This is a genomic window from Micromonospora sp. D93 (assembly GCF_018070365.1).
Classification (GTDB): domain Bacteria; phylum Actinomycetota; class Actinomycetes; order Mycobacteriales; family Micromonosporaceae; genus Micromonospora; species Micromonospora ureilytica.
In genome coordinates this window covers 173015-287242 of record NZ_JAGPXW010000001.1, presented here as the reverse complement: position 1 = coordinate 287242, position 114228 = coordinate 173015, and the positions used below count along the sequence as shown (strand labels likewise).

Annotated in this window: 112 protein-coding genes (2 of these 112 only partly in view); 49 read left to right on the top strand and 63 right to left on the bottom strand. The window is 71.6% G+C overall.

Features of this window, described 5'->3' with window-relative positions; translation table 11 throughout:
- The 3 genes from KBX71_RS01270 to KBX71_RS01260 all read right to left on the bottom strand — a co-directional run.
- Positions 1–860 carry the 5' portion of a carbohydrate ABC transporter permease gene (locus KBX71_RS01270; RefSeq protein ID WP_210816096.1) on the bottom strand. 112 nt of this gene lie to the left of the window's left edge, so the window shows 860 of its 972 coding nt (coding positions 1–860); it begins with the start codon at positions 858–860; its stop codon lies off the left edge, out of view.
- A gap of 109 nt (positions 861–969) precedes the next feature.
- Complete coding sequence (locus tag KBX71_RS01265) at positions 970–2259, bottom strand: ABC transporter substrate-binding protein (RefSeq protein ID WP_210816095.1); 1290 nt, start codon at positions 2257–2259, stop codon at positions 970–972.
- 244 nt (positions 2260–2503) lie between these two features.
- Positions 2504–3067 (bottom strand): plasmid pRiA4b ORF-3 family protein, encoded by a 564-nt coding sequence (locus tag KBX71_RS01260; protein WP_210816094.1) that lies wholly within the window; start codon positions 3065–3067, stop codon positions 2504–2506.
- A gap of 150 nt (positions 3068–3217) precedes the next feature.
- On the opposite strand from KBX71_RS01260, the gene KBX71_RS01255 reads away from it, so the two are divergent.
- The 9 genes from KBX71_RS01255 (at position 3218) to KBX71_RS01215 (ending at position 13967) form a co-directional block, all read left to right on the top strand.
- Positions 3218–3964 carry a pyrimidine reductase family protein gene (locus tag KBX71_RS01255; RefSeq protein WP_210816093.1) on the top strand — a complete coding sequence of 249 codons (747 nt, stop codon included), beginning with the start codon at positions 3218–3220 and terminating at the stop codon, positions 3962–3964.
- 148 nt (positions 3965–4112) lie between these two features.
- The gene (locus KBX71_RS01250) at positions 4113–5867 is read left to right on the top strand and encodes an ATP-binding protein (RefSeq protein ID WP_210816092.1); all 1755 of its coding nucleotides are present in this window, start codon (positions 4113–4115) and stop codon (positions 5865–5867) included.
- Positions 5868–5885: 18 nt separating this feature from the next.
- Positions 5886–7034: an exonuclease SbcCD subunit D gene (locus tag KBX71_RS01245; RefSeq protein WP_210816091.1), complete on the top strand. Its 1149-nt coding sequence runs from the start codon at positions 5886–5888 to the stop codon at positions 7032–7034.
- Positions 7034–9508: an AAA family ATPase gene (locus KBX71_RS01240; protein WP_210816090.1), complete on the top strand. Its 2475-nt coding sequence runs from the start codon at positions 7034–7036 to the stop codon at positions 9506–9508. The genes KBX71_RS01245 and KBX71_RS01240 overlap by 1 nt, the downstream gene beginning before the upstream one ends.
- A gap of 173 nt (positions 9509–9681) precedes the next feature.
- Positions 9682–10641: a hypothetical protein gene (locus tag KBX71_RS01235; protein ID WP_210816089.1), complete on the top strand. Its 960-nt coding sequence runs from the start codon at positions 9682–9684 to the stop codon at positions 10639–10641.
- Positions 10642–10659: 18 nt separating this feature from the next.
- On the top strand, positions 10660–11517 hold the full coding sequence (locus KBX71_RS01230) for a spermidine synthase (protein ID WP_210816087.1): 858 nt from the start codon (positions 10660–10662) through the stop codon (positions 11515–11517).
- A gap of 127 nt (positions 11518–11644) precedes the next feature.
- A complete protein-coding gene (locus tag KBX71_RS01225; protein WP_124773096.1) occupies positions 11645–12337 on the top strand; it encodes a sigma-70 family RNA polymerase sigma factor in 693 nt (230 codons plus the stop codon).
- Positions 12334–13116: an anti-sigma factor gene (locus KBX71_RS01220; RefSeq protein WP_124819860.1), complete on the top strand. Its 783-nt coding sequence runs from the start codon at positions 12334–12336 to the stop codon at positions 13114–13116. Before KBX71_RS01225 ends, KBX71_RS01220 begins: the two co-directional genes overlap by 4 nt.
- A gap of 203 nt (positions 13117–13319) precedes the next feature.
- Entirely contained in the window at positions 13320–13967 is a 648-nt protein-coding gene (locus tag KBX71_RS01215; RefSeq protein WP_124819861.1) for a hypothetical protein, read from the top strand.
- Positions 13968–14046: 79 nt separating this feature from the next.
- Here KBX71_RS01215 and KBX71_RS01210 read toward each other — a convergent pair whose 3' ends face one another.
- Genes KBX71_RS01210 through KBX71_RS01190 form a run of 5 tightly spaced genes read right to left on the bottom strand, consistent with a single transcriptional unit; the run spans position 14047 to position 23544 of the window.
- Entirely contained in the window at positions 14047–15807 is a 1761-nt protein-coding gene (locus KBX71_RS01210; protein ID WP_210816084.1) for a stealth family protein, read from the bottom strand.
- 25 nt (positions 15808–15832) lie between these two features.
- Positions 15833–18076 carry a glycosyltransferase family 4 protein gene (locus KBX71_RS01205; RefSeq protein WP_210816077.1) on the bottom strand — a complete coding sequence of 748 codons (2244 nt, stop codon included), beginning with the start codon at positions 18074–18076 and terminating at the stop codon, positions 15833–15835.
- Complete coding sequence (locus KBX71_RS01200; RefSeq protein WP_210816075.1) at positions 18073–19722, bottom strand: stealth family protein; 1650 nt, start codon at positions 19720–19722, stop codon at positions 18073–18075. The genes KBX71_RS01205 and KBX71_RS01200 overlap by 4 nt, the downstream gene beginning before the upstream one ends.
- Positions 19719–21692 carry a PIG-L family deacetylase gene (locus KBX71_RS01195; RefSeq protein ID WP_210816072.1) on the bottom strand — a complete coding sequence of 658 codons (1974 nt, stop codon included), beginning with the start codon at positions 21690–21692 and terminating at the stop codon, positions 19719–19721. The genes KBX71_RS01200 and KBX71_RS01195 overlap by 4 nt, the downstream gene beginning before the upstream one ends.
- Complete coding sequence (locus tag KBX71_RS01190; protein WP_210816070.1) at positions 21682–23544, bottom strand: stealth family protein; 1863 nt, start codon at positions 23542–23544, stop codon at positions 21682–21684. The genes KBX71_RS01195 and KBX71_RS01190 overlap by 11 nt, the downstream gene beginning before the upstream one ends.
- Before the next feature lie 502 nt (positions 23545–24046).
- On the opposite strand from KBX71_RS01190, the gene KBX71_RS01185 reads away from it, so the two are divergent.
- Positions 24047–24967: a DNA-3-methyladenine glycosylase gene (locus KBX71_RS01185; protein ID WP_210816069.1), complete on the top strand. Its 921-nt coding sequence runs from the start codon at positions 24047–24049 to the stop codon at positions 24965–24967.
- 54 nt (positions 24968–25021) lie between these two features.
- On the opposite strand, the gene KBX71_RS01180 is transcribed toward KBX71_RS01185, so the two are convergent.
- Together KBX71_RS01180 and KBX71_RS01175 are read right to left on the bottom strand one after the other, a co-directional pair.
- The gene (locus tag KBX71_RS01180; RefSeq protein WP_210816068.1) at positions 25022–25444 is read right to left on the bottom strand and encodes an SRPBCC family protein; all 423 of its coding nucleotides are present in this window, start codon (positions 25442–25444) and stop codon (positions 25022–25024) included.
- Positions 25445–25569: 125 nt separating this feature from the next.
- Positions 25570–25782 (bottom strand): hypothetical protein, encoded by a 213-nt coding sequence (locus KBX71_RS01175; protein ID WP_210816067.1) that lies wholly within the window; start codon positions 25780–25782, stop codon positions 25570–25572.
- A 135-nt stretch (positions 25783–25917) separates the two neighbouring features.
- On the opposite strand from KBX71_RS01175, the gene KBX71_RS01170 reads away from it, so the two are divergent.
- The 3 genes from KBX71_RS01170 (at position 25918) to KBX71_RS01160 (ending at position 29370) form a co-directional block, all read left to right on the top strand.
- Positions 25918–27033 carry an ATP-dependent DNA ligase gene (locus KBX71_RS01170; protein WP_210816066.1) on the top strand — a complete coding sequence of 372 codons (1116 nt, stop codon included), beginning with the start codon at positions 25918–25920 and terminating at the stop codon, positions 27031–27033.
- Between the two features lie 58 nt (positions 27034–27091).
- A complete protein-coding gene (locus KBX71_RS01165) occupies positions 27092–28663 on the top strand; it encodes an alpha/beta hydrolase (protein WP_210816249.1) in 1572 nt (523 codons plus the stop codon).
- A gap of 164 nt (positions 28664–28827) precedes the next feature.
- The gene (locus KBX71_RS01160) at positions 28828–29370 is read left to right on the top strand and encodes a hypothetical protein (protein WP_210816065.1); all 543 of its coding nucleotides are present in this window, start codon (positions 28828–28830) and stop codon (positions 29368–29370) included.
- A 527-nt stretch (positions 29371–29897) separates the two neighbouring features.
- Here KBX71_RS01160 and KBX71_RS33425 read toward each other — a convergent pair.
- The 5 genes from KBX71_RS33425 to KBX71_RS01140 all read right to left on the bottom strand — a co-directional run bounded on the left by KBX71_RS33425 (position 29898) and on the right by KBX71_RS01140 (position 31421).
- Positions 29898–30131 (bottom strand): hypothetical protein, encoded by a 234-nt coding sequence (locus KBX71_RS33425; RefSeq protein ID WP_307846924.1) that lies wholly within the window; start codon positions 30129–30131, stop codon positions 29898–29900.
- 26 nt (positions 30132–30157) lie between these two features.
- The gene (locus KBX71_RS33420) at positions 30158–30331 is read right to left on the bottom strand and encodes a hypothetical protein (protein ID WP_247682711.1); all 174 of its coding nucleotides are present in this window, start codon (positions 30329–30331) and stop codon (positions 30158–30160) included.
- 85 nt (positions 30332–30416) lie between these two features.
- Positions 30417–30716 carry a hypothetical protein gene (locus KBX71_RS01150; RefSeq protein ID WP_210816064.1) on the bottom strand — a complete coding sequence of 100 codons (300 nt, stop codon included), beginning with the start codon at positions 30714–30716 and terminating at the stop codon, positions 30417–30419.
- 24 nt (positions 30717–30740) lie between these two features.
- The gene (locus KBX71_RS01145) at positions 30741–31013 is read right to left on the bottom strand and encodes a hypothetical protein (RefSeq protein ID WP_210816062.1); all 273 of its coding nucleotides are present in this window, start codon (positions 31011–31013) and stop codon (positions 30741–30743) included.
- A gap of 213 nt (positions 31014–31226) precedes the next feature.
- A complete protein-coding gene (locus KBX71_RS01140; RefSeq protein ID WP_210816060.1) occupies positions 31227–31421 on the bottom strand; it encodes a hypothetical protein in 195 nt (64 codons plus the stop codon).
- Positions 31422–31737: 316 nt separating this feature from the next.
- On the opposite strand from KBX71_RS01140, the gene KBX71_RS01135 reads away from it, so the two are divergent.
- Together KBX71_RS01135 and KBX71_RS01130 are read left to right on the top strand one after the other, a co-directional pair.
- Entirely contained in the window at positions 31738–32190 is a 453-nt protein-coding gene (locus KBX71_RS01135) for a GNAT family N-acetyltransferase (RefSeq protein ID WP_210816058.1), read from the top strand.
- A gap of 64 nt (positions 32191–32254) precedes the next feature.
- Positions 32255–32662, top strand: a complete 408-nt coding sequence (locus KBX71_RS01130) for a hypothetical protein (RefSeq protein ID WP_210816057.1) — start codon at positions 32255–32257, stop codon at positions 32660–32662.
- A 189-nt stretch (positions 32663–32851) separates the two neighbouring features.
- On the opposite strand, the gene KBX71_RS01125 is transcribed toward KBX71_RS01130, so the two are convergent.
- The 11 genes from KBX71_RS01125 to ligD form a co-directional block, all read right to left on the bottom strand.
- Complete coding sequence (locus KBX71_RS01125) at positions 32852–33577, bottom strand: ABC transporter ATP-binding protein (protein ID WP_210816248.1); 726 nt, start codon at positions 33575–33577, stop codon at positions 32852–32854.
- Between the two features lie 11 nt (positions 33578–33588).
- The gene (locus tag KBX71_RS01120; RefSeq protein ID WP_210816056.1) at positions 33589–34584 is read right to left on the bottom strand and encodes an ABC transporter ATP-binding protein; all 996 of its coding nucleotides are present in this window, start codon (positions 34582–34584) and stop codon (positions 33589–33591) included.
- A gap of 1 nt (position 34585) precedes the next feature.
- Positions 34586–37294, bottom strand: a complete 2709-nt coding sequence (locus tag KBX71_RS01115) for an FtsX-like permease family protein (protein WP_210816055.1) — start codon at positions 37292–37294, stop codon at positions 34586–34588.
- Entirely contained in the window at positions 37291–40479 is a 3189-nt protein-coding gene (locus KBX71_RS01110; RefSeq protein WP_210816054.1) for an ABC transporter permease, read from the bottom strand. The genes KBX71_RS01115 and KBX71_RS01110 overlap by 4 nt, the downstream gene beginning before the upstream one ends.
- Positions 40480–40602: 123 nt before the next feature.
- The gene (locus KBX71_RS01105; RefSeq protein WP_030336216.1) at positions 40603–40818 is read right to left on the bottom strand and encodes a helix-turn-helix transcriptional regulator; all 216 of its coding nucleotides are present in this window, start codon (positions 40816–40818) and stop codon (positions 40603–40605) included.
- The gene (locus tag KBX71_RS01100) at positions 40818–41297 is read right to left on the bottom strand and encodes a DUF2975 domain-containing protein (protein WP_124819875.1); all 480 of its coding nucleotides are present in this window, start codon (positions 41295–41297) and stop codon (positions 40818–40820) included. The genes KBX71_RS01105 and KBX71_RS01100 overlap by 1 nt, the downstream gene beginning before the upstream one ends.
- 62 nt (positions 41298–41359) lie before the next feature.
- Complete coding sequence (locus tag KBX71_RS01095) at positions 41360–41974, bottom strand: YdeI family protein (protein ID WP_210816053.1); 615 nt, start codon at positions 41972–41974, stop codon at positions 41360–41362.
- On the bottom strand, positions 41971–42600 hold the full coding sequence (locus KBX71_RS01090) for a hypothetical protein (protein ID WP_210816052.1): 630 nt from the start codon (positions 42598–42600) through the stop codon (positions 41971–41973). The genes KBX71_RS01095 and KBX71_RS01090 overlap by 4 nt, the downstream gene beginning before the upstream one ends.
- Before the next feature lie 106 nt (positions 42601–42706).
- The gene (locus KBX71_RS01085) at positions 42707–43957 is read right to left on the bottom strand and encodes an HNH endonuclease signature motif containing protein (RefSeq protein WP_210816050.1); all 1251 of its coding nucleotides are present in this window, start codon (positions 43955–43957) and stop codon (positions 42707–42709) included.
- 112 nt (positions 43958–44069) lie between these two features.
- Entirely contained in the window at positions 44070–44192 is a 123-nt protein-coding gene (locus tag KBX71_RS34170) for a hypothetical protein (protein ID WP_256441924.1), read from the bottom strand.
- 78 nt (positions 44193–44270) lie between these two features.
- The gene (ligD, locus tag KBX71_RS01080) at positions 44271–45302 is read right to left on the bottom strand and encodes a non-homologous end-joining DNA ligase (RefSeq protein WP_210816048.1); all 1032 of its coding nucleotides are present in this window, start codon (positions 45300–45302) and stop codon (positions 44271–44273) included.
- Between the two features lie 47 nt (positions 45303–45349).
- Here ligD and msrB point away from each other — a divergent pair, with 47 nt between their 5' ends.
- Positions 45350–45754, top strand: a complete 405-nt coding sequence (msrB, locus tag KBX71_RS01075) for a peptide-methionine (R)-S-oxide reductase MsrB (RefSeq protein WP_210816046.1) — start codon at positions 45350–45352, stop codon at positions 45752–45754.
- A gap of 26 nt (positions 45755–45780) precedes the next feature.
- Here the strand turns inward: msrB and KBX71_RS01070 are convergent, their stop codons facing one another.
- From KBX71_RS01070 to KBX71_RS01060, 3 genes are all read right to left on the bottom strand, one after another.
- Entirely contained in the window at positions 45781–46404 is a 624-nt protein-coding gene (locus KBX71_RS01070; RefSeq protein WP_210816044.1) for a DUF305 domain-containing protein, read from the bottom strand.
- A 63-nt stretch (positions 46405–46467) separates the two neighbouring features.
- On the bottom strand, positions 46468–47208 hold the full coding sequence (locus tag KBX71_RS01065; RefSeq protein WP_210816037.1) for a lytic polysaccharide monooxygenase: 741 nt from the start codon (positions 47206–47208) through the stop codon (positions 46468–46470).
- A gap of 108 nt (positions 47209–47316) precedes the next feature.
- On the bottom strand, positions 47317–47592 hold the full coding sequence (locus tag KBX71_RS01060) for an isoamylase early set domain-containing protein (RefSeq protein WP_210816035.1): 276 nt from the start codon (positions 47590–47592) through the stop codon (positions 47317–47319).
- Between the two features lie 155 nt (positions 47593–47747).
- Here KBX71_RS01060 and KBX71_RS01055 point away from each other — a divergent pair, with 155 nt between their 5' ends.
- The 3 genes from KBX71_RS01055 to KBX71_RS01045 all read left to right on the top strand — a co-directional run bounded on the left by KBX71_RS01055 (position 47748) and on the right by KBX71_RS01045 (position 49710).
- Positions 47748–48008: a Prokaryotic metallothionein gene (locus tag KBX71_RS01055; protein ID WP_091400670.1), complete on the top strand. Its 261-nt coding sequence runs from the start codon at positions 47748–47750 to the stop codon at positions 48006–48008.
- Positions 48009–48050: 42 nt separating this feature from the next.
- Entirely contained in the window at positions 48051–48506 is a 456-nt protein-coding gene (locus KBX71_RS01050; protein ID WP_210816033.1) for a GNAT family N-acetyltransferase, read from the top strand.
- Positions 48507–48624: 118 nt separating this feature from the next.
- Complete coding sequence (locus tag KBX71_RS01045) at positions 48625–49710, top strand: lytic polysaccharide monooxygenase (protein ID WP_210816031.1); 1086 nt, start codon at positions 48625–48627, stop codon at positions 49708–49710.
- A gap of 51 nt (positions 49711–49761) precedes the next feature.
- Here the strand turns inward: KBX71_RS01045 and hemQ are convergent, their stop codons facing one another.
- The 3 genes from hemQ to hemE are packed head-to-tail and all read right to left on the bottom strand — an operon-like array spanning position 49762 to position 52973.
- Positions 49762–50463, bottom strand: a complete 702-nt coding sequence (gene hemQ / locus KBX71_RS01040; RefSeq protein WP_124815204.1) for a hydrogen peroxide-dependent heme synthase — start codon at positions 50461–50463, stop codon at positions 49762–49764.
- Positions 50460–51869: a protoporphyrinogen oxidase gene (hemG, locus tag KBX71_RS01035; protein WP_210816030.1), complete on the bottom strand. Its 1410-nt coding sequence runs from the start codon at positions 51867–51869 to the stop codon at positions 50460–50462. Before hemG ends, hemQ begins: the two co-directional genes overlap by 4 nt.
- Before the next feature lie 6 nt (positions 51870–51875).
- On the bottom strand, positions 51876–52973 hold the full coding sequence (hemE, locus tag KBX71_RS01030; RefSeq protein ID WP_210816029.1) for a uroporphyrinogen decarboxylase: 1098 nt from the start codon (positions 52971–52973) through the stop codon (positions 51876–51878).
- A 137-nt stretch (positions 52974–53110) separates the two neighbouring features.
- Here hemE and KBX71_RS01025 point away from each other — a divergent pair, with 137 nt between their 5' ends.
- From KBX71_RS01025 to KBX71_RS00990, 8 genes are all read left to right on the top strand, one after another.
- Positions 53111–53683 (top strand): DUF3000 domain-containing protein, encoded by a 573-nt coding sequence (locus KBX71_RS01025; RefSeq protein ID WP_196927813.1) that lies wholly within the window; start codon positions 53111–53113, stop codon positions 53681–53683.
- Positions 53684–53884: 201 nt separating this feature from the next.
- Positions 53885–55216 carry a ribonuclease D gene (locus KBX71_RS01020; protein WP_210816028.1) on the top strand — a complete coding sequence of 444 codons (1332 nt, stop codon included), beginning with the start codon at positions 53885–53887 and terminating at the stop codon, positions 55214–55216.
- A gap of 255 nt (positions 55217–55471) precedes the next feature.
- Entirely contained in the window at positions 55472–56668 is a 1197-nt protein-coding gene (locus tag KBX71_RS01015) for a thiolase family protein (RefSeq protein WP_210816023.1), read from the top strand.
- Complete coding sequence (locus tag KBX71_RS01010; RefSeq protein ID WP_210816022.1) at positions 56665–58734, top strand: 3-hydroxyacyl-CoA dehydrogenase NAD-binding domain-containing protein; 2070 nt, start codon at positions 56665–56667, stop codon at positions 58732–58734. Before KBX71_RS01015 ends, KBX71_RS01010 begins: the two co-directional genes overlap by 4 nt.
- A 170-nt stretch (positions 58735–58904) precedes the next feature.
- Positions 58905–59723 (top strand): hypothetical protein, encoded by an 819-nt coding sequence (locus tag KBX71_RS01005; protein WP_210816021.1) that lies wholly within the window; start codon positions 58905–58907, stop codon positions 59721–59723.
- Positions 59724–59882: 159 nt separating this feature from the next.
- Positions 59883–60221, top strand: coding sequence for a helix-turn-helix transcriptional regulator (locus tag KBX71_RS01000; RefSeq protein ID WP_210816020.1), 339 nt, complete (start codon positions 59883–59885; stop codon positions 60219–60221).
- Positions 60218–60694 carry an SRPBCC domain-containing protein gene (locus KBX71_RS00995; RefSeq protein WP_210816018.1) on the top strand — a complete coding sequence of 159 codons (477 nt, stop codon included), beginning with the start codon at positions 60218–60220 and terminating at the stop codon, positions 60692–60694. The genes KBX71_RS01000 and KBX71_RS00995 overlap by 4 nt, the downstream gene beginning before the upstream one ends.
- Entirely contained in the window at positions 60691–61317 is a 627-nt protein-coding gene (locus tag KBX71_RS00990; RefSeq protein ID WP_210816016.1) for a dihydrofolate reductase family protein, read from the top strand. Before KBX71_RS00995 ends, KBX71_RS00990 begins: the two co-directional genes overlap by 4 nt.
- 120 nt (positions 61318–61437) lie before the next feature.
- Here the strand turns inward: KBX71_RS00990 and KBX71_RS00985 are convergent, their stop codons facing one another.
- From KBX71_RS00985 to KBX71_RS00970, 4 genes are all read right to left on the bottom strand, one after another.
- Positions 61438–61869: a VOC family protein gene (locus tag KBX71_RS00985; RefSeq protein ID WP_210816014.1), complete on the bottom strand. Its 432-nt coding sequence runs from the start codon at positions 61867–61869 to the stop codon at positions 61438–61440.
- The gene (locus tag KBX71_RS00980; protein ID WP_210816012.1) at positions 61866–62270 is read right to left on the bottom strand and encodes a VOC family protein; all 405 of its coding nucleotides are present in this window, start codon (positions 62268–62270) and stop codon (positions 61866–61868) included. The genes KBX71_RS00985 and KBX71_RS00980 overlap by 4 nt, the downstream gene beginning before the upstream one ends.
- A gap of 184 nt (positions 62271–62454) precedes the next feature.
- A complete protein-coding gene (locus tag KBX71_RS00975) occupies positions 62455–63618 on the bottom strand; it encodes a cell wall metabolism sensor histidine kinase WalK (protein WP_210816010.1) in 1164 nt (387 codons plus the stop codon).
- Positions 63619–63732: 114 nt separating this feature from the next.
- Positions 63733–64401, bottom strand: coding sequence for a response regulator transcription factor (locus tag KBX71_RS00970; protein ID WP_196927823.1), 669 nt, complete (start codon positions 64399–64401; stop codon positions 63733–63735).
- Between the two features lie 143 nt (positions 64402–64544).
- Between KBX71_RS00970 and KBX71_RS00965 the strand changes: the two genes are divergently transcribed.
- Positions 64545–65696 (top strand): peptidase C39 family protein, encoded by a 1152-nt coding sequence (locus tag KBX71_RS00965; RefSeq protein ID WP_247682709.1) that lies wholly within the window; start codon positions 64545–64547, stop codon positions 65694–65696.
- Here KBX71_RS00965 and KBX71_RS00960 read toward each other — a convergent pair whose 3' ends face one another.
- Positions 65697–66980, bottom strand: a complete 1284-nt coding sequence (locus tag KBX71_RS00960) for a PQQ-binding-like beta-propeller repeat protein (RefSeq protein ID WP_210816003.1) — start codon at positions 66978–66980, stop codon at positions 65697–65699. It lies immediately after the preceding gene.
- Entirely contained in the window at positions 66977–68257 is a 1281-nt protein-coding gene (locus KBX71_RS00955; protein ID WP_210816001.1) for a PQQ-binding-like beta-propeller repeat protein, read from the bottom strand. Before KBX71_RS00955 ends, KBX71_RS00960 begins: the two co-directional genes overlap by 4 nt.
- A gap of 126 nt (positions 68258–68383) precedes the next feature.
- Between KBX71_RS00955 and KBX71_RS00950 the strand changes: the two genes are divergently transcribed.
- Positions 68384–70282: a hypothetical protein gene (locus KBX71_RS00950; RefSeq protein WP_210816247.1), complete on the top strand. Its 1899-nt coding sequence runs from the start codon at positions 68384–68386 to the stop codon at positions 70280–70282.
- 24 nt (positions 70283–70306) lie between these two features.
- Here the strand turns inward: KBX71_RS00950 and KBX71_RS00945 are convergent, their stop codons facing one another.
- Together KBX71_RS00945 and KBX71_RS00940 are read right to left on the bottom strand one after the other, a co-directional pair.
- Positions 70307–72103 carry a hypothetical protein gene (locus tag KBX71_RS00945; protein ID WP_210815999.1) on the bottom strand — a complete coding sequence of 599 codons (1797 nt, stop codon included), beginning with the start codon at positions 72101–72103 and terminating at the stop codon, positions 70307–70309.
- On the bottom strand, positions 72103–73896 hold the full coding sequence (locus KBX71_RS00940; RefSeq protein WP_307846923.1) for a hypothetical protein: 1794 nt from the start codon (positions 73894–73896) through the stop codon (positions 72103–72105). The genes KBX71_RS00945 and KBX71_RS00940 overlap by 1 nt, the downstream gene beginning before the upstream one ends.
- Before the next feature lie 329 nt (positions 73897–74225).
- Here KBX71_RS00940 and KBX71_RS00935 point away from each other — a divergent pair, with 329 nt between their 5' ends.
- Complete coding sequence (locus KBX71_RS00935; protein WP_210815995.1) at positions 74226–75419, top strand: hypothetical protein; 1194 nt, start codon at positions 74226–74228, stop codon at positions 75417–75419.
- Positions 75420–75613: 194 nt separating this feature from the next.
- On the opposite strand, the gene dxs is transcribed toward KBX71_RS00935, so the two are convergent.
- The 3 genes from dxs to KBX71_RS00920 all read right to left on the bottom strand — a co-directional run bounded on the left by dxs (position 75614) and on the right by KBX71_RS00920 (position 81068).
- Positions 75614–77560, bottom strand: a complete 1947-nt coding sequence (gene dxs / locus KBX71_RS00930) for a 1-deoxy-D-xylulose-5-phosphate synthase (protein ID WP_210815993.1) — start codon at positions 77558–77560, stop codon at positions 75614–75616.
- 126 nt (positions 77561–77686) lie between these two features.
- Positions 77687–78904 carry a class I SAM-dependent RNA methyltransferase gene (locus KBX71_RS00925; RefSeq protein WP_210816246.1) on the bottom strand — a complete coding sequence of 406 codons (1218 nt, stop codon included), beginning with the start codon at positions 78902–78904 and terminating at the stop codon, positions 77687–77689.
- Positions 78905–78983: 79 nt separating this feature from the next.
- Positions 78984–81068, bottom strand: a complete 2085-nt coding sequence (locus tag KBX71_RS00920) for an APC family permease (protein WP_210815991.1) — start codon at positions 81066–81068, stop codon at positions 78984–78986.
- 159 nt (positions 81069–81227) lie between these two features.
- Here KBX71_RS00920 and KBX71_RS00915 point away from each other — a divergent pair, with 159 nt between their 5' ends.
- Positions 81228–81893, top strand: coding sequence for a TrkA family potassium uptake protein (locus tag KBX71_RS00915; RefSeq protein ID WP_210815989.1), 666 nt, complete (start codon positions 81228–81230; stop codon positions 81891–81893).
- Between the two features lie 3 nt (positions 81894–81896).
- Positions 81897–82586, top strand: coding sequence for a TrkA family potassium uptake protein (locus tag KBX71_RS00910; protein ID WP_210815986.1), 690 nt, complete (start codon positions 81897–81899; stop codon positions 82584–82586).
- Positions 82587–82648: 62 nt separating this feature from the next.
- Here the strand turns inward: KBX71_RS00910 and KBX71_RS00905 are convergent, their stop codons facing one another.
- The 4 genes from KBX71_RS00905 to dut form a co-directional block, all read right to left on the bottom strand.
- Complete coding sequence (locus tag KBX71_RS00905) at positions 82649–83332, bottom strand: DUF3159 domain-containing protein (protein WP_210815984.1); 684 nt, start codon at positions 83330–83332, stop codon at positions 82649–82651.
- A gap of 25 nt (positions 83333–83357) precedes the next feature.
- Positions 83358–83738, bottom strand: coding sequence for an OB-fold nucleic acid binding domain-containing protein (locus KBX71_RS00900; protein WP_124816055.1), 381 nt, complete (start codon positions 83736–83738; stop codon positions 83358–83360).
- A gap of 114 nt (positions 83739–83852) precedes the next feature.
- Positions 83853–84515, bottom strand: coding sequence for a DUF3710 domain-containing protein (locus KBX71_RS00895; protein ID WP_210815982.1), 663 nt, complete (start codon positions 84513–84515; stop codon positions 83853–83855).
- 25 nt (positions 84516–84540) lie between these two features.
- Positions 84541–85077, bottom strand: a complete 537-nt coding sequence (gene dut, locus KBX71_RS00890; RefSeq protein ID WP_210815980.1) for a dUTP diphosphatase — start codon at positions 85075–85077, stop codon at positions 84541–84543.
- Positions 85078–85161: 84 nt separating this feature from the next.
- Here dut and KBX71_RS00885 point away from each other — a divergent pair, with 84 nt between their 5' ends.
- Entirely contained in the window at positions 85162–85692 is a 531-nt protein-coding gene (locus tag KBX71_RS00885) for a DUF3093 domain-containing protein (RefSeq protein ID WP_374102564.1), read from the top strand.
- Positions 85693–85759: 67 nt separating this feature from the next.
- Here KBX71_RS00885 and KBX71_RS00880 read toward each other — a convergent pair whose 3' ends face one another.
- Positions 85760–86611 carry a hypothetical protein gene (locus KBX71_RS00880; protein WP_247682708.1) on the bottom strand — a complete coding sequence of 284 codons (852 nt, stop codon included), beginning with the start codon at positions 86609–86611 and terminating at the stop codon, positions 85760–85762.
- A 117-nt stretch (positions 86612–86728) separates the two neighbouring features.
- A complete protein-coding gene (locus KBX71_RS00875) occupies positions 86729–87025 on the bottom strand; it encodes a DUF4193 domain-containing protein (protein ID WP_007075406.1) in 297 nt (98 codons plus the stop codon).
- A gap of 433 nt (positions 87026–87458) precedes the next feature.
- On the opposite strand from KBX71_RS00875, the gene KBX71_RS00870 reads away from it, so the two are divergent.
- Positions 87459–87971: a LytR C-terminal domain-containing protein gene (locus KBX71_RS00870; RefSeq protein WP_210816244.1), complete on the top strand. Its 513-nt coding sequence runs from the start codon at positions 87459–87461 to the stop codon at positions 87969–87971.
- Positions 87972–88046: 75 nt separating this feature from the next.
- Here the strand turns inward: KBX71_RS00870 and KBX71_RS00865 are convergent, their stop codons facing one another.
- Positions 88047–88865: an inositol monophosphatase family protein gene (locus tag KBX71_RS00865; protein ID WP_210815976.1), complete on the bottom strand. Its 819-nt coding sequence runs from the start codon at positions 88863–88865 to the stop codon at positions 88047–88049.
- A gap of 630 nt (positions 88866–89495) precedes the next feature.
- Between KBX71_RS00865 and KBX71_RS00860 the strand changes: the two genes are divergently transcribed.
- On the top strand, positions 89496–91106 hold the full coding sequence (locus KBX71_RS00860; RefSeq protein ID WP_210815974.1) for an RNA polymerase sigma factor: 1611 nt from the start codon (positions 89496–89498) through the stop codon (positions 91104–91106).
- A 245-nt stretch (positions 91107–91351) separates the two neighbouring features.
- Complete coding sequence (locus KBX71_RS00855; protein WP_030489368.1) at positions 91352–91585, top strand: hypothetical protein; 234 nt, start codon at positions 91352–91354, stop codon at positions 91583–91585.
- A gap of 864 nt (positions 91586–92449) precedes the next feature.
- On the opposite strand, the gene KBX71_RS00850 is transcribed toward KBX71_RS00855, so the two are convergent.
- The 3 genes from KBX71_RS00850 to KBX71_RS00840 all read right to left on the bottom strand — a co-directional run bounded on the left by KBX71_RS00850 (position 92450) and on the right by KBX71_RS00840 (position 95295).
- Positions 92450–94183 carry a DEAD/DEAH box helicase gene (locus KBX71_RS00850; protein WP_210815972.1) on the bottom strand — a complete coding sequence of 578 codons (1734 nt, stop codon included), beginning with the start codon at positions 94181–94183 and terminating at the stop codon, positions 92450–92452.
- A 190-nt stretch (positions 94184–94373) separates the two neighbouring features.
- Positions 94374–95036, bottom strand: coding sequence for a trimeric intracellular cation channel family protein (locus KBX71_RS00845; protein ID WP_124816071.1), 663 nt, complete (start codon positions 95034–95036; stop codon positions 94374–94376).
- Between the two features lie 40 nt (positions 95037–95076).
- Positions 95077–95295, bottom strand: a complete 219-nt coding sequence (locus KBX71_RS00840; RefSeq protein ID WP_088946800.1) for a DUF3039 domain-containing protein — start codon at positions 95293–95295, stop codon at positions 95077–95079.
- 88 nt (positions 95296–95383) lie between these two features.
- Between KBX71_RS00840 and KBX71_RS00835 the strand changes: the two genes are divergently transcribed.
- Both KBX71_RS00835 and KBX71_RS00830 read left to right on the top strand, forming a co-directional pair.
- Positions 95384–96319 (top strand): pseudouridine-5'-phosphate glycosidase, encoded by a 936-nt coding sequence (locus KBX71_RS00835; protein ID WP_210815970.1) that lies wholly within the window; start codon positions 95384–95386, stop codon positions 96317–96319.
- Positions 96316–97215, top strand: coding sequence for a carbohydrate kinase family protein (locus KBX71_RS00830; protein WP_210815968.1), 900 nt, complete (start codon positions 96316–96318; stop codon positions 97213–97215). Before KBX71_RS00835 ends, KBX71_RS00830 begins: the two co-directional genes overlap by 4 nt.
- A 53-nt stretch (positions 97216–97268) precedes the next feature.
- On the opposite strand, the gene KBX71_RS00825 is transcribed toward KBX71_RS00830, so the two are convergent.
- On the bottom strand, positions 97269–97628 hold the full coding sequence (locus KBX71_RS00825) for a DUF3099 domain-containing protein (RefSeq protein ID WP_181518647.1): 360 nt from the start codon (positions 97626–97628) through the stop codon (positions 97269–97271).
- A gap of 104 nt (positions 97629–97732) precedes the next feature.
- Between KBX71_RS00825 and KBX71_RS00820 the strand changes: the two genes are divergently transcribed.
- Together KBX71_RS00820 and KBX71_RS00815 are read left to right on the top strand one after the other, a co-directional pair.
- On the top strand, positions 97733–98017 hold the full coding sequence (locus KBX71_RS00820; RefSeq protein WP_030489374.1) for a hypothetical protein: 285 nt from the start codon (positions 97733–97735) through the stop codon (positions 98015–98017).
- Between the two features lie 17 nt (positions 98018–98034).
- Entirely contained in the window at positions 98035–98346 is a 312-nt protein-coding gene (locus tag KBX71_RS00815; RefSeq protein ID WP_091400586.1) for a hypothetical protein, read from the top strand.
- Between the two features lie 28 nt (positions 98347–98374).
- Here KBX71_RS00815 and KBX71_RS00810 read toward each other — a convergent pair whose 3' ends face one another.
- Complete coding sequence (locus tag KBX71_RS00810) at positions 98375–98956, bottom strand: HhH-GPD-type base excision DNA repair protein (RefSeq protein WP_210815966.1); 582 nt, start codon at positions 98954–98956, stop codon at positions 98375–98377.
- A gap of 103 nt (positions 98957–99059) precedes the next feature.
- Here KBX71_RS00810 and KBX71_RS00805 point away from each other — a divergent pair, with 103 nt between their 5' ends.
- Both KBX71_RS00805 and dtd read left to right on the top strand, forming a co-directional pair.
- A complete protein-coding gene (locus KBX71_RS00805) occupies positions 99060–100544 on the top strand; it encodes a methyltransferase (RefSeq protein WP_205779903.1) in 1485 nt (494 codons plus the stop codon).
- Positions 100544–100966, top strand: a complete 423-nt coding sequence (dtd, locus tag KBX71_RS00800; RefSeq protein WP_210815964.1) for a D-aminoacyl-tRNA deacylase — start codon at positions 100544–100546, stop codon at positions 100964–100966. The genes KBX71_RS00805 and dtd overlap by 1 nt, the downstream gene beginning before the upstream one ends.
- A 135-nt stretch (positions 100967–101101) precedes the next feature.
- Here dtd and KBX71_RS00795 read toward each other — a convergent pair whose 3' ends face one another.
- Positions 101102–101890, bottom strand: a complete 789-nt coding sequence (locus KBX71_RS00795) for a sporulation protein (RefSeq protein WP_210816243.1) — start codon at positions 101888–101890, stop codon at positions 101102–101104.
- Positions 101891–102121: 231 nt separating this feature from the next.
- Here KBX71_RS00795 and sigB point away from each other — a divergent pair, with 231 nt between their 5' ends.
- The 4 genes from sigB (at position 102122) to KBX71_RS00775 (ending at position 104545) form a co-directional block, all read left to right on the top strand.
- On the top strand, positions 102122–103138 hold the full coding sequence (sigB, locus tag KBX71_RS00790) for an RNA polymerase sigma factor SigB (RefSeq protein WP_374102563.1): 1017 nt from the start codon (positions 102122–102124) through the stop codon (positions 103136–103138).
- A 122-nt stretch (positions 103139–103260) separates the two neighbouring features.
- Entirely contained in the window at positions 103261–103638 is a 378-nt protein-coding gene (locus KBX71_RS00785; protein ID WP_210816242.1) for a helix-turn-helix transcriptional regulator, read from the top strand.
- Positions 103635–104141, top strand: a complete 507-nt coding sequence (locus KBX71_RS00780) for an SRPBCC family protein (RefSeq protein ID WP_210815957.1) — start codon at positions 103635–103637, stop codon at positions 104139–104141. The genes KBX71_RS00785 and KBX71_RS00780 overlap by 4 nt, the downstream gene beginning before the upstream one ends.
- The gene (locus tag KBX71_RS00775; protein WP_210815954.1) at positions 104138–104545 is read left to right on the top strand and encodes a VOC family protein; all 408 of its coding nucleotides are present in this window, start codon (positions 104138–104140) and stop codon (positions 104543–104545) included. Before KBX71_RS00780 ends, KBX71_RS00775 begins: the two co-directional genes overlap by 4 nt.
- Positions 104546–104554: 9 nt before the next feature.
- On the opposite strand, the gene KBX71_RS00770 is transcribed toward KBX71_RS00775, so the two are convergent.
- Genes KBX71_RS00770 through KBX71_RS00760 form a run of 3 tightly spaced genes read right to left on the bottom strand, consistent with a single transcriptional unit; the run spans position 104555 to position 109227 of the window.
- Entirely contained in the window at positions 104555–107110 is a 2556-nt protein-coding gene (locus KBX71_RS00770) for a GNAT family N-acetyltransferase (protein ID WP_307846905.1), read from the bottom strand.
- Positions 107111–107136: 26 nt separating this feature from the next.
- Positions 107137–108318 carry an acetoin utilization protein AcuC gene (locus tag KBX71_RS00765; protein WP_210815952.1) on the bottom strand — a complete coding sequence of 394 codons (1182 nt, stop codon included), beginning with the start codon at positions 108316–108318 and terminating at the stop codon, positions 107137–107139.
- A 48-nt stretch (positions 108319–108366) separates the two neighbouring features.
- Positions 108367–109227, bottom strand: a complete 861-nt coding sequence (locus KBX71_RS00760) for a sulfurtransferase (RefSeq protein ID WP_210815950.1) — start codon at positions 109225–109227, stop codon at positions 108367–108369.
- 100 nt (positions 109228–109327) lie between these two features.
- Here KBX71_RS00760 and KBX71_RS00755 point away from each other — a divergent pair, with 100 nt between their 5' ends.
- Positions 109328–110017 carry a metal-dependent transcriptional regulator gene (locus tag KBX71_RS00755; RefSeq protein WP_210815948.1) on the top strand — a complete coding sequence of 230 codons (690 nt, stop codon included), beginning with the start codon at positions 109328–109330 and terminating at the stop codon, positions 110015–110017.
- A gap of 19 nt (positions 110018–110036) precedes the next feature.
- Here the strand turns inward: KBX71_RS00755 and KBX71_RS00750 are convergent, their stop codons facing one another.
- From KBX71_RS00750 to KBX71_RS00740, 3 genes are all read right to left on the bottom strand, one after another.
- Positions 110037–110585 (bottom strand): hypothetical protein, encoded by a 549-nt coding sequence (locus KBX71_RS00750; protein WP_210815946.1) that lies wholly within the window; start codon positions 110583–110585, stop codon positions 110037–110039.
- A 98-nt stretch (positions 110586–110683) separates the two neighbouring features.
- Positions 110684–110938, bottom strand: coding sequence for a DUF5522 domain-containing protein (locus KBX71_RS00745; protein ID WP_210815944.1), 255 nt, complete (start codon positions 110936–110938; stop codon positions 110684–110686).
- A gap of 34 nt (positions 110939–110972) precedes the next feature.
- The gene (locus KBX71_RS00740) at positions 110973–111962 is read right to left on the bottom strand and encodes an asparaginase (protein ID WP_210815943.1); all 990 of its coding nucleotides are present in this window, start codon (positions 111960–111962) and stop codon (positions 110973–110975) included.
- A 158-nt stretch (positions 111963–112120) separates the two neighbouring features.
- Here KBX71_RS00740 and KBX71_RS00735 point away from each other — a divergent pair, with 158 nt between their 5' ends.
- Together KBX71_RS00735 and KBX71_RS00730 are read left to right on the top strand one after the other, a co-directional pair.
- Positions 112121–112684 carry a dihydrofolate reductase family protein gene (locus tag KBX71_RS00735; protein WP_210815942.1) on the top strand — a complete coding sequence of 188 codons (564 nt, stop codon included), beginning with the start codon at positions 112121–112123 and terminating at the stop codon, positions 112682–112684.
- A 54-nt stretch (positions 112685–112738) separates the two neighbouring features.
- Entirely contained in the window at positions 112739–113680 is a 942-nt protein-coding gene (locus KBX71_RS00730; protein WP_210815941.1) for a MerR family transcriptional regulator, read from the top strand.
- A 19-nt stretch (positions 113681–113699) separates the two neighbouring features.
- On the opposite strand, the gene KBX71_RS00725 is transcribed toward KBX71_RS00730, so the two are convergent.
- On the bottom strand, positions 113700–114228 hold the 3' portion of the coding sequence (locus KBX71_RS00725) for a DUF2332 domain-containing protein (protein ID WP_210815940.1). It continues 407 nt past the right edge of the window; only the last 529 of its 936 coding nucleotides appear in the window; the start codon falls outside the window, past its right edge; it ends in the stop codon at positions 113700–113702.

The following is a 114228-nucleotide window of genomic DNA, read 5'->3' as shown; positions in this document are numbered from 1 at the left end:
ATGCCCATCTCGTACATGTACATGGCCAGCGTCTGGAACTCCCGCTGGTTGCCGCCGATGATGTTGCCGTTGCCGAAGAGCAGGGGCTCGGTGAAGAGCTGCATGCCGCCGATCGTGGACAGGATGACCACGAAGATGAAGGTGGGCTTGAGCATGGGCAGGGTGATCTGCCAGAACTGCCGCCACGGACCGGCGCCATCGATCTCCGCGGCCTCGTAGAGGTCCTTCGGGATCGCCTGCATGCCGGCGAGCAGGATCAGGGTGTTGTAACCGGTCCACCGCCAGTTGACCATGGAGGAGATGGCCGTCCAGGAACTCCACCGGTGCCCGTCCCAGTCGACCGGGTCGACACCGACGAAGCTGAGCAGCCAGTTGAACAGGCCGAACTCCCGCTGGAACAGCATCCCGAAGACGATCGCGACCGCGGCCACCGACACCACGTTCGGCATGAAGATGGCCATCCGGAAGAAGGTCTTGGCGCGCAGGAGGGTCCGGTTGAGCAGGTTCGCCAGAAAGAGGGCGAGCAACAACTGCGGGATGGTCGACAGGGCGAAGATGCCGAACGTGTTGACCAGCGCGTTCCAGAAGTACTCGTCGGACGCCAGCCGGGTGTAGTTGTCGAAGCCGATGAACGTGTGCTCGCCGATCATGTCCCAGTCGTGCAGTGACATCCAGGCGGTACGCAGCATCGGGTACAGCCCGAATACGCCGAAGATCAGGAAGAACGGGGCGATGTAGAGGTACGGCGAGTACTTGACATCGAGGCGGTTGAGTAACCTTCCCCGTCGACGTCGGCGATCGACGTCGGGAGAAGGCGGTGCTGCTGGCGACGGCCGTGCCGTCGTGGCCGACAGGCTCATGCAAATTTCCTTTTCCGGCGAGGCCCGGGGGCCCTCGCGCAGGGCGCTACGCGGAGGGGACCGGCCGGTGGCGTCCGGGAAGCCCCGAACGCCACCGGCAGGGAATCACTCAGAAGGCACCCTGAGTCTTGGCGTCCTTCGTGAACTGCTCCCAGGCCTTGTCCTTGCTGGCCTGCCCGTTCTCGAACGCCCGCAGGGCCGGCTCGAGCGCGTTCTCCTTCACCGCCTGGTGCTTCGGACCCAGGTGGATCGGCTGGATCTTGGCGACGCTCTCCCCGAAGATCTTGCCGGTCGGCGCGTTGCTGAAGTACTCGTTGGTGTAACCGAGGAAGGCCTCGTCCTTCAGCGCCTCCAGGTTGGTGGGCAGCGGGCCCTTGAGCTTGAATGCCTCCACCTGGCCCTTGGCGTTGGTCAGGTACTCGGCGAGCTTCGCCGCCTCCTTCGGGTACTTGCTCTGGGCCGGAACCGCGAGCCACGAGCCGCCCCAGTTACCGCCGCCACCCGGCACGGCCGCGACGTCCCACTTGCCCTTGTTGGCCGCGCCGGAGTTTTCCGACACGATGCCGAGCATCCAGGACGGGCAGAAGGTGGCCGCGAAGGTGCCCTGCTTGAAGCCACCCGACCACTCCGGCGACCAGGTGGACGCCTTGGCGGAGATGTCCGCCATCGAGGTGGCGGTGTCCCAGGCGTTCTTCACCGCGGGGCTGGTGTCCGCGATGATGTTGTCTTCCTTGTCGTAGAACAGGTCACCGTTGCCCTGGAACATCACGCCGTTGGAGACGGCGGTGATCGAGTCGATGAACGCCTTGCCGCCGCTGCCCTGCTTGTACTTCAGACCGGCGTCGTGGAAGCCCTTCCAGTCCGGCCAGAGCGCCGACACCTGGTCGCGCTCGGTGGGCAGGCCGGCCGCCTGGAACAGGTCCTTGCGGTAGCAGACGGCGAGGCTGCCGACGTCGGTCGGCAGGCCGATCAGCCGGCCGTCCGGCGCCTTGCCCAGCTCCCACTTCCAGGGCAGGTATTCCTTCGAGTGGTCAGCGACCAGCGGCGTGAGGTCGGCCCAGTTGCGCGCGTTGGGCTTGAACTCGTTGAGGATGCCCTCTTCCAGGGCGGTGACGTCCGCCGCGCCCTTGCCGGTGGCCAGGTAGCGGACCAGCTTCGGCCGGTACTCACCGAGCTGCGCGGTCTTGCGCAGCTCGACCTTGATGCCGGTGTCCTTCTCGTACTGCTTGACGAGCTCGTCGTAGCCCATCTCGCCGAAGGTGTCGACGACCAGCTTGGCCGGCTTCTCGCCGGCCGCCGGCTTGTCGTCGTCGTTGCCGCAGGCCGCGAGACCGCCGATAGCGGTGATCGCGGCCAGGGCAGCGGCCGCCAGGCGGGTACGCCGCGTGGTGACACTCATTCGCTGACCCCTCTTTCCGGTGGTGAGGCTGGATGTGTGTGGTGGGGGGGTGCTCATCGCGCCAGGCCGGGGATGCGTCAGTGATCCATGCCACCCTCGGGAGCGCTCCCATGAGATTGCCGGCGGGTAACGGGAGTGTCAATAGGGCGTTGGGAGCGTTCCCAGATCGTTACCGCTGATCACTCCCCCACCGCCTACCCCACCAACACCGCGCGTTTCTTGATCAACAACGGGTGGGAGGCGGTTAGCAGAAGCGGCGGAGGAGGATGGTCGCGCGGTCGGGGTCGAAGCGGGACGGGTCGAAGGTGGAACCCGCCCAGTCACGCAGCATCGCGTGGCGGGAGCCGACGACGTCGGCTGCGGCGGTCGCGTCGTCCAGGGCTTCCAGGAGCGCCTGGTAACCCGACGGCCCGCCGATGCCCTCCGGCGGGCAGGCCCGCTCGCCGGCCAGGCAGACCGGGTACCGCTCGTCCGGGTCGGCGGTCAGCGCGTCCTCCACGACCAGGTCGTGCTCCCACCAGTCGCCGAAGTCGTAGGTGTAGGAGAACCGGCTGCCCTTGCCGAGCACCGCGTCGAGCCGCGCGTCCAGCTCGTCGTGCAGCGCCAACTCCCCGTCCGGGTCGGGCTCGCCGTACTGCACCGCGTCGATCTCGAACGAGTGCAGGTGGCAGTCCCGCCAACCCATCGCGTGCTGCGCCACCCGGTGCAGCCGGTCCAGCGTGTAGCCGGCCGGCACGAGCACCCGACGCCACACCGGCGGGCGGGTCCCGGCGAGGGTCATCTTCAGCTGGAAGATCTGACGCGACATGCTGTCCTGTCCTCCCGCGGCTTAGGCTGCGAGCATGATCTGCCGAGCGTGCCGGGCCCGGCGACACGACGACTGCCCGCGCCGGAACTGGTGCGACTGCCAGCACCGTACCGCCGAACCGACCCCTCCGGTCACCGGTCCGGCCGGCGAATGACCGTCAGAATTCCGATCCGACGGCTCTGGCCCGAGCCGTCGGCGCAGCCACTCGACGACGCCGCTCTGACCACCCTCTACGGCCGCTCCGACGAGCCCCACCTGCGGGTGAACTTCGTGGCGAGCCTGGACGGCGCGGTCAGCGTGGACGGCTACTCCGCCGGGCTCTCCGGCGAGCCGGACAAGCGGGTGTTCGGCCTGCTGCGGATGGTCTGCGACGCCCTGGTGGTGGCCGCCGGAACGCTCCGCCACGAGGGGTACCGGGCGGTCCGCCTCGACGAGCACCGCCGCGCCTGGCGCCGCGCCAACGGGCTGGCCGAGTACCCCACGCTCGTGGTCGTCTCCGGGTCGCTGGACCTGGACCCGGCGCAGGCCGCCTTCGCCGACGCGCCGACCCGACCGATCGTGCTCACCCACGCCGATGCCGACCCGCCACCCGGCCTCACCGACGTCGCCGACGTGCTGCCCTGCGGCACCCAGCGGGTCGACCTGGCCGCCGGCCTCGCCGAGCTACACCGACGCGGGCTCACCCAACTGCTCTGCGAGGGCGGCCCGCACCTGTTCGGCACGCTCACCGCCGCCGACCTGGTGGACGAGCTGTGCCTCACCGTCTCGCCGCTGCTCGCCGGGCCCGGCCCCGGCCGGATCACCGCCGGCGACACCACACCGTCCCGGCACCTGCCACTGCGGCACGTGCTCGCCGCCGACGACGGCGTCCTCATGCTCCGCCACGCCCGCCGGTAACCCGCCGTCGCCCGGTCACGCACCCACCGTGGTGAGTGTGACGGCGCATGGTGTCGTCCGCCGCGTCGCGTGGCGACCTGTCGTACTCCTCGGGCAGGATGCACACCATGGTTCCCGACCGTGCTGCCCGACCGACCCGAGTCGCCCGATGACCGACGCCGACCTCGACAGCCCGGGCGAGGCGGTCGGGCGGGTGCTGGGCACCGCCGACGCCACCCCGTTGCAGTTCTGGACGGCCGTGGCGCCCGGCAGCTACCTCCAGCTCGACGACGTGGTGGTCACCCGACGGGAGCTGCCGAACCGGGAGCCGGTGACCATCGCCGGGGTGGTCACCCAGGTCCGCGCTCGGCACGAGGGCGCCCAGTTCGACTCCGACGTGTTCGCCATCGCCGACGGCACGCTGCCCGCCCAGGTGCAGGAGGCGGCCGAGATCACCACCACGCGTGTCGATCCGGAGCTGTACGTGCCGCCGACCCCGGGCGCTGTGGTGCACCGGGCCGAGGGTGACGCCCGGGCGCGCGCGTTGCACTTCGACCGGATGGAACGGCGCATCCCGATGGGGATGGGTCGGGACGGGGTCCCGGTCTATCTCAACGCCGACTTCCTCGACGGCAGCCGGGGCGCGCATGTCTCCATCTCCGGCATCTCCGGGGTGGCCACCAAGACCAGCTTCGCGACCTTCCTGCTCTACTCGGTGTTCCGCTCCGGGGTGCTGGGCGGCGACGCGGTCAACGCCAAGGCGCTGATCTTCAACGTCAAGGGTGAGGATCTGCTCTTCCTGGACCACCCCAACACCCGCCTCGACGAGCCCACCCGCGCGGCGTACGCGAAGCTCGGGTTGAGCGCCGGCGCCTTCCCCGACGTGCGGGTGTACGCCCCACCCCGGGTCGGCGACGCGGCCGGCACACCGGATGTGAGCAGCCGGCTCACCGGGGTGGATTCGTTCTACTGGACGCTCAGCGAGTTCTGCACCGACCGCCTGCTGCCGTACGTCTTCGCCGACGCCGACGACGAGCGCCAGCAGTACACGATGGTGGTCCACTCGGTGGCCGCGCACCTGGCCCGCTACGCCCAGCCCGCCGACGGCGGGGTGAGCATCGACGGCGTCCGGCTCGGCTCCTACGGTGACCTGGTCGACCACATCGTCGATCAGCTGAACGACGACGAGACCCGCTCCGACTGGGCGGGCAGCGCGGTGGGGCTGGGCACCGTCAACGCGTTCGCCCGGCGGTTGATCGGCAGTAAGAAGGACCTGGCCCGGCTGATCCGCGGTGACCTCGCCACCCGTCGCCCCCACTCGATCAACACGAGCGAGTCGGCGCAGGTCACGGTGGTCGACCTGCACAACCTTCCCGACCGCGCCCAGCGGTTCGTGGTGGGTGTGACGCTGAAGAGCGAGTTCGAGCGCAAGGAGAAGTCCGGCACCGCCAAGCCGCTGCTCTTCGTGGTGCTCGACGAGCTCAACAAGTACGCCCCCCGGGAGGGCTCCTCGCCGATCAAGGAGGTCCTGCTGGACATCGCCGAGCGGGGCCGCTCGCTCGGGGTGATCCTGATCGGCGCGCAGCAGACGGCGAGCGAGGTGGAGCGGCGGATCGTCACCAACTCGGCGATCCGGGTGGTCGGCCGGCTCGACCCGGCCGAGGCGTCCCGCCCGGAGTACGGCTTCCTGCCGCCCGCGCAGCGCCAGCGAGCGTTGCTGGCCAAGCCGGGCACCATGTTCGTCAACCAGCCGGACATCCCGGTGCCGCTCTGCCTGGAGTTCCCGTTCCCGGCCTGGGCCACCCGGGTCTCCGAGGCGGGCCGGGCACCATCGGAGACGCTGCGCTCGATCACCCAGTCCGCCGACCCGTTCGCCGTGGTGGGCTCCGGCGGCGGCAGCACCGACGACGACATCCCGTTCTAGGTAGGGGCCGGCACAGCCATGAAGATCCTGCACACCTCCGACTGGCACGTGGGAAAGGTGCTCAAGGGGCAGTCCCGGGCCGACGAGCACAAGGCCGTGCTGGCCGGGGTGATCGAGATCGCCCGTGCCGAGCAGCCGGATCTGGTGATCGTCGCCGGTGACCTCTACGACACCGCCGCGCCCAGCTCGGAGGCGACCCGCCTGGTCACCCGGGCGTTGACGGCGTTGCGGCGGACCGGCGCGGACGTGGTGGCGATCGGCGGCAACCACGACAACGGCCCGGCGCTGGACGCGCTGCGCCCGTGGGCCGATGCCGCCGGCATCACGCTGCGCGGAGGGGTACGGGAAAATCCGGACGAGCACGTCATCGACGGCACGACCGCCGGTGGCGAGCGGTGGCGGCTGGCCGCGTTGCCGTTCCTGTCCCAGCGGTACGCGGTGCGCGCGTTGGAAATGTACGAGCTGACCGCCGCGGAGACCAACCAGACGTACGCCGACCACCTGGGCCGGGTGCTGGGGCGACTGACCGAGGGTTTCACCGAACCGGACCGGGTGCACCTGGTCACCGCGCACCTGACGGTGACCGGCGCGGCCACCGGTGGTGGTGAGCGCGACGCACACACCGTGTTGGGCTACGCCGTCCCGGCCACCGTCTTCCCGGCCACCGCGCACTACGTGGCGCTTGGTCACCTGCACCGGGCGCAGCGGGTCGCGGGCCCCTGCCCGGTCCGCTACAGCGGCAGCCCGCTCGCTGTGGACTTCGGCGAGCAGGAGAACATCCCCTCGGTGACGATCGTCGAGGTGACGGCCAGCACCGCCGCCCGGGTGCGGGAGGTGCCGGTGACGGCGGCGAGCGCGCTGCGGACGGTGCGGGGCACCCTGGCCCAGCTCGCCGAGATCGAGGCGCCGGACGCGTGGCTGCGGGTGTTCGTGCGGGAGCAACCCCGCGCCGGCCTGCGCGAGGAGATCCAGGAGCTGCTCCCCCGGGCCCTGGAGATCCGGATCGACCCGGAGCTGTTGGCCGCGCCGGGCAGTGGCGCGCGCATCGCCCAGCGGTCGGGGCGTTCACCTCGGGAGTTGTTCGCCGACTACCTGGACAGCCGGGGCCACGCCGACGAGGGTGTCCGGGAGCTCTTCGACGAGCTTTTCGAGGAGGTCGATCACTGATGCGTCCGATGCGGTTGGACATGGCCGGGTTCACGGTCTTCCGGGACGAGACCACAGTCGACTTCACCGACGCCGACTTCTTCGCGCTGATCGGCCCGACCGGTTCGGGCAAGTCCACAGTGCTGGACGCCATCTGTTTCGCCCTCTATGGCATGGTGCCCCGCTGGGGTGGCGCCCGAGGGTTGGCGAACGCGCTCGCGCCGTCGGCGACCGAGGCGCGGGTGCGGTTGGTCTTCGAGTCCGGCGGCGCCCGGTACGTGGCGACCCGGGTGGTCCGCCGGGACGGCCGAGGCAACGTGAAGACAGCGAACGCCGGGTTGCAGCTGATGCCGGCCGGCTTCGACGTCACCAAATTGGACACCGGCCTGAGCCCGGACGACCTCGGCGAGGTGGTGGCCGGCACCCCCGCCGAGATGGAGCAGGCGGTGCTGGAGGCGGTGGGGCTGCCGTACGAGCAGTTCACCAGCTGTGTGGTGCTGCCACAGGGGCAGTTCGCCGACTTCCTGCACGCCAAGCCGGCGACGCGGCAACAGATCCTGGTCAACCTCCTGGGCCTCGGCGTCTACGAGGACGTGCAGAAGAAGGCGACGGCGCGCGCCGCGCAGGCGGAGGCCCGGCTGGAGGCGGTCGACCAGGTGCTCGCCGGGTTGACAGGCGTGGACGACGAGGCGTTGGCCGAGGCCGACGCCCGGGTGGACCGGATGGCCGAGCTGGCCTCCGCGGTGGCCGAGGCGGTGCCGGAGCTGGCGGCGGCCCGGGTCACCGCACGGGAGGCCGCGGCGGCGCTGACGGCGCTGGACGACGAGCTGACCGTTCTGACCGGGGTGCGCGCGCCGGCTGGGGTGGCCGCTGTCGCTCGCGCGGTCGCCGCGGCGCGGGCCGACGCCGAGGCGGCGGCGACCGCGGTGTCGCTGGCCGAGGAGCGGGAGGACAAGCTGCGCGGCGAGCTGGCCGCCGCCGGTGACGAGAGCGCGCTGCGACTGCAACTGCGGGCGTACGACGATCGAGATCGGTTGTCCGGCGAGGCCGACACGGTCCGGGCGACGGTGCGCGCGGCGAACGACGAGCACGCCGCGGCGGTGGCGGCCCTGGCCGCCGCACGCGTGGTCGCCGAGCGGGCCGACGCCGAGTTGGAGGCGGCCTTCCGGGCGCACGAGGAGGCGAAGGCCGCCGACCTGGCGGTGAGCCTGCGGGTGCACCTGCACGCCGGTGCGGCGTGCCCGGTGTGCGAGCAGCCGGTGGCCGAGGTGCCGGCGGTGCCTGCCGATTCGGCGGTGGCCGCCGCGACGGCGGCGGGCAAGGCCGCGCGGGCCGCGACCAAGGCCGCGCAGACGACAGTGCAGGAGCGGGACACGGCGGCGCGGGAGCTGGAGCGGCTGCTGGTGCAGGGGCGAGCCCGGCAGGAGCAGGTGGAGGCCCGGCTGGCCGAGCTGGACGGGCAGCTCTCCGGCGCGGCCGAGCCTGCCGTGCTGCGCCGGGAGTTGGCCGAGCACGCCCGGCTGCGGCGCGCGTTGGAGGAGGCGGCGACCGCGGTCCGGGCCGGCCGCGAGACCGCTCGGCAGACCCGGGCCGCTGTGGACGCCGCTGAGGAACGGCTGCGGGCGGCGTGGCGGGCCTTCGACACCGCCCGGGACGGGTTGGCCCGGTTCGGCCCACCGTCGACCGACCGGGACGACGTGGCTGCCGCGTGGGCGGCGCTGACCGACTGGGCGACCACCGAGGCGGACCGCCGCCGCGCCGATCGGGCCGGTCGGGCCGCCGCGGTGGCGGAGGCCGAGTCGGTGGCCGACGGGGTGCAGCGGGCCATCGCGGGCATCTTCGCCGCCGCCGACGTGCCGGTCGGGGACGACCCGGTGCACGCGGCGACCGTGGCGGTGGAGCGGGCCGACGCCGACCGACGGCGGCTGCACGAGCGTCGCGAGCAGGCCGGGACGTTGCGCGAGCAGCGGGCGGGGCACGAGCGGGAGGCGCAGGTGGCGCGCGCGCTCGCCGGGCACCTGCGGGCCAACAACTTCGAGCGGTGGTTGCTGGCCGAGGCGTTGGATCTGCTGGTCGACGGCGCGTCGGGGATCCTGCGGGAGTTGTCCTCCGGGCAGTACGAGCTGGTGCACGACAAGGGTGAGTTCGTGGTGGTCGACCACCACGACGCGGGGCTGCGTCGCGGCGTGCGGACCCTCTCCGGCGGTGAGACGTTCCAGGCGTCGCTGGCGTTGGCGTTGGCGCTCTCCGAGCAGTTGGCCGGGATGTCCACCACGGCGGCGAGCCTGGAGTCGATAGTCCTGGACGAGGGTTTCGGCACGCTCGACGCCGCCACCCTGGACACGGTGGCGGCGACCCTGGAAAACCTGGCGGCCCGGGGCGATCGGATGGTCGGCGTGGTCACCCACGTGCCGGCGTTGGCAGAGCGGATCCCGGTCCGCTTCGAGGTGCGCAAGGATGCCCGGTCCGCCCGCGTGGAGCGGACCGGCCGGTGAGCGCGAGGAGTGCAGCGCAGCGGAGCCCCGCAGTCGCGAACGAAAGGCCAGCCCGGTGAGCGCGAGGAGTGCAGCGCAGCGGAGCCCCGCAGTCGCGAACGAAAGGCCAGCCCGGTGAGCGCGAGGAGTGCAGCGCAGCGGAGCCCCGCAGTCGCGAACGAAAGGCCAGCTCGGTGAGCGACGCCGCGTTCTTCGTGGATTCGTGGGATCCGGCGTACGGGGCGTCGTTCGAGGCGTCCGCCGCCGGTCCGGCAGCGCAGAGCAGCGCCCAGGTCGACGCGGACGTGGAGTTGCCCGCCGTGGACTGGCGGGCCATCGGGGTACGCCCCGGGGTGCTGGCGCCCGACGTGGTGTTGCTGGTCGACGGGGTTCGGCGCATCGACGCGAGCATCTGGACGGCCGAGTCCGACGGCGTGTCGTTTCCCGGGTTGGCCGCCTCGTACGCGGCCGGCGTGGTCCGGTGCGACCTGGGCCGGGGTGCGGCGCAGTTGGCGGGTACCCGGGTTGGTCGGGGTCTGTTCACCGCGAGCCCGTCGGCGCAGGATGTGGTGGCGGGCGCGATCCGTTACCCGGTGCACCGGGTGGGTGGCACGGGTGAGCTGGCGAAGCTGCCGGCCGCCGTGCAGGGTCCACTGACCGCGTTGGAGGTGGCGGTGTCCGACGCCGCCCGGGTCGACGGTGACCTGTTGGTGGTGGACGGCCCGTTGCGCAGTCGCCGGCAGTTGCCGCGCACCCTGGGTTACATCAAGACGCAGCACAGTCAGTACCTGGATGCCCGGTTGACCGCCGTGGTGACCGGCATGGGGTCGGGTGAGCGGTCCCCGGTGTTCCGGCTGGGCACCGCCTGGGGTGGTTGGTCGTGGTATTTGCGGCTGCCGGTGGCGATCGGCGCGCCGTGGGCGGGCATCGTCCGGGTCGAGTGCTCCGCCGACCTGCCCGTCGAGGCGGCGATCGAGTTGGCCGACCTGTCGTTGGTGACCCTGCCGCGCTTCGCGTCGACTCCGTACAAGGATCCGCGGGCCCCGCAGAACCTGATCCCGATCGCGGGCCTGGAGCGCCGGCTGCGGGCCCTGCTCGGCGATTCCCGGCTGCTGCACCGCGCGTTGACCGCTGCGGCCCGCGCCGCCCGTTGAACGCGGATACTGGTTCCGGTGGGGCGTAAACGGGCGGGTGACCGGGTTGTCGAGCAGGTGGACACCGGGCTGGCGGAGCTGGTGCCGGATCCGGACCGGGCCGGCTCGTGGACGCTGCTGCTGGACGGCGCGCCGCAGTCGCACGTCGACCTGACCGACCCCACCCACCTGGAGTTCGAGTACGTGCGGCGGTTGGCCGCCGCGGTGGATCTGATCGCTCCGGCCGGCGAACCGCTGCGGGTGCTGCATCTGGGTGGCGGCGCCCTGACCCTGCCCCGGTATGTCTCCGCCACCCGCCCCGGATCGACCCAGCGGGTGTCCGAGGTGGACGGCGCGCTCGTGGAGTTGGTCCGTCGGGCGTTGCCGTGGCCGTCCGACGCCCGGTTGCGGGTCCGGGTGGAGGACGCCCGGGCGGTGCTGACGTCGACCCGGGAGGCCAGCTACGACGTGGTGGTCGCCGACGTGTTCTCCGGTGCGCGTACCCCGGCGCACCTGACGTCGGTGGAGTACGCGGCCGAGGTGGCCCGGGTGTTGCGTCCCTCCGGTTGGTACCTGGCGAACCTGGCCGACGGCCCGCCGTTGCGGCACGCCCGTGGGCAGGTCGCCACGGTCCGTTCGGTGCTGCCGCGGGCCTGTCTGGTCGGGGACGCGGCGGTGCTGCGCGGGCGCCGGTACGGGAATCTGGTGCTGGTCGCCGGGCGGTCCACGCCGCCGGTGCCGGAGCTGACCAGACGCGCTGCCGGCGACTGGTTCCCCGGCCGGGTGGTGGCCGGCGACGAGCTGGATCGCTTCGCCGGCGGCGCGCAGATCGTCCGTGATGCCGACGCGACGGGCTCCGATCCGCCACCGCCTGGCCTGTTCTCGGTCCGCCGCTGACCGTCCACTCATCAGCGGCGCAGAACTTTTTTTCGCCGTTTGTTGATCCGTTGGGGCCGGTGCTGCGTACCACCGGGCGGCCCACCTTGTGGGCCGGCGTTGGTCACGGACAATCCCGGAGGTCTGCATGCACGCGGTGGCGGCCGGTTGGCATGGCGACGCGGTACGCGCTGACTGGTTGTCGGCGCGACCGTCGTCACGGTCAACCTCGTCTGCCCGGGGGGTCGACGCGCGGGCGACGCCTCGCCAGAATGGTCCGGTGACGCCGCGACCGGCGCCCGGGCGCCATCAGGCGACGTCAACCGAGGCCAGCCACTCCGACCAATTGATCCGTCAGCTCTATGCCGAGCACGCGGGTCCGTTGCTGATGTTCGTCATGCGCCTCACCGGGGGGGACCGGCAGCGCGCGGAGGACATCGTCCAGGAGACGCTGCTGCGGGCCTGGCGCAACGCGCACCGCCTGGGCACCCAGGGGCAGGGGTCGTTGCGGCCGTGGTTGGTCACGGTGGCCCGCCGCATCGCCATCGACGAGCACCGCAGCCAGGAGGCCCGGCCGCCGGAGACGTACGACCGGGACCTCACCGCGTTCGCCGAGGCGGACAGCACCGACCGGGTGCTGCGGACCATGACGGTGGCGGACGCGCTGCGTACGCTCAGTCAGTCGCACCGGGAGATCCTGATCTCGACGTACTTCCGGGGGCGGACGGTGCCGGAGGCCGCCGAGGAGTTGGGCCTGCCGCTGGGCACCGCCAAGTCGAGGGTCTACTACGCGCTGCGCGCGCTGCGCACGGCTCTGCAGGAGCGGGGGGTGACAGAATGAGCCGGCCGGACCACATGGACGTCGCGGCGTACGCGCTCGGTGTGCTTGACGAGCAGGACACTGAGCGGTTCGAGGAGCATCTCGCCACCTGCTGGGCGTGCGCGGCCGAGTTGGAGACGATGGTGCCGGTGGTGGGGCTGCTCTCCGACATCGACGGCGAGACGATGATGGCGCTGGAGCAGACGGCGACCGACCCGGCCCTACTGGACCGGACGCTCGGCGCGGTCCGGGCCCACCGGCGGCGTACCCGGTTTCGTCAGATGCTCGCGACGGCCGCCGCTGTGGTGGTCTTCGGCGGTCTGAGCGGGTACGGCTTCGTCAGCGTGACCGGTAACGAGCAGTCGCCGGGGGTGCTCGCCGAGTCGACGCCGAGCGCACCGAACGACCCGCCGACGAGCGTGCCGACGGCCGCACCGAGCGGCCCGGGTGTGGGCGGCACCGAGGTGGAGGGCGACCAGGTCGAGGCGACCGACCCGACCACCGGTGTGCAGACCACCATGTTCCTGGTGACCAAGGATTACGGCACCCGGATCAATTTCAGTCTGCGGAAGCTGCCCGGCCCACGCGTCTGCAGGCTGGTGGTGGTACGCAAGAACGGCAGCACCGAGGTCATCTCGAGCTGGTCGGTGCCGGATGGCGGTTATGGCACCAGCACCCGACCGCAGGGTCTCGAACTGAGCGCCTCGACGTCGGCTCTGCCGAAGGACATCAAGCAGCTCCAGGTGCAGTCGGTGGATGCCAACGGGGTGGCGAGTCCGCTGGTGACCGTACCCATGTAAGCGTGCTTACCGCATCGGCGCCGGTCATTGTGACAATGACCGGCGCCGATCTGTCGTTGCGTGAGGAACCCCTCGCTGGGGCGTACGCAGCGCGGCCGGAAACGGTTCAATCGAATTACGTGAAATTGACCACTGTTACTACTTCAACCTTGACAGCCCGCCCGCCGTACCTATGGGTGAACTGTCAAGAATGAGGAGGGCACGTGGCACAGATGAAGCGGACCGTCATCGTCGCGAGCGCGATGGTCGCACTAACGGCCTGCGCTCCCGCGGGTTACGACGGGGCGAACTCGAGCGCGGCCGAGCCGGTCGCCGTCGCCGCGGCCGAGCCCACCGCGACGGTTGAACCTGAGGCCTCGGCGTCCGCGGAGGCGCCGGCCGCCGACGCCCCGCCCGCGGACGTCGACCTGACGGAGAAGTTGGTCGGTAAGAGTGTCGCCCGGATGGGCAAGGTGGTCATCGACCAGGACGGCTGGATCCTGTACCGCTTCGACAAGGACACCGCCGACCCGCCGTCGTCGAACTGCGTCGACAAGTGCGCCGAGGTGTGGCCCCCGGCCCTGACCGACGGCAACCCGCAGCTCACCGGCGTCTCCGACGACAAGGTCGGCAGCGTGACCCGGCAGGACGGCACCCGTCAGCTCACCGTCGGCGGCTGGCCGGTCTACCGCTACATCGGTGACAAGAAGCCCGGTCAGTGGAAGGGCCAGGCTGTCGGTGGCACCTGGTTCGTGGTCCAGCCGGACGGCAAGAAGAACCTGAGCTGCCTGCCCAAGGGCACGCCGAAGGCGGTCGCACCGCCGGCGGACAGCGGCTCGAACGACGCTGGTGGCTCGGGCTACTCGTACTGAGCCCGATCGCCCGTGAGGGCACGGTGGTCGGTCGTCGCCGGGGAGGGCGCGGCCGGCCACCGTCGTGTCCGGGGTGGGTTCAGGCGCGTTCCCACGGGCTCGGCACCGGGAAGTACGTCTCCAGGAACGGGATGAGCAGCGCCATCTGCCGGTCGAGGTCCTCCTCGACGGAGAACGCGTCGTTCAGGCAGAACACCTGCCGATCCCGACGGGCGAGCAGGTGAGCCAACCGGGCGGGTGTGTCCGGGTTGGACAGCTCGGCGATGGTGTACCGCAGGTTTCCCGGCGCCGCGCGACCGGTATGGAACGCGTAGTAGTGGTGCAGCGACGAGGCGACCGACAGGTCGTCCATGCTGCGGAACTGACTCGCCGCGGTCCGCCGGTACTGCTCCGGGAACGTCTGCTCGATCTCTTGCAGCACGCTCCGCCGCAGCGCGTGCGGCATGTGCTTCATCTTCTGCGTCAGCACGGTGCCGAACCGATCCGCGATCAACGCCCGGTTGTTCTTCCCGGCCGCCGACGACGGGATGTCCCCGGCGGCGGGTGGGCCCGGCGGCACCAGCGCCGGCGAGGGGAAGAACCGGGAGATGCCGTTGGCCAGGAAGAAGTCCTGGGGCAGCACCTCGGTGCCGAGGAAGACGTCGTCGTTGAAGTACAGGAAGTGCTCGGAGAGCCCGTCGATGTGGTGCAGTTGACTTTCGATGGCGTGCGAGTTGTACGTCGGCAGCACCGTCGGGTCGGTGAAGATCTCCCGGTGGCTGACCACCCGCAGCCCGGTGGCGGACGGGTCCAGCCAGGTCGGCACCTGGTCGTCGGTCACCAGGTAGACATGGCGTACCCAGGGTGCGAACAGGTGCAGCGACCGCAGCGAGTAGCGCAGCTCGTCGCGGCTGAGGAAGCGGGCCGCGCTGGCCGCCTCCGCGTGGTACGGCACGCCGGCCACCTCGGCCCGCCGGCGTAGCCAGGCCGGGTCGGCGCCGTCGACCCAGGTGTAGACCACGTCGACCGGGAACGGCACGTCGTCGGGGCGCGGCGCGGCGAACTCCGGACGGGTCCAGGCGGTCGCGGGCGCGGAGGTGGGCGCCAGGCCGGTGAACCGCGACTCCGGTACGAGGACCAGCGGCGCCGCCACCGTCACCTGTTCGGCGACGATGTTGGGCCGCGGCGCGACGAGCGTGTCACCCTCCCGGGTCCAGAACTCGACGTCGCACCCGTACGCCTGCCCCAGCACCAGCCGCCGCTGGGGGTCCGTCCAGTACCAGGTCAGCCGCAACACCGGGGCGTCCGCCAGCCGGTCCCAGGTCTTCGGTTCGAACCCGGCGGCCGGCTGCCCGGTGTCGTCCGGCACGGAGACGTAGCCGGGGACCCGACCGCAGGCGGCGGCGAGCGCGGCGTACGACCGCGCGCGGTGCTCGGCGTCGACGGCCACCACCGACGATCGGGAGCTTTCGCCGCGTACCCGGAAGTGGGGTACCCCGGCCTCGTCGAGCGCCGCCGTCACCGCGGTGAGATTGTCCAGTCGTGCCATCAGGGGTGTCACCGACGCCCCGATCCGGGCCACCCGGGGTCCCCGATCGGCGGTGACGACCACCCGGTCCGCGCCGGCCAGCAACTCCGGCTGGCGGCGGGCCAACCGTTCGCCCCGGCGCTCGGAGAGGTTGCCGTCCCGCGCAGCCCGGGCGACCCACTGCTTCAGCTGGTGTCGGGCCCGGGGGCTCACCTTCGTCGCGATGGCACGCCGGGTCTGCGGGCTCAGCACCCGGCGGTACACCTCCACGAACCCGGTGGGTTCGGCCAGCGCGCGGGGTGCTTCTCCCTGCGTGGGCTTCGACTCGGTCACCGCTCGTTTCTCCTCGTGTCCGTACTCATGGGCGGTCGACGACGACGATCGACAGTTCGCTGTCGCGGGTGTAGTACGGGCGGACCCGCAGCAGTGGCGCCGGGTCCTCCTCGACAAGATCCAGCCCCGGATCGTCCACCAGGTAGATCTCCGGGTAGTTGTAGACGAGCTTCTTGTCGACGACGTCGTCGACGAGCAGACCCAACCGGACCTCACGGTCCGTGCCGGCCTGCCGCAGCCACAAATCCCAGTCCTCGTATCGGCCCAGTCGATGTGCGGCCAACTCGTCGACAGCCACGTCGATACGCAGGTGGCCGCCGCGGGTTCGTACCACCGGCACAGACACCGCGCACTCGTGGTGACCCCGTCGGTGGAGCACGGCCTGCTCGGGAATGCCGGATCCGCACCAGACGGCCTCGATCGACACCCGCTCACCGCTGAGCGCGATCCGCCGCACCTCGGCGTGCTCTGCCCGGACCCAGCTGCGCACCGCCAGGAAGCCGTCCGCCGTGCGGTACGGCAGGTGCGAACGGACCGCGTACCCGACGGCCGGATCATCCGCCGGTCGGTGACCGCCGGCGAGTACCCGCGTGTCGATCCGGTCCGGGCACAGCCGGAGGCGCGCCCCCGTCAGCGGCTGAAGATACGCGTTCCAGCGGCCCTCCGGCAACGCGTCGACGGGCAGCACCGCCACCTGGCGTGCCCCGTCGTCTTGTGGTTCCAGTGGCACCCGCACCTTGTGCCCGGTGTCCCGGTCGCCTAGCAACAGCTGCCCGCCCACGGCGAGACCCGCGGCGTCGATACTCAGGCTGAGGCCATGGTCCGGCAATACCTGACAGTCCACCTTCGGTCCGGCGGCCGGTGCGGCGGCCCTCCGCCGGATCGCCTTCTGCAACCGGGCAGACGTGGCCCGGGCCTGCCGAATGCGGGAGAGGCGAACCAGTGCACCCATGCTCGCCCGACGGACGAGGTCACTGCCCGCGATCCCGCGCAGGACCGGGTCGCCCAACAGCCGGACCAGATCGGGTTCCCGAACCAGTTCACCGCCACGAGCCAGCACCGAACGGCCGGCTCGCGGCCCCTTGCCCGCCCGGGCGACCCGCGCAGGCCGCCCGGGCGTCGCGCCCCGCTCGACCAGCACGGCGTCGCACTGCTGGGCGAAGGAGTCGGCAAGCGTGTCCGGGTCGAACCGCGCCGCGTTCACCAACGCCTGCTGGGCCAGCCGGGCCCGGAGATCGTCGTCGTGCATCAGCGTTCGCAACGCCGAGGTGTACGCGTCGGTGTCGTCCATCGGGACCAGCAGACCATCAACTCCGTGCTGAATGATCTCGCGGGGTCCGACCGGGCAGTCGGTGCTGACCACCGGCAGGCCGAGCCGCATCGCCTCCACGATGGTCATGCCGAACGATTCTCGCTCGGAGGAGACCGCCGCGATCGAGCCCTTGACCCACTCCGTGGACATGTCCTCGCGCCGGCCCATCAGTTGAACCTGGTCGGACATACCCAACTCGCGGACCTGTGCGACCAGCGCGGGGCGTTGTGGTCCATCGCCGTAGATCCGCAGTTTCCAGTCCGGATGATCGCCAGCGACCCGCGCGAAGGCGGCGATGAGCCGGTCGTACCTCTTGATCGGGTCGAGCCGCCCCGCACTGACCACGATCCGGTTTGTTCCGTCGGCCGGCGACACGGTGGGCTGGGGAACGCTGTTCGGTAGTGCCACGACGCGGGTGTGTGGCACCGGGTTGCCCGATCGGAACGCAGCGGCGTCGGCCTCGGTCACCGTGAAGGCCAGGTCGATCCGGTCGTACGAGAGCCGGATCTCCTCCTTCAGCACGTCGTCGATCAGATCCTGCGTCATGTGCTCCTGCGCCACGCGGACCGCGTGGTCGGGGCCGTGCCGCGCCACCACCACGTTGATTCCCGGACGGGTACCCACAATCACGTCGGCCGCCGTCGAGCGCAGGTAGTCGATCATCCGCTCGTCCGTCAGCCGGCTGTACTGGGTGTGGAACTCCTCGCTCTTCGGCACCAGCAGGGACGGCTCCCGGAGCCGGGGATCGGCCCGGTCGGGACGCCTCGGTCGGGTGTCGAGGAGCGGGACGAGCGCGATCCGGTCGTCGATGGCGAACATCGGCTCGTCGGTGCGGCGGAACACCGAGACGATCTCCACGCCGTGCCCGCGACCGACCAGTGCGGTGGCCAGGTTCAGCACGGCCCGGTTGGTGCCACCGACGCCGTACATGTTGTGGATCAGGAAGGCGAACTTCACCCGGAGATCCTCAGCTCGTAGGGGCTCGCAACCGGGAAGTACGCCTCCATGAACGGCTCGAGGATGGTCATCTGGTGTTGCAGCTGGGCGAACGTCGAAAAGGCGTCGTTGATGCAGAAGGTGTCCCAGTCCCGCCGCGTCTCCGCTCGCCGCAGCCGCGCTTCGAGGTCGGGTACCGCGAGCTGGACGTAGCCGTAGTTGACGCGTCCGGGCAGCGCGCGGCCGGTAAGGAACGCGTAGTAGTGGTGCAGCGAGTACGTGATGGTCAGGTCGTCGGCACTGCGGAACCGACTGCGCATGGTGGCCTCATGCTCGACCGGGAACTCCCGCTCGATCTCCGCGAGGATGCTGCGCCGCAACGGATAGGGCACGTGCTGGGAGCCCTGGGTGAGAGTACGGCCGAACCGCTTCTCGATCAGCGCCCGATTGTTCTTGATCATCGCGTCCACCGGGCTGTCCAGATCGGTGATCTCGCCGAGCGGGATCCGGTTCTGCGACAGGAAGAACTTGGTGTTGCCGTTGGCCAAGAAGAACGTCTGGGGTGCCAGGGGTCGGCCGAAGAACATGTCATCGTTGAGGTACAGGAAGTGCTCGGCGAGTCCATCGATGCGGTGCAGCTGACTTTCGATGGCGCACGAGTTGAAGGTCGGCAGGGCATCCGGGGCCGCGAAGATCTCGTCATGGTTGACCAGGAAGATGTTGCCAGCGCTGAGGTCCAGCCAGGCCGGACGCTGGTGGTCGGTCACGATGTAGATGTTGCGGACCCACGGGGCGTTCAGGTGTAGAGATCGCAACGAGAACTTCAACTCGTCACGGTTGATGTACCGCGACTCACTCGCCGCCTCGGCGTGCAGCGACTCGCCACGGACGCCCGCGCGGCGTTGCTGCCACTGTGGATCCGCGCCGTCCACCCAGGTGTAGACCACGTCGATGGGAAAGTCGATGTCGTCCGGGAGCAGGCGGTCGAACTCCGGGCGGCTACGCCGGGGCGGGTGCCATTTCGCAGGCGAGGCGAGGCGGGTCAGCCGATGCTCGTCCACCTGCACCGGCGTGCCCTCCAGCGCCACCGCCCGCATCATTCGGTTCGGGCGGGGCGAGCGGAGCACGTCGGCCGTCCGGTCGGGTTTCCAGAACTCGATCTCGCAGCCGTACGCCGGTCCCAGGATCAGCTTGAGGGTCGGGTCCGCGCGGAACCAGGTCAGCTTGATCGCCTGCGCGGCGTACAGCTCGGTCCAGGCCGGCGCCTCCGACGCGTCCCGGAGGCCGCCGATGATCGGCGGTCGGGGCAGAACCTGGCTCACGTAGCAGGTCTCGGCACCGCCCAGCTTCTCCAGCGCGCTCAGCGCGGCCAGTCGATCAACCTCACTGACGCCGATCACCGGGGTCCGATCGTCCATCCCGCGGATGAGGAAGTAGTCCACCCCGTGCTCGTCCAGCGCGCCACTCACCGCGTCGACGTTCAGCTGACGTCCCAGCATCGGAGTCAGGTCGGCATGCACGTGCGCGGTACGACGTCCACCGTCGACCAGGACCTCGCGAAGCGCGGGAAGGTCTCGCCCAGCGCTCCCCACCGGCACGGACCTGGCGGCCTCGACAGCCCGGGATTGCGCGCCCGGGCGCTGCGGTACCACCGGCGTGTTGTTCACGGCACTTCCTTCATCGGGTTCAAGGACGATCCGAACTGGTCCGGTCGCCAGGCGAGGAGCCCGCCCGCTGTCGACACGGCCAGGAGAACGGGCCGGCCGGCCTCGTCGACCTGCACCGCGTGACCACCAGCGATCGGCGGCGAGTCGCGGAGCCAGCGGCAGGGTGTCGACCCGGCCGGGTCCAGCCAGGCGACGCTGGAGCCGGACGCGTCGTCTCGGACCGCCAGCAGGACCGCGCCCGCGTCGGGCACGAACCGAGCGGTCAGTGGGCCGGGACCACCGTGACCACCGAGGTCAGCGGCCGTTGACAGGTCCCACTCCCGGCCGGCGCCGCGCGTACGGTACGACAACACGGATGCCGAGTCCCGTCGCCGGAACAGGAGTAGTCGCTCGCCGTCGGGCAGCCGCGTCACGGCGGGCGGGCCGGCCGGCGCCTCCGTCTCCAGTTGGGCGTACCCGGCGATGAGTTCTGGCACGGAGACCAGCCAACGTCCGGTTCCAGTGCGCCCGGCGGCCAGCACCTCCACGTGGTGGTCGTCCACCGTGACCGCGGTCAGGCCGTCCTGGATGTCCCGGCCACCGAGGTCCTGCCACTGCGTCCAGGACGTCCCGTCGTGCAGCCGGGCACTCAGTCCCTTGCCGGCGTTCCGTGCCAGCAACAGGACACCCCCGTCGGGCAGGGAGACAGCGTGCGGCATGCCGATGTTCCGTCGGTCCGACGGGGCGTTTCGCCCGGCGGGGTTGCCCAGCGACTCCCAGCGAACGGTGGCGTCGCCGGCGGCGGGCAACACGGTTGTCCAGATGTCGCGGACGTGCCGATCGGGCTCTGCCGTGAGTTCTTGCCGCACCGCGAAGAGCCGCCAGTCGCCGTTCGGGGTGGCCAACGCGGCGACGTGCGGAAGGAGCCCGCCGCCGGGAACCACCTGGCTCGGGGCAAACGGGCCCGAGCCAGCCTGCTGCCAGCGAACCACCTGGCCACCCCGTACGGCGAAGGCCGTCAACTCGCCGTTCGGGCCCGCCGCCGCCCAGGTCCGCGAGCCGGGATAGCGCAACGTGGTTCCGGCTGCGTTCCCAGTGCCGATCGCATCGCCACCGACCTTGCGGTCACCGCGGCCCACGGGACCGTCGGTAGGGCGACCGTCAGCCCACCCGTAGATGTCCTTGTACCGCTGCTTGAGTGCCCGCGCCTCGGGGCTGAGGTTGGACGGCCACCGTCGGACGTAGTAGCCACGGAACGCCTCGACGGTCGTGGCGCTGCCACCGCCCTCGGCGAACCATCGTTGGGCCGCCTCGTGTGTGAACAGCCCGGTCATGGTGTGGGAGATGTGATCGGAGTAGTCGCCGGTGTCGGCGTGCTGTGGGTTTGCCTTGTCGTGCAGTTGACGATCGGGATCCGGGTCCATCGTCCACAACAGCGTCGGCTCGACGTCGCGCAGCAGGTGCAGCAGCGCCTCGATCAGGTTCTCCCGGGAGTAGGCGAACGTTTCGGAAACCGGCGAACCCAGCGGAACCATGGTGGGCGTGACAGTGGCTTCGCCGGTCCACAACTGCGGAAGCGACCCGGCTCCGACGGGTGATCCGGGGGGCGGCGCAGACCAGAGGTTCAGCGACACCAACCGGATCCACGGCGCGTCGACAAGCGTCGAAACGTCCGCCTCGGCAGTCGAGCCCACGGTGACCGCCGCACGGTGCCACTTGGCGTCCCGATTGCCGAGAACCATCTCCCCGTACGCCGAACGAAGCCCGTTGAAGCGGGCAGCGGCGAAGCCCTCGAAGTCCACCGGTAGCGCGGCGTGTGCCACCGACCCACCGGGGGCGTTACGTCCATCCGCCTCACCAGCGGTCAGGCAGACCGTCAGGTGTGTCGCACTGTGTCGCAGCTGGCTGACGAGCAGCGGGTTCAGGAAGTAGAGATCGTCGTCCTGGTGGGCCATGACCGCCATCGACCGAGGACGGCGCTCAGACGTCATGGCGCTCCCCGGATGGATCCCGTCGTCGCCGATCGGGCTGCTCTCTCAAGTCGAGGACGGCCTTGAAGTCGGTGACCGTGTTGAGCATGTTGTTCGGCATGGTGGGCGCGTCGACCGGGGCGCGCCGGCGGGCGTCCTGCACCGGGCGGTACGAACGCCGCCACAGCTCTCCGGCGCCGACGTTCCGCCGCTCCGCCACCACGTCGTCCGGCAGCTCGAACGGGGCGGGGAAGGGCAGGTAGCGCGGCAGGAAGTCGGCCAACATCCTCTCCTGCTCGGCGAACGACCGAGGGTCGGAGTCGGTGTCGTTGAGGCAGAACACGTCGCGGTGCCGGCGGGCCAGCAGCTCGGCCAGCCGGGCGGGGGTCGAGGGGTGGCCCAGGTCGGCGTACTCGTACTCGATGTCGCCGGGGACTGCCTGCGCGGTCAGGAACGCCCAGTACTGGTGCAGCGACGACGGGATGGACAGGTCGCCGTGGTGCCGGAACCGGTGCCGCGCGGTGGCCATCACCTCGTCCGGCAGCTTGCCCTCGATCTGCTGCATGATGCTGCGGCGCAGCGCGAACGGGGTGTGCTTCATCTTCTGCGTGATGGTCACGCCGAACTGCCGCTGGATGTGCCGACGGTTGTTCTTCCCGGCGGCTTTCACCGGCGGGTCCTCCGGCTTCGCCTCCCCCAGGCCGAACTGGGCCGGCGAGGGGAAGAACTTCGCGATCCCGTTCGCGTGGAAGAAGTGGTTCGGCAGCAGCGGACGACCGAGGAACACGTCGTCGTTGAGGTAGAGGAAGTGCTCGGCCAGGCCGTCGATGCGATGCAGCCGGGACTCGATGGCGTGCGAGTTGTACGACGAGCGGCCACCGAGGTCGGCGAAGAGTTCGGTGTGCGAGATGACCGTGATCATCGGGTGGCTCGGGTCGAGCCAGCTCGGCAGTTGGCTGTCGGTGATCAGGAAGATCCGCCGCAGCCAGGGCGCGAAGCTGTGCAGCGACCGCAACGAATACCGCAGCTCGTCGCGGTTGTGGTAGCGCGAGGAGTTCGCGGCGATCGCGTGCAGCGGGCCGTCGGGGGTGCCGAGCGCCAGCGACTTCCGCCGCAGCCACTGTGGGTCGGAGCCGTCCACCCAGGTGTAGACGGCGTCGATCGGGAAGCCGACCCGGTCCGGCGCCCGGACGGTCAGGTCCCTGCGGGTGCCGTAGGTGTGGTCGTCGGCCTCGGGCACGAAGTGGCTCATCAGCGCCGCTGCCACCCGGACCGGCTGCGCCCGGGCGGGCGCCTCGTCGACGACCCCGTTGCGTCGAGGAGCGCGGACCATGTCTCCGTGCCGGCTCCAGAACTCGATCTCGCACGCGTACTGGGCGCCGAGGACCACACCCGCGCGGGCGTCGGTCACCGGGAAGCAGACCTGGATCACCTCGGTCGGGGCCATGTCCGGCTGGTCCCGACGGGGCTGCACCTGCACGACCCGGACGTCCGCGCCCGCCAGCGCCGGCGCGGAACGGATCAGGCGTTGCACCGCCGGCCGGTGGTCGTCGAGGACCGCGACGGTGCTGCGCAGGTGGTCGTCGTTACGGATGCAGTGGTATTCGATGCCGGCGGTGTGCAGCGCGGTGGTGACGGCGGTCAGGTTGCGGTGCCACTGCTCCAAGGGCGTCGCCATGGCGACGACCTCGGCCCGGGTTCGAACACCACCGTCGGTAACGGCCACCCGGGCGCCGAGGCGATGCACGGTGTCGCCGCCGCGCGGCCGGGAGAGCGTCTGCACCAGGCCCATCCGACGGTGCGCGGGCAGCAGACCCAGCAACCGTCGCCGTGCCGGCGACGGCAGGAGTCGATAAATCTTCAGGGCGATCACGCGCTGGGCCGTCCGCTCGGCACGGCCGCCTCGTCAGCGGGCACCCGTCAGCCCTGCGGACGGGTAGCGGGGTGAGATCCCACTCGCGATGATTCGACACACACTCGCGCAGCCATCACTGCATGCCTTTCCACAACCCCCGTTGGCACTGCGTGACGATCTGACGTCGACCAGGACCGCCTGGTGGCGGGCGTCGGTGGACACCGATCTCCGGGCCGGACCGCGTTCTTCCGCGAGTGGGAAGGATGCTGGCCGCCGCAGGTGGCCCGGGGCAGTGAGTTTACCTGCAGGCCATCAAACAACCACATGATCGATACCTGGCCCACAGCCAGAAATGGCATAAGGGCTCTATGCACCTATTCGCGAAAATAATCATGGCCATTCGGGTGGTTCAAGGACACCGGGACGGTCGGCAGAACGTACCCTCGCGAAGCTCCTCAACTCCGCTCGCGACCGGTACGGGCGGTCGCCAGCCCTCGCCCTGACCTGGCAGAGTAGCGGGGTGACCGAGACCGAACCCGCCGCGACCAGGGTGCTGCGCCCACCGGTCGGCTACCGGCTTGCCGCTTCGGTCCGCGCGCTCACCTTCAGCCCGTACGACCCGTGCGCCCGGGTGGCGGCCGGCACCTTCTGGTGGGCCAGCCGCACCCCGGACGGTCCGGCCACACTCGCGCTGCGACCGGCCGGCGGCGAGTTGCTCGCCGAGGGGTACGGGCCCGGCGCCGAGCACGTCCTCGCCCGCGCCGACGCGATCGCGGGGCTGCGCGACGACCTGACCGGCTTCACCGAGCTGGCCACGGCGCACCCGCTGGTCGCCCGGCTGGCCCGGGAGCACCGAGGGCTCCGGATGCCCGCCACCGGGCAGGTCTTCCCCCGGCTGCTACGCGCGGTCTTCGAGCAGAAGGTCACCGGCAAGGAGGCCTACCGGGCGTACGCGGCGACGGTGCGCCACTTCCGGGAGCCGGCTCCCGGCCCGCTACAGCCGTTGCTCCTGCCGCCCGAGGCAGCCGCGGTGGCCGCGACCCCGTACTGGGTGTTCCACCCGTTCGGGGTGGAGCAGCGCCGAGCCGACACGCTACGTCGCGCCGCGGCGCTCGCCGACCGCCTGGAACGCAGCACCGACACCACCGACGCCACCCGCCGGCTGACCGCGATCCCCGGCATCGGGCCGTGGACGGCCGCCGAAGTGGTCCGGATCGCGTACGGGGACCCGGACGCGGTCAGCGTCGGCGACTACCACATTCCGAACACGGTGGCCTGGGCGCTGGCCGGCGAACCGAGGGGCGACGACGCCCGGATGGTGGCCCTGCTGGAGCCGTTCCGAGGTCACCGGGGCCGGGTGTGCCTGCTGCTGGAGGCCGCCGGCATCCGGGCGCCGAAGTACGGCCCGCGCGCCCCGATCCGCTCGTTCGCCCGGTTCTGAGCCTCTCCGGCCGGACAGCGGTCAGCGACCCGCGCCGGGGCTGTCGGGTCGCCGTCAGGCCCGCTCGCAGCGACGCCTGAGCCCGTCGGCCTCCATCCGCACGTAGCGGCGGAACAGCGCGCCGTACAGCCAGCCGATCAGGCCGGCCAGCGGACCAGACTGGTTGATGACCAGTTCGACGCGGGTACGCCCGTCGGGCGTCGGCAGCAGCCGGTGCTCCCCCGTGGTCCGCACCCCCGGCGCTTGCGAGACCCAGACGAACTCCCGCCGCTCGGTCAGCTCGGTGACACGCCACACCGCCGGCCGCAGCTTCGGCTGGGTCAGTCGGGCGGTCGCGCCAACGGCGAGCGGCTCCGACTCTCCCCGCTCGGCCTGGGTCACCGAGGCCGTCCACTCGGGCCAGCGCGGCACGTCGACAAGCACCGCCCAGACCTCTTCGGCGTCCGCGGCGATCTCGGTATCGGCTACGAACCGCATGGCGTCCCCTCCCCCGGCGGCGCCGCTCGGCACCGCCACGGGTGCAGACGAGGCCGCCGAAAGCATTGTGACACCGGCGCCCAATCTCGTCCGTCCCTCCTCAGTGGAGGCGGACCGAGCGCGGATCAGGCGGCCTCGTGCAGGTCGGCCAGGGTGAGCGGGGTACGCCGACGCAACAGCTCCTCCAGCTCCGGCACCGAGCCGACCTCGCCGAGCACGTTCCGGCCGCCGCCGAACTGCTCCGGGTAGCGGCGGGTCAGCCGGAAGCGGTGGCGGCCCCGGATCAGCTCGACGCTCACCCGCCACCGCCCGCAGCAGTCACAAACCCACTCGGACACCTGGCGAAAGTAGCTCTGACCTGGGGTTATTCGATTCGCCCGGCCGGGACGAGCGACGCGTAGGAGGACACGCCGCCCCGGCGCTCACGGTGATCTGCCTCACGACTGTCGGCACCGTCTGATTGACTGGTCGGCGTGGACCTGCCGATCAACCCGCCGGTCGAGCCGATGCTGGCCAAGAGCGTTCCCAAGCTGCCCACCACGCCCGGGGTGACCTACGAACCCAAATGGGACGGGTTCCGGTGCATCGTGTTCCGCGACGGCGACGAGGTCGAGTTGGCCAGCCGGGGCGGCAAATCGATGACCCGCTACTTCCCCGAGGTGGTCGAGCAGGCACGCCGGCAGCTGCCGGAGCGCTGCGCGGTCGACGGGGAGTTGATCGTGATTCGGCGCGACGGGCCGACCGGCCAGCCCCGGCTGGATTTCGAGCTGCTGGCCCAGCGCGTCCACCCGGCCGCGTCCCGGGTGAAGATGCTGGCCGAGACCACCCCTGCCGACTTCGTCGCGTTCGACCTGTTGGCGATCGGTGACGAGGCCCTGCTCGACCAGCCCTACCCACGCCGTCGGGAGCGGCTGGTCGAGGCGCTGGCCGGGGTGCGCCCGCCGGTGCACGTCACCCAGGTCACCACCGATCCGGACACCGCGCGTCGCTGGTTCGAGGTGTTCGAGGGCGCCGGGCTGGACGGTTTGATCGTCAAGCCGGCCGACCTGCCGTACGAGCCGGGCAAGCGACTGATGTTCAAGGTCAAGCACGCCCGCACCGCGGACGCGGTGGTGGCCGGCTTCCGCTGGCACAAGTCCGGCCCGGTGGTGGGCTCGCTGCTGCTCGGCCTGTACGACGACGCCGGGGTCCTGCACCACGTGGGCGTGAGCGCGTCGTTCAGCATGGCCCGCCGTGCCGAGTTGCTCGACGAGCTGGCGCCCTATCGGGACATTGGCGGCGAGCACCCGTGGGTGCACGGCGACCACGAGCGCGGCCAACGCATCCCGGGTGGGGTCAGCCGCTGGACCGGCACGAAGAACCTGGAGTGGGAGCCGGTGCGCCCCGAGTTGGTGGTCGAGGTGGGCTACGACGCCATGGAGGGCGAACGATTCCGGCACACCGCCCAGTTCGTTCGGTGGCGCCCGGACCGCGACCCCCGATCCTGCCGTTACGACCAGCTCGACCGGCCGATCCGCTTCGACGTCGACCAGGTGCTGCGCGGCGACCCGACGGCCACCGTGGACCGAGCCGCCACCGGCTCGGCGTAGCCTGGCCGTCGACCCGATCCCGGAGGACCACGTGACCCGCACCGCCGACCAGCCTCGGATGGCGACCAGCCGCCGGGTCCGCCGCACTCTGGCCGCCTTCGTCGTCGCCGCGCTGCTCACCGCCGGTTGCACGCTGCCGGCGTTCGCGCCGCGCACCGAGGTGGAGGGCGCGGCCGCCCCGACCGGCAGCGCACCGAACTGGCGGCCCTGCCCGGAAGTGGCCGACGAGTTGGTCGGGCGGGGCGCCCCGAACATGCGCTACGAGTGCACCCGGATCGCTGTGCCCCGTGACTGGGGCACCGGCGGCGGGGCGAGCGCCGGTCCGGGCGCCGGGCAGACCTTCGAGATCGCCCTGCTGCGCGCCCGGTCCACCAAGCAGCGCGACCGGGTGGGCTCCTTGGTGATCAACCCGGGCGGCCCGGGTGGTTCCGGTGTCGACACCGCCGTCTACCTCTCCTTCGGCCCCCAGTTCGGCGGGCTGCCCGCCTCGATCACCGAGCGCTTCGACATCGTCGGCTTCGACCCGCGCGGGGTCTCCCGGTCCAGCCCGGTGAAGTGCATCTCCGACGCCGACCTGGACGCCAGCTTCGGCTTCGACCCGGACCCGGCGAGCCAGTCGGCATTCGACGGCTTCGTCGGCCTGAGCCAGCGGATCGGGCGCGGCTGCGGTGATCGTTACGGCGACCAGTTGCCGCTGTACGGCACCGAGCAGGCCGCCCGCGACATGGACGCGGTACGCGCCGCCGTTGGCGACGACAAGCTCACCTACCTGGGCTACTCGTACGGCACCCTGCTCGGTGCCACGTACGCCCAGCTCTACCCGCACCGGGTGCGGGCGCTGGTGCTCGACGGCGCGGTCGACCCGCAGCAGCGGCTGGTCGAGGGCTCGGAGAGCCAGGCCCGCGGCTTCGAACGGGCCTTCACCAACTTCACCCGCTGGTGCGCGGCGAACGCCGGCCGGTGCCCGATCGCCCCGGACGCCCGCGCCGCGGTCGACTCGGCCATCGACAAGGCAAAGGTCTCCCCGGTACGCGGCGCGGACGGGCGGGAGGCCACCGCCGGCTGGGTGTTCTACGCCGTCATCTCCTCGCTCTACACCGAATCCGGCTGGCAGGAGCTGGCCCAGGCGATCGACAAGCTGGCCGAGGGCGACCCGAAGGACGTGTTCCGGCTGGCCGACGCGTACGCCGGCCGGGAGGACGACGGGCACTACTCGAACCTGTTCGACGCCAACCTGGCCATCAACTGCGCCGACGAGACGGAGAAGCCGAGCCGGGCGCAGATCCGGCAGTTGCAGTCCGAGTGGCGCGGGAAATACCCGCTGTTCGGGCCGGCGTTGGCGGTCGGCATGCTGAGCTGCGTGGAGTGGCCGGGCGGGCGTGACCCCTACCCGACCGGGAAGGCGAACGGCGCGCCGCCGATCGTGGTGGTCGGCACCACCGGCGACCCGGCGACGCCGTACGAGCAGACCCCGCGGCTCGCGTCGATGCTGGGCGTCGGTCGGGTGCTGACCTGGGAGGGCGAGGGGCACACCGCCTACCCGCAGACGTCCTGCATCACCAACGCGGTCGACGCGTACCTGCTCGACCTGACGGTCCCGCGCGAGGGCCTGCGCTGCCCGCCCCGGTGACCGGTTCGTCGGCAGCGGCGAGTACTACGTGATCGAGGTGCACGTCGTGTTCGCCGCGAGCCACACCAACGCTCAATGGATCCAGCGGAACGGCAGCAGCAAGACCTCCATGCCGCCCATGCATCAGGGGAGAGTAGGAACGCCTGCTCGGCTACCGTGTGCTTGTGGACATGGCCGACTGGTTTTGGTATGACGAGCCGCTGGCTCCGCATCTCGCCGCATTTGTCGCGATATTGCGTCGCCGCGCGACGTTATGGCCCGGGGATCCCGGCGATACGTATCTCCGGGTGCCTGACGCGAACGACGTTGCTGAGGTGGCCGCGTGGGATGCAGATGGCCATGAACTACTGGCCTGGATGGACATTGTCGATGATGCCGAGGGCCGCGTTCTGTTGAGCCTAGGGGCGTACCTGGGTGGCGAACGCGTACGCGGAGACGAAATCCACAACCAGACCCTGGATCTACCGAAGAAGCCGACAGAACTAGCGTTCGAGGCTGCAGGAACTGTTGAGGAGTGCGCAGAGGCAACAGCGTCGTGGATTGAGACGCAACTCCGCCGGCCTATCGTGCGTCAGGAGTGGCTCCGCGATGGCATCGTTCAGGCACGGCGATGGCGGTACGCAGACACCGGCATCGAGTTGAGTCGGTTGGGTTTTCGGACCGGCGACGAGCCACCGGATCGCACAATTCACGTTCGGGGCGACTGAGGGCCCCTGCCACCAGTACTCCAATCCGCGTTCACTACCGGACGGCCGCCGACGAGGCTTACGGCGCTCATCCGCGCTGGCTGCCCAACTAGGTCAATGCGACCGGGCTACCTCTTGGCCGTGGCCTCAGCTCGTCGGGTGATCGCCGGCCTTGGCTTCACCGCCCGACCTACTGGCCGCTGTTCTTCTGGCCATTGCCAGCGAGCGAGTGTCCGTGGGTCGAGGCGCGAAGGGACACCGCTACTACGACTGACCATTCACCGTACTAGCACAACGCGCCGACGTTCATGGCGGTCACCGCTGGCTGCCGATCCTCCGCAACCGAAGTATCGGTGACCTGACACTATCCCACTGCTCTGCAACCGAACCCGTTCCTACTCACCCTCGCCCGGTGGCCGGCCGACGCTGAACGTCCTGGCACGACCGGACCACCCCGTCACCAATCACCAATCACCAATCACGAGCCATAACCAATTGCTACGCCCGGCAAACCACACGGAGCCGTGATCGTAATCCCGGCCGACGTACTAGATACCGCCTCGTCCCCACGAGCCCGGGTCAAAGCCGATTGTTGGCGGATAGTTCTTCGGGCGGGACCATTGCTGACAGTACCTACAGACAGGAATAGGCTTCTTGTTTACGGGCCTAAGCGCAATGCTGTACCTGATATCCTTGGGCCTTGCACCTCTTTTGACCAGCAGCACCATGGTCGAGATGAGCAGCGCGGCCAGTGTGCGGCCCGCCCAGGTCGTCGGCGAGATGTCCCCGTACCCGACGGTGGACGCGGTCACCACCGCCCACCAGACGGCGTAGGCCGGGGGCTGCGCTGCTCGACCTCCCCGTAGATGACCCGGGCCACCACGATCATCAGCAGGTACGAGGTGATCAGCGTGCGGGGCGAGTTGGCGAACCACACCAAAGACTGGTGTATCCACCGGAACGGCAGTAGCAGGAGCTCCATGCCGCCCTATGCTGCCCGTCGCCAGCAAGTTGCGCCGGCCCACCTTCCGCAAACTACCGACACCTGGCTTCTTTCAACCGTTTCATCATCCCCTTTTTGCGATGCCGGCATAGAACGCCGCCGCCATTGCCGAAAATTCGTTCGAATACGCCGCCATACGTCGACGACCTTCCGTCGACCGCAACCAGGAAATGAGCCCGTCCAAGTATCCCTCGATCGACCCCTCCCAGTCCGTAAAGTGATCATCTCGCAGGAGCGCCTCCAAGAATGCGAGAAAATCGGCCTCGGACGCCACCGTCTCGCTCAGCCGATCGAACTCGTCATCAGCTTGGCCGGTCGACCCGCGGAAGTGGTCGATCTCTAAATTTCGCGAATCAGCGCTCAAGGCCCTGATCACCTCCGTTCGCTGCTACTCGTAGTTCCGTCCGACCCACAGCCAGCCAGCCGTGTCTGCCCAACGATCGGGATCTTCATATTCATCTCCTACCATGTCTTGGAAAGCTCTCGCGATGGATCCGAGATAGTCCCCTACATTCCCGTTCTCCCATTTGTCGCGCCGTTCCACCAGATCGCTCCGTAACGCCACCAGGAACTGGATCAGATCGTCGTGCGAGCGCACAGTCTCATCCAGGCCCACGTGCTTGCCCGACGGGTCGACGAAAAAGCGTTCCACATCATTCATCCCAGCCCGATTTCTTGTGCCATTTCCGCTGCCACTCCGGATTTCTGGTCGAGAATAGGAGGATGATCCGGTTACCACCATCGACCTCCTGCTCTTTTCTTCTTCCTACTCGGATTAAATCGCTCGCTGAAGACCTCACCACGGGGATCGCTGAACCGGTTTGAGGCCGCGTCCTGGGTGAACCGGATATCCCTCGCGTCCAGCTCACAGATCTCATCCGGACCGGTTCAGGTGCTCCGCCCGCAGCCACTCCTGCTGGTTGTCGACCCAGAACGGGTGGCCGTCGGTGGCGGTCACCGTGCCGTCGGCCACGCCGTCGCTGTCGGAGTCGATGCTGATGTCGACGACCGCACACGAATCCGCCTGCTCCGCGGCGGCGCTATCGGGCGGCCAGACCACTTGAAGCACGGGCGCCAGCAGGGCACTGGCCACAGTAGACGCTAGCCAAACAGAAAGTCGACGGCACTGCCAAACCACCGTGCGGCAAGGTGATCAACGAATGTGCGGCACACGCTACAGAGGGTTCGACCACGACGCCAGGGGCCAGAACGAACAATACGTTCCATCAATGGGCTTCACCGTAGGGCCGTCAGGGTGCGTCGCAAGACACCCCACAACGGTGAAATACGTGCGATGCGGTGGATCGAAGGATGGCGAATCGACATAAATTGAGCGGCACCTACAGGCCCATTCGCATTCCCGTCACTGTGAGATTCTCACCGGCATGAGCGACGTGATCTACCGGGAGGCGGTCCGGGCTGACCTGCCCACCGTCATCGCCCTGCTCGCCGACGACGTCCTGGGCAAGGCCCGCGACTTCACCGAGGTCGACGAGGCGTACGAGAAGGCGTTCGCGGCCATCGACGCGGACCGGCGCAACCAGTTGATCGTGGCCGAGCAGGATGGCGAACTGGTCGGCTGCCTGCAAATCACCTACATCCCGGGTCTGGGTCGGCACGGAAGCGAGCGGTCGCTGATCGAGTCGGTCCGGGTCCGCTCCGACCGGCGTGGCCAGGGGCTGGGCCGGGACCTGATGACCTGGGCGGTCGACCAGGCCCGGCAGCGCGGTTGCGCGCTGGTGCAGCTCACCACCGACAAGACCCGCGACGACGCGCACCGCTTCTACCTCAGCCTCGGCTTCGTGGCCAGCCACGAGGGCATGAAGCTCGCGCTCTGACCCGGCGTCACGCCCACCCGGCGGGGGCGGCGGGAGTCGCGCCGACCGGGTTACGTTCGCTGCCATGAGCAGACCGACGATGCCCGGCGCCGCACCGTCGCACCCGCCTCGACGGCAGACCGGCTCGGCGCTCTTGGCGGTCGGCGTCCTCCTGGTCATCGTCGCGTTCTGGCTGCCCGCCTGGCGCAGTGTCTACCTGGACCGGACGGATATCACTCCGGGTTCGAAGGTGCTCGGCTGGGCGCTTCCGTTCGCGGTCATCGCCGCCGTGTTCGCGGTGCTGTCGCTCGCCAACACCGGCGCGGCCGGCTGGGTCTGGCGGCAGGCCAGCGAGTTGATCTCCACCGGGCCGGGCGCCGGTCTTCTTCTCACACTGCTGGGCTGCCTGCTGATCCCGCTCGCCGGGTCCCTTCCTGACGGCCAGAAGCGCACCGGCCAACCCGAAGACGACCGGCCCGGCCAGACGCCATAGGAACTCCCTCGCCCTACCGCCGTAGAACGCTGTGGAGCTGATGTCGTAGACGAGTCACCGTCCAGCGATTCGTTCACGACATCAGCTCCACAGCGAGCGCGGACCACCATCCGCTGCCCAACCACCCGTCGACCGACCGCGCCGCACCGCGAGAGGCGTCGGGCTCGTCGGGTAGCAGGTCGCCCGTGGTCAGCCGTCGACCAGGCGACCGTCGCGCAGGACGAGCACCCGGTCGGCGAGGTCGATCAGGGCCGGGTCGTGCGTGGCCACCAGAGCGGTCATGCCGCGGGCGTGCACCACAGCACGCAGCAGGTCCATGATGGACCGACCGGTCTCCGAGTCGAGCTGACCGGTGGGCTCGTCGGCGATGAGCAGGTCCGGCTCGTTGGCCAACGCACGGGCCACCGCGACCCGCTGCTGCTGGCCGCCGGAGAGCTCGTACGGCCGCTGCGCGGCGTGCCCGCCCAGGCCGACCAGTTCCAACAGCACCGCGACGCGCTCTTCCCGCTCCGCCGCCGGCACCTGCGCCAACCGCAACGGCACGCCCACGTTCTCGGCCGCGGAGAGGATCGGCACCAGCCCGAAGGTCTGGAACACGAACCCGACGGTGCCCCGGCGCAGCCGCAGCAGCTCCGCCTCCCCGGCGGAGGTCACCTCGTGCCCGGCCACCACCACCTGACCGCTGTCCGGCCGGTCCAGCCCGCCGATCAGGTTCAGCAACGTGGTCTTGCCGGCCCCGGACCGACCTCGGATGGCGACCAACTCGCCCCGGTTCGCCGTGAACGACACGTCCCGCACCGCGTGCACGGCGTGCTCACCGCGGCCGAAGGTCCGGCTGACCCCACTGACCCGGACCACCTCCTCGGGATGCGCCGCGGGCGCGCCGCCGAACCCGGCCCCGCCGGTCACCACCATGTCCTGCCGGCTCATGCCCGCGCTCCCCGCTCGTCCGAGGCCCGCTCGCCGGGCCGTACCTGCACATGGTCCGGCTCCAGATCGAGCCGGACCCGCTCCTTCAGCGAGAGCGCGTCGACGAACGCCGCCGGCAGCTGCATCCGACCGTTGCGGTCCAGCACCGCGTACTCCTCGCTGACCAACTCGGTGTTGCCGTCCGCGTCGGTCCGCGCGGTCCGGCGTACCTCGGAGGCGGTCCGGCCGTCGCGGATCGCGACGGTCCGGCGGACCTGAGTGGCCACGGCGTGGTCGTGGGTGACGACCACGATGGTCACGCCCAGTTCCGCGTTGATGGTGCGCAACGCCGCGAAGACGTCCGCGCCGGTCGCCTCGTCCAGCTCACCGGTCGGCTCGTCGGCGAAGAGCACCTCCGGGTCGTTGGCCACCGCCACCGCCACCGCGACCCGCTGCTGCTCGCCGCCGCTGAGCTGACCCGGCCGCCGGTCGGCGCAGTAGCCCACGCCGACCAGGTCGAGCAGTTCCCTGGCCCGCTCGCGGCGCGCCTTGCTGCTGCGTTTGCCGGCCAACTGCATCGGCAGCTCGACGTTCTCCAGCGCGCTGAGGTACGGCAGCAGGTTGCGGCCGGTCTGCTGCCACACGAACCCGACCAGCTGCCGGCGGTAGCTCAGCCGTCGTTTGGCGGATAGCGAGAGCAGGTCGTAGTCGGCCACCCGGGCGATACCGGCGGTCGGGGTGTCCAGGCCGGAGAGGATGTTGAGCAGGGTCGACTTGCCCGAACCGGAGGCGCCGACGATCGCCACCAGCTCACCCCGGTCGATGACCAGGTCAAGCCCCTGCAGGGCGACCACCTCCACCCCCTCGGTCTTGAAGATGCGCACCAAGCCGTCGCAGACGATGTGCCCGCGTAGGCGGTCCTGCCCGCCGGCCCGCTCGGCGGCGCGTTGCGCTGCCCGCTGTTGCAGGGCGGCCAGGTCAGGCACCAGTGGAGTCTGGGCGGTAGCGGTCATCTCAGCTCTCCTCTCCGAGCCGAAGCACCTCTCCGAGGCGCAACCGGCGGTTGTTCAGGGCCTCGACGGCGACCGCGAAGCCGAGGGCGACCGCCCCGAGCGCGAGCACGGCGGCGACCAGGCTGGGCTCGAAAGCAACCCGGACCGGCACACCACTGGTGAACGCGGACAGGCCGAGCACCGGGTTGAGCAGCAGGGGCAGGACCGCGCCGACGATCGCGCCGGTCAGCACCGACACCGCGACGAGCGGGGTCAACTCGACAAGCAGCAGCCCGCGCCACTGCCGACGGGACAGGCCGAGGGTGCGCAGCCGGGACAGCACCTGGCCTCGGGCGCGCGCGCCCGCCAACACGGTGAACGCGATGGCCAACAGCCCGAGCACTGTGCCGCCGGCGGCGCCGGCCACGAACCCGAAGGCCAGCACCCCGTTCGCCCCGCCCTCGCCAAGATCCCGGCGGACGTCCGCCCGGGTGTCGACGGTGACCCCGATCATCCGTTCCCGACCGGTGACAGTGCCGTCGCGCTGGTAGCGCTCCTGCCCCTGGTCGCCGGCGACGCGCAGCGCCTCGGCGTCCAGCGGGTCCCCGGCGATCAGCAGGCTGGTCGGCACGGGTGTGGTGGTACGCGTCGGCAGGGCCTGCCAGGGCAGGATCACGAACCGCCTGGCGTTCGCCGCCAGCAGCGGGAAACCGTCAGCGGTGCCGGCCACCCGGAACTCGTACCGCTGGCCCTGCACCGAGATGAAGGCGGAGTCGTCCAGACCGGCCTTGGCCAGGTCGGCGGCGACCGCCGGTGAGACGATCGCCGGCAGCGCACCCGGGCCGGGCGCGGCGGTGCGCAGCGCGGCCGGAACCGACAGGTCCACCTGGGAGTCGCGGGCCACCTTGTCCAATCCCGAGCCGTCGACCAGCAGCACGTCCGTCTGCCCGATGGAGGCGTCGGTGCCGACCTCGTCGGACGCGAACCGCTCATCGTCCTCGTACAACACCCGGGTGACGGCCCGGACCCCCGGCAGGCGGCCCAGCTCGTCGATGGTGTCGGGTGCGAAGCGCTCTCCACGGATCACCGCGTCGGCGGGCACGATCTGCGCGGCGGCCCGTTCCCGGCTCGCGTCGACGCCGGCGGCCACGACCGCGCAGAACGCCGCGGTGCCGATCGCCAGCACCACCACAACCAGCGGGGCGGCGACCGCCGCGCGGCCGGCGCGGGCCGTGCCGAGGAAGGCCACGCTGCCCCGGGTCCGCGCGGCCAGCCGGCTGACCAGCAACAACGGCCAGGGGTACACCCGCAGCGCCAGCACCGCCGCCGCGACCGCGAGGAGCACCGGCACCGACACGAGCAGTGGGTCCACCTCGCCGAGGGTCAGGCCCCGTCGACGCAGCAGCACCGCGGCGAGCCCGGCCAGGATCAGCAGGGAGACCTCGACGGTGAGCCGACGGGCCGACGGGCGCACCCGGATCAGGTCCCGGCGCACCGCCCCGCCGGCCGGTACGGCCAGCGTCGCCAACGGCAGTGCCAGCGTGACCAGCACGGTCACCGCGATGACGTACGGCGTGGTCGGATCCGGGGCCCCGGGGAACAGGGTGCCCAGCCACCAGCCCAGCACGGCGGCGATCGGCACCACCAGCACCGCCTCGGCGAGGCTACGCCGGGCGCCGGCGGTGGCCCCGCCCCCGCGGGCGCGCAGCAGCGCGAACTCCGAGCGACGCCGTCGGGTGGCGAGACTGGCCGCGAGCACGATGAGCCCCGCCAGGGTGGCCAGTACACCGGCCGCGATCACCGCGAGCAGGGTCCGGACGGCATCGATCTGGGCGGCGAACGCGCGCAACGGAACGTCGACGCCCTGGGTCAACGTGAGCTCCGGCGGCTGGTTGCGCTGCATCACCTGCAGACCGTCGATCAGCTGGTTCAGCTCGCGTGCGTCGATCCGGTCGACACCCAGTCGGTACCGCCAGTTGGTCTGGATCGGCCAGCCCGCCGCGGCCCGCTTGTTGAAGGGCGACTGCGCGACGACGCCGACGATGACGAACGGCTGGCCATCACCCTGCGGTTCGATGATCTGCAGCAGCTGCGGCAGCCCGTCCCAGATGCCGTTGGCGCGGTCGAGGGGGCGGAACAGCCCGGTCACCACCAGCGGAACACCGTTGATGAGTCGGCCTTTGTCATCGGTGTTGCCGATGCGCAGTTGGCTGCCGGCGCGCAGGTTGAGCTTGCGGGCCACGTCGACGTCGAGGGCCACCTCGATCGGCCGGTCGGGAACGTACGTCTCGCTCGGCCACGTCCCCTCGACGAGCGTGCTCGCGCCCTGTATGTCGGGCATGGCCCGGAGGCCCATGTCGACAAGCAGGTTGCGGGCCGCCAGGTCCGGCCCGACCACGCGGGCCTCCGCGGTCTCGACGCTGTACCACCGCTCGGTCACCGCCGAGCGCACCTGCGGCGGCATGTCCGCAGCCAGGGCGTCGAACCGTTCGGCGGCGTCGCCCATCGCCGTCCGCCGCGACGTCGCCGGCTCCACCCTGGTGGTGTACGCGAGGTCCCGGCGGGCGGCCGGCTCGCTGTTGAGTTGCGCTCGCAGCCCCTGTTCGGCGAGCCGGTTGACCAGCCGGGGCACTCCGCTGATCAGCAGCGTGACCACCAGGGTCAGCACCGCCAGCAGCAGGAACTGCCCCCCGTACGCCCGGACCCGCCGGACGGCCGCCCCGACGCTCATCGCTCTCCCCCGATTCGCAGCTGCACCGCCGCCACCCGCTGACGGATGCCGGTGGCGATGAACGCGCTGAAGGCGAGGGCCGCCAGCAGCAGACCGACCGCGGTCAGCCCGATTGGCACCCAGGGCAGCGCGAACGCCGCCGGGGGTGTCGGTCGGCCGGCGGCCGGGGTGAGGATGACCAGTGGGGCCATCGTCGCGCCGACCGCGGTGCCGAGTAACAACCCGACTCCCACGCCGATGCCGGCGAGGAACGTCTGTTCGGCCAGCAGCGCGCGGGCCATCAGCCGGGGCGTGGCGCCGAGGGTGTGCAGGACCGCGAACTCGCCGAGCCGACGCCGGGCGGTGGCCCACACGTCCACCATCAGGCCGACGAGGGCGAGCAGCACCGCGCCGAGCGCGGCGGCGAGCATTCCGGTACGCGACCCGCGCCAGTACGGGTCGTCGGCGGCTGCCTCGATCACCGCCTCCCGGTTGAGCACTGTGACGCCCGGGAGTTCGCTGGCAGCCTGGGCGGCGGCCGTCGCGTCGGCGGCACCGAGCCACCATTCCGGTACGGGCCGTACCGTCCCGTCGGATCGGATCAGCGCGTCGACGGCCGCGGGCAGGTCCAGCAGCACGCCTGCCGCGGTGGTGGTCGTCGGCACGGCACTCAACTCGCCGACCAGGTGCACCGTCACCGTCACCCCGGAGAGCGTGAGGTCGACGGTGTCGCCGACGTTCAGGCTCAGGGCCTCGCGTACCTGGGGGGTCATCAGCACCGGCGCGGGCTTGCTCTCCCCGCCCGCCACGACGGAGAACCGGGTGGGCGGCTGGTACTCGAACTGCCCACCGGGAATCACCTCCACGGCGTGGACCGCTGCGAACCCGGCCCCGGTGGTCTGCACCGGCGTGGACTTCACGCCGGGGGCCGTCATAACCCAGTCGCCGCTCAGCTCGGCGGGTCGCGTCGTGCCGTCGGCGTTGACCACCGCCAACCCGTCCAACTGGAGTCGGTAGGCGTTGCCGGCCGCCAGCCCACCGTCGGCTTCGAACCCGGCCAGCCGCAGCCGCGCCCCGCCCACGTCGGGCAGTTGCACGGAGAACCGGGTGGCCCGGCCGTCACCGTCGGCGTTGGCCGCCGGCAGCCGCAGGGCGAGCCCGTCGGAGCTGGTGACCAGCAGCGTCACCGCGATCTTCAGCGATCGGGCGGCGCTACTCACCGGGGTACGGACCGTGCCGGTGATGGCCCGCGCCCCGGCGGGCAGTTCGACACCCGCAGGAGCCCCGCGCTCATCGATCATGCGCTGGTACTGCTCCGACGCCGATCCGTCGCCGAGGCGGTCGGCGAGCCGGACGACGCCAGGGGCGCCGGCCGGGTCGACACCGATCACGGTCGCCGGCAGGTTCTGCCGCCCGACCCGCACCTCGTCCCGCCACGCCGGCAGCACCCGGTCCACGCTCGGCAGCGCGGCGAGCTGACCGACCCGGTTGGACGGGGCGGCGCCGGCCCGTTCGGTGACGCGGACGTCGGCACCGACCGTGTGGCCGGCCTGCTCGACCTGGGACCGCTCCCCGGTGCTGATCAGAGACCAGGCCAGCGTGCTGCCACCGACGGCGAGGGCGAGCAGCAGGACCGGGCCGGCGTGGGGACGCCGGCCGGCCTGCCACATGCCGAACATGGTGGCGGTCCAGGGACGTCTGTCGACGAACCGCTCCGCGAACCGGGTGAGCGGCGGGAGCACACGCAGCGCCAGCACGGCACCGGCCAGCACGCCGAGCGTCGGTGCGGCGACCAACAGCGGGTCGAGCCCGAGCTGACCGCCCGACCCGGCCAGCGGGGAGGCGTACCGGCGTAGCTGCACCCAGGCGAGCACGGCGAGCGCCACCAGCACCAGGTCGACGCTGGCACGTTGGACGCTCGCCGCCCGGTTCGGCCGGGATCGGGCCGCCATGTCGGCGACGTACGTCCCGGCGCCGCGCAGCGTCGGAAGGACCATGGCGACGAGGCAGCCGGCCGCGGTGGCCGCTGCCGCCGCCCAGACCAGTGTGGTGTTGCCGCCGGCGGTGGAGAGGTCACCCGACCCGCCGGGCCGGATGTACCGCAGGGCCTCACCGGCGATCAGCGGACCGAGCACGGCGGCCGGGGCGACAACAAGAGTCGCCTCACGGGCGGCCAGGCCGGCCAACTGCCGCCGGGCGGCGCCGCGGGCACGCAGCAGCGCGGTCTGCGGACGGCGGTCCTCGTGCAGCAGCGCGGCGACCAGCACCAACGCGTACCCACCGAGCACCAGGATGAGCAGCAGCGGCGTGGCCAGCGACGAGCGACCCACCAGGTCCGCGCGGGCGACCCGGTCCAGCAGCTGCGGCATCTTCGTCACCACCTGCCCGGAGCTGCCCAGTTGGGCGGCCTCGGGTACAGCGGAGACCGCCTCGGTGAGGGCTTTCCGAACGGCGGGCAGGTCTGCGGTGTCGACGCCACCGAGGTCCGGTTGAGCCAGCCAGGACGCCGACACCGAGCCCGGGAAGGCGGCCGCGAAGTCGGCCGGGTCGAGCGTGAACGGCCCGTACGAGGTGCCGGAACCGGCACTGCCCGCCCCCACGCCGGGTGCCAGCAACCAGTACGCGTCCGCAGGGTCGCGGGGCCGCCAGATGCCGGCGAGCACCAACTCTCCCCGTCGTTCGGTGGCCCGGTCACGCACCGGTACGCGTTCGCCGACGGTCAGGCCGAGGGCGCCGGCGACCCGCTCGGGCAGGCTCACCTGGACGGGGTTCGCTCCGGGGCTGGGCCAGGCTCCGCTGGTCAGCTCCGCGTGGCTGGCGAGGTCGGCGAGTGTGGCCAGGCTCGCGAAGACCGGTTCGTCGGCCGTACGCGGGATCTGCCCGAGGTCGCCGGTCAGCTCCCGGCCGGTGCCGTAGCGGGCGGCGGTGACACTGACCGGGGCGCCGCCGAACCCGGTGGCGAACTCGGCTCGGACCGCCTTGTCCCGCGTTGCGAACTCGGCCGCGTCCCGCCCACCCGAGCCACTGACCAGCAGGCCGCGCTCCTCGGCGGGCGAGGCGGCGACCAGGGCTCGCTGCCCGGCGTCCACCGCCCGACGGTTGTAGTCGGACAGCCCGGTGACCAACGCGACGGCGACGAGGGCAGCGATCACCGCCGCGACCAGCAACCCTCGCGCCTCGCGGGCCCGCCTCCACACCAGCTTCATCCGACGCCTCCCCTGGCCCTGGTGGGCCGACGACCATCAAGACAGGCCACCCACCGGGAAAGGTTCGCGCCCGTTACATGATCGTTATTACGAGAACCGCGCCGAGCACGGTCAGGATGTACTTCACGGGGTTTCCTCCTCGACCCACTCCAGCAGGTCTCCGGGCTGGCAGTCGAGCACTCGGCACATCGCTTCGAGGGTGCTGAAACGGACCGCCTTGGCGCGGCCGTTCTTCAACACCGCCACGTTGGCGGGGGTGAGCCCGACGCGCTCGGCGAACTCACCGACGCTCATCTTGCGCTTGGCCAACTCCACGTCGATGCGGACGACGATGGGCATCAGATCACCGCTTCCATGTCGGTGCGCAGCGTGGTGGCCTGCCGCAACAGCGCCCGCATGACCACCATGAGGAGCCCCAGCACCGTGACGCCCATCGTCAACAGGAACAGCAGGATCGGAGCGCCCGGGTCGTCCGCGTTGAAGCCGACGTAGAGGAAGACGCCCACGAGCACGAGCCACCCCGCGCCGATGGCCCACACGATGAGGTCGACCCATTTCAGGGAGGCTTCGGTGAAGATGCGGTCGTTCTTGACCTTGTTGAGCAACTGCCACGTCGACACGATCACCACCTGGACGCACAGCACCCAGAACACCGTCACGGCGGTCAACGGCCACCGGAGGTAGGCGTGCTCCGGTGACTCCTGGGCCATGTGCGCGAACTGCCCCGGCAGCGAGAACGTCTGGAACCCGATCAGGACCACGAACAGGACCCCGAGTACGACTCTGAGAGCGGCTACCGCTCGATGCTCCGTAACCATGCATCGAGTTTCGCTCGTTACCTATCGAAAGTCAATCGGTTGCTCGGAACGTCGACTTCCGCTCACGGCAGCGTCGGCCCCAACTCCGGCCTCGCCTTCTGGGGATAGAACGTCTCGTGACGCGCCAGCATGGCGACGAATTCGCCGATCTTGCGCTCGCGGGTCTCCGCCCGCTTGACGGCATTGAGGCGGTGGATGAGGGCGAACCTGTTGGCCTTGGTGAGCACGTCGAGCATGGCCTGAGCGGCGGGCTCGGCGGCGATGGCGGCGAGCAGGTCGGCCGGCACCTCCGCCTCCGATGGCGGGGCGTAGGCGGCCGCCCACCGCCCGTCCGCCTTCGCGGCGTCCACAGCGGCCCGGCCCGCCGGCAACATCCGCCCCTGCTCCTCCAGCCGGGCCACGTGCCCGACGTTGCGCTGGGACCAGGAACTGCGGGGCCGACGCGGGGTGAACCGGATCCAGGACGACTCCTCATCCCGCTTGCGCGCCTGCCCGTCGATCCAGCCGACGCACAGGGCCTCGTCGACCGCCTGCTGCCAGGTCAACGTCGTGACCGTGCCGCCCTTCTTGGTGAGGGCGAGCCAGACGCCCGGCGACGTGCCGTGGTTGGCCGCCAACCACACGCGCAACGCGTCGGCGTCCGTGACGACCAACTCATCCAACTCGGCACTCGTCATGCCGGCAGGCTATTCCCCGGGTCCGACAGCCGGTGACCGCCGTGGGAGGCGATCAATGCGTCCACGACCGCCGCGGCGTCCGCGTCGGCCACGTCCGCTGGATACTCCGGCAGCAGGTCGTCCCAGATGACCAGCCACGACCCGTACAACTGAGCCTGCCCCTCGGGCCGAGCGAAGAACCAGACGTGCAGGTGAGCGCCGCCATCTCCGACGCGGTAGAGGTGAGCTCGCGAGATGTGCGGCAGCGCCTGCATGTGGCGGACGATCCGGGTGCTCAACAGCCCAAGCTCGGCAGCCAGTTCGTCGGGAAGATCCGCCATGTCGTAGTGGTCGCGCGGCAACAGCATGAGCACCAGCGGGACACCCACGCGCGGGACCCGGATCAACCGCCAACGCTCGTTGAACCAGATCCCTTCGTCCCGACCGCGGCAGGTGTCGCAGTCGGACGGATCCTCACCGTGCCGCGCCGGCTCCGGGAGCACCGGCGGCCGCAGCGGCGCCACTCGAAGCCCGTCCGGGTCGAACGGGCTGATCTCCCATCCGGTCATGCGCGCCAGGGGAAGGCGGCGCTCCTCGTCCGCGGCGGCGACCGCGTGGTCGTAGAACTCGTCCGGTCGCAAGGCCATGTGGCAGAGACTAGTACGACAAGATCCACATTGGCACGACGGGATTCACACCGCGTTCGTCGGTCGTAACCGAGCGACCCACGTCTGTCGGTGGTAGCCGAGCGGCCTACATCCGTCGGTGGTAGTGGTTGCGACGCGGGACCTGCTCGGGATCGAGCCAGGCCGGCGGCACGAACTCTGGATGGCCGTCGTCGCCCAGCCGGACCACCCACTCGGTCTGGTGGATGTGCCGGTGATGGTGGCCACAGAGCAGCACCGCGTTGTCGAGGCTGGTCGGGCCTCCGTCGGCCCAGTGCCGGATGTGGTGTGCGGCGCACCAGCGCGGCGGCCGGTCGCAGCCGGGGAAGGCGCAGCCGGCGTCGCGCAGCACCAGCGCCCGACGCAGTGGGCCGCTAACGAGTCGGCGTTGTCGGCCCACGTCGAGCACCTGCCCGGCGCCGCCGAGCACGGCGGGCAGGATGGCCGCGTCGCAGGCGAGGCGGCGCACGGTGTCGGGGGTGAGCCGCAGGCCGACATCGAGGGTGCCGGAACCCAACTGCCGCGCCAGCCCGTCGTAGTCGACGGTGACGACGAGTTGGGCGGGCTCGCCGCCGGTCTCGGGCAGCTCGCCGCTGTGCAGCGCCAGTCGACACACGTCCGCGAGGGCATCGTGGCGGCGCTGCCCGGCACAGCGGGTGTCGTCCGGCCCGGAGGGCGCGCTCAGCGGGTCGATGACGGCACGCAACAGTGCCGCCGCCTCCGCGTCGAGGGTGCCGCTGAGCCGTAGCCGCCCGCCGGCCTGCTCGGAGATGGTGACGTGCCGGTCGCGGGTGGCTCGGGCGGCCTCGGCGGCCAGGGCCGCCGCAGCGGCGGCGTCGGCGAGATCGGGGGCGACGTGGTCGAGGATGCGGGTGCCGAGCTTGCGCAGCAGGGCGGGGTCGAACTGCCCGGCCCAATCGACCAACACACCAACCGCCTTGTCGGCCACCTCGACGCCCGCCGAAGCCGACACCGTGGCGGCTGTCTCGGCGATGACGCGGGCCTGCTCCAGGCTGACCGCCCCGCTCGCCAGGGCTTCGCGCACGGCGCACGGGACCACGTCGAGCGAGGCGGCGAGCCCGACCAGTCGGCGGGCGGCGTAAACATCGAGTCGCAGGCGGTGGCGCAACCACACCGCCGTCGAGGAGGCACCCTGCGCGAGCACTGTGCCCCGACCATCCAACTCGCGGATCGCGGCCAACTGCACGGCCGCCAGCCGCTGCTGCAACCGGTGCGTGGCATCGAGGACCGCGATCAGATCATGCTCGGAGAGGGCCCAGACCGGGGCGTCGGCGCAGGTCGCCACCGCACTGTCCGCCTGCGCCAACTCATCGATCACAGGCAAATTCCAGGACAGGTGTACGACAGAAATCCGCCGCCGCGTGGCGGTCCCCGCCAAATCAGTCGCCACCCAGCACCTCCAGCGGAGTGCGATCCGCTGGAAGACTTCGTCAGCTCTCGGCCAACTCGGGCCGGTACTCCCGAATCCGGGCCACCACGTCCGACCTCCGCCAGACCTTGCCCATCGCCAGCACGGCGACCGGCTCCGGGAAGTTCCGCTGATTGGCGATCACGGACGCGCGCCGCCGCGTCCATCAGCCGCTGAGCGGCCCGCATCCGGTGCATCAGCACCTGCCGCGCCGGCAGGTCGGTCAGGGGCTGTCCGGGGTGCGCTTGGCGCGGCTGGGCTGCACGCGTTTGGGTTCGCCGGGCATCTTCGGGTGGTCCGGCGGGTACGGCAGGTCGCCCTGGCCGGCGGCGGCGTCCCGGTCGGCCCACTCGAGCAGCGGGGTGATGTCCCACGGTGCGTCGTCGATGCCGGCGTGCGGGTCACCACGCTCGGCGAGCCGGGCCGGCACGGTGCGCAGGTCGAAGTCGTCCGGGTCGACGTCGGGCAGCTCGTCCCAGGTGACCGGGGTCGAGACGGTGGCCCGCGCGTTGGCCCGCAGCGAGTACGCGCAGGCGATCGTGCGGTCGCGTGCCATCTGGTTGAAGTCGACGAAGACGCGGGTGCCGCGCTCCTCCTTCCACCAGGCGGTGGTGACCAGGTCGGGGTTGCGGCGCTCCACCTCCCGGGCCAGCGCGATGGTGGCCCGGCGCACCTCGGTGAACGTCCAGCGGGGCTGGATGCGCAGGTAGACGTGCACGCCCCGGCCGCCGGAGGTCTTCGGCCAGCCGGTCGCGCCCAGCTCGTCGAGGAGCGCGCGGACCTCCCCGGCCGCCCGCGCCGCGTCGGCGAAGTCGGTGCCGGGCTGCGGATCCAGGTCGATGCGCAGCTCGTCGGGGCGATCGACGTCGGCGGCCCGCACCGGCCACGGGTGGAAGACGATGGTGCCCATCTGCGCCGCCCAGGCCACGTGCGCCAGATCGGCCGGGCACAGCTCCGCGGCGCTGCGACCGCTCGGGAAGGTGATCTGCGCGGTCGTCACCCAGGGCGGCACCCCGCGGGTGGGCACCCGCTTCTGGAAGAACGCCTCGCCCTCGACGCCCTCGGGGAAGCGTTGCAGGGTGGTCGGCCGGTCCCGCAGGGCGCGCATGATCCCCTCGCCGACCGCGAGGTAGTAGTGGAAGACGTCCGCCTTGGTGAACCCCCGCTGCGGGAAGATCACCCGATCCGGACTGCTCAGCCGGACGGTGTGCCCGGCTACCTCGACCTCGGCGGCCGCAGCCTTGGTGCCACCCATCCCGCGACCTTATGCCACGCCCCCGACGTTCGACGTACCGTTGAGGGGTGAGTCTTGACGACAACGAGCTGCCCCGTACCGACGAAGAGTGGCGGGTCCGACTGACCCCCGAGGAGTTCCACGTCCTGCGGGAGCACGGCACCGAACGCCCGTGGACCGGCGAGTACGTGGACACGAAGACCCAGGGGGTCTACCACTGTCGCGCCTGCGGGCTGGAGCTGTTCTCCAGCGACACCAAGTTCGACTCGCACTGCGGCTGGCCGAGCTTCGACGACGCCATCCCGGGCCGGGTCAAGGAAATCGAGGACCGCAGCCTCGGCATGGCCCGTACGGAGATCCGCTGCGCCCGCTGCGACAGTCACCTCGGGCACGTCTTCCACGGCGAGGGCTTCACGCCGAAGGACACCAGGCACTGCGTCAACTCGGTCTCCATCAAGCTGGAATCCCAGTGATACGGGCGTTCAGGGCGTAACCGCACTCAGGGCGTACCCCTGAGCAGCTCGACCTCGGCGGCCCGGGACTGCTCGATTCGCCGGGCCAGGTCGCGGACCCGCTCGTTGCGGCCGACGCCTACCTGGGATCGGGCCAGGTCGGCCGCCGATCGCTGGTGGTCGGCGAGCACCTCGCGCAACACCCGGTCGACGTCCGCGTCCGGCGCGGTCCGCAGGCGGTCGAGCGCGGCGTCGTCGCCGTGCCCGTCGTGGTGGTGTGCGGCCGCGCTGGCCGCAGGCCCGGCGGTGGGCAACCAGCCGCGCATCGCCGCCAGCTCGTCGGCCTCGGTCGCCTCGATGGCGGCGGCCAGGGTGCGCAGCGCCTCGTCGCGCACCCGGTCCCGAGCCAGCCGGACGATCTGCAGGGTGCGTTCACTGTGCCCGACCATGGTGCCCAGGAACACCACGTCGATCCCGCTCATCGCGTCCGCCTCGACCGAGGACGCGACGTCCGCGGAGCCGGCGCCCGCGGACCCGGCCGCCGCCGAGCCGGCCGGGGACGCGGGGGCCGGCTGCGGCAGCGCCGACGGGCTCGACGTGGGCGATCCGGCGCAGGCTCCGGTGAGCAGCAGAGCGGCAACGAGAGACGCCAGAGGGGTACGGCGGGGCATGCCTGTTGCTCCGTTCACGCGAGAGCGGCGACACGGGTGCGACCAGGGGCCGCACCCGTGCGGTCAGACCTGAAGCCAGAGCGCCGGTACGTTCGGCGGCTCCCAGCCCGGGATCGCGGTGTGCGCCTGCCGGCAGCGGTACGTGGCTCCGCCGTAGGTGACCTGGTCCCCGACCTGGTAGGCCCGACCCGTCGCCCAGGTGCCGCCCTGCGCGGGCGGATTGGTCGGCGTGGGGGTCGGGGTGGGCCGTGGGGTCGGGGTGGGTGAGGGGGTGGGGGTCGGGTTCGACCCGCCGCCGCCGATCTGCACGTCGATGCAGGAGTAGAAGGCGTTCGCCGTGTCGGAGATGTTCCACACCGCGAGGACCTTCTGCCGGCCGGTGAAGCCGCCGAGGTTGACGTTGTGCGAGACGGTGGCGCCCGGCTGCTGGTTGTTGCCGTTGACCACGCCGACCCGGGTGTTGCCGATCCAGTACTCCCAGTTGCTGGTGGCGTGCCGGGCGGTGTTGACCCAGGTGAAGGTCAGCGAGCTACCCACCGAGGTGGCGGGCCAGCCCCGGCTGTCGTCGTTGAGGACGGCGAACTGGGAGATTCCGGCATTGCAGCTGCGCAGGCCCTTTGGCCCTTCGACGCTCTGCGGCTCGTACTTGATCTGCCCGCAGTCGGGCACCCGGCCCTGCGCGCAGAGCGCCTGCCGGCTCGGTGGGGCGGAGACGTAGCCGTGCGCCTGCGCGGGGGCGGCGACGGTGAGGGTGGCGGCGACGGCGCCCGCCGCCACCAGCGGGACGGTGATTCTTCGACGCATGGGGGCAGCTCCTTCTCCAGGTCCGGTGAGGTGCCCCCAAGGTAATTTAAACATTGTTAACAGTAAAGACTCTCATCGATAAATCCATCGATGGCGGCAGTTTTCTTCTCAGAGCCGGAGCAGGCTGCCCCGTGCGTCGACCTGGTCGGCCGACTCGTCGTCCAACCAGACCCCGCCGGTGCCGAGGTAACGGAAGCGGTACTCCCCCGGCGGCAACTTCACGGTGACCGTCCTGGTGCCGTCGCGGCGGGCCACCAGCTCGTGCCGTCCCGGCTGCCAGCCGTTGAAGGAGCCGACGACGCTCACCGGGCCGGGCGGGACATCGCGGGGCAGACAGAAGGTGACCCGGGTCTGGTTGCCGAAGAGCTTGTTGCGCTTGATCACGATGATCCTCCGGGGGTTGCGGCGGTTCACCAGGCATAACGGGCAACACGCCAACGCCGACACGCCGCCGGCGGGGTGAGGCATCGACGTTCCGCCCCACGTCGGGGCAACCTGAGGGATTCTGTAGGCACTTGTTCACTTAACGGAGGTTTTCGGTGGCAACCTGCGAGGTCTGCGGCAACGACTACTGGATGGCGTTCGAGGTGCACACCGTCAGCGGCGACGTGCACACCTTCGACTCGTTCGAGTGCGCGATCCAGCGCATGGCACCGATCTGCGAGCACTGTCAGGTCAAGATCGTCGGGCACGGCGTCGAGGTCAACGGCCGCTTCTTCTGCTGCGCACACTGCGCCCGGGCCGTGGAGGGCGCGGTCGGGGCCGAGATCCGCGACGCCGTCGGCGCCCGCCCGGCCTGACCGGCGGACACCACGTCAACCCGCCCGACCTACCATCGGCGGATGCCCCAGCAGACCACCGAACTTCGGACGGCCTCCTTCGCCGACCTGAACGCCCGCACCTTCCACGACCTGCTCAAGCTGCGCATCGACGTGTTCGTGGTGGAGCAGAACTGCCCGTACCCGGAGCTCGACGGACGCGACGTCGAACCGGGCACCCGGCACCTCTGGCTCACCGACGGCGGCGCGCCGCTGGCGTACCTGCGGATTCTGGCCGACCCGGACGGGGTCGCAAGGATCGGTCGGGTGGTGGTGGCCCCGACGGCGCGCGGTGGTGGGCACGCCGGCCGGCTGATGACGGCGGCGCTGCAGGTGATCGGCAACCGACCCTGCGTGCTGGACGCGCAGTCGCACCTGGTCCCGCTCTACGGCCGGCACGGCTTCGCGGTCAACGGCCCGGAGTACGTCGAGGACGGCATCCCGCACACGCCGATGCGGCGCGACGTCATTGACGTCTGACTATTTGCCTGGCATGGTGCCGGGTAGAGCCATCGCGGGAGCCAGCGATTAGGCACGGGAGTGGGCAACTCCCGGCGATCCGGGTGTCGACGTCCGACCTCATCCCCCCGGGGGCTCCATGTCCACTCTCACCCGATCACGACGCGTGCTCTGGCTGTTCGCCATCGTGGCGACCACCACGCTCCTCTTGACGACCGCAGTGACCACCATGCGGGCCGAACCCGCCTCGGCGCACGGTTCGGTCGTCGACCCGGCCTCGCGTAACTACGGCTGCTGGCAACGTTGGGGCAGCGACTTCCAGAACCCGCGGATGGCCACCGAGGACCCGATGTGCTGGCAGGCCTGGCAGGCCGACCCCGCCGCCATGTGGAACTGGAACGGCCTGTACCGCGAGGGTGTGGGGGGCAACCACCAGGCTGCCGTTCCCGACGGCCAACTCTGCAGCGGCGGACGCACCCAGAGCCCGCGCTACAACGCGTTGGACACCATCGGCGCCTGGAAGACCACAGCGGTGTCGAACAACTTCCGGCTCCGCTTCGTCGACCAGGCCCGTCACGGCGCCGACTACATCCGGGTGTACGTGACCAAGCAGGGCTTCAACGCGGCCAGCCAACCACTCGGCTGGGGCAACCTGGAGTTGGCGGGCCAGATCGGCAACACGCCCGCCTCCCAGTGGAGCCCGGACCCCAGTGGCGTCTCGATCCAGATCCCGGTGAACGCGCAAGGCCGCACCGGACGGCACATCGTCTACACCGTCTGGCAGGCCAGCCACCTGGACCAGTCGTACTACCTGTGCAGCGACGTCGACTTCGGCGGTGGGTCGACCACCCCGCCACCGACCACTCCCCCGCCGACGACCCCGCCGCCCACCACTCCCCCGCCCACCACCCCGCCGCCGGCCGGTGCCTGCACGGCGACGTACCAGGTGACCGGTCAGTGGTCCGGCGGCTTCCAGGCCGACGTGAAGGTGACCGCCGGTGGTTCACCCACCCAGGGCTGGTCGGTGAGCTGGAACTACGGCAACGGCCAGCAGGTCACCTCGTCGTGGAACGCGACGGTCAGCACCAACGGCACGCTGGTCACCGCACGTAACACCAACAACAACGGCACCCTCGCCGCCGGCGCGAGCACCACGTTCGGATTCCTCGGCTCGTGGAACGGCAGCAACCCGGTTCCGCTGGTCTCCTGTACGACGACCAGTTGACCCCCGTCCGGCGCCGCACCCGGGCGGGGGTGCGGCGCCGGCCGGCGGGTGTCAGACCAGGCAGTTGACGATCTCGGCTACCGAGCGGCGACGGCCGGTGTAGAACGGGACCTCTTCGCGGACGTGCCGGCGGGCGCCGGAGGCGCGCAGGTCCCGCATCAGGTCGACGATCCGGTGCAGTTCGTCGGCCTCGAAGGCGAGCATCCACTCGTAGTCGCCGAGCGCGAACGAGGCGACCGTGTTGGCCCGCACGTCCGGGTAGCCCCGGGCCATCTTCCCGTGCTCGGCCAGCATCTCCCGTCGTTCGGCGTCGGGCAGCAGGTACCACTCGTAGGAGCGGACGAACGGGTACACGCAGATGTAGGGGCGGGCCTCCTCGCCGGCCAGGAACGCCGGGATGTGGCTCTTGTTGAACTCCGCCGGCCGGTGCAGCGCCATCTGCGACCACACCGGGGTCAGCGCCCGGCCCAGCGTGGTGCGGCGGAACCGCAGGTACGCGTCCTGGAGCGCGTCAGGGGACGCGGAGTGCCACCAGATCATCACGTCCGCGTCGGCGCGCAGCCCGGAGACGTCGTAGACGCCCCGGACCACGACGTCCTTGCCGGCCAGCTCGTCGAAGAGGGACACGACCTCGCTCGTGACGTTGTCCCGCAGCGACGGCAGCGGGGAGCTGGCCCGGAACACCGACCACATGGTGTAGCGGATGCTGTCGTTCAGCTCCCGCAACCGGGCCGCGTTGGTCTGCTCGGTCATCTCGCCGATCCTCCCAGTGCTGTGATGATCTCCTCGGCCGCCGTCTCGCCGGAGCGTACGCAGACCGGAATGCCGACGCCGTCGTAGCCGGCGCCGGCGAGAACCAGGGTGGGGTGCGTGGCCCGCAGCGCCGTCCGCGCGGCGGCGAGCCGGTCGGCGTGCCCCGGCGCGTACTGCGGCAGCGCACCGCCCCACCGTTGCACGTGCCCGTCGACCGGAGCGGGCAGCGGGGTGCCGAGCACCGCCGACAGCTCTCGGTGCACGGTGGCCGCCAGGTCCGCGTCGGGGCGCTGCAGGTGCGCCTCCTCGCCGTACCGGCCCACCGAGGCACGCACCAACGCCAACCCGTCCGGCCGGCGCAGGTGCCCCCACTTGGTGGTGAAGAAGGTCGCCGCCTTGATCAGCAGGCCCTCGGTGCTCGGCACCAGGAAACCGGACAGCTCGGGCAGTCGTGGCTGCGGCAACACCATGGTGACCAGCGCGACGCTCGCGTAGTCCAGCGCGCCGACACCCGCCGCCACCACCGGCGCGGGGCCGGCGAGCAGCCGCGCCGCCGGTCGCGCCGGCACCGCCAGCACCACGGCGTCCACGTCGATCAGCTCCGGCTCGCGGGTCGGGCCGACGGTGAGCCGCCAACCGGTGCCGGTAGCTGTCAACTCGCGCACGGCGGCGTCCCGCCGTACCGTCGCGCCGCTGGCCGTCACCGCCGCCTCGACCAGGGTGCTCAGCCCGCCGGCCAGGGTGCCGAAGACCGGGGCGCCGGGCGCACGCGGCGCGGCGGCCTGCGCGGCCCGGACCGCGCCGACCAGGGTGTGCTCCACCCGGGCCGCGCGGGCCAGCGCCGGCATCGTCGTGACCAGGGAGAGATCGTCGGCGCGGCCCGCGTACACGCCGCCCAGCATCGGGTCGACCAGTCGTTCCACCACCTCGTCCCCGAAGCGGGACCGGACCAGCGCACCCACCGAGACGTCCGCGTCGGGCCCGACCAGCGGCCGGCCGCCGTCGGTGTCGGCGTCCGCGGCCGGGCGGGCGACAGTGGTCACCCGATCCAGATCCCCGGGTACGCCCACCAGGGTGCCGCCCGGGATGGGGCGCAGCCCTCCGTCGACAACCAGCGCGGCCTGCCCCACCGTGGGGTGCACGATCTTCTCGGCCAGTCCGAGCCGGCGGGCCAACGCCACCGCCGCGCTCTCGGCGCCGGTCGGGTCGCGCATCAGGAACGACTCCGCGCCGAACTCCACCGGCTGGCCGGCCAGCTCCCCGGTGCGCAGCTTTCCGCCCAACGAGCCGGACTGCTCGTACACAGTGATCTCGGTGCCGGCCGGTGCGCGGTCGCGCAAGCGGACCGCGGCCGCCAGCCCGGCGATCCCGCCGCCGACCACCGCCACCCGCCAGGGCTGCCGCATCACCGGTCAGCCCTGGTCGGCCCGGCGGCTGGACAGCTCGTGCACCAGCGCGACCACCCGGGTCAGCACCTCCGGGTCGGTCTCCGGCAGCACCCCGTGCCCGAGGTTGAACACGTGCGCGGGGGCGGCCCGGCCCTGCTCCAGAATGCGGCGCACCTCGGCCTCCACGACCGGCCACGGCGCGAGCAGCACGCACGGGTCCAGGTTGCCCTGCACCGCCTTGTCCGCGCCGATCCGGCCGGTGGCCACGTCCAGCGGCGTACGCCAGTCGACGCCGACCACGTCGGCCCCGGCCTCGCCCATCGCGCCGAGCAGCTCGGCGGTGCCCACCCCGAAGTGGATCCGGGGCACCCCGGCGCCCACCAGCCCGCTCAGCACGGCTGTCGAGTGCGGCAACACGAAGCGGCGGTAGTCGGCCTCGGAGAGCGCGCCGGCCCACGAGTCGAACAGCTGCACGGCGGACACGCCGGCCTCGATCTGCACGCGCAGGAAGGCAAGCGTCACCTCGGCCAGCCGGGCGCAGAGCGCGTGCCACAGCTCGGGATCGCCGTACATCAGGGCCTTGGTCTTCGCGTGGGTGCGCGACGGCCCGCCCTCGACCAGGTAGCTGGCCAGCGTGAACGGCGCACCGGCGAAGCCGATCAGCGGGGTGTCGCCCAGCTCGACCACCAACTGCCGGACGGCCTCGTCGACGTACCAGACGTCGTCGCGGGTGATCCGGCGGATCCGCTCCACGTCGGCGGCGGTGCGGATGGGCTCGGCGACCACCGGGCCGGTGCCCGGCACGATGTCCAGGTCGATCCCGGCCGCGGCGACGGGCACCACGATGTCGCTGAACAGGATTGCCGCGTCCACGCCGTGCCGGCGCACCGGCTGGAGGGTGATCTCGGTGACCAGCTCCGGGCGGCGGCAGGACTCCAGCATCGGCACGCTCGCCCGGATCTCCCGGTACTCCGGAAGGGAGCGGCCGGCCTGGCGCATGAACCAGACCGGGGTGTGCGGGACGGGCCGACGTCGGCAGGCCCGAATGAAGGGCGAGTCGGCCGGTCCGCCGGGGCGGGAATCTCCGTCTCGGGCGACAGTGCCCGTGGTGTCCGTGGTCATCGCCGCAATCGTGCCACGCCCACCACCCCCAACCGGGTGGGGGTGAGAGGAAGGGCACCGTTCCTTACGCCCGGTGCCCTTCATGAGCGTCGGCGCGCCGTCGAAGCGGGCAACGAACGGCGGCATAGGCTGCCGACATGGCCCCCCCGATCGCGCTCCCGGAGACGTTCGCCCGCGCGGTCGCCGGGCTGCGGTCGGCCGCTCCCCGGCCGGAGATCACCCTGGAGGAGGTCGGTGCCCCCCAGCGGCTGGCCCCGTACGCGTTCGCGCTCGCCGCGACAGTGCTGCGCGACGACGACGAGGTGGCGACCGGCCGGCTGATCCTGCTGCACAACCCGGTCGGGCACGAGGCGTGGCAGGGCACGCTGCGGCTGGTCACCTACGTGACCGCCGAGTTGGAGGTCGACCTGGCCGCCGACCCGCTGCTGCCCGGGGTCGGCTGGACGTGGCTGACCGACGCGTTGGACGCCCAGGACGCCGGCCACCGGGCAATCGGCGGGACGGTGACGCAGACCATGTCGACCCGGTTCGGCGATCTCGCCGGGCCACCGACCATCGGTGACATCGAGATCCGCGCGTCCTGGACGCCGATCGACGACGACCTGACCCCACACCTGCTCGGCTGGTGCGCACTGCTCGCCTCCACCGCCGGCCTCCCCCCACCCGGCGTCACCGCCCTCGCCGACCGCCGCCCCGCCGGCGCGGCCTGACCCGTTTCTCGCCTCACCCCGTCTGCGTCGATCATGGGGTTGTGGTGGGCGAGATGCGACTCCGTGCGGCATTTGTGAAGCACCACAACTCCATGATCGACGGGGTGGGAGCGGGTGACCGAGGACATCTTGTGGACACCTGACCGTCACACGCCGGACCGGCTGCACCCGCCGGATCTCCGCGCGCACTAGGGTTGGCAGGTGACCGACGAACCACCCCTGCGCCGTCGGCCCACCGAAGAACTTCCGGGAAACGCACCCCAGCACCCGCCGTCGGCCCAGCCGCAGCCGGCGGGCGAGGGGGCCGACCCGGCCGACGGTGGGCCCGTTCCGCTGATCGCCCCGCGTGACGGCACCCCTGATCCGGTGGCCGCCCCGGCCGAGCTAGCCGAGGTCGTGGCCCGCTTCGCGGCGGGCACCGGCCCGGTCGCCCTGGACGCCGAACGCGCTTCCGGCTACCGCTACAGCCAGCGCGCGTACCTGGTGCAACTGCGCCGGGCCGGTGCGGGCACGGCGCTGATCGACCCGCTGCCCCTGCCCGACCTCAGCGCCCTGGACGCGGTGATCGGCGAGGCCGAGTGGGTCCTCCACGCGGCCAGCCAGGATCTGCCCTGCCTGGCCGAGGTGGGGCTGCGTCCGCGCCGACTGTTCGACACCGAGCTGGCGGCTCGGCTGGCCGGCTTCGAACGCGTCGGGCTGGCCGCGCTCACCGAGCAGCTACTCGGGTTCACCCTGGAGAAGCACCACTCGGCGGCCGACTGGTCGAGCCGACCGCTGCCCGAGTCGTGGTTGACGTACGCCGCCCTCGACGTGGAGCTGCTCACCGACCTGCGCGACGCGCTGGACGCCGAGTTGACCCGGCAGGGCAAGTCGGCCTGGGCCGCGGAGGAGTTCGCCGCGCTGGTCCGCACCGGCGCCCGCCCGCCCCGGGTCCGCGCGGAGCCGTGGCGGCGCACCTCGGGCATCCACCGGCTGCGGGGGGCTCGGGCCCAGGCCCGGGTCCGCTCCATGTGGTACGCCCGGGACCAGATCGCGGCCCGGCGGGACGCCGCTCCCGGTCGGGTGCTGCCCGACTCGGCGATCATCGCCGCGGCCGAGCTGGACCCGAAGGACGAGAAGACCCTGTTGACCCTGCCCGGTTTCGGTGGTCGGTCGGTCCGTCGGCTGGCCCGCACCTGGCTCGCCGCGCTCGACGACGCCCGGCAGCTGCCGGACGATTCCCTGCCGGTCTCGCCGGCCGTGGAGGGTCCGCCCCCGCCGCACCGGTGGGCGGAACGGGACCCGGTGGCGGCCGGTCGGCTGGCCCGCTCCCGGGAGGTCGTGATCCGCATCGCCGGTGAGCACAACCTTCCGCCGGAAAATCTGATCACTCCGGATTCGGTCCGCCGGCTGGCCTGGACCCCACCCGAGGAGATCACCGAGGAGTCGGTAGCGGAGACCCTGCGCGGCCTCAATGCCCGCGAGTGGCAGATCGCCCTCCTCAACCCCGACCTGACCGAGGCCCTAACCCCCACCCCCACAACCCTCCCCTAACCCACCCTGACCCACCCCACCACCCAGTTGATCATGAGGTTAACGGGCCTCCAGGAGATCCACAGACCCGTCAACCTCATGATCAACCGATGCGGCGGGTTGGTGGGGTGTGGGGTGGGCCACAGGCGGGGGTGGGGACGGGGTTGGTTACTGGCGAGTAGCATCCGAGTGGAACGTGCCCGTGTCGGCGACCCTTGTTCGGTCCTCCGTGCCGCCCGGCACGATGGCCGAATCACGGTCGAATAGGAGGCTCAAGTGCCCCGTGAAGTTCGCGACGTCGTCTTCGTCGACGGCGTCCGTACCCCGTTCGGCAAGGCGGGTGGCATGTACGCCAACACCCGCGCCGACGACCTGGTGATCCGCTGCATCCGGGAACTGCTGCGTCGCAACCCGCAGCTGCCCCCGGAGCGGGTCGAGGAGGTCGCCATCGCGGCCACCACCCAGATCGGCGACCAGGGCCTCACCATCGGCCGCACCGCCGCCCTGCTGGCCGGGCTGCCCAAGACCGTTCCCGGCTTCGCCATCGACCGGATGTGCGCGGGGGCGATGACCGCGGTCACCACAGTGGCCAGCGGCATCGCCATGGGCGCGTACGACATCGCCATCGCCGGTGGCGTCGAGCACATGGGCCGCCACCCGATGGGTGAGGGCGTCGACCCCAACCCGCGCATCATCGCGGAGAAGCTTGTCGACCCGTCCGCGCTGGTGATGGGCTCCACCGCGGAGAACCTGCACGACCTGGTCCCGCACATCACCAAGGCACGCACCGACGCGTTCGCGCTCGCCTCGCAGCAGAAGACCGCCAAGGCGTACGCCAACGGCAAGCTCCAGGACGACCTGGTGCCGATGTCCATCCGCGACGCGGAGGGCGGCTGGGGTCTGGCGACTGTGGACGAGGCCCCGCGGGACACGTCGCTGGAGAAGCTGGCCACCCTGAAGACCCCGTTCCGCCCGCACGGCAAGGTCACCGCGGGCAACGCGGCCGGCCTGAACGACGGCGCCACCGCCAGTCTGCTGGCCGACGAGGCCACCGCCCGCGAGCTGGGCCTGCCGGTCGCCATGCGGCTGGTGTCGTTCGGCTTCGTCGGAGTCGAGCCGGAGGTGATGGGCGTCGGCCCGATCCCGTCGACGGAGAAGGCGCTGCGGCTGGCCGGGCTCAGCATCGACGACATCGGCCTGTTCGAGTTGAACGAGGCGTTCGCCGTGCAGGTGCTCGCCTTCCTCGACCACTTCGGCATCGCCGACGACGACTCGCGGGTCAACCCGTGGGGCGGTGCGATCGCCATCGGTCACCCGCTGGCCTCCTCCGGCGTACGGCTGATGACACAGCTGGCCCGCCAGTTCGCCGAGCACCCCGAGGTCCGCTACGGCGTGACCGCGATGTGCATCGGCATCGGCATGGGCGGCACGGTCATCTGGGAGAACCCGCACTGGACGGAGGGCGACAAGTGAGCGCACTGGCCGCACCGAACGAGGTCGTCACCCGGGCGCTGCTGCGCCAGGTGAACGTGCCAGGGCTGGACCGGCCCGCCGCCCTGATCACGCTGGACAACGGCTTCGACCACACCAAGCCGAACACCTTCGGCCCGGGTGGGCTGGCCAGCCTGGACGAGGCGATCACGGCCGCGCTCGCCGCGGACCCGGCGTTCATCGCTGTCACCGGCAAGCCGTACATCTTCTGCGTGGGCGCGGACATCGTGGGCCTGCCGCAGCTCGCCGACCGCGCGCAGGCGCTGGAGATCGGGCGGCTCGGCCACCGGGTCTTCGCCCGGCTCAAGGACAGCACCGTCCCCACGTTCGCGTTCGTCAACGGCGCGGCGATGGGCGGTGGCCTGGAGCTGGCGCTGCACTGCCACTACCGGACGCTCTCCGGCGGCGCGGCGGCCCTCGCGCTGCCCGAGGTCTCCCTCGGCCTGGTGCCCGGCTGGGGTGGCACCCAGCTGCTGCCGAACCTGATCGGCATCCCCGCCGCGACCCAGGTGATCATCCAGAACCCGCTGATGCAGAACAAGATGCTCAAGCCGAAGCAGGCGGCCGAGCTGGGCATCGCGGACATCCTGTTGGAGCCGGCGGACTTCCTGGAGCGGTCCCTGGAGTGGGCCGCCGGAGTGGTCCGAGGTCAGGTCACCGTGACCCGACCCGAGGTCGACAAGGACATGTGGGCGGGCGTGCTCTACTTCGCCCGGGAGACGCTGAACCAGCGGCTGCACGGCGCGGTCCCGGCCGCGTACAAGGCGCTCGACCTGCTGGAGACGGCGAAGGACGGCGACTTCGCCGCCGGCACCGCCGCCGAGGACGAGGCCCTCGCGGACCTGGTCTTCTCCGAGGAACTGCGCAGCGGCCTGTACGCGTTCGACCTGGTGCAGCGGCGGGCCAAGCGCCCGGCCGGCGCACCGGACAAGGGCCTGGCTCGCACGATCACCAAGGTCGGCATCGTCGGTGCGGGCCTGATGGCCAGCCAACTGGCGCTGTTGTTCGCCCGACGCCTCCAGGTGCCTGTGGTGCTGACCGACCTCGACCAGTCCCGCGTGGACAAGGGCGTCGGCTACGTGCACACCCAGATCGAGAAGGCCGTCATCAAGGGCCGGATGGACAAGGGCACCGCTGCCAAGCTGTACGGCCTGGTCAGCGGCACTGTCGACAAGAGCGCCTTCGCGGATGCCGACTTCGTCATCGAGGCGGTCTTCGAGGACCTGGGCGTCAAGAAGCAGGTCTGGGCCGAGTTGGAGAAGATCGTCTCTCCGGAGGCGGTGCTCGCCACCAACACCAGCTCGTTGTCGATCACGGAGATGGCCGCCGAGTTGGAGCACCCGGAGCGGGTGGTCGGCTTCCACTTCTTCAACCCGGTGGCGGTGCTGCCGCTGCTGGAGATCGTCCGGGGCGAGCGGACCAACGACGTCACCCTGGCGACCGCGTTCGCTGTGGGTAAGCAGCTCAAGAAGTCGAGCGTGCTGGTCAAGGACGCCCCGGCGTTCGTGGTGAACCGGCTGCTCACCCGCTTCCTGGGCACCGTCTTCGCCGCCGTCGACGCCGGCACCCCGCTGGACGTGGCGAACAGCGCACTGGACCCGCTGGGCCTGCCGATGCGCCCGCTCGCCCTGCTCCAGCTGGTCGGGCCGGCCGTCGCGTACCACGTGGGCGGCACCCTGCACGCCGCGTACCCGGACCGGTTCTCCGTCAGCGAGAACCTCAAGCGGATCGCCGACTCGGGCCAGCCGATCGTGGTCGACGACCAGGTCAACGAAGAGGTCGCCAAGCTGCTCGTGGTCGGTGACCAGCCGCTGACCGCGGAGCAGGTACGCCAGAACGCGCTCGACGCGCTCGCGCAGGAGATCCGGCTGATGCTGGACGAGGGTGTGGTCGCCGAGGCACAGGACATCGACCTGTGCATGATCCTGGGCGCCGGTTGGCCGTTCCACCTGGGCGGCGTCACGCCGTACCTGGATCGGACCGGCACCTCCGAGCGGGTCACCGGCCAGCGGTTCCTGCCGCTTGGCGCGGCGAGCCTGCCGGCCTGACCGACCGCAGCACCACCGTCGCGGTGGTCGGACCGTCCCTCGTGGACGGGCCGGCCACCGCGACCGTTTGTGATCAGGAGATCGCCGGGTGCGGGTCGCTGCGGGGACAACGGCGGGCTCCGCGCCGGGTTAGGATCACGCGTTTTGCACCCCCATCTTGGAGCTGACTGATGTCCCAGCCGCCGGCCAATCCCTACGGCCCGCCGCACGATTCCCCTGACCCGTCGCAGCAGCCGGGCCAGCAGCCTGGCGGCTGGCCGCCGCCGCAGCAGCAGGGACAGCCGCAGCAGCCCGGTGGCTTCCCGCCCGCACAGCCGGGCTTCCCACCTGCACAGCCTGGTTTCCCACCCGCGCAGCCGGGTCAGCCGTACGGTGACCCGAACCTGGCCGGCGGCCCGCCCCCGGCGAAGAAGTCGAACGTCGGCAAGATCGTGCTGATCGTGTTGGCCGTGGTGCTGGTGCTCTGCGTCGGCGGCGTGGCGATCACCTGGTTCGCCGTCAAGGGGCCCGTGAACGAAGCGCTCGACGCCGCCAAGACCCGGGTGGTCGCGCCGGCCACCCTCGCCGGCCGGCCGAAGCTCACCAACCCGGAGCTGCAGACGGCCGCCGACCAGGCGGTCAACGAGATGAAGTCGGGGGCGCAGAACCAGACGAGCACTGTCGCCGCCTTCTACGGTGACCCGACGAAGCGGGACCTTGTCATGATCGCGGCCGTTTCCGCGCTGCTGACGGACCCGAAGAAGGACCTCGACGCCTATGTGGACGGGCTGTCCAAGCAGCTGACGGTGGACAAGATGACTGCCGTCGACGCCGGCCCGCTCGGCGGTGAGGCGCGCTGCGGCGACGGCACAGCCGAGACCGTGCCGCTGGGCATCTGTGTCTGGTCCGACCGGGGCAGTCTGGGCATGGTGGTGATGTACTTCAAGTCCGCCGACCAGGCGAAGGCCGAGTTCACCACGATCCGGGGCGAGGTCGAGCAGCAGTCCTGATCCGTACGTGACCGGGGCCCCGGCCACCCTCGGGTGGCCGGGGCCCCGCTGCTTCTCCTGACGTGCACCGACCGACCGCCGTCGTCATGACAGCCACCCACTGAGGCCGCCGATACTTTGCTCTTGCGCTAAGTGTCATCCCCGGGAACACTTAGCCGCATGGCACAGTATTCGGCGCAGCTCGACGGCGTGTTCGTCGCCCTCGCTGACCCGACCCGGCGCTGGGTCATCCGACGCCTCGGCCACGGTCCGACGAGCGTCGGCGACCTCGCCCGCGAATTCTCGATGACCCTTCCCTCGTTCATGAAGCACGTGCAGACGCTCGAGTCGAACGGACTGATCCACACGACCAAGTCCGGCCGGGTGCGCACCTGCGTGCTCAACCGCGACCGCCTCGCCGTCGTCGACGACTGGCTCGCCGAGCAGCGCCGGATCTGGGAAGAGCGCACGGATCGCCTGGAACACCTCGTCACCGATCAGCAGAAGAGGCAGCAGTGAATCCGGACCTGGACCTGACCATGGGGCGGGTTATCCGCGCCCCCCGCGCCGCCGTGTGGAGCGCCTGGACCGACCCGTCCCGCTTCGAGAAGTGGTGGATACCGGCGCCGTCCCTGTGCCGCGTCGACCGCTTGGACGTCCGGCCCGGTGGCGCACTCGTCACCCGGCTGAGCGACGACGGGGTGGAGTTCGTTCCGCACCTCGACGCGTGCTTCCTCGTCGTCGACGACCTCGAACGGATCGTGTTCACCAACGTGATCAACAGCGCCTGGCGGCCCGCGAACCCTACCCCGGTTGCGATGACCGCGGAGATCACCATGAAGGACCATCCGGACGGCACGGACTACCGGATCATCGTCCGCCACGGCGATCCCGCCGCTCGTGACCTTCACGAGAAGATCGGCTTCGTGGACGGCTGGGGCTCGGTCACCGAACAACTCGCCGGGCTCGCCGAGAGCCAGGGTGCGCTGTGAAGATCGTCCTTACCGAGTTCGTCACTCTCGACGGCGTCAGCCAGGGGCCCGGCTCGCCGACCGAGGACACGAGTGGCGACTTCACTCGGGGCGGCTGGCTCGTGCCCTACCTGGACGAGGTGTTCGTCCGCCGCACCTCTGACTGGTTGGGTCTCGCCGACGGTCTGCTGCTCGGACGGCGGACCTACGAGGCGTTCGCTCGCGACTGGCCGCAGATCACCGACCCGAACGATCCGTTCACCGAACGGATGAACTCGCTGCCCAAGTACGTCGTGACCAACACCCTCGCGGAAGGTAGCTGGCACCCGACGACTGTGCTCCACGGCGACCCGATCCACACCGTCGGAAAGCTCAGGGCGCAGCCAGGACGGGAGCTCCAGATCCACGGCAGCGCACGACTTGGCAAGGCTCTGTTGTCGGCTGGCCTCGTCGACACACTCCGACTCGTCGTGGCCCCCACCGTGGCCGGTTCCGGGCGGCGACTGCTCGACCATCCGAACGCGCCCGTCGGCCTCCGACTGGTACACCACGAAGCGACGGCGAAGGGTCTGCTCCTGCTCGAGTACGAGCATGTCGGCGCCGCCCCGGTGGCGGAATACCAGGGCGCGACGACCTTCGTCTAGTCAGCCGCGCCACGAGACGGCCGGTCACTGCCTGAATCTCCCGGTCAGGTTCCCAGCAGCGTGGAGCCGGGGCCCCGGCCACCCGAGGGGTGGCCGGGGCCCCGTGCCGTACGTTGGCGGTCAGGCCGGCTCGGCAACCTCCGACGTGGCGAGCGCCGCGGCCCGCGCCGCTGCCGCTGCCGCCCGCTCGGCGGCGTTGCCCAGCACGCAGAACTCGTTGCCCTCCGGGTCGGCGAGCACCACCCAACCACCACCGGTCGGGCCGACGTGGTCGGCGACGAACGTCGCGCCGATGCCGAGCAGTCGCTCGACCTCCTCGGCCCGGGTCCGATCAGCGGGTTGCAGGTCCAGGTGCAGCCGGTTCTTCACCGTCTTGCCCTCGGGCACCGCGATGAACAGCACCTCCGGGCCACCCGGCGGCAGGAGCATCGCCTCCGGGTCGCCGGGGAAGTCGTCGGGCTGCCGGGGGCAGTCGAAGACCTGCGCCCAGAAGCCGGCGAGCGCGTACGTGTCGTGACAGTCGATGCTGATGTTGTGGATCGTCGAACTCATGTCTGGTCCTCCACAGTGGTGTCGACCCGCTCCCCGGCGCTGCGGACCACGCAGAACTCGTTCCCCTCCGGGTCGGCGAGAACCGCCCAGCCCGTCCCGTCGGTGCGCCGCCGGTCGACGACCATGCTGGCCCCGAGGCCGAGCACCCGCTCGACTTCCTCGTCGCGGGTCCGGTCGACCGGTTCCAGGCAGATGTGGACCCGGTTCTTGGTCACCTTGTCCTCGGGCACCGCTTGGAAGAACATGTTCGGCGTGGCACCGTCCGGCGGCAGCAGGGCAGCTTCCGGGTCACCCGGAACGTCCTCCGGGAGCCGGGCGTAGCCAAGCACCGCCGACCAGAAGCCGGCCAGGGTGTACGTGTCGTGGCAGTCGAAACTGATGTTGCGGATCCGTGGATACACGGGTGGTCACTCCATCTTCGGATGGGGACGCTCCGCCGCCCGGGGTCAGCCTGCGAAGACCCGGGATGCGGAGCCCTGACTGATGGACATCAACGCACCCCCCTTCACTCTCTCCGAGCTGACCCGGCGATCTTGCCATCGGCCGGAGGCGCGGCGCAACCCCGCCGAACCGGGCACCCCCGGCTCAGCCGGCGGCGGGCAGCGCCGGGGCGTCCACCGCCGGCAGGGTCACCGTCACCTCCAGGCCACCGCCGGGCTGCGCGACCACCCGTACGGTGCCGCCGTGCGCGCCGCAGACCGCCCGGACGATGGACAGCCCCAGGCCGGAGCCCCGGGCGCCGGTGCGTTCCCGGCCACCGCGCCGGAACGGCTCGAACAGTCCCGGCACGTCGGCCTGGTCCACCTCGAAACCGGTGTTCCCCACCACCAGCCAGGACCGGTCGCCGTCGGTGCCGGTACGCACCCAGAGCCGGCCGTGCAGGTGGTTGTAGCGGACCGCGTTCTCGATCAGGTTTCCGGCCAGTCGGTCGAGCAGCCCCGGGTCGCCGACGACCGGGGCGGACTCCAGCGACGTCTGCACCCGTAGGCCGATCCGTTCCACCTCGCGGCGCATCGCCGACAATGCGTTGGCGGTGCCCGCGGCGAGGTCACACTCGGTACGCCGGCCCAGCTGCCGCCCGGCCTGCGCCTCGCTGCGGGCCAGCACCAGCAGCGCGTCCACCAGGCCGTTGGCCCGTTCGGAGGCGTCGCGGACGACTGTCGCCATCCGTCGGTACTCGGCGGCGTCCGCATCGTCGTCGCTGAGCGTCACGTCGATCTCCGTCCGCATCACGGCGAGCGGGGTACGCAGCTCGTGCGAGGCGTTCGCCACGAAACGCTTCTGGGCCTCGAACGCGGACGCGATCCGGTCCAGCATGGCGTCGAACGTTTTGGCCAGCTCGGCCACCTCGTCGTCGGCGCCCGAGTAGCCGATCCGCTGGTCCAGGGTCGCCTCACCGAGCCGCTGCGCTGTCGCCGTGACCTGGTGCAGTGGGCGCAGCGCCCGGCCGGCCACCGCGTACGCGCCGGCCACCCCGACCACGCTGATCGCCAACAGCGCGACCAGGCCCTTGGCCAGCAACTCCCCGGAGGCGGCGTCGACCAACTGCCGCTGCCACTGGGCGGCGTCCATCTCCCGACCGTCGGACAGCAACACGATGGTGCCGGGCACCAACTCGTCGGTGGGTCGCAACGCGTCGCGCACCAGCAGCCAGGCCAGCAGCACCAGGATCGCTCCGGCCCCGATGAGCAGCACACCGTTGAGCACTGTCAGCCGCAACCGCAGAGTGGGCCGCAACCGCCGGCTCACAGCACGACCCCGGTTCGCGACTGCGGGGCTCGCAAACCCGGCTCACTCCTCGCGCTCACAGCACGACCCCGGTTCGCGACTGCGGGGCTCGCAAACCCGGCTCACTCCTCGCGCTCACGCTCCCACCTCGGCGGTGCGGTAGCCCGCTCCGACCACCGTCTCGATCAGCGGCGGGTCACCGAGCTTCTTGCGCAGCGTCATCACGGTGACCCGGACGATTGTGGTGAACGGGTCGGTGTTCGCGTCCCAGACCCGTTCCAGCAGTTCCTCACTGGAGACCACCGCGCCGCGCGCCTTGAGCAGTTCGCAGAGCACCCCGAACTCCTTGTTGGTGAGGTCCATCGGCACACCGGCGCGGGTGGCCACCCGGCGGGCCGGGTCGAGCACCAGGTCGGCCAGTTCGAGCACGGGCGGCGCGGCCGGGGTGGCCCGCCGGCCCAACGCCTGCACCCGGGCGACCAGCTCGTCGAAGGCGAACGGCTTGGGCAGGTAGTCGTCCGCGCCGAGCTGCAACCCCTCCACCCGGTCGGCCACGGTGCCGCTGGCCGTGAGCATCAGCACCCGGGTCAACGCGCCGGAGGCCGCCAGGTCGGCGCAGATCTGGTCGCCGTGGACACCAGGCAGGTCGCGGTCGAGCACCACCACGTCGTACCGGGTGACGAACGCCGCCTCGTGGCCGGCGTCGCCGTCGTACGCCACGTCGACCGCCATCCCCCGCTTGCGCAACCCGCGTGCGATCGCGTCGGCGAGGTTGCGCTCGTCCTCGACCACCAGTACCCGCATCCCGGCCTCCTCGCTGCTGACCACCGACAACCTAGTGCCGGCCGGCAACCCATCGTCCCTCGCCACCCGCACCGGCCGGCGTTGCGGGCCACCGCGGCGTACGCGATGCTGGCCGGCGGCACCGAGCGACGGACGGACCTGGCATGACCACTGCGGCACCACCCACCCGACGGGACATCGCCTACCGGGGTTTCCACCTGCCGGCCGACGCGGCCGGCGGCAGCGGCGACGGCCTGCGCGCCGGCGGTCGAGGGCTCGTCCTCGACGGCGTCGCCCAGCGGGGCACCTGGACGTCGCCGCCGGTGTCTGTCGGCTTCGCCGTCGCCGAGGTGGTGCCGTCCTGGACGGCGGACACCCCGGACGGCTGCTGGATCGAGGTGGAGCTGCGCGGCTGGCACGACGACACGCCAAGCACCGACTGGTACCGGCTGGCCCGCTGGGCCGCCGACGACCACACGGTACGACGCACCTCGCTGCCCGGACAGCGCGACAGCGCCGCCCGGGTCGACACCGACACCCTGCTCGTGACCGGAGCGACGGTCACCGGTTGGCAGGCGCGGGTGACCTTGTGCCGGCCCGCCGGCAGCCCGACCGGCCCGGTGCTGCGCAGCATCGGCGCGGTCGCCACCGGGCCGACCCCGACCGACCACGGGTACGCGCGCGAGCCCACCTCGACCGCCGCCCGTGGCATCGTGCTGGACGTGCCCCGCTACTCCCAGCGGCTGCACGCCGGCCAGTACCCGCAGTGGGGTGGTGGCGGCGACTCCTGGTGCAGCCCCACCTGCACCTCGATGGTGCTCGCCTACTGGGGTGCCGAGCCGACACCGGACCGCTACGCCTGGGTGGAGCCGTCCGGACCGCGTCCGGTGGTGGTGCACGCCGCCCGACAGTGCTACGACCACGCGTACGCGGGGGCCGGCAACTGGCCGTTCAACACCGCGTACGCCGGTCTGCACGGGGTGGACGCGTTCGTCACCCGACTGCGGTCACTTGTCGAGGCGGAGGCGTTCGTCGCGGCCGGCATCCCCCTGATCGTCTCCGCCGCGTTCCGGGCCGACGAGGTGCCGGGGCTCGGGTACGACACCGGAGGGCACCTGATGGTGCTGGTCGGCTTCACCGCCGACGGCGACCCGGTGCTCAACGACCCGTACGCCCCGGACGACGACGCGGTCCGTCGTACCGTGCCCCGGTGGGGGTTCGAGGCGGTCTGGCAGCGCGGCAGTGGCGGGGTGGCGTACGTGCTGCGACCCGAGTCGGTGCCGCTGCCCCCGCCGCCCGCCCAGGCGAACTGGTGATCAGTCGGCCAGTTCCCAGAGCTGGTACGAGCCGGCCGCGGTGGCACCGCACACCAGGTAACCGGTGATCGCCTGACACTCCCCGGTGGCATCGGGCAACACGTCAACGATGCGCACCTCGCCGGCGGCGATGTCCAACTCGCCGACGAGCACCCCTCCGTCGGGATGCCGGCGGATGCCGACCAACCGGCCGCCGACACCGAGCTGGTACAGCTCCCACCTGCCCAGGTCGGCCAACTGTCGGCCGGTCAGCGCGTCGAGCACGATGTACTGCTCCATCGGACCGAAGCCGCTGACGTTGGCCATCAGCCGGCTCTCGTACGGCCAGCCCCACAACCAGCGGTCACTGCGCCAGCGCTCGTCGCCGGTCACGGGGTCGAGCGCCTGCAGCTCGTTGCCACCGGTGCGGAGACACACGACGGGCCCACAGTCCAACGCGAACTCGATCGGGCCGCTCGCGCGTGTCCAGCGTCGCTCCAACCGGTCCAACCCGTACGCGTTGATCGTGCCCGAGCCTCTGTCGATGGCCAGCAGCAGGTCGTCGATCAGTTCGATTCCCAGCCGTGCGCCGCCGGGTGGGCGCATCTCGGCACGGGCCAGCGCCGCGCCGGTAGTGGTGTCGCGTACCTCGACCAGTCCGTTCGCCTGGTTGAGCACGATCCGGTCCACCCCGCGCCCGGTGTCCCGGATGCTGATCTCGGCGATGGTGGGGGGTAGCTGCCAGCGCACGGTGCCGCAGCACGGATCGACCGCGCGGACACTTGACGGTTCGGTCTCGCCGCCGCTGCGCAGCAGCAGGTTGCCGTCGGTCAGCTCGTAGGCGACGCCCGGCTGCTGCCACCGGTACGCCCCGGTCGCCCGGTCCAGTGCGACGGTGCGTGTCTCCCGACCCTCCGGGCCGATCTCGAAGCCGGTGACCAGCACCATCCCGGCCAGCGATCTCATCCCCCAGTAGCGGGCCTCCGCCGACAGCGGCGCCTGCCAGAGCGGCTCGCCGCCGGGCAGCCGATACGCGGCCAGCCGCGTCTGCCGTGTCGCGGAGTTGGTCGGCTCCATGACCAGGAAAAGGTCACCGTCGATCATGACGTCGGACCCGGGCCGGGCCGGCAGCGTCACCGGGGCCCGCCGGGATGGCGGCACGGCCGCGGCGGCGAGCGTGACAAGCGCGAGCAGCACGACCAGCGCGCAGCGCAGCGGGCGACCGTGAGCGCGGGGCGGGCGGGGCAGCGGGTCCGGGTCCGGACCGTGCCGCAGCTCGCCGAGGTCGATCACCGAGTCGGTCATCGCGTCAACCTCCATAGCGCGGTCGTGCCGTCGAGGCGCTGGCAGAGCAGGACCGGGAGGGACGCCTGGCAACTGCCGGCGACGCCCGGCAGCACGTCGACGATCCGTGTTCGGCCGGTCACCAGATCGAGTTCGGCGACGACCATCCGGCCGTCGTCGCCGCGCCGCACACCGGCCAGCGGATCGTCCGGTCGGAGCACCGGCAGCAGGCTCCACTCGCCCAAGTCGACGCGTTCCTGCCCGGTCGCCGCGTCCCGCACCGTGTATCCCTGGCCGGGCACGGTCATCAGCAGTCGGCCGTACCGGACGTCGGCCAGGACGTCCTGGCCCGACTCCGACCACCGCACTGCGCCGGTGGCCGGATCGAGCACCTGCAGACCGCCGATCTGCGGCACCGCGCAGAGCAGACCGCCGCAGCCGAGCACATGCGACACCAGCGTCACCTCGGCCGTCCACAGTGGCTCCAGGTCGGCCAGCCCGAAGCTCACCAGCCGGGTACTGCCCGGCGGGACGAGCAGCAGCAGGTCGTCGACGACCTGCACCCGCTGGTACGCCGACCGGTCAGCGGGCAGCGTGTCGACGCTGCGCAGCAGGTGGCCGGTGCCGGCGTCGTACACCTGCACCTCGCCGGTCGGCTGCAGGAGCACGAACCTGTCGACCTGACCCTCGGGGTTGAGGTGGTAGGAGGGGCTGGCGGATGAAGGGAGCGGCACCGACCAGAGCAGCCGGCCGGTGTCGCGCTCGATGCCGCTCATCCTGCCCGAGCCGTCCTCCCGGCCGTTGGTCACCAGCAGACCACCGCCGGTTGCCGGCTGGGGAGCACCGGGGTGCTGCCAGCGTTGCCGGCCCGTCACGGCGTCGAAGGCGGTGGTCTGGAACAACCGGTTCGGGGCGTTGACCGCCAGCGTCAACACCAGCCCCCGTTCGACCCGGACGTCGAGGTAGTTACCGGTGCGGGCCAGCGGCGCCTGCCACCGCCGCCGCACCCCGACGCCGGTCGCCGACGGCTGGGCGTACGCCGTCAGGAACCGGTCCCCCTCGGGTGCCGGCGGGTCGACCACGAAGACGCCGTCCCCGGCGAGGTACGCGGTGGAGGTGCGCGACGCCGGCACGGCGTACACAGTCCGCTGTGGTGTCGGGGTCGCACCGCCCAGCACCACCAGGGCGAGCAGCAGCACCGCGGCGCTGCGCAGCGGGCGACCGGCGGCGCGCGGGCGACGAACCGGAGGCGCCGACACGGGTTCGTCCCGGACCTCGCCCAGCTCGATGATCGACAACGCCCGTCCTTCCGTCACCAGTAAGGCTGGCCGAAGGGTCGCCGTCCGGCAAACCGACCGTCAGCCCACCGGCCCGGCAAAAGCGACGGAACCGCGCCTGTACGATGGCGCGTCGTGGCTGTGCCGGTGGTAGACCCTTCGCTGAATCCCCTGACCGACGTCGACCAGGCCGAGGTCGAGTCGACACGACGGCCTCGACGCCGTCCGGCCCGAGCCGACCTGTTGGCCCTCGGAGCCTATGTGCTGCTGGGCGTCTTCGTCTGCCTCAACTACTGGGGTGACGTCAACGGCCGGGTCTCCTCGCACCTGCCCACCGATCACAGCTGGTTCGAGTGGCTGTTCGCGCACGGCGCGTTCTCGGTGCGGCACCTGGAGAATCCGCTGTTCACGGCCCGTCAGAACGCCCCGGACGGGGTGAACATGATGGCCAACACCTCGCTGCTCGGGGTGACAGCCCCGCTGGCCCCGCTGACCATGCTGCTCGGCCCCCAGGTGATGTACGCGCTCTACCTGGGGGCGGCGCTGGCGGCCACCGCCGGCACCGGGTACTGGATGCTCTCCCGCCACCTGGTGCGCTCCCGGGCGGCGGCGTTCGTCGGCGGCGCGTTCCTCGGTTTCGCGCCGGGAATCATCCACCACGCCAACGGCCAACCGAACTTCGTGTCCAACTTCCTGCTCCCGCTGATCGTGGTGCGGGTGCTGACCCTGGGTGAGCCGGGCCGGTGGCGGCGCAACGGGCTTGTGCTCGGTGCGCTGGTGGCGTACCAGATCTTCATCAACGAGGAGATGTTGCTGCTCACCGCGCTGGCCTGCCTGGTCATCGTGCTGGCGTACGCCGTGCAGCGGCCGCGGGCCACCCGGGCCGCCGCCGGCCCGTTCCTGGCCGGGCTCGGCGTCGCGGGTGGACTGGCCCTGGTGCTCACCGCGTACCCGATCTGGTTCCAGTTCAACGGCCCGCAGTCCTACCGGGGCCTGCAGGGCGGCGTGTTCCACAACTGGGGCGAGGACCTGGTGGCCTTCGTCACCTTCGCCCGGGACACCTGGGCCGGTGACCCGGCCGTGGAGAAGACGATCGGTCTGACCGAGCAGAACACCTGGTTCGGTTGGCCGCTGGTGCTGCTCTCGGTGGTGGCGCTGGTGCTGCTCGTCCGCCGCTCAGTGGCCGCGCGGATCGCCGCGGTGCTCATCGTGGTGTTCAGCGTGGCCGCCATCGGGCCGTGGGTGCGCTTCAACGGTGTCGAGACCGGTGTGAAGGGGCCCTGGTCCTACGTGTCGGACGACCTGCCGCTGGTCGAGATGATGATGCCGACCCGGTTGACGCTTGTGGTCGCCGCCGCGGTGGGCGTACTGCTCGCGTTGACCTGGGACGCCGCGCACCGCCAGGGGCGCCCGGTGGCCGACCGGCCGCGGGTGCCGGCCCAGCGCACCGGCGAAACGGCCCCGGCCGAGCCCGCCAAGCCCGCCGCGGGAGCCGAGCCCGCGCCGGTCGCGGCGCGTCGTCGGTGGCTGCGACCGGTGGGGTACGCGGCGGTCGCGCTCGCCGTGCTGCCGCTCTTCCCGCGCCCGCTGCCCGCCCAGCAGATCGACCCGCCGCCGCACTTCATCACGGCGGGCGGCTGGCGGCCGTACGTTCCGGCCGGTCGAACCCTGGTGCCGGTGCCGATCCCGAGCAACGTGCACGGCCTGCCGACGCTGCGGTGGAGTGCGCTGACCGGGCAGGAGTTCCCCGTTCCGGGCGGCTACTTCATCGGCCCGAACGAACTGGGTGAGGGGGTCTTCGGCGCGCCGAACCGACCGACCAGCTCCCTCATCTACTCCACCATGGACAGTGGCACGGTTCCGGCGCTGACCGACGAGAATCGCCGTCAGGTCGTCGAGGACCTGCGGTTCTGGCGGGCGTCGGTGGTGGTGCTCGGGGCGCACCCCCGCGAGGCGGTGCTCCGTGAGCTGGTCACCGCCCTGCTCGGGCCACCCCAGCGGGTCGACGACGTCTGGGTCTGGAACGTCCGCACCCTGGTGGGTTAGTCGAAGACCGGCTCATCGGTCGGCTCAGCCGACGCGGTCCCGGACATCCCACAACCACCCGCCGTCGACCGGTCGGCCCGGGCCGAGCAGATCGTCGAGGGTACGGCGGACCGGGTCACCGTGCTCCAGTTGACCGAGGACGACCACCGCGGCACGCCAGTGCCGCAGGTCCTCGACCGCCTGGCCGCGGTCGACGTCGGTGAGCACCGGCACCGCGCCGGTGTCGGCCACCTGCCGGAGCAGCACCGACGTGGGTCGGTCCGGCGCGCCCCAGCGGGCCGCCGGGTCGTCCGGGCCGCTGGGGCCGATGAAGTAACCGCCCGGCGCGGAAAACCTCAGACCGGTACGGGCGGACCAGAGCATCACCGGGCTACGCGCGGCACCGGTGACCGGGGGCACGGCGACCACCGTCCGACCGGGCGGCACCAGCGGACGCCAGTCGCCGTCGGCGATGAACGCCGGCACCGGCGCGACCGGCACCACGCGCAGCGGCGTCGGCATCAGGGGCAGCAACGCGGCGGTGACCGCGCCGGCCCACAGCAACCGCACCGGTAGGCCCGGCGCCACGTTCGGAGCACGCGCGGCCCGGACCCGGTCCAGGGACAGCGCCACCAGCACACCCAGCACCGGTACGCAGACCAACGCGAATCGGGCCGGCACCGCGAGGTCGAGCAGCGGCAGCTCTGCCACCAGCCGGTACGGTCCCGGAACGCCGGTGGCTTCACCGTCCACCCGCAGCTCGCCGCCGAGCGAGAGCAGGGCGAAGACCACACCAGCGACGGCCAGTGCCCGGACCAGCGGTCGTCGCCACTGCCAGATCACGATCACCACGGCGAGCACCAGCAGGCCCGGGCCGAAGAACGAGTTCTCCTCGGTCGGGTTCGGCGAGAGCAACCCCGGCAGCCAGTCGTCGCCCAGCACGGTCTGCCGGGCCGACGCGGTGAACGACGCGACGTCCAGTTGGAAGCCCTGCGTGGCGAACGCCATCCCGGAGTAGTGCTGCGGGCCGTGGAACTGGAACCACAGCGGGTACGCCAGCGGCACCGCCGCCACGCCGGCCGCCACCGCGAGCCGGCCGAGGAGGGCCGGCGCGAGTCGCCGTGCGGCCACCCGGTCGGCGAGCGCGTAGGCAAACGCGAAGACCCCGGCCGCGAGCGCCAGGAAGACCAGCACCTCCTCGCCGATGAAGACCTGCCAGACGAGCAGCAACCCGAGGCCGACGCCGGGCCGCCACACGTCGTGCCGTGCGTCGCCCGAGGCGGGCCGGAACACCAGGGCGAGGATCGCGGGCACCAGGAACTGGGCGGCGATGTGCAGATGTGCGCCCGCCTGAGCGATCATGCCCGGGGCGAAGCCACAGATCAGCCCACCCACCGCGGCCGCGGCCCGGGCGCGGACCAGCCGGCGGCGCAGCAGCACGTACCAGGCGACGGCGGTCCCGGCGAGACAGCAGACGACCGCCACGCAGAACGCCACCTGCGAGCCGAAGAGCAGAGTGACCGGGGCCAGCGGGACACCCAGGCCGAGCACCGAGGTGTTCGCCATCAGGTTGACCCCGTCGGGCGCGTTCAACCCGGTGCTGTAGAGCGGGTTCTCCCCCGCGACCACCACGTGCGCCGCGTGGGCCAGCATCCACTCGAAGAGGATCTGGTCACCCGCCTGGTGGAACAGCTGCCCCGGACGACCCCACTGCCCACTGGTCACCAGCACGGCGAGGCCCAGATAACCGGCCACCACCAGCGCGTCCCGCAACCAGGCCGGACGGGACGTGCCGACCGTCGCCGGCGACGAGGTGTTGGGGGACGTCGTCCCGGTGGTCATCAGACCGAACGGTCGCTGAGCGTCCGGACGTCCCAGACCCAGACATCCAACTCCTGGCGACCCGGACCGACCAGCTCCTCGACCGTACGACGCAGTGGCTCGGCGTTCTGCTGCCGCACCGGCAACACCAGGATCGCCGCCCGCCAGTGCCGCAGCTCGTCGGTGAAGCGCCGACGCTGCCGGTCGTCGAGGTTGGGCGTACGGCCGGTGGTCGCCACCTCCTCCAGCATCTGACCCACCCCGCTGGGACGACCGCCGAACCGGCCCGCGTCACCGGTGTTGCCGTTACGGGGCGCGAGGAAGTAACCGCCGGGGATCTTGAAGTCGAGGTTGGTGGCCGCCGCCCAGCGCATGCCGTGCGTGTTGCCCATGCTGGGCACCGGGATCGGCACCAGCGTCTGGTCCGGCCCGACGTACGCCCGCCAACGGTCCGCCGTGATGAAGTCCGGCACCGGCGGTCGGGAGACCATTCGCAGCGGCATCGGCGCGATCGGCAGCAACGCGAAGGCCAGGCCCGCGGCGGTGAGCACGCGGACGGTACGGCGGTCGGCCGGACGCAGCGCCCAGGCCCGCTCGACGGCGAGCGCGAGCAACAGACCGATCACCACGCTCGTGATCAGCCCGAACCGGGTCGGCACCACCGCGTCGAGCAGCGGCAGGTGGACCAACCACTGCCACGGCCCGCTGATCAGCTCCCGGTCCCACCAGGAGACCCGCTCGCCGAGGGAGAGCACGGCGAAGAACACGCCGGTCACCGCGAGCGCCCGAACGATCAGCTCCCGGCGCAGCCAGACCACGATGCCGATGGCGAGCAGCGACAGGCTCCAGCCGAAGAAGGCGTTCTCCTCGGAGTAGTTGGGCGCCAGGTTGATGTTGGCTCGCTGGTTGCCGCCGAGGGTGGGCGATCCGGGGGCGAAGAAGGAGGCGATGTCGTTGCCGTAGTCCTGCACCGCGTCACTGAGCCCGTGGTAGGCCATCGGCCCGGCGAACTGCACATACAGCGGGTACGCCAGCAGCGCCCCGGCCAGCAACGCGCAGGTCACCACGCCGGCGCCCAGGGGCCGCCAGGCCGCCCGCCACCGGGCCGGCTCCTGCGCGAGCACCGCCAGCAGGAAGACGCCGCAGGCCAGCGCCGTGAAGAGCAGGATCTCCTCGTTGATGAACGCCTGCGCGGCGACCAGCAGGGCGAGCAGAGCCCCGTCCCGAACCGGCTTCCTGGAGCGGGTGAGCACCAGCACCCGCCACACGATGAACGGCAGCAGGAACTGGCTGATGATGTTCGGGTGCCAACTGGCGTGCGAGAGCATCGCGGGCGAGAACCCGCAGAACCAGCCGCCGACCGCCGCCGCGAGCGGGGTACGCACCAGGTGGCGGGAGAGCATGAGGTACCAGGCCATGGCGGTGCCGGCGAGGCCCAGCGTGACCAGCACCACGAAGGAGACCGCCGGCCCGAAGAGCAGCGTCACCGGGACCATCGGGATACCCAGCGCCAACACGGCCGTGTTGGCCATCAGGTTGACGCCGTCCGGGTAGTTGAACTGCTCGGTGTAGAACGGGTACTCGCCGTGCAGCACCACACGTACCGAGTGGGCGAGGAAGAACTGCACCTGGGCCGGGTCACCGGTGTAGAGCGAGGCCACCCGGCCGGACGGGTCCAGCCAGATCCGGCTGGTCACCCAGAGCGCGGCGAGCAGAAACAGCCCGCCCACCGCCAGGTGCTGCCGCCGGCGAGTCCACTGACGCCACCGCGCCCGCGCCGGCACCGCGCTCTCGGCCGGTACCGCGCTCTGCACCGGCGTCGCGGGCTCGGCTGGTTCCGCAGGCTCGGCTGGTTCCGTGGTGGGGGCGGTCAGCGCGGGCGGGCCGGCGAAGAGGCCGACCGGTGTGCGGTAGCTCACCAACTCGGCGGAGTCGGCTGCCGCCTCCGTGTGCGGCGCGGGCAGGGCGCGGGACTCGGCAGGCGTCACAGTCGGCGGAGTCTACCCGAGCAACCAAAACGCCCTAAAGCCCCGGTGGTGTCCATTGTGGCGGGTCGGGTGCCGGCCAACTGAGGTTCCGCACCGGACATCTCGTACTATGGCGCTTTCCGACAGCGACGGCGAGGCGATCGGGGGCGGGCCAGGTGACTCCAGGCCGTCGGTACGGCAGGGCGCTTCCCGTCCTGCTGAGCGCGCTGCTGGCCAGCACGGCCTGCGGTCCGGTAGCCGAGCGGAAGCCGCAGGACCTGCGGGTCGGGTACGACAGCCTGGACGGCACCCTCGCCGTGTGGCCGCCCCGCGGCGAGCTCGCCGGGGACACCGCGGCGACGGCAGCGGTCACCGCTGCCGTCCGGGGCTGGCGGTCGCCGGCCGACGACCGCGCGCACCTGCCCTCGTCCGGCATCCTCTTCTCCGGGCGGGTGGACGGCGCCCCGGTGGCGCTGGTGGCCGCCGACGTACCCGGCGAAAGCGCGTCCTGGCTGCTGCAACTGACCCGCGAGGGCGACCGGTACGCGGTGACCCGCGCCACCGAGTACACCGACCCGGGTTACCTCGTCTACTCCGACGTGCTGCCGGTGCAGACGGCCGGCGGGCGGCGCTACCTGGTCTCGGCCCGGGTGCAGACACTCCTCGGGCCACAGGACCGGACGTTGACCATCGCGGACGGCCTCAGCGCACCGGTCAACGTGCCGACCTGCTCGGCCGTCGGCGTCACCGCGACCCTGCGAACCACTGAGTCGCTGCCCCGTGGGCGGGCCGCCGACCGGCTGCTCGACCTGGGCACCGGCACCGTCGATCCGCGCTACCCGCTGGTCCGCGACGAGTCCGGCACGGGCCGGCGGGCGCTCACCGGCCTGGACACCTGCGTGCTGGCCGGCGATCGGGGCCCGTTCGGCAGCATCCCGCGCCGGATCGGGGACCGGGACGCCCCGCGTTCGGTGCCGACGTCCTGGCCGATGGCGAAGCTCACGGTGCGGTCGCTCGGCGAAGTCGCCCTCGGCGGCGGCGAGCCGGCCGAGTTGCAGCAGCTCAGCTGGGACACCGACGCCGGCGCGATGACCGCGGTGATCTACCGACCGGCCGACGGAAGCGCACCCGTCGTCTCACCCGCGGACCGGGCCACCCCGTTGCAGGCGTACCAACTGCCGGTGCCCGGTCAGCCGCTGGTGGTGCTGAGCTGGCGGCCCACCCGGGACAGCTCCCTGTCCGTCCCGCCGGGCACTCCTCTGCTGGTCGAGCGACCCGGCCTGGCGGTCATCCCCACCCCGTCCCGCTCCCAGACCTACAGCCTCGCCAACACCGACAAGACCCACTACCGCTCAATCTCCCCCCGCTAGTCCCCTGCCCACCCCCACCCCCCACTCCGCGCGATCTTGCACTTTCTGCACCGACAAATCGGTGCTCAAGGCGCATCACGCCAACCGAAAGTGCAAGATCGACGAGGCGAGGGCGCGGGGCTGGGCCCGGCCGGGGTCGGGATGGGTGCACGACGGCGGGCGTCCCGGGGGGCGCCCGCCGTCGTTCGTTCTCGTCAGTTCTGCGCGGCCGCGTCGCTGGCGGTGAGGCGGTCCGGGGTGGCGTCCAGGCCGGAGATCCAACCGGTGACGTTGCGAGCCACGTCCTGGGCGGTCAGGCCCAGGTCGGCGAGGATCTGCGCACGGGTGCCGTGCGGGTGCCAGTCGGCCGGCACACCCAGGTCCTTGAGCGGCACCCGGACGTCGGCGTCGCGCATCGCCTGGGCGAGCGCGTCGCCCACCCCGCCGACCCGGACGCCGTCCTCGACGCTGACCACGAGCCGGTGGCGGGCGGCCAGGTCGACCAGCTCCGCCGGGACCGGGCGCACCCAGCGGGGGTCGACGACGGTCACCCCGTACCCCTGCTCGGCGACCCGGGCGGCCACCTCCATGCCCAGCTGCCCGAAGGAGCCGACGGCGACGAGCAGCACATCGGTACGGGCCGACTCGGCCAGCACGTCGACAGTGCCGACCCGGCGCAGCGCCGGTAGGTCCGCGGCGACCGCGCCGGTCGGGAACCGCACCACTGTCGGGCCGCTGTCGACGGCCACCGCCTCGCGCAGCTCCTCGCGCAGGGTGGCGGCGTCACGGGGAGCGGCGATCCGCAGCCCCGGCACCACCCCGAAGACCGCCATGTCCCAGATGCCGTAGTGGCTGGGCCCGTCCGGGCCGGTGATGCCCGCCCGGTCCAGTACGAAGGTCACCGGCAGCTTGTGCATCGCCACGTCCAGCAGAACCTGGTCGAACGCGCGGTTGAGGAAGGTGGCGTAGACCGCGACCACCGGGTGCAGACCACCGAGCGCCAACCCGGCGGCCGAGGTGGCGGCGTGCTGCTCGGCGATGCCCACGTCGTACACCCGCTCGGGGTACTTGCGGGCCAGCTTGGCGATGCCGGTCGGCTCGGCCATCGCGGCGGTGATACCCACCACGTCCGGGCGTTCGTCGGCGATGGCCAGCAGCTCGTCGGCGAAGACGTGGGTCCACTTCACTGCCGGGGCGGCCAGCAGCGCGCCGGTCTCCACGTCGAAGGCGCCACCGGGGCCGTGCAGGCAGTCCGCCTCGTCCTCCTCGGCGGGACGGTAGCCGTAGCCCTTGCGGGTGACCGCGTGCACGATGACCGGGCCGCCGAAGTTCTTGGCCGCGCGCAGCGCCGCCTCGACCGCCGTCACGTCGTGCCCGTCCACCGGGCCCACGTACTTGATGCCCAGGTCCTCGAACATGGCCTGCGGGGCGACCGCGTCCTTGATGCCCTTCTTGACCGCGTGCAGCACCTCGTACATCGGCTTGCCGACCAGCGGCGTGGAGCCGAGGGCGTCCTTGACGGTGTCGAGGACCTTCTCGTAGCCGGGGTTGAGCCGCAGCGAGGAGAGGTGGTCGGCCAGGCCGCCGATGGTCGGCGAGTAGGACCGGCCGTTGTCGTTGACCACGATCACGAGGGAGTTGCCGGCGGTGGCGATGTTGTTCAGCGCCTCCCAGCACATGCCGCCGGTCAGCGCGCCGTCGCCGACCACTGCCACGACGCTGCGCGCCTCGCCCCGGAGGGCGTACGCCTTGGCGAGGCCGTCGGCGTAGGACAGCGCGGTGGAGGCGTGCGAGTTCTCGATGAGGTCGTGCTCGCTCTCCGCCTGGCTGGGGTAGCCGGAGAGGCCACCGCGCTGGCGGAGCTTGTCGAAGCCGGCCTGACGCCCGGTAAGGATCTTGTGTACGTACGCCTGGTGACCGGTGTCGAACAGGAGCCGGTCCCGGGGGGAGTCGAAGACGCGATGCATGGCGAGCGTCAGCTCGACCACACCGAGGTTGGGCCCGACGTGCCCGCCGGTACGGGAGACCTTGGTGATCAGGAAGTCCCGGATCTCGGCGGCGAGGACGTCCAGCTCCTCGCCGGACATCCGCTTGACGTCCTGCGGACCCCGAACCGTCCCCAGCAGCCGGCCGTGGTTGGCCGTGTCCTCTTCAACGCTCATGACCGGAGAGTCTATCGGCCGCCCGGTACTCCGCAGCTCGGCCCGAACCCCGCGCACCCGGGCTGGGCGGGGAGTCGGCGGCTGAGCAACAGGTCAAGCGTTGGAAAGCAGCGCGACGCGCGGGGTCTACCGCTCCTCCGGCGGGAGCAGCAGCCCGACCTGCTCGACGTGCTGCGTCATCGGGAAGAGGTCGAAGCCCCGCAGCGCCGCCAGCCGCCAACCGAGGTCGGCGAAGGTACGCACGTCCCGAGCGAAGGCGGCCGGGTCACAGGCCACGTACGCGATCGCCCGCGGGCCGGCGGCGACGATGTCCCGCACCACCTGGGCGCCCGCGCCGGAGCGCGGCGGGTCGAGCACCACGACGTCGACCGGGCCGGTGATCCGTCGGCGGGTCAGCGCGGTCTCCACCCGGGCGGCGACCACCTCGATCTGGGGCAGGTCGGCCAGGTTGGCCCGGGCGGCGTCCACTCCGTCCCGGCTCGACTCGACAAGGGTGATCCGGGCGTCGACGACCCGGCTGGCGAGAGCCGCGGCGAACAGCCCCGCGCCGCCGTAGAGGTCCCAGGCGACCTCGCCCGGCTGCGGGTCCAGCAACTCCAGCACCGCCGTGGAGAGGACGTCCGCCGCGGCCGGGTGCACCTGCCAGAACGCGGACGCGGGCAGCGTCCAGTCCCGTCCGACGGCGACCTCGCGGACCTCGGCCGGGCCACTGACCGGGGTGGGCACCCCGTCGCGGACCTCCGTGACCGTCACGTCCCCGCCGGTGCTGGCGACGGTCTCGACCGCCTCGGCGGCCGGCCAGAGCGCGCCGGTGGGGATGAGCACCGGCAGCTGCTGGATGGCCGGGTGGGCGATCCGGCAGCGGTCGATCGGCACCACCTCGTGCGAGCGATGCTTGAGCAGGCCGGCCCGGTCCGCGGCGTCGACCGCGTAACGGACCCGGGAGCGCCAGCCGAGCAGCCCACCGGGCAGCGCCTCGACCCGGACGTCGAGCCGGTCCAACTCGACGTCGGTCAGCCCGCCGAGGCGGACCAGCTGCTCGCGGATCACTGCGGTCTTCCAGGCCAGTTGCGCGGCCGGGGCGACGTGCTGCAGGTCGCAGCCACCGCAGGCACCCGGCTTCGCGTACGGGCAGGGCGGCTCGACCCGGTCCGGTGAGGGTTCCAGCACGGTCACCGCGTCGGCCCGGACGAACCCCCGGTGCACCTCGGTGACCTCGGCGACGACCCGTTCGCCGGGCAGCGCGTGCCGGACGAAGACCACCTGCCCGTCCACCCGGGCGACACAGTGCCCGCCGGGGGCGACCGCGTCGACGGTCAGCTCGACCCGGTCCGCCTCGGTCAGGCCCCGCTCGAAGGCGGACGACGAGGCAGACGAGGCAGGTGCCGACGGCGTCCCAGGAGCGGTCCGCTGAACGCTCGGCTCAGTCACGGGTGTTCTCCATCGTTGCGCTGCCCCCGGGCTCACCCTCGCCGGGCGGCGCGGAGACCACCGGCGGGGCGGCGACCAGCGGCGACCCGGTGCTCCGGGGCCCCCGCGCCGGCGTCCGGGACAGCGCGGCGTCGAGCCGGTCCAGGTTCTTGCTCGCTGTCGACGCGAGCTGCCACGGCACGCTGACCACCATCACCCCCGGTTCGAAGAGCAGCCGGCCCTTGAGGCGCAGCGCACTCTGGTTGTGCAGCAGGTTCTCCCACCAACGACCGACCACGTACTCCGGAATGAACACGGTGACCACGTCCCGCGGCGACTTGCGGCGGGTGGACGCGACGAAGTCCAGGATCGGCCGGGTGATCTCCCGGTACGGCGAGTCGATCACGGTGAGTGGGATGGCCATCTCCCGGCGCTCCCAGTCGGACTGCAGGTCCCGGGTGTCCTTCTCGTCCACGTTGACGGTCACGGCGGTCAGTGTGTCCGGTCGGGTGGCGCGGGCGTAGGCGATGGCCCGCAACGTCGGCTGGTGCACCTTGCTGACCAGCACGATCGCGTGGTTACGGGCGGGCAGCACGGCCCGACCCTCGTCCGGTGGGGTCAGCTCGACGGCGATCCGGTCGTAGTGCCGGCGGATCGCCAGCATCAGCACGTAGATCACCGCCATCGCGGCGATCGCGATCCACGCGCCGAGCAGGAACTTGGTGATCAGGACGATCACCAGCACCGCGCCGGTCAGGCCCGCGCCGAACGTGTTGATCGCCCGGGAGCGGACCATCCGGCGGCGTGCCTCCGGGTCCCGCTCGGTGCGCAGGTGCCGATTCCAGTGCCGGATCATGCCGACCTGGGAGACGGTGAACGAGACGAAGACCCCGACGATGTACAGCTGGATCAGCTTCGTCACCTCGGCCTGGAAACCGACGATCAGCACGATCGCGAAGAGGGCCAGGAAGGTGATGCCGTTGGAGAAGGCCAGCCGGTCGCCCCGGGTGTGGAACTGGCGGGGCAGGTAGCGGTCCTGGGCGAGGATCGAACCGAGCACCGGGAAACCGTTGAACGCGGTGTTCGCCGCGAGGAACAGGATCAGGGCGGTCACCCCGGCCAGCACGTAGAGCAGGATCGACCCGGCACCGAAGACCGTCTCGCCGAGCTGGGTGGTGACCGTCTTCTGCACGTACCCCTCGGGGCCGGAGACGATCTGGAGGCCCGGATCCTCGACGAACTGGAGGTGGGTGAGCCGGGCCAGCCAGATGATCCCGACCAGCATGCTCACCGAGATGGTGCCGAGCAGCAGCAGGGTGGTGGCGGCGTTGCGGCTCTTGGGCGCCTTGAACGCCGGCACCCCGTTGGAGATCGCCTCCACGCCGGTGAGCGCGGCGGCGCCCGAGCTGAACGTCCGCAGCAGCAGGAAGACCAGCGCGAAACCGGTCACGCTGTGCTCGGCCTGGATCACCAGGTCGGCGCTCGGCGCGCGAAGCTCGTCGCCCAGCACGAAGACCCGGAACAGCCCGGTGAGCAGCATCCCGAGCATCACGATCACGAAGCCGTAGGTGGGGATGGCGAACGCCGTGCCCGACTCGCGCAGCCCGCGCAGGTTGACAGCGGTGAGCAGGACCACCGCGAGCACCGCGATGAGGACCTTGTGGGTGGCCACGAACGGCACCACCGAGCCGAGGTTGGCCACGCCGGAGGAGACCGACACCGCCACCGTGAGCACGTAGTCGACAAGCAGGGCGCTGGCCACCCCGACACCGAACTTCGGTCCCAGGTTGACAGTGGCCACCTCGTAGTCGCCGCCGCCGGAGGGGTAGGCGTGCACGTTCTGCCGGTAGCTCGCCACCACGGTGAGCATGACCACGACCACGGCCAGCGCGATCCACGGCGAGAAGAAGTACGCGGACGCACCGGCGATGGAGAGGGTCAGCAGGATCTCGTCGGGCGCGTACGCGACGCTGGACAGCGCGTCGGACGCGAACACGGGCAGCGCGATGCGCTTCGGCAGGAGGGTGTGCTGAAGCCGGTCGGACCGGAACGGTCGACCGAGAAGAAGCCGCTTCAGCAGCGAGGTGGGACTGGCCACGAACGCCAAGAGTACGACCACCACGGCGGGAGCACGGGGGTGGGCGATCGTCGCTGCTCAACACGACGGGGTACGGTCGGTCCCCGCTCGTGACCGGGACGTGGCAGGCTCGCACTCAGAACCGGCAGCGGGAGCGGTACGCACCTTGGGAGGGACAGCGTGCACGTCGTGATCATGGGGTGTGGCCGGGTCGGGTCGACCCTCGCTCACAGCCTGGAGTCCCGAGGGCACTCGGTGGCGGTGATCGACCAGGACGCCGACGCCTTCCGCCGGCTCGGCCCCGACTTCGCCGGGATCACGGTGACCGGGGCCGGTTTCGACGGCGAGGTGCTCCGGCAGGCAGGCATCGAGCGCGCGGACGCCTTCGCGGCGGTGTCGAGCGGCGACAACTCCAACATCATCTCGGCTCGGCTGGCCCGCGAGACGTTCGGCGTGTCCCGGGTCGCCGCCCGCATCTACGACCAGCGCCGGGCGCAGGTCTACGAACGCCTGGGCATCCCCACAGTGGCGACCGTACGGTGGACGGCGGACCGGATGCTGCGGCACCTGGTGCCGGAGGGCAACGTGGAGATCTTCCGCGACCCCACGAGCACCGTGTCGATCGTCGAGGTGCCGGTGCACAAGGACTGGATCGGCCGACCGGTGCGGGCGCTGGAGGAAGCGACCGGGGCGCGGGTGGCCTACCTGATCCGCTTCGGCATCGGCACGCTGCCCACCGGCTCCACAGTCGTGCAGGAGGGCGACCAGGTGTTCATGCTGGTCAGCGATGACATCGTGGCGACTGTCACGTCGGTGGCGGCGACGCCGCCGGAAGGAGGGCACTGAGCCATGCGGGTCGCCATCGCGGGCGCGGGCAACGTGGGCCGCTCGATCGCCCAGGAGCTGATCGACAACGGCCACCAGGTGATGCTCATCGAACGCCAGCCCAAGATGCTGCGCCCGGACCGGGTTCCGGCCGCCGATTGGGTGCTGGCCGACGCGTGCGAAGTGGCCAGCCTGGAGGAGGCGAACATCGCCGGGTGTGACGTGGTGGTCGCGGCGACCGGCGACGACAAGACCAATCTGGTGCTGTCGCTGTTGGCCAAGACCGAGTTCGCGGTCCCCCGCGTGGTCGCCCGGGTCAACCGGGCCGAGAACGAGTGGCTGTTCACCGAACAGTGGGGCGTGGACGTCGCGGTGAGCAAGCCGCGGGTGATGGCCGCCCTCGTCGAGGAGGCGGTCACCGTCGGCGACCTGGTCCGGCTGATGACCTTCAGGCAGGGCGAGGCGAACCTCGTCGAGATCACTCTGCCGCCGACCGCCCCCTACGTCGGTCAGCCGATCCACGCCGTGCCGCTGCCCCGCGACTCCGCGCTGGTGGCGATCCTGCGCGGCAAGCGGGTCCTGGTGCCCAGCCCGGACGACCCGATCGAGGCCGGCGACGAGCTGATCTTCGTCTGCACCGCCGAGGTGGAGGACGCTGTCCGCGTGGTGGTCCTCGGCGCGGACAGCGTCGAACGGACCCGCGGCTCACGCTGACCCCGACAGGACTCACGCTGACCCCGACGGCGCACTGAGCGGTCCGCTGGCTCGCGCCTCGCTCAGGCGCTGGGCAGCGGGGCCGGCGGCGACTCCCGGGTGACCCGACGCACCGTCCAGACCGTGATCAGCAACAGCAGCGCGTACGGCGGGTAGCCCAGCGCCAGCCGGGCCACGCCCAGCGCGGTGTCCTGGTGGGCCAGGTAGAGCCCGGCCTGCACGCCCACCTTGGCCAGCCAGACCACACCCCAGAGCACGGTCAGCTGGGTGAAGGTGCGCACCAGCTTCGGGTCGGCCCGCCACTCCGAACGGCCCTTGGCCACCAGCACCGACCAGATCCAGCCCACCAGCGGCTGCCGGATCGCGGCCGAGATCAGCAGGGCGATGCCGTACCCGATGCCGTAGAGGATGCCGGGAAGGTAGAAGTCACGCTCGTCGCCGGTGCGCCACGCGATGGCCGCGCCGACGCCGACGCCGAAGAGCCCGTTGACGGCATGCCGGATCGGCCGACGCTGGGCCAGCCGCACCCCGGCGATCAGCACCGCGACGGAGACCGAGGCGATCACCGCGGGCCGCAGCTCGCCGATGATGTTGGCGAGGACGAAGACCACGACCGGGATGCTGGACTCGACCAGCCCACGCCAGCCGCCGAGCTGGTCAGCCATCTGCTCGGCGATCGTCGGCAGCTGATCCTCGTCCTGAGGGTCGGTCTCCGGCTGTGCCGCCCGGTCCTGTCCCGTCGTCATCGCCGGCCTTCCGTCCGCAGTGCTGTCACTTGGGCGAGTCCAGCTCGTAGTAGGGGTTATAGATGACCTTGCGGTCGTCGCGCACCGCAACCCGGCCCCGGGCGGTCAGGTGCCGGCCCGGCTCGATCCCGGCGATGTGCCGTCGACCCAGCCAGACCAGGGTGACCACGTCGCTGCCGTCATACAGGTCGGCCTCAAGAGTGGGCAGGTTGGTGCGCGGCGTGTAGACCACCGTGCGCAGCCGACCGGCGACCGACACCAGCTGACCCCGGGAACACTGCTGGGCGGGGATCCCGCCGCACTCGGCGCTCTCCCGACGCAGCTCCTGCGCGTCGATCTCGGCCTCGCTGGCGGTGAACCGCTGCAGGATGCGCCGCAGCGACACCCGGCCCTCGTCGGTCGTCATGACCTCCGCGTCACCCTCTCCACGATCGCCGTCCCCGGCCGGCCCCGACGACGCCGGAACCGTGCCGCCAGCGTACGCCGACGGGGCTGGTTCCGGCGGGCCGGTGCGCGCGGGTCAGACCTGACGCGGCGCGGCGGCGTCGTCGCCCGCCTCGGCCTCGGCCTGGTCGGAAATCTCCCGGGGCAGCCGCAGCGGCAGCGGCTCGCGGACCGGCTTCGCCTCCTGCCCACGGTCGACCACCAGGCCGTCCAGGCACTCGACGAGCGGCCCGGCCATGGCCGGGTCGATGGCCACCGGGCCCTGGAACACGCCACGGACCATCCAGCGCGGCCCGTCGATTCCCACGAACCGCAGGTTCGTCGCGCCGTCCGGGGTGTTCACCTGGGCGTGCAGCTCCGGGCCGTACTCGCCGAGAACCTCCTGCGCGGTGGCGCCGTCGCGGAGCAGCGACTGCCGGATCTCCTCGCGCACCTCGTCCCAGATCCCCTCGGACCGGGGTGCGGCGAAGACGCCCAGCTGGAGCGCGTTGTCGCCGTGCACCAGCACCACCTGCTGGACCACACCCTGCGGGTCGGCCTGCACCCGTACCTCGACGTCCGTGATCGCCGGGATGTGCAGGCTGCCCAGGTCGAGTCGCTGCACATCGTCGTAGCTCTCGGAGATGTCGTACGGGCCGCGCTCCAGGGTCGGCGCCGCATCGCCCTGGTCCGGGACCTGGGTGGCTCGCTCGTCCCGGGCCTGCCGCTCGGCATCGGCCCGCTTTCGGGAGAAGATCACTGCGCCTGCCCTCCGCTGTTCACGCTCACCCTGCCACCTCTTCCGTCTGCCCGCGGCCCGGCTCGTTCGGCCGCCGCTCGACCCGGTCCTGGCCCGTCGGCGACGGCACCAGCCCGGCGTGCCCACCGGTGGACCCGTGCCCACCGGTCCCGCGCCGGGACGCGGGCAGCTCTACCACCGGCTCGAACCGCGCCCGTGCGACCTGCTGGACCACGAGCTGCGCGATCCGGTCGCCGCGGGAGATCTTCGCCGGCACATCCCGATCATGATTGATCAGGTTGACCAGGATCTCACCCCGGTAGCCGGCGTCGACCGTACCGGGCGCGTTGAGCACCGTCACGCCGAGCCTGGCCGCCAGACCGGAGCGGGGATGGACCAGGCCCACGTACCCCTCCGGCAACGCGATTGCCACGCCGGTGGGCACCAGGGCACGGCCGCCGGGCGGCAGCTCCACGTCCGCGGCCGCCACCAGGTCGGCCCCGGCATCGCCGGGATGGGCGTACGTGGGCAGCGGCAGCTCCGGGTCGAGCAGCTGTACGGGCACGGGTACGACGTCGGTCACGGGTCCCCTCTTCCGTCCGGTTCGCGGGGTGACCCTGCCATCCTGCCGGTTCGTCGAGCCGCCGTGCGCCGTACCCTCGCAGGAGTGAGCATGTCGCCCTCCCCGTCCTCCGATCAGCCGCCGGTCGCCGCCCGCTCGACGTACGCCGAGCGGCTGGATCTGCCCTGGTGGCTGTGGCTGACCGGGCTGGTGGCCGCCGCGTTGCTGGCCGTCGAGATCTGGATGGGCGCGTCCGGCGTCCGCGCCTGGTTGCCGTTCGCCGTGCTGCTGCCGCTCACCGCGGCCGGGCTGTGGTGGCTGGGCCGGATCCGGGTCGCGGTGTCCGACTCCGAGCTGCGGGTGGACGACGCCCGCCTGCCGGTTCGTTTCGTGGCCGACGTGGTGCCGCTGGACGTGGCCGGCCGACGTGAGGTGCTCGGCGTCGGCGCGGACCCGCTCGCCTTCGTGGTGCAGCGGCCGTGGATCGGCGGCGCCGTGCAGGTGATCCTCGACGACCCCGCGGACCCGACCCCGTTCTGGGTGGTGAGCACCCGCCACCCGGTCGAGCTGGCCGAGGCGGTGCTGACCGCGCGGGACGCCCTGGCGGCCCACCCGACGGCGGGCGAGCCGGGCTGATCCGACGGCGACGGCCCGCTCAGGGGCCGGCCTCGCCCAGGTGCCGGGCCGGCGGTGAAGCCCTCGCTCAGGTGCCGGTTGGCGGGCCCGGGAGGGCCGCCGGTGGAGCGGGCCGGGCGATACCCCGCCGACGCAGGTCGACCTGGAGTTGGTCGGCCATCTGCTGGGTGGCCCGGCGGTTGAGGAAGCTGGCCACCGCCGCGCCGGTCAGGAACGGCCCGAGCGTGGTGAGGTTGCGACCGAAACGCCGCAGCAGCATGTCCCGCAGTTCCTTACGGGCGGCGGTGCCGAGCACGGCGCCCACTCCCACGCCGGGCACCATCGGGTTGACGCCGCGCTGAGTGGCCCAGGAGTGCACAAGTGTGACCGCGCGTTGGCTGCCGCCGGCCGGTAGCGCCACACCGTGGATCTCGTGCAGCTCGCCGACCAGTTTCAGCTCCACCGCCACCACTGCCACGGTCTCGGCGGCGAGCAGCACCGGCGCGGAGAGCAGGGTCGGGGCCACCACCCACTCGACGGCGGCGACGCCCCCACCGGCCGCGCCGATCGCGGCGGTGGTCCTCGACGCGTTGCGGATGAGCCTGTCGGCCAGGGCGGCGTCGTCCAGGCCGGGGAAGTGCCGGCGCAGAGTGTCCAGGTCCCGCACCGGCACGTGCGGGGCGATCTCGGCGACGGTGTCGACCATCCACCGCACGGCGGCACGGGGCTTGAACAGGTCGGAGATGCCACGCGCGCGGGCCTGCCCGACCATCCGGGTCAGCAGTTGGCGGCGTCGGGCCGGCTCGATGTCGTCCGCGGTCAAGGCCGCGACGGTGGCACCCAGGTCGTCCGTGCCGCCGTCGGCACCGAGGTCGTCCGTGCCGCGGGTGGCACCGAGGTCGTCCGTGCTGCCATCGGTGGTGCCGCCTCGATCGCTCATCGGACCTCCCGGTGCTGTGGCCTACCCGCTACGAGTCAAGCAGGTACCCACCACGGCCGCACGCCTACACCGGCAGCGGCGACCCCGTTCAGGAGGCCGCCGCCGGTGTCGTGGTTGTCAGACGCACTCGCGGCAGATCAACTCGCCGTTACGCTCGACCGCCAGCTGGCTACGGTGGTGGACCAGGAAGCAGCGGGCGCACCGGAACTCGTCCTGCTGCATCGGAAGCACCTTGACCGTGAGCTCCTCGTCGGCCAGATCGGCACCGGGCAGCTCGAAGCTCTCGGCCACCTCGGCCTCGTCGACGTCCACCGCGCCCGACTGTGAGTCGACGCGCCGTGCCTTGAGCTCTTCCAGGCTGTCCTCGCCGAGGTCGACCTCGTCGCGACGCGGGGCGTCGTAGTCGGTGGCCATCGGTTTCACTCTCCCATATCGATGTTGTCGCTTCCGGTTGTAACGCCGGACGACGCTGTTTCGGTTCCGCTGGCCGGCCACCACTTGTGTCGGGCACCCGACCCGAGGACCGAACGGGTCGAGCTCGCTGGGGCGACTCCCCTGCGAGCGCGGAACCTTACCCCCCCTTGGGCGAGGCATGTATACCGCCCTTGCGGCTGAGATGTACGCCCCCGCACGCGAAGTTGTTCCCAATGTGATTCAGGCGACACGAAGATAGGGGTAGTAGTACCCGGTTCGCGGTCGCCGCGCCGGCATGTCGGGCTGTTTCCACGCGACGGCCGGACAACCGTTAACCTCAGCGGCGTATTCGACGGCCGGCGGCCTGAGCGATCGTTTCTGGCCGTCACCACCCACCTGAGGCCCGGGGAGTGCCCTGATGAGTTTTGCGCGCGTGCGAGCACTCGTCGTCGTCGGCCTGCTGGCGGTCATCGCCCTGGTCTTCGTCGTCGTGGCCGTGGTCCGCGACAGCCAGGGCAACGTGGGCACCGCGGCGGGTTGCCCCGAGGGCTGGCCACTGGCGGATCTGACCCTGCGCGAGCGCAAGGACGTCAAGATCAACGTGTTCAACGCGACGGATCAGCCCGGCCTCGCCCACACCGTCGCCGACGAGTTCAGCAATCGACAGTTCCAGGTCAAGAAGACCGGGAACGAGAAGAGGGCCGACAGCGTCGCGGTGCTGCGGTATGGCCCGAAGGGCGTTGGTTCCGCGCACCTGCTCCAGGCGTACTTCCTCAACAACGCCACCCCGGGCTACGACCCGAAGCGCGCCGACGACACGGTGGACGTGGTGTTGGGCAACCGCTTCCAGCAGCTCGCCACCACGACCGAGGTGAACCAGTCACTCGGCGACTCGGGTCCGCCGGAGGCGCCCAAGGGCTCCTGCCCGTCCCCACCCGCCAAGTGACGGCGTAACGGGCCCGCGAGAGCGCCACGTCGGCGACCAGGCGCCGACCAGGCCCACCGGCCAGGGTCCGCACGATCAGGGTCCACCGGAGGCGTCCAGGGCGGCCAGCCGGTCGTGCAGCGGCGCGAAGAGCGCCGGCGGTGCCGCGACCACCAGGTCCGGCCCCGGCGGCCGACCGGCCAGGCCGGCAACTCGAACCCCCGCCTCGGCGGCCACCAGCCCGCCCGCCGCCAGGTCCCAGGCCGCGAGACCCTTCTCGAAGTACGCGTCGAGCCGCCCCTCGGCGACCAGGCAGAGGTCCAGCGCGGCGGCGCCCAGCCGGCGGATGTCCCGTACGTGCGCGATCAGCCCGGCCACCACCTGCGCCTGATGCGCCCGGCGGGCGGCGGCGTAACCGAAGCCGGTGCCGACCAGCGCCTGCCCCAGGTCGACCTCGCCAGAGCAGCGCAGTCGGACACCGTCGCGCCAGGCACCGCCGCCGGCCGTCGCGGTCCACTGCTCGCCGGTGCTCACGTTGCGCACGACGCCCGCGACCACCACCCCGTCCACCTCGGCTGCCAGGGAGACCGCGGAGTACGGCAGCCCGTACAGGTAGTTCACCGTGCCGTCGATCGGGTCGACGATCCAGCGCACCCCGCTGCGCGTCGCGCCGGAGGCCCCCTCGCCGTACTCCTCGCCGAGCACCGAGTCGTCCGGGCGCAGCGCGGCCAGCGCGTCGAGGATCTGCCGCTCGACCGCCCGGTCGGCGGCGGTGACCACGTCGGTGACCGTGCTCTTGGTGGCGGCGACGACGACCCCCTCGGTGCGCATCCGGTACGCGGTGTCCGCCGCGTCCCGAGCCACCTCCACCGCGATGCTCAGCAGTTCCGACGGTGTCGTCGCCGAGTTGGTCATGATTCGCCTCTTTCCGCACTCCGGGTACAAGCGGATGCTGCAACTACCGACCCGGCTTCCGAAGATCATCGTTCCCGACGTCACACGACAGCACCAGACCCAGGATCTTTGGTACGCGACATCCCCTGCGGGGTGGGCGCCCTCGCACCGCCTGCTGCGGCTTGAGCGGCCAACCTTCGCCAATATGCCCCTTAAGATCCGGTATTGTCGCTTAAGTGCTTACCGCCCCGCCCTTGCTCGGCTCACAACCGTTGCCCAACCGCGACCTGGTGGGGCCGCCCCCGGCCGGACAGCCGAGGACCTCGGTGTACTGGCTGCTCAAACGGCAGTTCGGACACGATCTGTCCATCGCCGGGCTCGACGACGGGCACCCTTCGCCGGCCGCGCGGCTATCATTACCGCGAAGCCCATATCTCCGCCCCACCGACGGTCCCCACCGGCGGTACGCGGTGCGGAGCAGGATGATCGCCGCAGACGGCGTTACAATTCACCCCTGCCCACGCGGCACGGACCGCCGACCACCGGCCGGACCGTGACACGAGGGTCCCTCAACCACATCGCCCGGCACGGTAACCCTCGCTGCGCTGGACGAACCCGCCGTGCCCGCTCTTCGCCTCCGGAAGGTCATTCGTGACAGAACCCCGCCAGCCCGGCGCCGACGTTCGCTCGCTCACCGACACCCTGATCGCCCACGCGCAGAGCGCCGGTGGCCAGCTCACGTCGGCCCAGCTCGCGCGCACCGTCGAGTCCGCCGAGGTGACTCCGGCCCAGGCCAAGAAGATCCTGCGGGCGCTCTCCGAGGCGGGCGTGACCGTCGTGGTGGACGGCTCGGCGAGCACTCGTCGCCGCGTCGCCGCGGCCCGCTCGACCACGCCAGCGTCCCGGGCCACCACCGCCAAGACCACCAAGAAGGCCGCCGCGCCAGCCCCGAAGCAGGCGCCCTCCGCCGACGACGCCCCGTCGACGCCGGCCCCGCGCAAGGTGGCCGCCCGCAAGGCGACCGGCACCGCCGCCGAGGCCGCCGCTGCGACGCCGACGAAGGCGACCCGGTCGACCCGAGCCACCAAGGCGACGGTGGCCGCGGCTGCCGGAGCCAAGCCGACCAAGGCCGGCGGCAAGGCCAAGGGCGAGGGCGCCGAGGGCGAGATCGACCCGGAGGAACTGGCCGCCGCAATCGAGGACGTGGTGGTCGAGGAGCCGGCCGAGCTGGCCCAGGCCGCCGAGACCGACGCCGCCGCATCGGCGACCGACAACGACTTCGAGTGGGACGACGAGGAGTCCGAGGCTCTCAAGCAGGCGCGACGCGACGCCGAGCTGACCGCCTCCGCTGACTCCGTCCGCGCGTACCTGAAGCAGATCGGCAAGGTTCCGCTCCTCAACGCCGAGCAGGAGGTGGAGCTGGCCAAGCGGATCGAGGCCGGGCTCTACGCCGCCGAGCGGCTGCGGGCTGCCGACGAGGGCGAGGAGAAGCTCGTCCGGGAGATGGTCCGTGACCTGGGCTGGATCTCCCGCGATGGCGAGCGGGCCAAGAACCACCTCCTGGAGGCGAACCTCCGACTGGTGGTGTCGCTGGCCAAGCGCTACACGGGCCGTGGCATGGCCTTCCTCGACCTGATCCAGGAGGGCAACCTCGGTCTGATCCGGGCCGTGGAGAAGTTCGACTACACCAAGGGCTACAAGTTCTCCACGTACGCCACCTGGTGGATCCGACAGGCCATCACCCGCGCCATGGCCGACCAGGCCCGCACCATCCGCATCCCCGTGCACATGGTCGAGGTCATCAACAAGCTCGGCCGCATACAGCGTGAGCTGCTCCAGGATCTGGGTCGCGAGCCCACTCCGGAGGAGCTGGCCAAGGAGATGGACATCACACCCGAGAAGGTGCTGGAGATCCAGCAGTACGCTCGGGAGCCCATCTCACTCGACCAGACCATCGGCGACGAGGGCGACAGCCAGCTCGGCGACTTCATCGAGGATTCCGAAGCCGTGGTCGCGGTCGACGCGGTCTCGTTCTCGCTCCTGCAGGACCAGCTCCAGCAGGTGCTGCAGACGCTCTCCGAGCGTGAGGCGGGTGTGGTGCGCCTGCGCTTCGGCCTGACCGACGGCCAACCTCGGACGCTCGACGAGATCGGCCAGGTCTACGGGGTGACCCGGGAGCGGATCCGGCAGATCGAGTCCAAGACGATGTCCAAGCTGCGTCACCCGTCCCGGTCGCAGGTCCTCCGGGATTACCTGGACTGAGCGGGTTTCGTCAACCGAACGTGTCGTTTTGACCACCTGGTGTGCAACACCAGATGGTGATCGTCCGGATGCACGAATGTGATCGTTGACGTGGCACCCTGGGTGCACGGCACACTGTCCCTTCCAGGTGTGACCTCGGTCCCCCGCGGGCACACAGGGAAGGCAGTGCCTAGTAAGGGTGTTGCACGATAGGTGAGCAACAACCGAAGAGATTGTTCATCGGTGACGACCAGAGGAGGAAGGCGATGACCCCGACCCTCACGCCGCCGCCCGTGACGGCGGCTCCCCCAGCCGCCGATGAACGGTGCGACCGCTGCAATGCTGCCGGGAAGCTCCGGATCACTCTCACGGGTGGGAGCGAGTTGGTGTTCTGCGGGCACCACGCGAACAAGTACGCGGAGGATCTCGTGAAGATCACCGAGCGGTTCGCAACGGAGCCCGATTTCAGCTGGCGTGGCGCCGATCTGATGGCGAACTAAATCCGCAGACCGACATAGCCGGCCGGAGGCGCCCCGAGGGTGCCTCCGGCCGGCTTTTCTGTCCCCGCGCCCCCGCGCCCCACGCCCCACGCCCCACGCCCCACGCCCCACGCCAAGATCTCCGCAACTTCCCCGATGTTGCTGCCTCCGACATGCGGGAGACAGCAACATCCCCGATAGTGCGCGGATCTTGACGACGAACACCGCCCCCGAGGGACCGGGAGTGAGGTTTGGGGTGCCCACGGCCGCCAAGGTCACGCTCGAACCGGGATGTAGTGGCCTCGGCAACGCACCGAGGCCACTACATCCCGGATATTGCGCGATCTTGGGGTTCGGGACGCCCCACAGGGGGCATCCGCAGTCATCCCGGGCAGGTAATCCTCGGCACCCAAAGCCCACCCCCGTGATCCACTCGGTTGCACGGAAACCGCGCCTTCCACCTCGCCCGAACACCGCGTTTTTCAAGAAGGCCGAGTGGATCACCCGCAAGCACGGGCGCACACCACGCCGCGAGCACAGGCACAGACCACCGCCGCACGCACAGACCACGGCCACGGCCGCAAGCACGCACAGACCACGGCCACGGCCGCAAGCACGCACAGACCGCGGCCCAAGCGCACGCACAGACCCACGGCCGACGCACGGGCACAGACCACGGCCGACGCACGGGCACCAGACCACGGCCGACGCACGGGCACAGACCACGGCCCCAAGGCATGGCCTGGGACGGTCATGGCCACCCGGTCCGAAGCCGCCTGCGTCGGATGGCGCCGGTGGTGCCGGCGGGCCTGGAGTGCTCCACTCGCAACGCCGTCACCAGCCAGCCCGCCAGTGACCGTAGGGCTGGCCTGACGTAGGGCGGGCCTAGAGGGTCTGCACGGTGGCGATGCGTTCCTCAAGCTGCTCGATGGTGGCCTGGGCGCTCGGCGGGCCGCCGCAGAGTCTGCGCAGTTCGGCGTGGATCTTGCCGTGTGGTTGGCCGGTGCGGTGGTGTCGGGCAGCCACCAGGGCGTTCAGTTGGCGCCGGAGCGCCACGCGACGCTGGGCGGCGCTCATCGGTGCCGGTGGCGCTGCCGTGGGCGCAGCGGCCGGCTGAGCGGCCCCGTCGGCCGTACGACGGCGTTGGGCGGCGAGCTGGGCGGCCTGCCGCTTGGTCAACAGCAGTGAGACCTGGTCGGCGGTGAGCAGGCCGGGCAGTCCGAGGTATTCCTCTTCCTCGGGGGTGCCGGCCTGGGCCGCGGTGCCGAACGACGCGCCGTCGAAGATCACCTGGTCCAGTTCGGCGGTGGCCGAGAGCGCCGCGAACCGCTTTTCCAACTCCCCGCTGGCCTGGTCGTCGCGCTGCGCGCGTTCCAGCAGGTCGTCGTCGAAACCGTCGGCTTCCTTGGGTTTGCCGAGTACGTGGTCGCGCTCGGTCTCCATCTCGCTGGCCAACCCGAGCAGGTGCGGCACGCTGGGCAGGAAGACCGACGCGGTCTCCCCGGGCCGGCGGGCCCGCACGAACCGGCCGATCGCCTGGGCGAAGTAGAGGGGCGTGCTGGCGCTGGTGGCGTAGACACCGACCGCCAGTCGCGGGATGTCGACCCCCTCGGACACCATCCGCACCGCGACCAGCCACCGCTGGTCGGACGCCGCGAACGTCGCGATCCGGGCGGACGCGCCCTGGTCGTCGGAGAGCACCACGGCGGCCTTCTCGCCGGTCACCTGCTCGATCAGCTTGGCGTACGAGCGGGCGGTCTGCTGGTCGGTGGCGATGATCAGACCACCGGCGTCGGCCATGCCGGCGTTGCGCAGCACTGTGAGTCGGGCGTCGGCGGCCCGCAGCACCTGTGGCATCCAGTCGCCGGCCGGGTCCAGGGCGGTACGCCACGCCTGCGCCACCAGGTCCTGGGTCATCGGCTCGCCCAGCCGGGCGGCCAGTTCTTCCCCCGCGTTGGTACGCCAGCGGGTCTCCCCGGAGTACGCCAGGAAGAGCACCGGCCGGACCACCCCGTCGCGTAGCGCGTCGGAGTAGCCGTACACGGAGTCGGCGCGGGAGCGCAGCAGCCCATCGCCGCCGCGCTCGTAGCTGACGAACGGGATCGGGTTGTCGTCGGAGCGGAACGGCGTCCCGGTGAGCATCAGCCGGCGTACGGCGGGTTCGAAGGCGTTCTTCACGCCGTCGCCCCAGGATCGGGAGTCGCCGGCGTGGTGGATCTCGTCGAGGATGACCAGGGTGCGGCGGGTCATGGTGCGGCGCCGGTGCACCTGCGGGGCCATCCCCACCTGGGCGTAGGTGACGACCGCGCCGTGGAAGTCGGCCGCGGAGTGCAGGTCGGCGTTGCGGAAGGCGGCGTCGAGTTGGATGCCCACTCGGGCTGCGGCGTCGGACCACTGGTTCTTCAGGTGCTCGGTCGGGGCGACCACGGTGACGGCGTCGATGGTGCCGTCACCGAGCAGCTCCGCCGCGATGCGCAGGGCGAAGGTGGTCTTGCCGGCGCCCGGTGTGGCGACCGCTGTGAAGTCCTCGGTACGGCGGCGCAGGTATTCCACCAGGGCCTTGCGCTGCCAGGCGCGTAGCGCCGGGAACGTCTCGAGCACCGGCGTCCGGGCTGCCACGCGTAGCTCCTCTCCGACCGCACGATGGCGGACCCCGGGCGAGGGCCACGAGGATCCGCCGCCCATGAAAACGCCTCCGCGCAGAAGCTGCCGCGAAGGCCGACTCAGCATAACCAGCACGGGCCGCCGGGCCCAGGCGACGCCACGCTGGTCACAATCCAGCACCCGGCCGAACGGCGGACCGGGCGTCTCACCACTCCCGGTCGGCGCGTGGATCCGCCCCGTCGGCACGCGGGGGACGCAGCGTGGCCACCGGTGCGGACCAGCGTCGACGCAGCGCGATCAGGCGCAGCCCGAAGACCAGGACGGCGGCGGCGGTGAGCGGTGCGGGCCCGGTCTGCCCGGTGACGTACAGCAGCGCCACCAGGACCGAGCCTGCCAGCGCGGCCAGCGCGTAGATCTCCCGGCGCAGCACGACCGGGATCTCGGCGGTGAGCAGGTCGCGGCCGAGCCCGCCGCCGATCGCGGTGAGCATGCCGATCAGGCAGGCGCCGACCGCCGGCACCCGGGCGTCGAGCGCCTTGAGCGTGCCGGTGACGGTGAACAGCGCCAGCCCGGCCGCGTCCAGCACCAGCACGGTCGTGCGCAGTCGGGCCAGTTGTGGGTGCAGCCAGAAGACGGCGAGCGCGGTGATCGCGGCGGTGGCCGCGTACCGCCAGTCGGCGAAGGCCAGCGGGGGCACCTCGTCGATGACCAGGTCCCGGAAGATCCCACCGCCGAGGGCGGCCACGAAGCCGACGAACGCGACGCCGAACAGGTCCAGCCGCTTGGCGACCGCCGCCGAGGCCCCGGACGCGGCGAACACCGCGACCCCGGTCAGGTCGGCGAGGAGCAGGGCGGTGGAGGTGGTCACCGCCGCAGGCTACGTCGCCGGCCGGAGCGCCGGCCGAGGATCACTCACGGTACGAGTCGTAGATCTCCTTGCACTTGGGGCAGACCGGCGATCCCGGCTTGGCCGCCTTGGTGACCGGGAAGGTCTCGCCGCAGAGAGCGACGACGTAGGTGCCCATGACGGCACTCTCGGCGATCTTCTCCTTGCGGACGTAGTGGAACATCTCGGGACCGGTGTCGGCGTCCTTCAGCTCCGGACGCTCGAGAACCTCTGTGCTCACGTCTGCACCTCCGACCGTCAAGTTTGGCAGGTCATCACGGCCGGGTCCACTTGAGGCCGGCCGAGGCCCCACCCCGTACGGTGCCCGTGTGACTGACTTTCGCATCAGCTACGGCACCGAGGTCGCCGCAGCCCTGCGCGACGGCCGGCCCGTCGTCGCCCTGGAGAGCACCATCGTCTCGCACGGTCTGCCCCGGCCGGAGAACCTGCGGGTGGCCAGGGAGATCGAGCGGGCGGTTCGGGACGCCGGGGCCGTTCCGGCGACGATCGGCATGATCGCCGGCGAGCTGGTGGTCGGCCTGGACGACGGGCAGCTGACCCGGCTGGCCACGGTCGACGGCGTGACCAAACTCTCCGTCCGTGACCTCGCGGTGGCTGCCGCGACCGGCGCGGACGGCGCGACCACGGTGGCCGCGACCAGCGCGGTGGCCACCGCCGCCGGTATCGGCGTGTTCGCCACCGGCGGGCTGGGCGGGGTGCACCGGGAGGCCGCGCACACGTTCGACGAGTCGGCGGACCTGGTCACCCTGGCCCAGACCCCGATCGCGGTGGTCTGCGCCGGGGTCAAGTCGATCCTCGACGTGGGCGCGACGCTGGAGCGCCTGGAGACCCTCGGGGTAGCGGTGGTCGGTTACCGCACCCGCCGGTTCCCCGGTTTCTACCTCACGGATGCCGGCTTCGACCTGGACTGGTCGGTGGACTCGCCGGAGCAGGTCGCCGCCGTGCTCGCCGCCCGGGACGAGCACGCCGTGCACACCGGCGGGCTGCTCATCGCCAACCCGCTGCCGGTCGACGAGCAGCTCGACCCTGGGCTGCACGACCGGACGCTCACCGAGGGCCTGGCCCTGCTGGAGCGGGACGGGATCACCGGAAAGGCCGTCACCCCGTACCTGCTCGCGCACTTCCACTCGGTGACCGAGGGCGCGAGCCTGGCGGTGAACGTGCGGATCATCCTGCGCAACGCCGACCTGGCCGCTCGGATCGCGGTCGCCTCGGTGGCCCGCGGCACCGCCGTCCCGGCATGACCCGACCGGCCCGGATGATCGTCGTCGGGGACGTGATCACCGATGTGGTCGCGGTGCTGTCCGGGCCGCTCGCGGCCGGATCGGACACCGGGGCCGCGATCAGTCTCGGCGGTGGCGGGCAGGCGGCCAACACCGCCGCCTGGGTAGCCGCGCAGCGGGTGGACGTCACGCTCGTCGGCGCCGTCGGTGACGACGACGCCGGGCGGGACCGGGTTGCCGAACTCGAGCGGGCGGGCGTGGACTGCGCGATCGAGCGGGTCGAGGGGGCGCCGACCGGCACGGTCATCGTTTTGGCCGCCGACGACGAGCGCACCATGGTCAGCCAGCGGGGCGCGAACCTGCGGCTGAGCGCCGCGCACGTCGAGCAGGCCCTCGCGGCGGCGCCCGACGCTGGGCATCTGCACCTGTCCGCGTACACCCTGCTGGACGCCGAGTCGCGCGGCGCGGGGTTGCGGGCGTTGGCCGCCGCCCGCGAGCGCGGGCTCACCATCAGCGTCGACGCGGCCTCCGCGGCGCCGCTGCGGCGGGTCGGCGCGGCGGCGTTCCTGAGTTGGGTACGCGACATCGACCTGCTACTGGTCAACGCGGACGAGGCCACGGTGTTGGCCGGCGGGCTGGATCCGGCAGCGCAGGGGCGGGCGCTGTCGGCGACGGCTCGGCGGGTCGTGGTGAAGCGCGGCGCCGCCGGCGCGGTCTGGGTCGATCGCACCACGCCGGTCTGCGTAGCTCCGGCGCGCCGGGTGGCGGTGGTGGACGTCACCGGCGCGGGTGACGCCTTCGCGGCCGGACTGCTCACCGCGTGGCTCGCCGGTGCCACCCCGACGGCGGCACTGAGCCGCGCCACCGACCTGGGCGCGCTGGCCGTCTCCACCGCCGGGGCTCGGCCACAGGCGTAGCGGCCGTCACACGGCCACAGCCCGGACTGATCGAGCCCTGGCCCGCTCGCGGGTCAGGGTTCGACGTCGATAACCTTGTGCGGGCGTTCCTCGGCGGTGAGGCTCATCGGCGGGGTGTCGTCCGTGTGCCGGCGGTGGAACCGGTTGGCCAGCCGGTGCTCTTCCTTCGGCGGCCGGTCGTTGGCCAGCAGCACGGCCAGCCAGGGGATGAGCACCATGCCGAGGGCGCACAACGGCAGCCAGAGCCATAGCAGTGGGGCGTTCGCACCGACCAGGATCGCGCCGACGATGATGCAGGCCACCCGGATGCCCATCATCAGGACATAGCGGCGCTGACGGCTGTTGAGCTGATCACCCTGGCTGCGCGAGGCGTCGGTGATCAGAATCGGCTGGTACGCCTGACGCTTCACCATGGACCTCCTCGAGGGGGTTACGCCTCATCCTGTCACCGCTGGCCCGTGATCAGCGAACTTCGACTCATCCCATTGCGTGTTACGCGCGTGGTACGCTCCCGGGCGTGGGCAGCAGGTTCAGCTTCACCGACGAGGCGTTGGCCAACCTGAGGGTCTACGACGTCACACCCGGGGAAGTCTGGGAGGCGCTGCACAGCGCCCGCCGGGTCATCCGTCATCTGGGTGACGACGTGATGGTGGTCTACGCCGCCGCCCGTCGGGGCCGCCGGCTGGCGGTGCTGCTCGCCGAGGCCGATGGCACCGACAACGACTGGGACATCCTCTCCGCCCGCGAGCTGAGCGACGTCGAGTCCAAGCGCTACGACGAGGCCGTGCGGAGATCTCGGTAGATGAGGAGGCCGTGACGATGCACCGTAACGACGCGACCAAGCAGTTCCACGACGGCGGTGAACGGATCGCCGAGCTGATCGACGAGAGCCCGGCGGCGGAGCTGCCCACCCCCGACAGCGACGTGCCGATGGTGAGCCGCTCGGTGCGACTGCCACTGGACACCTACGAGCGGGTCCGCGCCGCCGCCGACGCCCGGGGCATCGGGGTCACCACGCTGATGCGCCAGTGGATCGAGGCCGGCCTGGCCGACCTGGACGACTCGGCGACCGTCTCGCTGGCCGACGTCCGGCGCGCGCTGGCCTCGCTGGCGCACCCCACCGCAGCCTGAACAGACCGCCCCTCACCAGGCCGGTCGGTCAGCCGCCGGTGGTCTTCGCCTTGGCCGCCGCCTTCATCTGCTGCTTGAACTCCCGCACCCGACGCAGCGAGTCGGCGTCGGTGACGTCCGCCACCGACCGGTACGCGCCCGGGTCGCCGTAGTCTCCGGCTGCCTTCCGCCAGTCCTGCGGGGTCACCCCGAACCGCTTGCCGAGCAGCGCCACGAAGATCTGTGCCTTCTGCTTGCCGAAGCCGGGCAGCGCGGAGACCCGGCGCAGCAGCTCCGGCCCGTCGGCTACCTCGGCCCAGAGCAGCGCCGCGTCACCGTCGTAGCGCTCCACCAGCACCTGACACACCTCCTGCACCCGGGCCGCCATGGCCTTCGGAAACCGGTGCAGCGCGGGCGGCTGGGCGAAGATCGCGACCAGGGCCTCCGGGTCGTACCCGGCCAGCTCCGCCGCGTCCAGCTCATGGCCGAGCCGCTGCGCCAGCACGTACGGCGAGGAGAACGCCTTCTCCATCGGCACCTGCTGGTCAAGGACCATGCCGAGGAGCAGGGCCAGTGGGCTGCGCTCCAGCAGCCGGTTGGCCTCCGGGTCGATGGGCAGCACAAGCGTCATGCGGACATCCTGCCTGGCCCGCCGACCCGGGCGGACACCGACGCTCCGACACCAACCGGCGGGTGACGCTGACCCGGGGCGCAACGGGAGGCAGGATGTCGGGGTGGACGAACACGACATGCTGCTCTCCCCCGCCGGCGTCGACGCGCTGCGCAGCGCACTGACCCGGACCGGATTCACCAGCCACGGCATCGCCGAGCGGCTGGGCGCCCAGGCGACCGCCTCGGTCGCCCGCAACGACTACCGGGCCGCGCTGCGCGCCACCGAGGACGGCGATCCGCTCGGCACCCTGATCCGGGTGTTCATCTGCGACCAGACCGAGCCGGAGGCCGCGGTCGCCGCCGCGCTGGCGCCGCTGAGCCTGGAGGAGGCCCTCGCGGGCGGGCTGGTCGAGCGGTACGGCGACGGCCTGCGCGCCGGTGTCGACCTGGAGCCGTACGGCGAGGACTGGTGGGTGCTCGCCGACGTGCCGGCCAGCGCCCGCCCGGGTCGCCCGTTGCACGCCGAACACGTCCTCGGCATCGGTGGGGCGACCCACACCCTGATCGGCGCGACCATGCGCCGGCCGGTCGACACCGCACTGGACCTGGGCACCGGCTCCGGCGTCCAGGCCCTGCACCTGTCCACTCACGCCAGGTCGGTCACCGCGACCGACCTCTCCGAGCGGGCGCTGCGTTTCGCCGCGACCACCGCAGCCCTCAACGGTCAGGACTGGGAGCTGCTCCGAGGCGACCTGGTCGCCCCGGTGGCCGGGCGGCGGTTCGACCTGGTGGTGAGCAACCCGCCGTTCGTGGTCGGTCCGGGCACGACCACGCACGTCTACCGCGACTCGGGCCGGGTCGGTGACGCGATCGGCGCCGAGCTGGCCGCCGCCGCCCCGGGCCTGCTCACCGAGGGCGGCACCATGCAGTACCTGGCGAACTGGGTGCACGTCGCCGGCGAGGAGTGGGACGAGCGGGTGGCTGGCTGGTTCGCCGGGACCGGCCTGGACGCCTGGGTGATCCAGCGCGAGGTGGCCGACCCGATGGCGTACGTCGACCTGTGGCTCACCGACGTCGGCGAGACCGCCGACCCACAGCGGATGGCCGCCTGGCTGGACTGGTTCGACGCGCACAAGGTGGAGGGCATCGGCTTCGGCATCGTGTCACTGCGCCGGGGCGGACACGCCGACCCGGTGGTCCGGGTGGAGGACCTGCGCCAGCGGGTGCAGCCGCCGCTGGGCGACCAGGTCGCCGCCTGGTTCGACCGCCAGGACTTTCTCCGGGTACGCGACACCGAGGCGTTGCTCGCCGAGCGCTACCGGGCAGCCGAGGGCCTGCAGCTGCGGCAGGAGGCCACCATGGGCGACGAGGGCTGGGGGGTGGACCGGCAGGTCCTCGCGATGCCGCACGGCCTGCGCTGGACCGAGGAGATCGACCCGCTGGTGCTGGCGCTGGTCGGTGGCGCCGACGGCCGGCTACCGCTGCGCGACCAGCTCGCCCTGCTCGCCGCCGCGCACGACGTCGAGCCCGACGAGATGGCCGAGGCCGCCGGCCCGATCGTGGCGCACCTGGTGGAACGCGGGTTCATCGAGCCGGTGAGCGCCTGATGCGGGCGGTGGTGCAGACCGTCGGGCGGGCCAGCGTGACGGTGGACGGCGAGGTGGTCGGCGCCATCGAGAACGGCCTGCTGGTGCTGCTCGGGGTCACCCACACCGACACCGCGCTGACCGCCCAGACGATGGCCCGCAAGGTGCACGAGGTGCGCATCCTGGACGGCGAACGGTCCGCCGCCGACACCGGCGCGCCGATCCTGGTGGTCAGCCAGTTCACCCTCTACGGCGATGTCCGCAAGGGCCGCCGACCGAGCTGGACCGCAGCCGCCCCCGCCGAGGTCGCCGAACCCTTGGTGACAGCGGTGGTAGACGCCCTGCGCGAACGAGGCGCCAAGGTAGAGACCGGCCGCTTCCAGACCCACATGCTGGTAGAAAGCCTCAACATAGGCCCCCAAACCCTCCTCCTAGACCTCTAACCCCACCCCCACCCCACCCCTCCCCACCCGGTTGATCATGAGGTTGACGGGCCTTCCGAAGATCGAATCGCCGGTCAACCTCATGATCAACGGGGGACGGGGGTGGGTGGCGGCGGGCGGGTGGGGGTAGTTGGGTTAGGAGAAGAGGCCTCGGCGGGTTAGGGACTGGCGGAGCCAGTTGTCGAGTTCGGCGGTCCAGTCGGTGCGGTCGGCGGTGGCGTGGTCGACAGTGAACCGGCCGAAGGCGTCCCGGCCCTCGGTGAAGACGCCGCCGCGCTTGTCGACCTCCAGCACCACCTGCATCTGCCGGGCGTCGGCGATGAAGGTGACCTCCAACTGGTTGATCGAGCGGGCGTACTGCGGCGCCGGACTGAACTCGATCTCCTGGTAGAACGGCAACGTCTGGTGTACGCCGTAGATGTGACCACGCTCCACGTCGGCGCGTGCGAACCGGAAGCCCAGACGCAGCAACGCGTCCAGTAGTCGCTCCTGGGCCGGCAGCGGGTGCACCGACACGGCGTCCAGGTCACCCTTGTCGACCGCGCGAGCGACCTCCAGCTCGGTACGCAGGCCCATGGTCATCCCGTGCAGGTGCTGCCCGTACAACTCGGTGACAGGTGTCTCCCACGGCACGTCGAAGCGGAACGGGAGGTCGTAGCGCTGCCCCGGCTCCAGCCGGAACGCGCCGGTGACCTGCTGACGGCGGAACTCCTGAGTGGTGTCGTAGTCGTTGTCGCCGCTCTCGACCTCGACCCGGGTGACCAGGCCGAGGGTGACGTGGTCGATGTCGACCTGATGGTCGCCGCCCAGCACCTGGATGCGGCCCTCCAGCTGACCGCCCGGGCGGCAGTTCGGGTTGGCCAGCACCGTCTCCACCGACGGGCCGCCGACGCCCATCGCCTTCATGAGCCGCTTGAAGACCACACCGTCCTCCATCTGTCGTCTCGGCCGACCAGAGGTGGTCGGCCGTCCGCAACGTAGCCGGGGCGGGCAACCACACACTTCGACGACACACCGCACCAGCGATCCGACCCAGTTCCTGTCGGGTGCCCGATCGCCTCACTCCCGTTTTACGCCCCGCCCGCCAAGCTGTTGTCACACCGGCACCACTGGGCCGGGAACACGGCACAGACGTGGAAACGGGGAGAGACAGAGATGGTCCTGCAGATGACGGAACACCGGACGCGCCCGGCCACCACGACCGACACGGACGGGGCCTCCGAGGTCCTCGTCGACCTGGACGCCACCGACGAGCGCGGCATCTCCACCGACCTGGTCCGGGCCTACCTCAACGGGATCGGCCGGACGAAGCTGCTGACCGCCGCGCAGGAGGTCGACCTGGCACGGCGCATCGAGGCCGGCCTGTTCGCCGCCGAGAAGCTGGCCACCTGCACCCCGGTCTCCGCGGAGCTGCGAGCCGACCTGGAGCTGATCGTCACGGAGGGTCGGGCGGCCAAGGACCACCTGTTGGAGGCGAACCTGCGGCTGGTGGTCAGCATCGCCAAGCGCTACACGGGCCGGGGCATGGCGTTTCTCGACCTGATCCAGGAGGGCAACCTCGGTCTGATCCGGGCGGTGGAGAAGTTCGACTACGCCAAGGGCTACAAGTTCTCCACGTACGCCACCTGGTGGATCCGGCAGGCCATCACCCGCGCCATGGCCGACCAGGCCCGCACCATCCGCATCCCCGTGCACATGGTCGAGCAGGTCAACCGGATGGTCCGGGCCCGCCGCGAGCTGGCGGTGACGCTGGGCCGCGAAGCGACTGTCGCCGAGGTCGCCCGCGCACTGGAGATCCCCGAGATCCAGGTCATCGAGCTGATCTCCTACGACCGGGAGCCGGTCAGCCTGGACCAGACAGTTGGCGACGACGGTGAGAGCGCGCTCGGCGACTTCGTGGCCTCGGTGGACCCCCGCACCGAGCCGGGCGACACCGCTGCCCAGGGCGAGCTGCGCAACGAGGTCAGCATCGTGCTGTCCACCCTGTCGCAGCGGGAGCAGGCCGTGATCCGACTCCGGTTCGGCCTGGACGACGGCCGCCAGCGCACCCTGGACGAGGTCGGCCGGGAGTTCGGCCTGTCCCGGGAGCGGATCCGGCAGATCGAGAAGGTGACGCTGCTGAAGCTGCGGGCCCCGGAGCGGGCGCAGCGCCTGGAGGCGTACGCCTGCTGACGGAGCCTATTTCCGTGGAAGGCCCTGGCGGTTCGCCGGGGCCTTCCGTGCTGTGCGGTGCTTGACGAGGGCGCCCATCCGCGATACAACCAACTGGTTATAGAACCAGGAGGTTATAGGTGGTGGACACGGAGCTGTTGGATGCGACCTTCGCGGCCCTGGCCGACCCGACTCGGCGGGCCATCCTCGCCCGACTCGCGGCTGGGGAGGCGACCGTGACGGAGCTGGCAGAACCATTCGAGATGAGCCAGCCGGCCATCTCCAAGCACCTCAGGGTGCTGGAACGCGCTGGTCTCGTCAGCCGGGGGCGGGACGCCCAGCGCCGTCCGTGCCGATTGGAGGCCCGCCCACTGCGTGATGCGACGGCCTGGCTGGCCAACTACCGCGACTACTGGGCGGAGAGCTACCAACGCCTCGACGTACTGCTCGACGAACTCCAGTCCGTCGACAGCAACGGCACCGAGCGTCGGCCCGCCAGACCGAACGGAACGGGCGGTTGACCGACGTCGATGATCCGCTCGTCGTCCACACCCCGGGCAACCGGGAGATCGTGTTGAGTCGGCTGTTCGAGGCACCGGCACCGCTGGTGTTCGCCGCCTTCACCCAACCCGAACTGCTGGTCCGGTGGTACGGCGCGCGCGGCTGGCGACTGACGGAGTGCGACGTCGACCTGCGGACCGGCGGGCGGTGGCGGTTCGTGTCGCAGGGCCCGGAGGGCGCGCAGATGGTCCAGGCTGGGGTCTACCGGCAGGTCGAGCCACCGCACCGGCTGGTCTACACCGAACTCTTCGACGACCAGTCCTACCCGGGCGAGACGCTGGTCAGCCACGAGTTCACCGAACTGGCCGGTCGGACCACGGTCACCACCACGCTGCTCTACGCCACCGCAGAGGGGCGGGACACCGTGCTGCGCTATCCGATGGCGCGGGGCGTCGGGCAGAGCTTCACCCGACTGGCCGACCTGCTGCACTCAACAACGACGACAGAGGAAGAGCACCCATGAACTGGACACTCGAAGTGGTGATCGTTCCGGTCTCCGATGTGGACCGGGCGAAGAAGTTCTACGCCGACCAGCTCGGCTTCACCGTTGACCACGACACGGTGATCAACGACGAGGCGCGCATCGTCCAGCTGACCCCGCCCGGCTCCGGCTGCTCGATCGTGATCGGTAAGGGCGTCGTTCCGGAGATGCCACCCGGCTCACTCAAGGGCCTGCAACTGGTGGTGCCCGACCTGAAGCGGGCCCACGAGGAGCTGGTGGGGCGGGGTGTGGAGGTCAGCGAGATCCAGGTGGTGGGTCAGAACCCCCGACCGGTGCCGGATCCACTGGACAATGTCGGCTTCGTCTTCTTCGCCGACCCGGACGGCAACACCTGGGGCGTCCAGCAGATCTCCAGCCGCGCCTGACCGGCACGCTCACAGGCGGCGGGGGCCGGTGTCCGGGCGGGCGACCACGCCACCCACCCCCACCTGGGCGTGCAGGACCGAGATGCCGTCCGGGCGGACGAGCACCGGGTTGAGGGTCAGCGACCGCACCCGGGGCTGTTCGTCGGCGAGCTGACCCACCCGCAGCAGCAGATCGGCCAGGGCCGCCCGGTCGACCGGCGCGGCCCCCCGGTGCCCGCGCAGCAGCGGCGCCGCCCGGGGCTCGTCGACCAACTCGGCCGCGTCCCGGTCGGTCAGCGGCACCGCCCGCCAGGCCCGATCGCCGAGCAACTCGGTGGCGACCCCGCCGAGGCCGAAGCCGACCACCGGCCCGAACGCGGGATCTTCCACCACCTCCACCACGCACGCCACCCCGGGCGGGACCATCGGCTGGACCAGCGCGTCCACGCCGAAGGTCGCCGCCAGGTCGGCGTACGCGCGGCGGAGGGTCGGCTCGTCGGGCAGGTCGAGCCGGACCGCTCCGAGGTCGAGTCGGTGCCGCAGCCCGGGGGCGGCCGCCTTGAGCGCCACCGGGAAGCCCAGCCGCGCCGCAGCGCCGACCGCCGCGTCGGCCGAGTCGACGGGCACCGAAGGCACCACGTCGATGCCGTACGCGGCCAGCAGCGCGCCCGGGTCGGTGGCGTCGGTGCGGAGCGCGGCCTGCGCGGCAGCTCGATCGAGGCCGGGCAACTCCGGTGCCACCCCGGGCGGGCGGCGTAGCCACTCGGCGTACCGGTGCGCGCGGGCGAGCGCACGGACCGCCTCCTCCACGCCGCCGTACGCCGGCACCCCCGGCGGCAGCCGCCCGACCAGGAACGTCGCCACTGTCGGCTTGCCCAGCGCGAGTGCGGCCGGCAGCGCGGCGGTCACGTCGGCGTCCACCTCGGTCAGCTGGCCGGGTAGCGGTGGGGCGAAGACCACCACCAGGGCGTCCACCCGTTCGTCGGCGGCTGTCTCGGCGAGAGCGGCGGCGAACTCGGCGGCACCGGCGCTCGGCCCGACGTCGCGGGGGTAACCGTCGGCAATGGTGAGGCCGTGCCCGACGCAGGCGGTCGCGGCGAGCCCGGTGAGGGCCGAGGAGTTGCCCACCACACCGACCCGGCCGCCGACCGGCAGCGGCTGGTTGGCCAGCAGCACACCCACGTCGAGCAGTTCCGGCACGGTGTCCACCCGAATCACGCCGGACTGGGCGAAGAGCGCCGCCACCGCCACCTCGTCCGGCCCGGCCGCGTCACCGACCCCGGGCGGGCGGGCCGGCGAGGCGAGCGCGACGACCGGTTTGGCGCGGCCGATCCGCCGGGCCAGCCGGGCGAACTTGCGCGGGTTTCCGAAGGTCTCCAGGTAAAGCATGATCACGTCGGTGCCGGGGTCGTCCTGCCAGTACTGCAGAAGGTCGTTGCCGGAGACGTCGGCCCGGTTGCCGGCCGAGACGAAACTGGACAGCCCGAGGCCCCGCCGGTCCGCCTCGGCGAGCAGAGCAACCCCGAACGCGCCGGACTGGCTGAAGATGCCGACCCGACCGGCCGGCGGCAGCGCCGGGGCGAGGGTGGCGTTGAGGCGTACCGTCGGGTCGGTGTTGGCCACGCCCAGGCAGTTCGGGCCGACAACCCGCATTCCGGCCGCGTGCGCCGCGCGGACCAGCGCCCGCTGCGTGGCCGCGCCCTGGCCGCCGGCCTCGGCGAAGCCGGCCGAGATCACCACCAGGCCGTGCACCCCTGCGGCGGCGGCGTCGGCGACCACCGCGGTCGCCGCCTCCGGCGGGACGGCCACCACCGCCAGGTCAACAGGCGTTCCGGCGTCCACCGCCGACGGGTACGCGGGGAGGCCCGCCACTGTCGACGCGCTCGGATGCACAGGCACCACCGCACCTGTGAACCCGCCGTCGCGCAGGTGCCCGAGCACCGCCGCACCGACGCCCTGGCCGGTGGCGCTGGCGCCGTAGACGACGATGCCGCGCGGGGCGAGCAGCCGGGCGATCGAACGGGCCTCGGTGCGGTGCTCCCGGCCGCGCTGCACCTCCAGGCTGGCCTCGGTGGGCGCGATGGGGAAGCTCAGGTGGACCACGCCGTCGGCGTACTCCCGCTGAACCTGGTAGCCGAAGTCGGCGAAGACCCGCAGCATCGTCCCGTTGGCCGGCAGCACCTCCGCGACGAAGCTCATGATGTCGTTGCGTCGGGCCGCGTCGGCCAGATGCTCCATCAGCACCGAGCCGATGCCCCGACCCTGGAAGGCGTCCTCCACCACGAAGGCCACCTCCGCCTCGGGGGCCTGTGGGCCGAGCCGCTCGTACCGGCCGACCGCGACGATCTGGTCGGCGGCCAGCACCACGAACGCCTCCCGGTCGTGGTGGTCCACGGTGACGAAACGGATCAGATCCCGTTCCGGGATGCGCGGGTACGGCGAGAAGTACCGCAGGTAGCGGGTGCGCTCGGAGAAGCGGCTGTGCATCGCCACGACGCCCGGCGCGTCGGCCGGATCGATCGGTCGCAACTGCACCGTGCTGCCGTCGCTCAGCAGCACGTCGACCGGCTGGTCCACGGTCGTCACCGGAACGGACCCTCCCCCGGCCCGGCTCAGTCCCGCGGATCGTGCGGGTCGAGCCCGAGCAGCGGGAAGACCGTCTTGCGGGTGGCCGCGATCGCCCGGTCCACAGCGTTCGGCTCGCCGGTCGGCTGCCACGGCTCGTACGACGGGTCGGCGTCGTCGGTCATCCGCAGCGGCACCTCCCGGCCCAGACGGCGGGAGGCGACCAGGTCCCGCCAACCGGGTGGGGTGAGCGTGGCCGGGTCGATCGGGTCACCGGTGGCCACGGCCAGCAGGTGACTCCAGGCCCGGGGCACCACCTCGACGAGCGCGTACCCGCCGCCGCCGGTGGCCACCCATCGGCCGTCGCACAACTCGTCGGCGAGCGCCCGCATCGCCAGGTAGGTGGCCCGTTGCCCGTCCACCGTCAGGTTCAGATCGGCGAGAGGATCCAGTCGGTGCCCGTCGGCGCCGCACTGGCTGACCAGCACCTGCGGCCGGAACGCGCGCAGCACCGACGGCACTACCGCGTGGAACGCCCGCTGCCAACCGCTGTCGTCGACACCCGGCGGCAACGGCATGTTGACAGAGGTGCCCTGCGCGCCCGGCCCACCCGTCTCGTCCGGGAAACCCGTGCCCGGGAAGAGCGCCAGCGGGGTCTCGTGCACGCTGACCGTGAGCACCCGGGGGTCGTCCCAGAAGATCTGCTGCACCCCGTCGCCGTGGTGCACGTCGACGTCCACGTACGCGACGCGCTCGGCGCCCAGGTCGAGCAGGCGGGCGATGGCCACCGCGGGGTCGTTGTAGACGCAGAAACCGGAGGCTCGGGCGGACATCGCGTGGTGCAGCCCGCCGGCCACGTTCACCGCCCGGCGGGCGTCGCCGCGCCAGACCGCCTCGGCGGCGGCCACCGTCGCGCCGGCGATGAGCGCGCTGGACTCGTGCATCCCCTCGAAGACCGGGTTGTCGGAGGTGCCCAGCCCGTACCCGGCGAAGAGCGGGTCGCGCGGCGCGTTGCGCACCGCGGCGAGGTAGGCCGGCTCGTGCACCCGGGTGAGCAGGGCGTCGTCGGCCGGCTCCGGCTTGACCACCCGCACCCCTGGCCGATCCAGGATGCCCAGCTCGCGGGCGAGTGCGATGGTCAGCTCCACCCGGACCGGGTCGAGTGGATGGTCACCCATGTCGTAGGCGAGCAGCGACTCGTCCCACACCACCACCGTGTCGTCGGACATGAGCCCATCGTCGCACGAGGAGCGGCACCAACCCACCGCACGCGCTGGTCAGCGCCCGGGTGTCGACCCGGAGGCGACCGGCCGGGCCGGGTCCGCCACCCAGTTGCTCCACGATCCAACGTAGAGCGCGGCGTCCGTGCGGCCGGCCAGGTGCAGCGCGAGCACCGCCTGCGCGGCGGTCACTCCCGAGCCGCAGTACGCCCCGACCGCCCGCGCCCCGGTCACCCCGGCGGCGGCGAACCGCTCGCTCAACACCTCGGCGGCCAGGAAGCGGCCGTCCGGTCCGACGTACTCCCCGGCGGGCAGGTTCGCCGCTCCCGGCACGTGCCCGGCAACCGGGTCGATCGGCTCGACCTCACCCCGGTAGCGAGGCGCCGCCCGTACGTCGAGCAGCACGGCGTCGTCCGCGGCGGCCAGTGCGGCGGCCTGCCCCGCGTCGAGCACCGGGAGATCACCGGGGCGTACCACGACGTCGCCGGGGGGCGGGGCGGGCGCGTCGGTGGAGACGGGCCGGCCGGCGGCGACCCAGGCCGGGTAGCCGCCGTGCAACAGGCGCACCGTGCGGTGCCCCGCCCAGCGCAACGTCCACCAGGCCCGCGCGGCGGCCAGGCCGTCGCCGCCGTCGTACACCACCACTGGGTGACCGGCGCGGACGCCGGCGGCCCGCAGCGCGGCCTGCAACGCGGCCGGGTCGGGCAGGGGGTGTCGACCGTCTGCGCCCGGCACCCCACACAGCGCGGTGTCCAGGTCGACGAAGACCGCCCCGGGCAGGTGGCCGGCGAGGTAGTCGTCGCGGCCCGGCGGGCCGACGAGCCGCCAGCGGACATCGAGCAGGGTGGGCGGATCGACCTGGTCGAGTTCGGCGACCAGCCGACTGACCTCGACCAACGGCTCCTGGGTACCGGACATGGCGACCATCCAACACCATTCGCGTAGACGGCACGCGGTTCGGCGGCGGTCGGCAGCCGTTCACCGAGGTAACATCGTGCACCGGAGGGCCGCTGAAGTTATGAAGTCTCACGACCTGGTCGACACGACCGAAATGTACCTGCGCACCATCCTTGAGTTGGAAGAGGAGGGGGTGCCACCGCTGCGTGCCCGCATCGCCGAAAGGCTGCACCAGAGTGGCCCCACCGTGAGCCAGACCGTCGCCCGGATGGAGCGCGACGGCCTGCTCACCGTCGAGGGAGATCGACACCTGACGCTCACCGCCCAGGGTCGCGGCAGCGCCGTGTCGGTGATGCGCAAACACCGCCTCGCCGAGCTGCTGCTGGTCAACGTCATCGGGATGCCCTACGAGGAGGCCCATGAGGAGGCCTGCCGTTGGGAGCACGTGATGAGCGACGCCGTGGAGAAGCGGGTGTACGACCTGCTCAACCGGCCGACCCGTTCCCCGTACGGCAACCCGATTCCCGGGCTTCAGGAGCTGGGTTCGCCAGCGGCGGAGACCACCGAGGCCGCCGAGGTCGAGCGCAACCTGGCCTTCCCCGGCCTCTCCGGGACGGTCGTGGTGCGTCGGATCTGCGAGAGCGTGCAGAAGGACGCCGACGTGCTACGCCAGCTACACGCCGCCGGTGTCGACCCGGGCGCCACTGTGACAGTGGCCCAGGAGCGCGACGGGGTGTCTATCGACCGCTCCGGTGACCGTGTGCGACTGCCCCGCGAGGTCGCCTCCCGGGTCTTCGTCGCCGCCAACTGACCAATCGGGCACCCGGGCGTCACAACGCCCGGGTGTCCACCTTTTTCGCCAGCGCGGTCAGGTCGCCGGTCAGCTTCTCCACCACCGAGCGCTCGCTGCCACTGGCTGCGGTCCAGCTCACAGTGGCCAGCCGCCCGTCGCCGGCCAGCCAACCCACCTCGGCGACCGGCCCGTGCCCGCTCGCCGCAGCGGTGGTCCGCTTGTACGCCTGCTGACCCAGCCCGGTGACCTTCGCCGCCTTGTCCGGCACCACGTCCGCGCCGAAGGTGGCCTTGTCGATAGTGGTCTCGGTCACGCTGAGCGTCAACTCCGGCAGCGTCGCACCTGCGGCCCGGACCACACAGGTGTGGGTGTCGCCCTGTTCGCTGGACGCCGCCACGTCGAAGCGTGCCTTCACCACCTGCTCGATCACCGTGAAGTCCAGCAGACGGCAGGCGCCGCCCGAGGAGGCCGCCGCCACGTCCACCTCGATCGGCACAGGTGGCGGCGCCGCCACCGGTTCCGCCTCGTCGGCGCAGCCACTCACCAGCAGCCCGGCCAGCCCGGCGACCACGATCCGCCCGCGCACATTCCACCCTCTCGCCGACCGACGGCGGAAGGCGCCCGCCGGATGTCCGTCGGCCACCGTACGGGGTGTGGGTGTCGCGCGAAAGCCCCCACTGACGCCTAATCCGACGGTGGATCGTCCACGTACGGGCAGTGCCGGCAGCCGCGCCCGCAGCAGGTGCCACGGCGGGCCAGGAAACCGGCGCTGAGCACGAACAGCCCGCTCGCCGGGTCGAGGTAGCCGGCCTCACCGGCGGCCAACGCGGCGGTGTGCGCGGCGAGGATCCCGGCCCGGTCGGGGTGATCGAACGGCAGCCGGGACGGGTGCGGCTCGGTGAGCGGCCGGTCGGCCAGGGGTCGTCGCTCTCCGGTCACCGCAGCAGTCTAGGGACGGACACCGCCGCCCTGCTCATCCGTGCCGGGCCAGCGCGGCTGCCAGCTCGTCTCGGCCGGCGCCGGCCGCCAGCAGCAGGCGCAACAGCACCCGGGCCTTGTACGGGTCGAGCAATCCCCCGTTGAGCAGGCCGCGTCGTTGCAGGTCGGTTTCCGAGCCAACCGCCCCGTACGTGTGCCGCAGCACCGACCCGGCCCCGGAGCGGGAGGTGAGCACGACCGGCATCCGCTCGGCCAGGCCCCCGAGCACCGGGGCGAGCGCGGCGGGCACGTGCCCAACGCCGAAGCCGGCCACCACCAGGGCCTGGTGGGTGTCGTGCAGGTCGTTCAGCAGCAGCCCATCATCGTCCATCGTGACCACGTACAGGGCCACCCGGGTCGTGTCGAGCCGGTCCGGGTCGACGGGCGGCAGCGGCTCGTGCCGCACCGGCCGGGTCAACAACCGCACGTTCCCCTCGATCACCTGCCCGAGCGGGCCTGCGTTGGGCGAGGCGAAGGTGCTGGTGCTGGTGCTGTGCGTCTTGCGCAGCCAGCGGGCGGCATGCACCTCGTCGTTGACCGCGACCAGCACGCCCAGGTCACGGGCGTCCGGGGCGGCGGCCACCCGCAGGGCCGCGAGCAGGTTGGCCGGCCCGTCCGCACCGGCCAGCGTGGGGTTGCGCATCGCGCCCGTGAAGACCAGCGGGGCCGCGTGCGGCCAGACCAGGTCGGCCAGGAACGCCGTCTCCTCCAGGGTGTCGGTGCCCTGGGTGACCACGACACCTGTCGCCCCGCCGGACACCGCCCGGGACGCCTCGTCGACCACTGCGAGTAGCTGCCGACCGGTGAGGTGGGCGCTGGGCACCGCGTGCGTGTCCCGCACGTCCACGGGTACGCCCCACTCGGCCAGGCCGGGCACGGCGGCGGTGAGGTCCGCGCCGGTGAGCCGGGTGACCACACCGGGACGGCCGGCGTCGACACCGCCCATCGCGATGGTGCCGCCGAGGGTGATCAGGGCGATGGACACGGGATTCGAGCCTCCGTTCGGCCGCTCGGGTGGGGCGGCTCCGGGACCGTACCGCCGCTCGAGCCACGACGACACGCCGCCCGCGTCGTCGGTGGTTTCGTCGTACGGTCCGACGACGATCGGGGTCGACACCTGTCGACGCGTACGGAGGGGACATGATGCGGAAGATCGTTGTGCAGATGAGCCTGTCGTTGGACGGGTTCTTCGAGGGCCCGGGTGGGGACATCGGCTGGCACCAGGTCGACGAGGAGTTGCACCAGCACTTCAACGACGTGATCGCCCCGATGGGCGGGTTCCTCAGCGGCCGGGTCAGCCACGAGCTGATGGCCGCCTACTGGCCGACCGCCGATCAGGACCCGACCGCCAGCGGCCCGGAACGCGAGTTCGCCCGGATCTGGCGGGACATGCCGAAGATCGTCTACTCGCGAACCCTCGACCACGCCGACTGGAACGCGACAGTGGTGCGCGAGGTCGACGTCGATCAGGTCCGCAAGCTCACCGCCGAGCCGGGCGGCGACCTGGCGCTCGGCGGGGCCGACCTGGCCGCGACGTTCGCCCGGCACGATCTGATCGACGAGTACCGGATCTACGTCCACCCGGTGCTGGTCGGTCGGGGCCGTCGACTCTTCCCCGACGCCGAGACTCCGACCGGTCTGCGGCTGGTGGAGAGCCGGGTCTTCGGCAACGGCGTGGTCCTGCTCCGGCACGAGCGGGTCCGCTGACCGATGAGCGCGGCGGCTTGAGTCTCCACCGAGGGGAGACGCGAGGGTGGGGGCATGAGCGGGGAGACACGGCACACGATCGGCGAGCTGGCCCGACGGACCGGCCTGAGCGTCAAGACCATCCGGTACTACGCCGACAGCGGGGTCGTGCCGCCGACCGATCGGAGCCCGGCCGGTTACCGGCGGTACGGCCCGGCGGCCGTGGCCCGGTTGGAGCTGGTCCGGACGCTGCGTGACCTGGGCGTGGACCTGGCCGCCATCCGGCGGGTGGTGGACCACGAGGTGCCCCTGCACGAGGTGGCCGCCGCGCACGCCGAGGCGTTGGCGGTGCAGATCCGGGTGCTGCGGCTGCGCCATGCGGTGCTCACCGTCGCGGCGAGGCGCGAGTCGGGCCCGGCCGAGGTGGACGAGCTGCACCGGTTGGCCCAACTCACCACACGCGAGCGGGGGCAACTGGTGGCCGACTTCCTGGCCAGCGTCTTCGCCGGCCTCAGCGACCAGCCCGCGTACCCGGGTGTGATCGTCTCGATGACACCGGAGCTTCCCGACGACCCCAGCACCGAGCAGGTCGAAGCGTGGCTGGAGCTGGCCGAGTTGTGCCGGGACCGGGAGTTCCGGGCACGGATGCGGCGGCTGGTACGGCAGCACGCCGCCGACCATGACGTCCCGGGGCTGCCCAGCCCGGACGCCGTCGCTGTGGTCCGGGACGCGGTGGCCACCGTCCTCGCGGCCGGTCTCGACCCGACCGGCCCGGACGCCGATCCGGTGGTCGCGGCCGTCACCAGCCGGTACGCGGGTCTCCACGGGCACCCGGACGACGCGAACCTGCGTCTGCGGTTGCTCGACCGGCTGGTTCCGGCCAATGATCCCCGCCGGGACCGCTACCTCGACCTGTTGGCGGTGCTCAACGGTTGGTCGACCGGCGACGCGACAGTGCCGGCGGTGGACTGGTTCATCCGGGCCCTGCGTGCCCGGATGACCGAGCCGGCCCGTTGAGCTGGGTGGCTGGGCGGCTTCAGCCGAACCAGGTCATCGCCTGGCCGTGGCCTCTGGCCCAGGCCAGCGGCTTCCCGTCGAGCGCGAGAACGTTGTGCAGCGCATCGTCGGGCGGCTCGGGCAACCCGTCGTACCCGAGCACCTCCGGCCCCTCGTTCGCGATCCAGTGCCCCGGCAGCTCGCGGACCAACCGGACGAACGCGTCCCGGCGCGGGGGCGGCACCTGGTAGAGCACAGACGTGTGGAAGACCACGAGCGTCGCGTCGGTCGGCGCCTGCGCGGCCAGCGCCGGCAGGTCGTCCACCAGGTCGCCACGGACCAGCAACGGCGGGTCGGCCTCGGCGACCGCCGCCGCGGCCCGCAGCCGGGCCCGCCGGTGGGCGTGTTCCGGCCAGATCAGCGCGTCCAACCAGGACACGTCGCCGCGGTCGGTCACGTCGAGCGGGTTGAGGTCCAGGCCGGCCCGCCACACCACCTGGGGTACGCCTGCCGGCGGCACCAGGCCGTTGGCCGCGCACTCCAGGATCGGCGCGCCGGAGCCGACCTGA

Bases quoted from the DNA above. Each gene is read 5' to 3' on its own strand.
- KBX71_RS01265 (WP_210816095.1), bottom strand. From the start codon at position 2,259: ATGAGTGTCACCACGCGGCGTACCCGCCTGGCGGCCGCTGCCCTGGCC.
- KBX71_RS01260 (WP_210816094.1), bottom strand. From the start codon at position 3,067: ATGTCGCGTCAGATCTTCCAGCTGAAGATGACCCTCGCCGGGACCCGC.
- KBX71_RS01255 (WP_210816093.1), top strand. From the start codon at position 3,218: ATGACCGTCAGAATTCCGATCCGACGGCTCTGGCCCGAGCCGTCGGCG.
- KBX71_RS01250 (WP_210816092.1), top strand. From the start codon at position 4,113: ATGACCGACGCCGACCTCGACAGCCCGGGCGAGGCGGTCGGGCGGGTG.
- KBX71_RS01245 (WP_210816091.1), top strand. From the start codon at position 5,886: ATGAAGATCCTGCACACCTCCGACTGGCACGTGGGAAAGGTGCTCAAG.
- KBX71_RS01240 (WP_210816090.1), top strand. From the start codon at position 7,034: ATGCGTCCGATGCGGTTGGACATGGCCGGGTTCACGGTCTTCCGGGAC.
- KBX71_RS01225 (WP_124773096.1), top strand. From the start codon at position 11,645: ATGCACGCGGTGGCGGCCGGTTGGCATGGCGACGCGGTACGCGCTGAC.
- KBX71_RS01220 (WP_124819860.1), top strand. From the start codon at position 12,334: ATGAGCCGGCCGGACCACATGGACGTCGCGGCGTACGCGCTCGGTGTG.
- KBX71_RS01195 (WP_210816072.1), bottom strand. From the start codon at position 21,692: ATGACGTCTGAGCGCCGTCCTCGGTCGATGGCGGTCATGGCCCACCAG.
- KBX71_RS01180 (WP_210816068.1), bottom strand. From the start codon at position 25,444: ATGCGGTTCGTAGCCGATACCGAGATCGCCGCGGACGCCGAAGAGGTC.
- KBX71_RS01165 (WP_210816249.1), top strand. From the start codon at position 27,092: ATGGCGACCAGCCGCCGGGTCCGCCGCACTCTGGCCGCCTTCGTCGTC.
- KBX71_RS33420 (WP_247682711.1), bottom strand. From the start codon at position 30,331: ATGGAGCTCCTGCTACTGCCGTTCCGGTGGATACACCAGTCTTTGGTG.
- KBX71_RS01145 (WP_210816062.1), bottom strand. From the start codon at position 31,013: ATGAATGATGTGGAACGCTTTTTCGTCGACCCGTCGGGCAAGCACGTG.
- KBX71_RS01135 (WP_210816058.1), top strand. From the start codon at position 31,738: ATGAGCGACGTGATCTACCGGGAGGCGGTCCGGGCTGACCTGCCCACC.
- KBX71_RS01130 (WP_210816057.1), top strand. From the start codon at position 32,255: ATGAGCAGACCGACGATGCCCGGCGCCGCACCGTCGCACCCGCCTCGA.
- KBX71_RS01125 (WP_210816248.1), bottom strand. From the start codon at position 33,577: ATGGTGGTGACCGGCGGGGCCGGGTTCGGCGGCGCGCCCGCGGCGCAT.
- KBX71_RS01120 (WP_210816056.1), bottom strand. From the start codon at position 34,584: ATGACCGCTACCGCCCAGACTCCACTGGTGCCTGACCTGGCCGCCCTG.
- KBX71_RS01115 (WP_210816055.1), bottom strand. From the start codon at position 37,294: ATGAGCGTCGGGGCGGCCGTCCGGCGGGTCCGGGCGTACGGGGGGCAG.
- KBX71_RS01110 (WP_210816054.1), bottom strand. From the start codon at position 40,479: ATGAAGCTGGTGTGGAGGCGGGCCCGCGAGGCGCGAGGGTTGCTGGTC.
- KBX71_RS01105 (WP_030336216.1), bottom strand. From the start codon at position 40,818: ATGCCCATCGTCGTCCGCATCGACGTGGAGTTGGCCAAGCGCAAGATG.
- KBX71_RS01100 (WP_124819875.1), bottom strand. From the start codon at position 41,297: ATGGTTACGGAGCATCGAGCGGTAGCCGCTCTCAGAGTCGTACTCGGG.
- KBX71_RS01095 (WP_210816053.1), bottom strand. From the start codon at position 41,974: ATGACGAGTGCCGAGTTGGATGAGTTGGTCGTCACGGACGCCGACGCG.
- KBX71_RS01090 (WP_210816052.1), bottom strand. From the start codon at position 42,600: ATGGCCTTGCGACCGGACGAGTTCTACGACCACGCGGTCGCCGCCGCG.
- ligD (WP_210816048.1), bottom strand. From the start codon at position 45,302: ATGGGTGGCACCAAGGCTGCGGCCGCCGAGGTCGAGGTAGCCGGGCAC.
- KBX71_RS01070 (WP_210816044.1), bottom strand. From the start codon at position 46,404: ATGCCCCGCCGTACCCCTCTGGCGTCTCTCGTTGCCGCTCTGCTGCTC.
- KBX71_RS01065 (WP_210816037.1), bottom strand. From the start codon at position 47,208: ATGCGTCGAAGAATCACCGTCCCGCTGGTGGCGGCGGGCGCCGTCGCC.
- KBX71_RS01050 (WP_210816033.1), top strand. From the start codon at position 48,051: ATGCCCCAGCAGACCACCGAACTTCGGACGGCCTCCTTCGCCGACCTG.
- KBX71_RS01045 (WP_210816031.1), top strand. From the start codon at position 48,625: ATGTCCACTCTCACCCGATCACGACGCGTGCTCTGGCTGTTCGCCATC.
- hemQ (WP_124815204.1), bottom strand. From the start codon at position 50,463: ATGACCGAGCAGACCAACGCGGCCCGGTTGCGGGAGCTGAACGACAGC.
- hemG (WP_210816030.1), bottom strand. From the start codon at position 51,869: ATGCGGCAGCCCTGGCGGGTGGCGGTGGTCGGCGGCGGGATCGCCGGG.
- hemE (WP_210816029.1), bottom strand. From the start codon at position 52,973: ATGACCACGGACACCACGGGCACTGTCGCCCGAGACGGAGATTCCCGC.
- KBX71_RS01025 (WP_196927813.1), top strand. From the start codon at position 53,111: ATGGCCCCCCCGATCGCGCTCCCGGAGACGTTCGCCCGCGCGGTCGCC.
- KBX71_RS01005 (WP_210816021.1), top strand. From the start codon at position 58,905: ATGTCCCAGCCGCCGGCCAATCCCTACGGCCCGCCGCACGATTCCCCT.
- KBX71_RS01000 (WP_210816020.1), top strand. From the start codon at position 59,883: ATGGCACAGTATTCGGCGCAGCTCGACGGCGTGTTCGTCGCCCTCGCT.
- KBX71_RS00985 (WP_210816014.1), bottom strand. From the start codon at position 61,869: ATGAGTTCGACGATCCACAACATCAGCATCGACTGTCACGACACGTAC.
- KBX71_RS00970 (WP_196927823.1), bottom strand. From the start codon at position 64,401: ATGCGGGTACTGGTGGTCGAGGACGAGCGCAACCTCGCCGACGCGATC.
- KBX71_RS00965 (WP_247682709.1), top strand. From the start codon at position 64,545: ATGACCACTGCGGCACCACCCACCCGACGGGACATCGCCTACCGGGGT.
- KBX71_RS00960 (WP_210816003.1), bottom strand. From the start codon at position 66,980: ATGACCGACTCGGTGATCGACCTCGGCGAGCTGCGGCACGGTCCGGAC.
- KBX71_RS00945 (WP_210815999.1), bottom strand. From the start codon at position 72,103: ATGACCACCGGGACGACGTCCCCCAACACCTCGTCGCCGGCGACGGTC.
- dxs (WP_210815993.1), bottom strand. From the start codon at position 77,560: ATGAGCGTTGAAGAGGACACGGCCAACCACGGCCGGCTGCTGGGGACG.
- KBX71_RS00910 (WP_210815986.1), top strand. From the start codon at position 81,897: ATGCGGGTCGCCATCGCGGGCGCGGGCAACGTGGGCCGCTCGATCGCC.
- KBX71_RS00905 (WP_210815984.1), bottom strand. From the start codon at position 83,332: ATGACGACGGGACAGGACCGGGCGGCACAGCCGGAGACCGACCCTCAG.
- KBX71_RS00900 (WP_124816055.1), bottom strand. From the start codon at position 83,738: ATGACGACCGACGAGGGCCGGGTGTCGCTGCGGCGCATCCTGCAGCGG.
- KBX71_RS00880 (WP_247682708.1), bottom strand. From the start codon at position 86,611: ATGAGCGATCGAGGCGGCACCACCGATGGCAGCACGGACGACCTCGGT.
- KBX71_RS00875 (WP_007075406.1), bottom strand. From the start codon at position 87,025: ATGGCCACCGACTACGACGCCCCGCGTCGCGACGAGGTCGACCTCGGC.
- KBX71_RS00865 (WP_210815976.1), bottom strand. From the start codon at position 88,865: ATGACCAACTCGGCGACGACACCGTCGGAACTGCTGAGCATCGCGGTG.
- KBX71_RS00855 (WP_030489368.1), top strand. From the start codon at position 91,352: ATGACCCCGACCCTCACGCCGCCGCCCGTGACGGCGGCTCCCCCAGCC.
- KBX71_RS00830 (WP_210815968.1), top strand. From the start codon at position 96,316: ATGACCCGACCGGCCCGGATGATCGTCGTCGGGGACGTGATCACCGAT.
- KBX71_RS00825 (WP_181518647.1), bottom strand. From the start codon at position 97,628: ATGGTGAAGCGTCAGGCGTACCAGCCGATTCTGATCACCGACGCCTCG.
- KBX71_RS00815 (WP_091400586.1), top strand. From the start codon at position 98,035: ATGCACCGTAACGACGCGACCAAGCAGTTCCACGACGGCGGTGAACGG.
- KBX71_RS00810 (WP_210815966.1), bottom strand. From the start codon at position 98,956: ATGACGCTTGTGCTGCCCATCGACCCGGAGGCCAACCGGCTGCTGGAG.
- dtd (WP_210815964.1), top strand. From the start codon at position 100,544: ATGCGGGCGGTGGTGCAGACCGTCGGGCGGGCCAGCGTGACGGTGGAC.
- sigB (WP_374102563.1), top strand. From the start codon at position 102,122: ATGGTCCTGCAGATGACGGAACACCGGACGCGCCCGGCCACCACGACC.
- KBX71_RS00775 (WP_210815954.1), top strand. From the start codon at position 104,138: ATGAACTGGACACTCGAAGTGGTGATCGTTCCGGTCTCCGATGTGGAC.
- KBX71_RS00765 (WP_210815952.1), bottom strand. From the start codon at position 108,318: ATGTCCGACGACACGGTGGTGGTGTGGGACGAGTCGCTGCTCGCCTAC.
- KBX71_RS00760 (WP_210815950.1), bottom strand. From the start codon at position 109,227: ATGTCCGGTACCCAGGAGCCGTTGGTCGAGGTCAGTCGGCTGGTCGCC.
- KBX71_RS00755 (WP_210815948.1), top strand. From the start codon at position 109,328: ATGAAGTCTCACGACCTGGTCGACACGACCGAAATGTACCTGCGCACC.
- KBX71_RS00735 (WP_210815942.1), top strand. From the start codon at position 112,121: ATGCGGAAGATCGTTGTGCAGATGAGCCTGTCGTTGGACGGGTTCTTC.
- KBX71_RS00730 (WP_210815941.1), top strand. From the start codon at position 112,739: ATGAGCGGGGAGACACGGCACACGATCGGCGAGCTGGCCCGACGGACC.